The following is a 106,556-nucleotide window of genomic DNA, read 5'->3' as shown; positions in this document are numbered from 1 at the left end:
CCGCCAGTTCGCTCCCGGCCGATGAGGATCTTCGTGTCGGCCTGCACCTCGGTCGCGAGGTGCTGGGCGTCGGTGTTGGCGGCGACGAGTTTCGCGCCGTGGATGCCCTCCGCGGCCATCCGGGTGACCGTGTTGCCGCCGGCGCCACCACAGCCGACGACGGTGATCTTGGTTTCGAGGTCCTTGACGACGCTCGCCAGCTCCTCGTCGGTCATCGTCCCCGACGTGGAGGGGGTGCTCCCCTGTCCGTTCCCCTGTGTGCTCCCGTTCGAGACGGGCTGGCCCTCCTCCCGTCCGGCCTCGGCCTCGTCGATAGCGTCGTCGATAATCGAATCCATTTGCCCGTTCAGTTGGCCATGCGGGTATTGTATCTTTCCCCGCGCGTCTGCCGGGTGTCTGACGCCGTTTATATAGTGGGTGGCGAAACTCGCCATAAACTGCCATGGACGATATCAAATCGACCCCTCGGGGGGTGGTGTGGCACCTCGCGCGCGGCCCCCGCTCGCGTACGCGAGACGAGCTACTGCAGGTCCGCACACTCCACGAGCGCGATGGTCGAGGCGACGCCCTCCCGCCGGTAGACGACCCGGACCGTGCAGTCCGCGGGGACACCGACCCGGACGCTGTCTCCTTCCGCGATAACCGGCCCGTCACGCCAGGAGACAGTGGACGTGTCACCCTGCCACCGCCCGTCTTCGGTCTGCGTCGCGTTCGCCACTGGCGTGATGTCGCCTTCGAGGTGGACGTACCGGGCTGGAACCGTGTCTCCACCGTCGTGGGTGACGGTGAGGAGTCCTCGCTCGTCGTCAACCGCCTCGTACTCGTAATCGAACGCGACCTGCGCGCCGGACAGTGATTGCTCGACGACGAGCCCCGAGGCCGCGCCCGAGACCGCGACGCCGAGGACGAGCCCCGCGAGCGCCACGGTCACGACCGGGAGATTGAGGAACTGGACGAGGGGGACGCCCGTCTCGACTCCGTCCTCCCGGCTTCGGCCGTACCAGTAGGCGATGGCGATGGCCCCGAACAGGACGGCGAGATAGCCGACCTTCGCCACGAGGGGGGTGCCGTCCACGAAGCCGAGCGTCCAGACGAACAGCCCGAGGCTCGGGACCCCGAGCAGGGCGAGCGCGCCGACCGCGCCGTAGACGAGGGGGTCGCGGTCGCCGTATCTCACGAGATACACCGTCGTCGCCACGGGGAGGAGGACGTAGAGCGCCGCGACGAACGCGATAGCGACGAGGACGACGCTGTGAGAGAGCCGGACCGCGGGCTCCGTGAGTTCGGTGTACGCGAGCCCGCCGAACGGCCCGACGTTGGCGAACGCACCGACCAGCCCGGCCAGCACCGCGACGACGAACGCCTGTCCGCAGGCGGCGAGGGCGAACCGTCGGCTCATGGGAACAGCGCGTAGGCGAGCGCGGCCACGAGGGGGACGAGCAGGAGGTTGAACGCCGTGAAGTAGGCGAGTGCGCCGCGTCGCTTCAGGGTGTTCTCGGGGAACCACGAGCCGGCGAGCCGGTAGCCGGCGTACTCCGCGGCCGCGCCGACGGCTAGCCCCGCGAGCGAGGCGAGAACGCCGGCGAGCCAGCAGGGGAGGGGGCCGCAGGTCGTGGCGAAGTAGACCTCGTGCGGGTACGCGGGCTGAATCCGTGCAGCCTCCTCCTGTGAGAGCCCGGTCTCGTCCAGCCAGCCGAGGACCGGGCCGGAGTCCAGCGCCTCGATACGGACGGTGTTGTGCTCCCTGGCGACCTCACGGACGAGGTCCTCGCGGCCGTCGCGAGCGAGGAGATACCCAACGGCGCAGGGGACGCCGTTCGCGCCGACGAAGCGGGGCTCTCGGACGGAGCCGTCGTTGGTGGGGAACGCGCCCGCCTGCCAGTACGCTCGGAGGTGGTCGAGCGCCTGTTCGCGCCGAGCGCGCTTCTCTGCCGGGAGGTCGGGGTTCGCGTCGCGGAGGGCGCGTTCGGTGCGACGCAGGTGCTCGCGGATGCGGATATCGTCGATTCGCCGTCGACAGCGGTTCGCGCGGGCGGCTGTGGAGGGCAGTGCCATGTCTTCACATGGCCATCCCGGAACTTAGTTCAGGGGGAAGACCCGTTCGCGTTCCGTGCGGACCGCGTCGGGGTCGATGTGCCGCCCACCGACTTCGACGGCCTGCCCCGCGGCGAGTTTGCCGAACGCCGGCCCCTCCTCGATGCCGAGGGTCCGAGCCTTCTCGGGGTCGAAGGCACGCTCGTGGGCGGTTACCTGCCCGTCCTCGCGCGTGACTGCCTCGTACTTCTCCTCGAGGATGGGGAGGAGGGCGTCGATGACCCGCTCGCGCGTGTCCGCGTCGGGGAGCGCGGCCCGCCCCGCAGGGACGCTCCCGGCCTGCTCCGTCTCGAAGGCGACGGCGCGCTCGGCGACGGCGGCGCGGGCGGCGTCCCGGTCGATGCCGACGGCCTCCGCGAGCAGCTTCTCCGGAAGGGAGACGACGGCGAACCCCCCGTCGAACCCCTCTGCCCGCTCGCCCAGGGCGACGCCGTTCGCGAGTTCCCCGAGTTCGGCTTCGACGGCCTCGACAGTCGAGAGGGGGACCCCGGACGTCTCGCGGACCCACGACTCCGAGACGGCACGGTAGCCCAGTGCGGCGATGGCCTCCCGGAGTTCGGGATACTCCCCTTCGACGAGCGCGAACCGGGTGTTCGTCCGCTCGAAGGCGGCCTCGACGACCCGGTTCTCGCGGGGGTCGCCCATCGCCTGCAGCCCCCAGTCGGCCGCGACGTGGCCGACGGCCCAGTCCGTCTCGCGCACGACGCGCTCGAACCGGGGGCAGTAGTGCCCCCCGCCGAAGCCGACGAGCGCGCGGTCGGTGTCCGGCTCCACGTCGAGGTCCAGAATCGCGCGCGCGACGGCCTCGGCTCCCGCGGGGTCGTTCCACTGCTCCTCCGCGCTCCCGAGTTCGACGAACATCGAGGGCACGTCGATGTCGGTCGGGCCGTGGTGGGTACACTCGATGCCCGTCTCGTACCCCTCGGGAGCGTGCTCGGTGAGCGCTTCGAGCGCCCGCTTCTGGGCGTTCGGCGCGGCGCGGGCGAGGGCGTTCGGGTCGCCCCCGTAGTCCGCGGGGCCGAAGTTCCCCGTCGGGTGGACGGTGAGCAGTTTCCCGGTGTCGCCCGCGTGTTTCGAGGCGAAGACGAGGAGGTCCGGGTCGGCGAACGGTTCGGTCGCGTTTTCGAGGTCGAGGTGCCGCTTCTCGAACACCCGGAGCTCCATCCCCTCGCGGGTGTAGTAGGTCCCACCGCCGCGCTCGGGCGGGCGGCTGTCGTCCGTGTGGTCGGTCCACTCCGCGAGCGCGAGCAGCTGCTCGCCGATGTGTGCGGAGGCGCGGTCGGGGGTGGAGACGACGACGGCTAACACGGGCGGGAGTCGGGAACGGGACGGCTTAGGGCCGTCGAACTGTAGCGGGGTTTTTCCGGCCCCCCCGCCCAGAGCAGGTATGCACGTCTACGGACTCCTCGGCAACCCGGTGGGCCACTCGCTATCCCCGCCGATGCACGAGGCGGCCTACTCGGAACTCGGTATCGACGCGAAGTACGTCACCTTCGAACCCGCGGAGCCGGCGCTCCCGCAGGCACTCCACGGCGCGGAAGCCCTCGGAATCAGGGGGCTGAACGTCACCATCCCGTTCAAGGAGCGGGTCTGTGACCTCGTGGAGCCGGACCCGCTCGCCGAACGCATCGGCGCCGTGAACACCGTCGACGTCCCCTCGGGTGTCGGCTACAACACGGACGCGGCGGGCGTGATTCGGGCGTTCGAACACCACGACGTGGCGCTCTCGGGGACTGCCGTCGTCGTTGGTGCGGGGGGTGCGGGCCGCGCGGCCGCGTTCGCGCTCGCGGACGAGGGGCTCGATGTCCACATCGCCAACCGGACCGTCGAACGCGCGGCGTCGCTCGCGGCGGACGTACCGGGCGCGACGGCCCACGGCCTCGACGCGCTCTCGGCGCTGCTCGCCGAGGCCGACGTGCTCGTGAACTGCACGTCGGTCGGGATGGAGTCCGACGAGACGCCCGTCCCCGCGGAGGCGCTCCACGGGGGGCTCGCGGTGCTCGACGCGGTCTACAAGCCACTCGAGACCCGACTGCTCCGCGACGCGCAGGAGGCCGGGGCGACCACCGTCGACGGCGCGTGGATGCTGTTGTATCAGGGAGTTGAAGCGTTCGAGCTGTGGACCGGTGAATCGGCCCCGGTGGGTGCGATGAACGAGGCCCTGCGGAGTCGCCTTTAAGTAACATCCCTCTCTACTTCGACATATGGGACTGTTGGACATCGTGAAATCGGTGCTCGGGCTCGGCAAATCCGAGTCGGACGAGGGCCGTGTCGGCCACGAGGGTGACGCCTCGACCGAGGCGGTCGTGAAGGGAACGGACGCGACGGCGTCGACCGGGTCGCTCACCGAGGAGCCGCCCGCGGGCAAGCCGGACGAGGAGGACCCGGTCGAGGCGGCTGCCGAACCCGCAGAAGCCGCGGGCCCCGAGTCGCAGGTCGAGGAGCCGGAGTCGGGTGGCGACGAGGACGCGGCCGAGGCCGACGAGGAGGATGTCGACGAGGAACTCGGTTCCGCCGAACTCACCGAGGAACCCCCGGAGGAAGGCGCCGCGGAGCCGGCCGAAGCGGCGGGTCCGACCGCGGACGAGGCCGAACCGGCCACCAAAGCCGAGGACGAGGAGGCGGACGCCGTCGAGGTCATCGAGGACGACGAGGCCGACCTCGCCGACGAGGAGGACGCCGCGGGCTCCGCGGCCATCACCGAGGAACCACCGGAAGGAAAACCGGACGAGGACGACCCGGTCGAGGCGGCCGCGGAACCCGCGGAGGCCGCGGGCGAGGTCTCCGATGCGGCCGGAACCGAGCACGAGGCCGCGGAGCCCGCAGAGGCCGCCGGCCCCGTCCCCGAGGAACCCGAGGGCGGCCACCGGAGCGTGGAGTCCATCTCGGGGATCGGCCCCGCCTACGCGAAGCGCCTCTCGGAGGCCGGAATCGGCTCCATCGCCGCGCTCGCCGAGGCCGACGCCGCCGCATTGGCTGAGGAGACGGACATCTCCGAGAAGCGCATCGGGCGCTGGATCGACCGCGCGAAGGACGCCTGAGAACCGAAAGCCGATTAGTTTCGCTCCTCCTCTCCTCGCCTGATGAACGTCGTCACCGACCGGGAGTCGTTTCTGGAGGTCGCGAGCGACGTGCCCGCCGGCGCGCGCGTCCCGGTCGAGGTTCGCGTCGCGGTGACGGACCCCTTCGACGCGCACCGCCGGGCGCGCGACGGCTCCGGGATCTACCTCGAGACCACCGGCGGACAGTCCGGCTGGGGGTACTTCGCCGTCGACCCCGAGACCCGCGTGCAGGTCGGGAGCGAGGCCGAGGGGGAGCGGCCGGCGCTCTCGGAACTCCGAGACGCTCTCGAAGGGGAGACGCTCGTCCGCGGCGACTGTGACGTGCCGTACCCCTGCGGGCTGTTCGGCTGGCTCTCCTACGACGTGGCGCGCGAACTCGAACAGCTTCCCTCGCACGCGGTGGACGACCGGAACCTCCCCCACCTGCAGCTGGGGCTGTTCTCGACGGTCGCCGCGTGGGAGGAGCCGCGCGGGGACGACGGGGAGACGACCCTCCGGATCACCGCCTGCCCGCGGGTGGACGACCCCGCGAGCGCGTACGACCGGGGGCTCGCGGACGCGACGGCGCTCGCGACCGCCGCGGTGGAGGGGGAGTATGCCGACGAGACACCTCCCGTCTCCACCGACCGCGCGGAGTTCACGAGCGACTGCGGGCGTGCGGCGTTCGCCGAGCGGGTGCGTCGGGTGAAGGCGTACATCCGCGACGGCGACACCTTCCAGGCGAACATCAGCCAGCGGCTCCGGGCCCCGGCCGCGGTCCACCCCGTGGCCGCCTTCGCCGCGCTCCGCGAGGTGAACCCCGCACCCTACTCCGGCCTGCTGGAGTTCCCTGGCGTGGACCTGGTGAGCGCCTCCCCCGAGCTCCTGCTCGACGTTGACAGTGCGCCGCGGAGCGGCGCAGACAGCGCGAGCGGGGACGCCCCGCGAGCGGACCGCCTCCTCACCGAACCCATCGCGGGCACCCGGCCCCGGGGTGCGACGCCCGAGGCGGACGCCGCACTGGAGGCCGAACTCACCGGCGACGAGAAGGAGCGCGCGGAACACGCGATGCTCGTCGATCTGGAACGGAACGACCTGGGGAAGGTCGCTCGCTACGGGACCGTCGAGGTGTCGGAGTACCGGCGCGTCGACCGATACTCGGAGGTGATGCATCTCGTCTCGCTCGTGGAGGGTCGCTTACGGGAGGACCGTGATCTCGTCGACGCCGTCGCCGCGGTGTTTCCGGGGGGCACCATCACCGGGGCCCCGAAACCCCGGACGATGGAGATCATCGACGAGCTGGAAGCCACTCGTCGAGGTCCGTACACCGGGTCGATGGCCGTCTTCGGCTTCGACGGGCGGGCGACGCTCAATATCGTGATTCGGACGCTCACCCGCTGGCGCGAGGAGTACCACCTCCGCGTGGGGGCGGGTATCGTCCACGACTCCGACCCGGACGCGGAGTACGACGAGACGCTGGCGAAGGGGGAGGCACTGATAACCGCCATCGACACCGCGCTCGCGGACGCGACGCTCACGGTGGACGAATGATCCTCGTCATCGACAACTACGACTCGTTCGTCTACAACCTCGTCCAGTACGTCGGCGAGGCGATGCTGGAGCTGGGGTACGACGCCGACAGCGTGGTCGTCCGGCGGAACGACGCGGTCACCCTCGAGGAGATTCGCGCGCTCGACCCGGACGGCATCGTCGTCTCGCCCGGCCCCGGCACGCCCGAGGAGGCAGGGGTCTCGATGGACGTGTTCTCGCTCGACGTTCCCATCTTAGGAGTCTGTCTCGGCCACCAGGCGCTGTGTGCGGCGAACGGCGCGCCCGTCGGCCACGCACCGGAAGTGGTCCACGGCAAGCCCTCCACCATCCGCCACGACGGCGAGGGGGTGTTCGCCGGGCTTCCCGATTCCTTCGAGGTGGGCCGGTACCACTCGCTCGCCGTGGAGCGCGAGGACATCCCCGACTCGCTCGTCGAAACGGCGTGGACGGACGACGAGCGCGAGGTCGTGATGGGCGTGCGTCACCGCGAGAAGCCCCACGAAGGCGTGCAGTTCCACCCCGAGTCGATTCTGACGGACGTGGGGAAGGCGATGATCCGGACGTTCTGCCGGAACGCGGTACATCGATAGGCCCCCCGCTCCTTTTCGACCCATGCAGTATCACGTCGACGGCGCGCTCGTCCCCCGCGAGGAGGCCACCGTCTCCGTCGAGGACCGCGGCTTCAGGTATGGCGACGCGGCCTTCGAGACGCTCCGTGCCTACGGCGGGGAGGTGTTCCGGTGGGACGCGCATCTCTCGCGGCTCGAACACACCTGCGAGACCCTCGGGATGCCCGACGCCGTCCCCGACGACCTGGCCCTGCGAGTCGCGGAGACGCTCGACGCGAACGACCTCGAAGACGCCTACGTCCGCGTGAGCGTCACGCGCGGGGTCCAGCCGGGGAAACTGACGCCCGAGGAGGCGGTCTCCCCCACGGTCGTCGTCGTGGTGAAACCCCTCCCGCGCGGGGGGCTCTCGGGCCAGCGCGTCTGGGACGCCCCCGCCGTCGTTCAGACCTCGAAGACGCGGAAGATCCCCTCGAACGCCCTGCCCGCGGATATCAAGACCCACAACTATCTCAACGGCATTTTGGCCCGGTTGGAGCTCCGGCGGGTCTCGCGGGAGGAGTACGCCCCCGACGAGGCGCTCATGCGCGATGCGGAGGGGTACGTCGCCGAGGGCGCGACGAGCAACGTCTTCTTCGTCGACGACGGGACCCTGAAGACGCCCGAGACGGGAAGCCTCCTCCCCGGCATCACCCGCGAGACCGTCCTCGACATCGCCGCGGGGGAGGCGTTTCCCGTGGAGGAAGGCACGTACACGCTCGACGACGTGCGCGACGCGGACGAGGCGTTCCTCACGAACACGACGTGGGAACTCCGGCCCGTGGCGAGCGTCGACGGGCTGGAGGTGGGAGGTGGCCCCATCACCACCCTCCTCCAGCGGCTCTACGACGAGCGCGTGGAGGCCGCCTGCTATGGAGAGGAGCCGAACCGGAACGCTTGATTCCCTCGCTCCTCTCGATTCGGCCATGCAAACGAAGCTCGCCGACGTGGACGAGGTTCCCGACGACTCCTCGCTCCTCGTCACCCTCCTCGAAGACGGCGAGGAGCGCGAGGCCATCCTCGTCCGCCTCGACGGCGAGGTGGCCTGCTGGCGCAACTACTGTATGCACTGGACCGACGTGAAACTCGACAAGGGGAACGGGGCCTATATCAGAAACGACGAGATCGTCTGTCAGAAACACGCCGCCACCTTCGAGAAGGACAGCGGCTTCTGTAACTTCGGCCCGTGTGAGGGCTCGGTCCTCGAGGAGGTCGATGTCGAGGTCAACGACGGCGCGGTGTTCCTCGTCGACGACGACTACACCTTCTCTCACCGCGGCCCCGCCGAGGAGGACGACTCGGGACAGGACGGGCCGGGCGGGCGCATCGACTTCACCGGGAGCTAGGCGCCAGCCCGCCCGCGAGCGCGACGTAGCCGAGGAACGCCACCGTCACGGGAAAGTACCTGTGAGTCGGGGTGGGCGTCTCGAACATACCTGCCCTGTTCCCGACGCTGGCATACCCTTTCGGATGGCCAGCACTCAGTCGATCTTGAACATCGGCTCCTCGACATCCATGCTCTTGCACTCCGGACACCGCGACGGGCGGTTGATGAGGTCGTCGAAGTCCGAGAAGCCACACTGCCGGCACTCCGGTGGCGCGACGAGCAGTTCCTCCTCCGCGCCGTCGAGCGACTGCGCGATATGTTCCACATGGGAGAGCGCGCTCCCCGTCGTCACCGCGAACTCGTTGGCGATGGTCCCGGCCTGAAGGGCCTCTTCGCGGAGTCTGTCAGCAATACGCTGGCGCGTCGTTCGCTCTGCGCCCTGCATATCTGTTCTTCAGTGGGGCCAGTAGAAACGTTTTGTGCCCGTTTTTGGTTTTGCTGTGGGTGTGCTCGTTGCTCCGTTTCTGCTCGTACCGAGGGTATCGGGTCCGCCAACACCACGTCGAAAGCCCCGGCCTGCTGTTGTGCTACCGGGTTCGCCAACACCACTTCGAAAGCCCCGACGCGCTGGGATCGGTTCGGACCGCGTGCTCCTCGTCGTTCGCTCGCGCTCACTCCTGCGGTGCTCACGGTTCCGAGCCTTCCCCCAGCGCGTCGCCCCTTTCAGTCCCACCCCGCAGTGGTTTGCTCGGCAAACGGCCCGCAGTGGCTGGCTGAACAGCCGACTCGCGGTGGCTGGCCGACCATTCGCCCTCGGGTGGACTGAAAGGGGCCGCCGCCTCGTGAGCCGAGGCGACGTAAGCACCGCAGGGAGCGAAGCGACTGAGGAGCGCAGCGAGCGTCTCGTGAGCGTTAGCGAACGAGACAACGCGAGACGACCAACGGGAGTCTCGCGGAACGCAGGCCACGAGGCGGCGGGGGCTTTCTCCATCGTGTTGGCGGTCCCTGTAGCAGAACACCAAGTCGGGGCTTTCTACCCGTCGTTGGCGGACCCGTCTCCCGCCGTCGCGGGCACGGACGAATCACCAGAAGCGGACACAGAGAACCAGACTACGCAAAATCAAATCGGTGTCGTAAGGATAAAGCGTCGGTAGCCGGAACCCTCGCGTATGGCAGACGAGGAAGACGAGGGGCCGATCGTCGAGCTGGGTGAGGGTGCGTCCGTCGCGGGCGTGCCGCTCGCGCAGGTGACGGCCCGACTCCACTACGGTATCGAGATGAGCGAGGTCGTGCGCCGGGAGGGCGACACCGAGATCCGGACGCCGTCGGGTGCGCAGACGCTCGAGAGCGTGCTCGCCGACGTGGACGAGACGTACTTCCCGACGCGGCAGTCGCTCGAGGACGCGGTCCGGGGCGTCGTCGGCACCGGGCCGGTCCCGACCGAGGAGTAGCTCGCCGCCGAACGCCGACCCTCTGACCGCGCTCGCGGTCGCTTCATGTCCCTCCGCACCGCTCTCTCGCGAATCTCGTGGGTCCAGCGAGCCCTGGCTGTCGGCTTCGTCCTCGCGGTGGTCTGGTCGCTGTGGCACACCCGGTCGCTGACCGACCGCATGGTGAAGGACGTCATCCTCTACGTTCTGATACCGGGCGTGCTGGCCATCACCCACCGGAAGGAGCTGGGGTGGCGGGTCGACCGCGGGGCGGTGAAGTACACGCTCGCCCTCGCGCTGTTCGTCCTCCCGTTCTACGTCGTCGGCTCCTCGCTCCCCTCGGTCCGGGCGTTCTACCCGATGTGGGGCGGGACGCTCGACACGTTCCTCCCGCACGCCGCGAAGCAGTTCGTGGTGGTCGTCGCCGCGGAGACCTACTATCGAGGCTTGCTCTGTGTCGGGGTGCGCGATATCGGTCGGAAGGCCGCGTTCATCTCGCCGGTCATCTACGCGTTTCACCACCTCGGGAAGCCACCCATCGAGCTCCTGCTCTCGGGGCCGACGGACGTGCTGTTCGGGCTCACCGACTACGAGGCGGACTCCATCCTTCCGAGCGTCGTCGCCCACGGCCTGGGGCTCGCGTTGCTCGACTGGCTGGTGCTCCACGACCCCCTGATTCCCCCCGAAACCGTCGTCGGGTGGCTCCGCTGGCTCCCGCTTCCGCTGTGATGGCCGGCCCGAGCAGATAACGGTTGTGTGACGGGTGCACAATATAGCAACCTTTTCGCCCGTCACGCTCCGAGTCGGAGTCGATGCTCCCCATCGACCCCGCTGCGATCGAATCCGAGGATATCGGCGAGAAGGAAGCGACGCTCCACATGGGCCACGACGAGGCCGTCGAACACGTCCGCGAGGCGTTCACGGACGCGGGCTTCGGCGTGGCCACGGAGTTCTCCCCCTCCGAGCTGCTGAACGAGAAGGTGGACGCGGGCCGGGACCCCTACTACGTGCTCGGTGCGTGCAACCCCAACATGGCCGACCAGGCGCTCGACGTGACCAAGAAGATCGGCGGGCTGTTCCCCTGCAACGTCGTCGTCTGGGAGGAGGAGCCGGGCGTCCAGAAGGTGTATCACGTCTCCATCATGAAGCTCGCGCGGCTCGCGGGGATGGCCCCCGACGACGACGCGTGGCAGGCCATCGTCGACCAGACCGGCGAGTTCGTCGAGGCCGCGTGGGCGAACCTCGACGCCGCGTAGCTACTCGTCCGTTTCCACTCTTTCCTCCCCTTCCAGCGCCTCGACTTTCGCCTCCAGCCGCCCGATTTTGCGCTCGATACGGTCGAGCCGCTCGTCCACGCTTCCGCCACTCTTGATCCGGAGGTAGAAGTAGCCGAGGCCGCCGAGCAGCCCGATGAGGAGGAGCAGTTGGAAGACGAGCGCGATGAGGATAACGAGGAGTTCGGGACCGCCGGGGACCTGTAACGGGAACATACCCGAACGTGTCGCCGAAGCGAGTTATTCGTTGTCGTCCTGGCGCTCCTCGAGCTCCGCGATGCGGGCTTCGAGTTTTTCGATCCGGTCCTCGTCGGAGAGGCGCTTGTAGCCGATGACACCCGCGGCGATGAGGACGAGGGGCAGGCCGAAGGCGACGATGGCGACGAGCAGGATAACGAGGAGCTCCAGCCCGCCGGGGACGCCGGGGAAGAGGGGAACCATATCCGGGGTGTCTGCCCCCGGGAAGTTCAGTCCTTCCCGTTGGTCGCGGTCCGTTCGTGGAGCCGGAGGCCGAGCGCCAGCGGGGCCGCGAGCAACGCGGCGAGGCCCCCACCGGCGCCGACGCCCTGCCAGGTCAGCCGCTCCTGGGGGCCGTCGCCGACGATGACGACCCCGCGCATCCCCTGGTCGCCGTACTCCGTGCACGCGTAGGTGGCGAGGCCGTCGCCGTCGAACCGGACGGCGTACTCGTGGCCCTTCTTCGCCACCTGCTCCGACGCGATGTCCAGCTCGGGGTCGACCACGTCGTACTGCCGGGGGCCGACCCACCGGAACCGGACGACGGTCCCGGCGTCGACGTGGATAGCCGCGGGCTCGAACGCGAGGGGGCCGCCGTTCCCCTGCGCGCCCACCTTCACGGTGACCTCGTCTTTTCCTCGCAAATCGTGGACGCCGTCGTAGTTCTCCGTGTTGGCGAGCCAGCCGTCGAACGAGGGCTTCTCCTCCGGCGTCTCCTGGTTTTCGCCCGCGCTCTCGTTTCCGGGCGTCGGCGTCGGGGTGCCGCTCCCGGGGAGCGTCACCTGCGCGTCCCCGACGACGAGCGCGCCGCGCATCCCCATCGCCTTGTGGGGGGCGCAGTAGTACCTGATGACGCCCGCGTTCTCGACGGTCGTGCTGTACGTCCCCTCGGTCTGCATCGGCGACTCGAAACTCCCGTCCGAAGCGACGACGTTGTGCGAGCCACCCTTCCCGGTCCAGCGCCAGGTGACTTTCGTCCCGGGGTCGACCCGGAGGACGGGCGGGCCGAAACCGAACGCGCCGCCGTTCCCCGACGCGCCGACGGTGATCTCGACCTGCTTCTTCCCGGTCTTATCGACCACCTGCCCCGCGCCGTCGGTCTTCGCGAGCCAGTCGGTGAGGTCCGTGCCGGCCGCGACGGGGCGGGCGGCGAGTGCCGTTCCCAACCCGATCGCGGCCGTCTTGATGAAGGCTCTGCGCGTCGGCATGGAATCACCCCTCGTAGCCCGCGTAGTCCATCAGGGTGGCGAAGATATCGGTGTCCATCGCCTCCGTGTAGACGATGCCGGTGAGCATCCCGCCGGGGTAGGTGGAGCCGTTGCGGACGTGGTCCACCTTGTGACAGTGCATGAGGTAGATACCGGGGTCGGCGTCCGCCTCGAACTCGACGGTGTAGCGCTCGGCGGGGGCGACGTTCTGGGTGTCGCGCTTGTACCGGGCCGCCTCGGGGATGGGCGAGCCGTCGCGTTCGACCACCTCGAAGCGGTGGTTGTGGGTGTGCAGCGGGTGGGCGCTGAAGCCGGCGTTCACCCAGTGGACGCGGACGGTGTCTCCCCGCTCGACGATGATGGGGCTGCCGTCCTCCGGGTGGAGCGTCCGGGGAGCACACTTCCCGTTGACGGTGAACACGTCAGGTCGGCGGTTCGTGAGGTCGTAGGTTACGTCCTCGCCGCCGAACTGCCGGGAGAGCCGGCTATCCCACTCTCGAACCGTCATGAAGTACTCCTTGTCCGCCGGCTCGTACCCCTCGGGGTCTACGCGGAGGATGCCGTACATCCCCATGTCCATGTGCCGCGGGGTCTGGTAGTGACAGTGGTAGAGATGCGTCCCCGGCACGTTCGCCGTGAACTCGTAGGTGTGTTTCTCGCCGGGGCCGACGGTGATCCCCGTCGTCGTCGGCACCCCGTCGTTCTCCCACGTCTTCTGAATGCCGTGGACGTGGAAGGTGTGGGGCATCTTCATCCCGGTGTTGTCGAGCGTCACCTCGAACTCGGTCCCTTCCTCGACGCGGAGGACCGGCCCCGGCACGGAGGGGTCGCCGTCGTCGGCCTGCCACGCCCAGGTCACGGGGAGGTTCACCGGCCCGCCCATCGTCTCACCGGGGTGGGCCTGATGGGCCGCCTCAACCGTCTTCAGCGTCACCGACCCGTCACGCTCGTTCAGATCGACGACCTCCGGCGGGCTGGTCGTCGGCAGGTTCGTGGCGAGCTGGTTCGCCGACCTGCCCCCCACCTCGGTGGCGGACGGCTGGGTCGTGGTCGTACAGCCCGCGGCGGCGACGACCCCGGCCGTCCCGGAGGCGGCGAGGAACTCTCGGCGGGTGATACCATCGCCCGGCGCACCGATAGTCGGCGTCATACAGGTGGAGATGAGACCCCCGTGATAAACGCCGCTGCGCTGATTCCCACGCCGCTGGAACCAGGGCGAACAGCTTCGGTCAAGGATATATAAGATGAGAGATGACAGACGGTTTGTACCCGGGGGGAGTACCGTCGGGCGATGCCTCGGGCCCGGTTGACCGTGACAGTTCTCGACGACGCCTGGCTGGGCGAGCCGTCGCGCGCGCACCCGGACGCCCGGTTCCGCGTCCGGTCGGCGTTTCCGGGCGAGCCGGGTGTCGCCCTGCTCGACGTGGACGCGGGGGAGCGCCTGCCCACCGCCGTCGACGCGCTCTCCGACCAGCCGGCCGTCGCGGCGCTCTCGGTACTGGGCCGCGACGGCGACCGGGCGGTCTGTCAGGTCACGGCGTCGCTGCCCGTCTTCGACTCCCTGCGGGAGGCCGGAGTCCCGGTTGCGTTTCCCGTCACCGTCCGGAACGGGACGATGCGGCTCTCGCTCCGCGGGGACGCGGCGCGGTTCGCCGCGCTCGCCGACCGACTGGACGACGCGGGGCTGGCCTACACCGTCGAGGCCGTGGAGCCGCTCGACGCTCTCGACACACGGCTCACCCCCCAGCAACGCCGGGCGCTCCGGCTCGCGGTCGACCGCGGGTTCTACGCCGTCCCGCGCGAGTACGAGCTTCGCGAGCTGGCCGACGAACTCGGGGTCGCGCCCTCGACCGCCAGCGAGACGCTGCGGCGGGCCACCGGGACCGCCCTCGAACGCTATCTGGAGGGTCGCGATGCGTAACCCCTTCGAGGAGGACGACCCGGCGCTCCAGCCCGTCCTCGACGCGCTGGACGACCCCGACTGTCGGGCCATCCTCCGGCAACTCGAGGAGCCGATGACCGCTGCGACCCTGTCGGAGGCGTGTGACATCCCGAAATCCACGATATACCGAAAGCTCGAACTGCTGAGCGAGGCGTCACTCGTCGAGGAGCGAATCGAGATGCGGACGGACGGCCACCACACCAACCGCTACGCCATCGACTTCGAGACGGTCCACGTCGCGCTCGACGAGGACCGGACGCTCCAGCTCACGGTCGACCGACCACAGGAACCGGACTCCCCGGAGGACCGCGTCGCCGCGCTCTGGGAGGAGGTGCGAAAAGAGACATGAGTCACGTCGATATCACCATCGCCGTCGTCGTACTGAAGAGCCTCACCCTCCTGCTCGGAGGGCTCATCACCTACTACAGCTTCCGCGCCTACCGGCGCACCGGCTCGCCCGCGCTCCGGGCGCTCGCGGCGGGGTTCGGCATCATCACCCTCGGCGCGCTGCTCGCGGGGGCGGCGGACCAGCTGCTCCCCGTCGAGCCGAGCATCGCGTTCCTCGTCGAGAGCTCCTTCACCGTCGTCGGCTTCGCCGTCATCACCTACTCGCTGTTCGTCGAGTGAGTCGCCGCAGACGACTGGTGAGTCGTCCGTGACGACTAGGAGAAATCCCCGAGCGTCGACTGGATGCCGGCGACCATCCGGGACTTCCGGCGGAGTCGCCCGAGCGAGACCGGGAGCTGGGGCGCCATCCCCTCCACCGCGTCGCGGAAGGTCTCCGCGACGCCGTACTCCCCGAACGCGTTCCGGATCGCCTCGCGGATCTGCCAGACGCCCACGGGGGCCCAGTACTCGTTCGAGGCGTGGCGAATCACGAGCACCTTCGCCTGTTTTCCGATGTCTGAGAGATGTTCGAGCACCCCCAGCCGGGAGGCGTAGTACGCTCCGGAGGTCTCGTCGACGTAGCTCGTCCGGCCCTCGTACCCCTCCCTATCGGCGGCGAGGTACATCCCCGCGTCGGGGTCGGGGTTCCAGATGCTCCCCGGGGCTTTCAGCTCCACCAGCTCGAACTCCCAGTTGCCGGGCGTGAGGATCACCCAGTAGTCGTTGCCGACGTACTCGTTGTAGTAGACTCTCGTCTCATCGACGCTCGGGGCGTTCCGGATGGTCCCCCGGAGGTACTGCCCCACCGTGTCGTCGACGGCCGTGATGGACCAGCGCGTGGGGACCAAGCGGCGGTGCTCGCTCTCGCCCAGTGCGCCCGCCGAGAGGATGTTGTTGATCTGGTAGACGTCGAATCCTCTCCGGTAGAGATAGGTCATCGCGCCGTCCGCGCGCCAGTCGTCGTCCTCCAGCGTCTTCTCGACGGCGCGGGGGACGTGGGGGTTCTCCGTGAGACTCGCGCTCTCCGCGCGGGCACGCGGGCCGCGCGGAGTGGTGATCTGATCTACTGCATCGTCGAGCGAGAGGTTCGCGGAGTCGAGCCCCAGCTCGATATCCACCGGCCTGTCGGCGATGGCCACCTCGCGCTGGACGCCGACGAAGCCGTCCCACACGTCGTGGATGTCGACGTTCGCGGAGCGCGTCGAATTGAGAAGGCCCGTGCGTTTCTGGAACACGTCGTCTATCGAAAAGCCCCGGCGGTACCACTCCCCGGAGGTGGCGTACTCAGCGGCGTGGTCCTCGTTCCCCACCGGGGTGAGAAGCCCCGTGGAGACGGTCGGGTAGTTCGACCGCCCGACGAAGATGGAGGGGGCGGTGGAGCCGACCATCGTCCCGTCGGAGAGCACGTCGTCGAACTGGGTCCGCGCGTCGTCGAGGTAGTCCGTGATGGCGTAGGACTTCTCCTTCGCGAGGCGACGGAGGTCGGCCTCCTCGTCGCGTTCGAACCCCTCCAGATACTCGTCGAGCCGCATTCGTTCTCCCTCCGAGATGGACGGACTTGAAACGACCGCTCAGTTCGCGAACCTGGGTGGCGTTTAATACTGAGTAGAACGTTCTACCAACTATGGCAACCTCGGTCAAGATGGACGAGGAGACGAAATCGGAGCTCGAAGAACTCCAAGCAGAAATCCGCCTCAAGACTGGCCAGCAGGTGACACAACAGGAGCTGCTCGCCCGGCTCGTCGACCAGGCGGTCGCTTCGAAGGCCGACCTCATCGACTCGTTTCGGGACGAGTTCACCCCGCTCGATGCGGACGAACGAGCCGCGTTCAACGACGGGAAAATCTCCTCGGGGAAGCCGCTCGACGAGGAGGATATCGACGAGGAACTCTACGGATGACTGTCCTCCTCGACACCGGCGTTCTCTACGCGCACCACGACCGGGATGCGACACGATACGACGCGGCGGATGCGGCCATGGACGCGCTCTTCGACGGCGAATTCGGTCAGCCGTACGTCACCGAGTACGTCTACGACGAAGCGATTACGCTCACTCGGGGGCGAACGGATTTTCAGGCAGCAAAGGCACTCTCCGACCGCATTCTCGGTGAGGGGTCCTTCCCTTCAGTGTTCGAACTGCTCCACGTCGGCCGCGACGATTTCCGGGCCGCAGTCGAGACGTGGACCCGCTACGACGACCAGCCACTGAGTTTCACCGACGCGTCACTCATCGCGACCTGTGAGCGCCGGGGGATCGACGGAATCCTCAGTTTCGACTCGGATTTCGATGGGCTCGTCACGCGCTACGACCCTGCGGAGTACCAGTGACGACTCACGCGTGGATGTCCATCGCCTCGATCTGCTCCTGATACCGATTCCGAATCGTCACTTCCGTCACCTGCGCCACGTCGGCGACCTCGCGCTGGGTCTTCTTCTCGTTACAGAGGAGGGACGCAGCGTAAATCGCGGCGGCGGCGTAGCCGGTCGGGGACTTCCCCGAGAGCAGGCCCTGTTCTGCCGTCTCGTCGATGATGTGGTTCGCCTTCGACTGTACCTCCTCCGAGAGGTCGAGATCCGAGCAGAACCGGGGAACGTACTTCTTCGGGTCGACGGGCTTCATCTCCAGCCCGAGCTCCTGTGAGACGTAGCGGTAGGTGCGGCCGATCTCCTTGCGCTCGACGCGCGAGACCTCGCTCACCTCCTCCAGCGAGCGGGGGATGCCCTCCTGTCGGCAGGCGGCGTACAGCGCCGACGTGGCGACACCCTCGATGGAGCGCCCGCGGATCAGGTCCTCCTTCAGCGCGCGGCGGTAGATGACGGAGGCCACCTCCCGTACGGAGCGGGGCACCCCCAGCGCGGAGCTCATGCGGTCGATCTCCGAGAGGGCGAACTGGAGGTTCCGTTCGCCCGCATCTTTGGTGCGGATGCGCTCCTGCCACTTGCGGAGGCGGTGCATCTGGGAGCGCTTCTCCGAGGAGATCGAGCGCCCGTAGGCGTCCTGGTCTTTCCAGTCGATCTGCGTCGTGAGCCCCTTATCGTGCATCGTCTGCGTGGTGGGCGCGCCCACCCGCGATTTCGACTGCCGCTCCGAGTGGTTGAACGCCCGCCACTCCGGCCCGTGGTCGATGTTGTCCTCGTCGATGACGAGGCCGCAGTCGTCACAGAGCAACTCCCCTCGGTCCGCGCTCTTGACGACGTTCTCGGAGTCGCACTCGGGACACGTCCGGGTCGACTCCGCCTGCGAGTCCTGTTCGCGTTCCCCCACTCGCTCCCGCTCTCGCGTGGGACCTGGCATATATTTATGCTGTTCGTGGGACATGACATAAAACACTGGCCCACGCCCCCCGTCTGGCACCGGAAATCGCGCCCCCCGGACCGGAAGGGTTTCCTCCGGCCACCTGGCACAGGTGGGTGTGCCGGTTATCGACTGTGACCCCGAGGCGGCCCGCGAACGGCTGGACGCGGCCGGCGTGCTGGTCCGCGAGGGGAACACCGACTACGAACTGTGGCGGGCGAGCTACGAGGGGGCCACCGCGACGGCCTACGACGACAAGGTCGTGGTGCAGGGTGGCTCCCCCGGCCGCCTGCTCGCGCTCTTACGCGGGGAGGAGGGTGGCCGCGCGCACGTCTACTTCGACGGCGCCTGTCGCGGCAACCCGGGTCCCGCGAGCGTCGGCTACGTCGTCATCACCGGTGACGGCGTCGTCGCGGAGGGTGGGGAGACCATCGGGCGCGCGACGAACAACCAGGCGGAGTACGAGGCGCTCATCCGGGCGCTCGAAGTGGCCGCGGACCACGGGTTCGACGAGGTCCACGTCCGGGGGGACTCACAGCTCATCGTGAAACAGGTGACGGGGGCGTGGAACGCGAACGACCCCGACCTGAAGGAGCTCCGGATCAGGGTGCGGGAGCTGCTCGACCGGTTCGACACGTGGAAGCTCGAACACGTACCGCGAGAGATAAACGAGCGTGCGGACGAACTAGCGAACGAAGCCCTCGATGATTCCCGATGACGTACTTCAGGAAGCGGAACGGCTGACGCGGCTCGCCCGCGAGGCGGTCGACGAGAACGAGACGGCCGCCCACGAGCGCCGGCGTGCGGCCATCCTCGACGAGCACGGCTACACCGCCCGCGTGCGCGAGGACGGTGTGAGCGCCATCCTCGTGCTCCACCCGAGCGAGTGGGTCGAGGACGGCGTCATCCAGCCGAGCCGCATCGACGACATCGACCGCGGTATCGAACTCCCCCTCGAAGGCCCCGCGACGGACGCCGACTGGGAGGAAGTGGAGGAACACAACCGCGCGCTCGCGGAGGAGATCACCGCGGAGCACGGGGAGGTCCACGGCCGGACGGCCCACGCGTTCGCGGACTTCATGGGGAACCACTACGTGAAGCCGATGGACGAGGCGACCCCCCGGGAGCGCAAGGAGTTCCGCGAGGACTACTTCCCGCGGAACGCGTGGCCGACGGCCGAGCAGAAGGCGAAGCTCGCGGAGTCGCTATCGCTGGTCGTCGAAGAATGAAGAAGGGGCCCGGTGGTACTGCGGTTACTTCGAGTCGACGAGGTCGTGCAGCTCGCCTGCGCGCTCCTCGCTGGTGACGTACTTGGAGAAGACCCAGCCCAGCTGGCCGAGCACTGCCTCCTTCCCCTCCTCCGTGAGGGCGTACTGGTTCGTCCGCTTGTCTAATTCGGACTTCTCGACGAGGCCCATCTCGACGAGGTCGTCGAGGTTGGGGTAGAGCCGCCCGTGGTTGACTTCGGTCCCGTAGTACTCCTCGAGTTCGCGTTTGATCGCAAGCCCGTAGCGCGCCTCCTCGGCCAGAATGACGAGGATGTTCTGCTGGAACGCGGTTAGCTCACGTGCAATGCCCGGAGTGCCAGTGATTGGCTGTGCCTCTGACATGCATCAAGAGAGGCTGGCTACCTACTTAACACTTATCAAACATCTACTTTAAACCGATAACTCTCCACTACTGGGTGGTATTTACTCTGGGCACCACTATCCACCCTCGGGTAATCCCTGGAGAATATTCTTCCCATCTTGCGTCCTATCAATATATTATTGTGTCAGGGTCTGATAAATAGGACGTATCGGGGGTGGGTTCGGGGACCGCCTGGCGGCACAGCGGCCCCCTCGCCATCCCGAAAACCCTTTTTGGTCGCTGGGGGTAGGGCCGATGATGACGAACCTTTGGGAAGACCTCGAGACGGGCCCGAACGCCCCCGAGGAGATCTACGCCGTCGTTGAGTGTCTGAAAGGCGAGCGCAACAAGTACGAGTACGACAAGGACATCCCCGGCGTCGTCCTCGACCGCGTGCTCCACTCGAACGTCCACTACCCCTCCGACTACGGCTTCATCCCCCGGTCGTACTACGACGACGAGGACCCCTTCGACGTGCTCGTGCTCGTCGAGGACCAGACGTTCCCCGGCTGTATCATCGAGGCCCGCCCCGTCGCCCTCATGAAGATGGACGACGACGGCGAAAAGGACGACAAGGTCATCGCCGTCCCCATCGAGGACCCGCGGTTCGACCACATCCAGGACCTCGACGACATCCCCCAGCAGCAGCTCGACGAGATCGACGAGTTCTTCGAGACCTACAAGAACTTAGAGGAGGGCAAGGAAGTCGAGACGCTCGGCTGGGAGGACAAGCAGGCCGCGATGGACGCCATCGAGCACGCGCAGGACCTCTACGCCGAGAACTTCGAGTAACCACGCCGCCCCTTTTCAGTGCCGTAAGAGCCGCGAGCCGCGGGCTCGCGTCGCGCGCGCCCCCCATCCGAAGCGCCCGCGCACCGACCGCGCGGGGATACCTACGGGACATTTTCGGGGCGATTGCGATTCCCTTAGGGTATAAATATGCTCAGTGGTTATCGGTTCTCCCCGGCCGATTTATCACGATTATGGATGGGTTCTTGTGTCCGAGCCCACAAGCTATCGGTAGATATGGCCGCGAAATCTCCCGGCGAGCGTCCGGCGATGGGCGTCAGGCACGTGACCGTCGTCCCCACGAACTTCCAGCCCGCGGACGACGAGGAGTCGGACGAGTACACGGACGAGTAATTGCCGGTAGCTGCGACGCGCGTCGTTGCCGCCGCGAAAAGAAGCTTCTTGTAGGCGCCTGTCAGTAACGCGAGTATGGGACTGTTCGACCGGCTTCGCGGCGACGACGCGCCGCGAGTCGCCTTCTTCGGCATCGACGGGGTTCCGTATAGCCTCATCGCCGACAACGAGGACACCTTCGAGAACCTGAACGCTATCGCCCGGGAGGGTGCGGCGGGGGCCATCGACTCCATCGTTCCCCCCGAGTCCAGCGCCTGCTGGCCCGCGCTCACCACCGGTGTGAACCCGGGCCAGACCGGCGTCTACGGCTTCCAGGACCGCGAGGTCGGGAGCTACGACACCTACGTCCCGATGGGCCGGGACGTGCAGGCCACCCGGCTGTGGGACCGCGTCAGCGACGCGGGCCGCGACGCCACGGTGATGAACGTCCCCGTGACGTTCCCACCCCAGCGCAACGTCCAGCGGATGGTCTCGGGGTTCCTCTCACCCGGTGTGGACAAGGCCGCCTACCCCGACGAGCTGCGTGAGTACCTCCAGTCGTCCGACTACCGCATCGACATCAACGCCAAACTCGGCCACAAGGAGGACAAGACGGAGTTCATCGAGGACGCCCACGAGACCCTCGACGCGCGGTTCGAGGCGTTCAAACACTACATCCAGCAGGACGACTGGGACCTCTTCTTCGGCGTCTTCATGACGACCGACCGGGTGAACCACTTCCTGTTCAAGGACTACGAGCGCGACGGGAAGAACAAGGAGGCCTTCTTGGAGTTCTACGAGAAGGTGGACGACTACCTCGGTCAATTGAGAGAAATGCTCCCCGACGACGTGACGATGGTCGTCGCCTCCGACCACGGGTTCACCTCGCTGGACTACGAGGTCCACTTCAACGCCTGGCTCGAAGGGGAGGGGTGGCTCTCCTTCCAGGACGACGAGCACGACTCGCTCAACGATATCGCCGAGGAGACGACGGCCTACTCGCTGATTCCGGGTCGGTTCTACATCAACCTCGAGGACCGCGAACCGCGTGGATCGGTTCCCCAGGACGAGTACGAGTCCGTCCGCGCCGAACTCAAAGAACAGCTCGAGGCGCTCGAAGGCCCGGACGGGACGAAGGTCGCAGAGCGCGTCGTCACGAAGGAGGAGGCGTTCCGCGGCGACCACGACGACATCGCGCCGGATCTCGTCGTCATCCCGTCTCATGGATACGACCTCAAGGCCGGCTTCAAGGGCCACGACGAGGTGTTCGGGCAGGGTCCGCGCAACGGGATGCACAGCTTCGACAACGCGTGTCTGTTCGTCGACGACGACCGCGCCCGTGTCGAGGACGTGGACCTCCTCGACATCTCGCCGACGATCCTCGAACTCATGGAGATCGACGCCGACCGCACCGAGTTCGACGGCACCTCGCTGGTCTGAGCGGTCCCGAACTCAGAACAGCCCGTCGATCTCGTCCGAGAGGAGCGCGTCCTTCGCCGCCCGCCGTTCCTCGGTCGATTCGCGTTTCCCCGCCTCCTTCGCGCGCTCGAAGAACTCGTTGATGCGCGGGGAGCGCTCGATCCCCCCGAGGAGCACGAGCGCCGCGAGCCGCTTCGAGTCGAGGGGGAAATCCCCACCGCGGACCTCCATCGTGCCGAGCTCCTCCTCCAGCCACTTGCGGGACTTCTCGACCCCCTTCCGGGAGATGCGGGAGGGCTCGCCCGCGATGACGAGCAGCGCGGTCTTCGATTCGGACGCGCCGGGGACGCTCGTTCCGGTGAAGAGCGCGTTCCGGGTGACGGAGGTGATGGTGTTGAGGTTCTCCCCCGCCTCTTCGCTGGACTCGGCGCTGGCGTAGCCGAGGGCGGCCATCCCGCCCGCGCGGAGGGTGTTGATGACCTCCGAGGAGTCGACCACACTCTCCGCGACGCCTTCGGTGACCTCGCCCGCGGCGAGCAGGAGGCCGACGCGTTCGGCGATGCGGTCGTTGATGGCGGTAAAGCCCTCCTCGACCGACTCGTCCGCGTTGTGCCACGCGTCGTTGTCGACGAGGAGCACGGAATCGGCCTCGCGGGTCAGCGTCTTCAACGAGCGCCCGGCGTTGTACTGATAGAGGCTCCCCTCGTCGCGACCGGGGAGGATCCCGAGCGCGTAGACGGGGATGTCGTAGACGCGCTTGAGGTGGTGGACGAGGACGGGCGCGCCGCCGGAGCCGGTGCCGCCGCCGAGCCCGGCGACGACGAAGATGGCTTCAGAGGCGCTGGTGACGCGGCCGTCGAGCGAGTCGAGCACCTCGCCGATATCCGCTTGCATCACCTCTGCGCCGAGTTCGTTGTCACCGCCGACGCCGTGACCGTTCACGCGGTCACCGCCGACGAGGAGCGTGTCGAGCTGGAGGGACTGGAGGTCGGCGCGAGCGCTGTTCACCGCGAGCGCCCCCTGTACCGCGCCGAACTCCATGCGGGCGTCGTACCGGGCCAGGGCCTCCGCGAGCTTGCCACCGGCCTGACCGACACCGAGCAGGGCGACTTTCATGCCCTATATGTGAACGAGCCGAATAATCAGCGTTTCCCCGACTGGCACGGTCCGTGGTACCTCACAACACGGCTTCGAGCCGCTTTCGATGGAAGTCGACCGCCGCCGCCCCCTCGCGTTCGGGGTAGCCCGGGCGGGTCACCGCCCCCCGCGAATCGACGGCGGAGCGGACGACCGCGACGGCCCGGTAGGCGTCCGGCACCGGGGGGAGCGGTCGCCGTTCGCGGTAGCCCGCCCGGAACGGCTCGTGGAGGCCGTCCGTGTACCAGTCGCAGACGAGGTGCTCCGCCTTCGCGATGGCGAGCCCGGCCGGCGCGGCGAGCGGGTCGCCCCAGTCGAGGAACGTCACCGTCCCGTCGTACAGCGCGTTGCCGGGCCGGAGGTCCCACGGGTAGAGCCGTGGCTCGGTGGTCGGTGCGTCGAGTGCCTCGACCGCGGCCTCCATCGGCTCGCGCAGGTCCGCGAGCGCCGGCGGGAGCGCGGCCAGCCCCGCCCGCACGTAGGCGGGGAACCACGCGTCCCACGCCCCGGTCGCGTCGAGCGACGGGTCGAGCGGGCCGACCCCGGAGAACGCGAACGCCCCGTGGAGCTCGGCGAGCGCCCGCCCGAACGCCCGCGCGACGGCTGCCTGCTCCTCGGCCGGGAGGTCGACGAGGTGGGTGTGGAGGTCCCGCCCCTCCCGATGCGCCACGACGGCGTACCCCTCCCCCTCGCGGAGCACGGCCGGGACGACCACCCCGGTCCGCTCGCGGATCGCCCGCTGGAGGGCGAGTTCCGTCCGGAGCGCCCCCGGTCGGTCGGCCCGCTGGACGACCACCCGCTCGCCGTCCGCGAACGTCACGGTCGCGGTGGCCTTCCGGTTCCCCGTCGCCGCGGGGGTCACCTCCATGACGGTCCGGTCGGGGTACTCCCGGGCGAGGAGGGTCTCGAAGGCGATCACGACAGCACCGTCTCGAACGCGTCGTAGGTGTCCAGCACGAAATCGGGGGCCGGGTCGGGGTCGGGGGCCTCCCGGTCCCCCCGGAACCACGCGACCGGGAGCCCGGCGTTCCTCGCGCCGGTCACGTCGTACTCGAGGGAGTCGCCGACGTAGAGCACCGCGGCGTGGTCGACCCCGAGCTCCCGCACCACGCGGTCGAAGGGGTCGGGGTGGGGCTTCCGGTTCCGCATGTCGCCGGCGAAGACGACGGAATCGAACGCCTCGGTGAGTTCCAGCGACTCCAGTTTGACACCCTGTCGGCGCTCCGGCCCGTTGGTGAGGAGGCCGACGGGGCCGTGGTCGCGGGCGAGCGCGAGTGCTCGCTCCGCGCCCGGGAGCAGGGAGACCGCCGAGTGGTCGACGGTGTCGAGCAGCCCTTCGGCGAGCGCGGCCGCGTCGACCTGCCGGCCGTAGCGCCGGGCGAGCGTCTCGAAGCCGCCGGCGAGATGCTCGCGGGCGGCGTCCGGTTCGGTGGGTGGGGGGCCCTCCAACTCCGCCCACAGCTCCGTCGCCTCGCCGAAGGGCTCGATACCCGCGTGTGTGAACGCCGCGCGGTAGAGCGCTGCCCCGGATTGGTCGTTCTCACAGAGGGTGCCGTCGAGGTCGAAGCAGACGGCGACGATGCGGGTCATACCCGTTCGTAGGGGCTTCGGAACGAAAAGCGTCGGGTGGGAACCCGAGGAGGGGTCAGCCGAGCAGGTACCGCAGCCCGGGCACGCGCTCGACGATGGGGTGTGCCTCGAGGTAGGCGTCGAGGCCGAGTACCCGGCCCGCGCCGAAGGCGCCGAGCCCGAACAGGAGCGCGGCGTAGACGACGTGGTCGTCGACGACCCAGCCGTGGGCGACGGGGAGCCCCTGCATGAGGCCGCCGGTGAGGCTCGCGGCCCAGAAGGCCAGCATCATCACGGCGCCCCAGAACGCGTTCCAGCGGACGAACGCCCCGAGGATGAGGCCGAGGCCGGTGAGGGTCAGCCCCCACATCACGAGGGCGTCCACGACCGGGCTGCCGGCCATCGCGGCGAACGCCTCACGGAAGGGGTTCCCCTCCGGGATGGCGTGGACGAGGAAGCCCGCGGCCGTCCAGTCGTTCTCGGGGGTCGCGTCCAGATAGGTGACGAGCTTCGTCACCCCGCCCTGGAACAGCGTCCACCCCATGACGACCCGGAGGACGACCAGTGCGTAGCCGACCCAGTGTTCCGAGTAGTCGAATCGGGTCTCGCGACCGAACAGTTCCGCCTCCATCGTCCGCGTGGTTTCAGTCATTGCCTTACAGGTGAAGGGTCGAGTCGTGAGGGCATGAATCGGGAGTCCGCGTCTCAGGACGCTGGAACGAGACGAAGATTCAAGTAGGAGAACGCGGCCACGCCCCCCATGTCACTCGAGGAACGCCTCGCCGCGGTCGAGCGCGCGCTGACGGAGTCGGAGACGCCCCCTGCCGCCCTCGCGGATGCGGCCGAACTGGACGACCGGCTGACGGCGGTCGAGGAGCGGCTGGATGCGCTGGAGACGGCGCTCGCGGACCTCGATGCGGGTCTGCAGGCCGTCCGGGGGTACGCGGGCTCCATCCGCGCGACGAACCGCGAGGTGGAGCGCCGGGCGGACGCGGCGCTCGCGACGGCGGAGGAGCTGGAGCGGCGACTGGCGGATGATGCACGGACGAGGCGACCGGTGGATGACGCCCCGACGAGGCGACCGGTGGATGACGCCCCGGTGATGCGGGCCGACGGGAAACACACGGAGACCGCCCACCCGCCCGAGCCGGACCGCACCTTCGAGCCGCCGGAACCCGAGGAGGAGGAGCCGGGACCCCTCTCGCGGCTGCGCGACGCGCTGTGATCCGGCTCGTCCTCGCCGTCCTCCTCACCGCGGCGCTCCTTGGCGCGAGCCTCCCGGCCGTCGAGGAGGGACGGGGAAGCCGGACGGACACCCTCGTCGGCGCTGAGCTGACCCGGTTCGAGCGGGTCGCCACCGCCCTCCGGCAGTCGAACGACCCCGTCTCCCTCGGCGACGGCGGCGCCCGGCGGCTGGTCACGCTTCGCGTCCCCGGTGCCTCGTGGACCAGCGCGCGGGCGACCGTCGCGCTCGGTGGGGCGGCGGGCCAGACGGACCGCCTCGGGTGGAGCCGGGGGGGGACGACCCGCTCTCGCCGGCTCCCGGTGGACCTCCGTGTGGTCGCGGATGGCTCCCTGCGCCCCGATGGCACCCCCCTCGAACTCGGCCCCGGGCGCCATCGGCTCGCGCTCGGTCTGGTCCGAGTCGACGGTCGCGCGGTCGTCACCGTCCGAAGGTTCAAGAGGTGGAACGGGATGACCCCGACCCATGTTCACCGACCCCGACTGCACGTGCGAGCCCCGGTTCGAGGGTGAGACCCTCCGCGTCGAGAGCGACGGCTGTCCCGGCGGAGGGGCGCTCGCATCGGAACCGGCCTGTCGCGAGACCGTCGTGGCCGTGCTGGAGGCCCGTGACGCCGACCGGGTGCTCATCCGACACCGCGGGGTCGAACGCGCCTACGAGGACGCCGCCGCCGCACTCCTCACGGCCGCGGGGCGGTTCGCCGACGCGGCCCGGTTCCACGACGAGGTGCTCGCCGACCGCGCGCGGCGGGAGCCGCTCCGCGCCGCCCGCGACGCGACGGGGCGGGCCGGCCCCCTCGCGGAGCTGGCCGCGGAGACGGGCCTCGCGCTGCTCGCCGACCGCGCCGCCGGCTACGACGAGGCCCTCCGCCCGTACGAGGGGCCGGCGGTCGCCCGCGAGCGCGTGGCGACGACCCCCCCGCCCGACGCGCGACTCCGTGACCGCACGGACCTGGACACCGGCGCGACCGTCCGACTCTACGAGCGGGACGCCCCCCACCGGCTCTATCATCTGACGCCCGAGGAGGCGGGGTTCGAGCCGGCGGCCTACGAGACGCTCGCCCGCGCCTACGAGCGGCTGGCCGCGGGCTCGGGTGGGGAGCGCGCTCCCGCGCGAGCCGCCCGGGCTGTCGCGACCGACGACCCCGAGCGCATCGCGCGGGTGCTCACGAAACACACCCGCGGGCTCGGCGTCCTCGACGACATCCTCGCGGACCCCCGCGTGAGCGACGTGTTCGCCACGGCGCCCGTCGCCGAGAGCCCGCTCCGCGTCCGGGTCGACGGCGAGGCGATGGTCACGAACGTCCGGCTCACCGACGACGGCGCCGCTGCGCTCGCCTCCCGCTTCCGGCGCGAGAGCGGCCGGGGGTTCTCCCGCGCGACGCCGACGCTCGACGCGGCGCTCGATGTGGGTGGCCGGCGGGTCCGGGTCGCGGGCGTCACCGACCCGGCGAGCGACGGCCACGCGTTCGTCTTCCGGGCCGCGGACCGCGCCGGCTTCTCGCTCCCCGAGCTCGTGGCGAACGGCACCCTCGCCGCCCGGGAGGCGGGCTTCCTGTCCGTGGCGGTCGAACGCGGGGCCGCCGTGCTCCTCGCGGGCGGCCGCGGCGCGGGCAAGACGACGGCGCTCGGCGCGCTGCTCCGCGCGCTCCCGGCACGAACCCGGACCGTCGTCATCGAGGACACCCCGGAGCTCCCGGTGGCCGCCCTTCGATCGGATGGACGGGACGTCCAGCGGCTCCACGTCACCCGCGACGACGGCCCCGGACTCGCCCCGGCGGAGGCGCTCCGCACCGCCCTCCGGCTCGGCGACGGCGCGCTCGCCGTGGGGGAGGTGCGGGGCGAGGAGGCGAGCGCGCTCTACGAGGCGATGCGCGTCGGCGCGAGCGAGGCCGTGCTCGGAACCGTCCACGGCGACGGCGCGGGTGCGGTCCGCGAGCGGGTGGTCTCCGATCTGGGCGTCCCCGAGTCCGCGTTCTGCGATACCGACCTCGTGGTGACGCTCGAATCGGGACCGAAGGGTCGCCGCGTCGCCGCCATCGAAGAGGTGGTCGGCCGCGAGGAGGCGACGTTCGCGACGCTGTTCGCCGACGGCCCCACCGGCCGCATCGATCGCGGGAACAGCCACGCCGTCGCGGGGTTCGCCCGCGCTGACGAGACGTACGCCGACGTGCGGGCGACCATCGACGACCGGACGAGGGCGTTCGAATGACCCTCCTCCAGCGGCTCGCGGCGCTCGCGCCGCACGCTCCCGACCCCCCCGAGGGGCTCCCGGCGGCACTCGCGCTGCTCGACCGGCCGGAATCCGCGCACGAGGTGGCCCGGGCCGCGGACCTCGCGGCGCTCGCGGGGCTGCTCCCGCTCGCCCTGGCCCCCCTCTTCGGACTTGCCGTTCTCCCACTCGCCGTCGGGCTCGCGCTCGGAATCCGGGAACTCCTGCGGCAGGGCCCGCTGCTGCTCGCGGACGCGAAACGCACCCGTGCGCTCGGCGAGACGCCGGCGCTCGTCGCCCGGCTGGTGCTTCGCGCTCGTCTCACCCCGGCGCCGGAGGCCGCGGCCGCGTTCGCCGCGCGGGGGAGGGGCCCACTCGCCGGGAGTCTTGCGGGTCACGTCCGCCGGGCCCGCGGCACCGGCCGTTCCGGGCTGCGCGCGTTCGGCGAGACGTGGGGGGACCGCTTCCCCGCCCTGCGCCGGGCGGTGCGGCTCGTCGAGACCGGAGCGGCCGCCCCCGAGGCGGAACGGAGCGACCGGTTCGACCGGGCGCTCGACGTCGTCATGGAGGGGACGCGCCACCGCGCCGCGGAGGCCGCGAACGCGCTTCGCGGGCCGGCGACGGCGCTCTACGCCTTCGGCGTGCTCCTCCCGCTCGCGCTCGTCGCGGTCCTCCCCGCAGCGCGGGTCGCGGGGGTCCCCGTGTCCATCCCCCTCGTCGTCGCGCTCTACGACGTGCTCCTGCCGGCGTGTCTCCTCGTCGCCGCGGCGTGGCTGCTCGCGCGCCGGCCCGTGGCGTTCCCGCCGACGCCGGTGCCGCGAACCAACCCCGCGGTGCCGCGCTGGCCGTGGCGGGCGTTGCTCGCCGGTACCGTCGTGGGAGTCGGCGGCTGGCTGCTCGCGGGGTTCCTGCTCCCCGGCTGGACCCGGCCGCTCGCCGCTGTCGGCGGCGGGGTCGGGACGGCGCTCGTCGTGGCTGCGGCGCCGGTCGTCGCGGTCCGCGAGGAGGTGCGGGCCGTCGAGGCCGGGCTCCCCGACGCCGTGGCGCACGTCGGCCACCGGGTTCGGGAGGGCGTCGCCGTGGAGACGGCGCTCGCCGAGGTGGGCGAGGAGCTCGGCGGGGCGACGGGCGACCGGTTCGCGGCGGCCGCCCGGCAGAACCGACAGCTCCGCGTCGGCGTCGAACGCGCCTTCTGCGGGGAGTTCGGGGCGCTCGCGAGCCTCCCGAGCCGTCGTGGCGAGCACGCCGCACACCTGCTCGCGGTGGCTGCCGACGCGGGGCGGCCGGCCGGGCAGGCGCTCGTCGAGACGGGCGCCCATCTCACGGCCCTCCAGCGGGTCGAACGCGAGGCCCGCCGCGACCTCGCCCGCGTGACGGACACGCTCGGGAACACGGCGGCCGTCTTCGGGCCGCTCGTGGGGGGTGCGACCGTCGCCCTCGCGGCGCGGACGGGGGGTAGTCAGCTCGGGACCGCGGTGCCGACGCCAGCGCTCGGGCTCGCCGTCGGGGTGTACGTCCTCCTCTTGGCCGCGCTGTTGGCCGCACTCGCGACGGGGCTTTCGCGCGGGCTCGACCGCGCACTCGTCGCTCACCGGGCCGGCGTCGCCCTCCTCGCGGCCACGGCGACGTATCTCGCGGCGTTCGTGGCGACCGGGCTGGTGGCCTGAGGTTTATATACAAGCGGGAGACCAGCGGCCCCATGTTCGACGCTCCCAGCGACCTCCCGCTCGTCTGGCTCGGCCTCGCGCTCGTCAGTGTGGCCGTCGCCGGCGTGGCGGTGGGACTGCCGACCGCCCCGCCGCCGGACGCGACCCACGTCGCAGCGCAGATCGACCGGGTCGCGGCCAGCGACCACACCGCCGTGACGGAGCTCCGGCTCGGCGCCGACCGAATCCGGCTCCGCTCCGGCGCCGTCGCGCTCGAATCCGACGGGGTGCGAGCCCACGCCAGTCTCCGGTACGGCCCCGTCACCCCGGTCTCCGGTGGGGACCTCGACGCGGTGCTCCACGGAGCTGCGCCAGAGGCCATGTACGCCTCCCCGCGTGCGTTCGCCCGGGCGGCAGCACGCGCGCGAGTCGGGAGCGGCTGGCGACCCGCTCCGGAGACGCTCGTCGTCAGACACGTCACGTGGGGTGAGACCGATGTCACGCTCGTCGGGTAGGGGACAGCTCCCCGTCGCGGCGCTCGTCGCCGTGGCCTGCGTGGGGCTGGGGCTCTCGCTGTACGCGGGCGTCCTGGAGAGCCAGCTTCCGGGGCCGACCCCCCGCGACCCGACGGCCACGCTCGACCGGATCGAGGACGCAGCCTCCTCGGGCGGGGTCCTCCACCCGAACCGGCTCTCCGTCGCCCCGGCGAGCGCCGAGCTGCGGGTCCACGCGCGGCTCATTACGGCCGAGAGGGAGTGGACGGCCGGTTCCCCGCTCGAGGGAACGACCGCCTCACGACGGGTCGCCGTCCGGGTCGCCCCCGGTCGCGTTCGCCCGGGAACGCTGGAGGTGACCGTCGCGTGAGGGGCGTCAGCACGGTCTTCGACGTGACGCTGTTCCTGCTTTTCGTCACCGCCGCGGTCGGGACGCTCGTCGCCCCGCCCGCAGCCCAGCCCGCGGAACCCGCCGCCCCCGCGGAGGCCTCCCTCGCCACGACGGCGAGCGTGCACTACTCGCTCGCGCCGGGTGCGCGCCACGGCCCCGCCTCCCGGTTCCCGACCACCGAGAGCCCGGAGTTCCGCCGCACGGCCCACGGCAGTCTCGCGACGCTCCTCGCGCGCGGCGCGACCCGCAACCTCTCCATCGCGGGCGAGCGGGTCACCCACTCCCACGACGAGTTCACTCGAGAAGTGGCGAACGCCACGGCGACCCGGACCCTCCCGCGGACCCGCGTGCGGGCGGTCTGGTCGCCGTATCCCGGTTCCTCCGTTCGAGGGTCGCTCACCGCCGGCCCCCGCCCGCCCGCCGATGCCCGAGTCACGAGCCGGACGCTGACCGTGGCGAGCGGCTATCCCCCGGTTCGAGAGCGGGCTCGACTGGCAGCCGAACGGGAGGGGTACGCGGGTGTCGCCCACGTCCTCGCCAGGGCGGTCGTCCGGGGCACCTTCCCCGACCCGCAGACGAGCCACGCACTCCACGGCGACTACCCGGTCGACGCGCTCGTTCGCCACCGTTACCACCGGTTCGGCGCGCTCCTCGGCACCGGCGTCGAGACGCCGATCCACCCCGAGCGCACGAACGCGGCCCTCCAGCGGGCGCTCGCCGACCGGTTCGAGCGCGACCTCCGCGGGCGGTTCGACTCCCCGGAGGAGGCGGCCGCGACGGTCCGTGTGGGGGAGGTCCACGTGACGGTCCGGCGGTGGTCGCGGTGAACGACCGCGCGCGGGTGCCGTTCGCGCTCTTGGGGGTGTTCCTGCTCGTCACCAGCGCGACGTTCTCCGCGGCGCTCGGGCCGAAATCCCTGGGTGAGCCGGCGAGCGACCGCGCGATCGAGGCCGCGGAGTCGGCCGTGGGGCAGGCACTCCGGACCGCGGTGCGGGACGCGGCACGGGAGGCGGCGGCCTCCCCGGTCGTCACCCCCGCGGCGACCCCCGGCGGGAACGTGTTGAACGAGTCGACTCCCTTCCGGGACCTCCTCCGGGTGCGGCTCTACCACGCCCTGCGCGACCGGCTGGGGACGGTCGACGCGACAGCGGGAGCGGTCACCGTCGAGGCTCACCTCCCGCCGACCCCGAACGCCTCCGCGCTTCGGGGAGCGAAACGCCGGGTCTCGGTCGCCCGTGCGGGGCCGAACGGGACGGCCCTCCGGGCCGCCGTCGAGAACGTGACGCTCGTCGTCGCCCGGAACGGCCGGGTCGTCGACCGACTGTCGATCTCGCCGGCCGTAGTCGTCGACTCACCCGCGCTGTTCCTCCACGACCGCACGGAACGCTTCGACCGGTCGCTGGAGGCGGGGCCGACGACCGGGCTCGGCCGGCAGGTCACGGCGCGGCTCTACGCGATGGCGTGGGCCCGCGGCGCGGCACAGTACGGCGGCGCGCCCATCGCGAACGTCCTCGCGAACCGCCACGTCGCGCTGGCGACGAACGCGGGGCTGCTCGACCGCCAGCGCGCGGCCTTCGGGACGGCTGACCCCGCGGGCCGGCGCGCGCTCGGGGTCGCCACCGCCCGGACGGGGGTTCGAGACCTCCTGCTCGGTCGGGGTACCCCACCGGAGGTCGTCGAGGCCATCGAGCGCGGGGTGGACGGCCTCGGTGCCCCGCAGCCGGTCTCCCCTATCGGTGCTGCGGCGACCGACGAGAGGCTCCGTGTCGGGGTGAACGCCGCCGCGGACGCCGCCTTCCGCGATATCGACCTGAACGCCACGGCGCGGACGGTGTACGCCGCGCGGGTCCGGCTGGTCGCCGACGCCCGGCTGGTCCGCGAGGCGGCGGCGACCCCGACACGGCTCCCGGGCTGGACGCTCGTCTCGTCGCGGAACAGCTCGGAGAGGCACGTCTTCTCCCGGCCCGCGTCCCCGGACGCCCCGGCCGGCTGGCACGCGCTCGACGCCTGGGGCCGGCGCGTCGTCCACGAGCGGACGACCGTGCGGAAATGGCGACGGGGCGACGAGACGCGCGTCACCCGCGATACCACGGAACGGGTGTCCCGCGTCACGCTCACGCTCGCGGGTCGCCACGCCGAGACGGGCCTCGTCCCGGACCGCTCTATTCGTGGAATCCACGAACGCGGCGGCCCCCTCGACGGGCCGAACCTCGCGGATATCGAGCCCCGTGCGAAGGCCCGGCTCGTCGAGCCCGCGGGCGTCGACGCGCTCGCCACCCGTGCGGCGACCGGAACGCTCGACAGCGACCCCGTCCGGATCGCGGGGGAGCAGCCCCCGGGGCTCTCGCGCTGGCTCTACGCCGACCTCCGCTCGCTCCGTGAGCGCGTGCGGAACGTCTCGGTTCGGGTGGAGAAGGGTGCCGTCGGCACCTACGAGACGAATCCACCCGCGCGGCTCGCCGCGGAACTGGAGTCGCGTCGCGCATCGCTGCTCGGGCTCCCGGACGCGTACGACGGCGTCGCGGACAAGACCCGGTACGCCGTCCGGGCCGCGTATCTCGATCGGGTCGTCGAGCGGCTAGAAACCCGGGCCGACCGCCGTACGGGGGTTCGTGACCGGCTCGATGGCCGCCTCGGCGCGTACGGCCTCTCCGTGGACTCGCTGGCGGCCACGCTGGAGGCAGCTCGGGGGGCGACCGTCCCCTCCAAACGCGAGTACGCGGGGCTCGGTGGCCCCCTCGCGCTCACCGTCGACGGCGCGCCCCCGTATCTCACCCGGACGGCGCTCACCCGCGAGCAGGTCGCGGCGCGCGGCGTCGAACGGCAGCACTACCTCGCGACTCGCAACGTGAACCTCGTCACGTCCCCGCACGGTGACGTGGCGGACACGCTCGTCGGCTCCGTGCTTGGGGCGAAGACGGCCCGACTGGGCACCGCGGCGGCGACGCTGCGTGCGGCGCGGCTCTCTGGGGAGCCCGACGCGCCGAAACTCCGTGCCGCGGTGTCGGGGTCGGTCTCGGAGAGCCGGGACCGCTACCGCCGCCATCTCCGGGCGGTCGGCGTCGCCGATTCACGCGAGCGCCGCGCGGCCATCGTCCGCACGGGGCTCGCGCGGTGGGACACCCTTCCGGCACGGGCAGCGGCCATCGCCAACGGCTCCGCGGGGGACCGCATCGCCGCGGTGGCGGCCCACGCCGAGGGGCTCTCCGCCCGCCAGCGCGACCGCGTCCGGCTCGCGCTGGGGACCGTCGGGGCGCCGGGCGTTCCACAGGCGGTCGTGAACGGGACGAACACGCGTCTGCGAACGGCCGCGAGGGTGGCGCTCGCGGAGGCTGTCAAACGGGGGGCTGGCCGGCTCGCCAACCGGACGCGCCGCCGGGTTGCGGGGCCGCTGTCGGCGGTGCCAGCGGGGCTCCCCGTCGCCCCCGTACCGGGGCTGTGGTACGCGACGACCAACCTCTGGGTCGTCCAGTCGACGGGGGAGTACGCCCGGTTCACTGTGCGGACTGACCGGGGGGTCGCGTACACGCGCGACGGCTCCCCCCACCGGTTCGACTGGGACGGGGACGGGACGCGGGAGCTGCTGGGCTACGCGACGCGCGTGTCGTTCTCGGTCGAGACGGCCGTCGTGGTCGTGGTTCCCCCTGGCCCCAGAGGCGTCGGTGACACCGACGGGAACGCGGACGAGCGCTCGTCGGGGTGGAACTCAAAGGCTCTTAGGGGCTGACTTCGTATCCGAGGTATGTTCCACGAGGTCGCGGACGAGCCGGGCGAGTTGACGCCCGAGGAGCTGTATGCACTGTACGAGGCCGAACTCGAGGCGGTGATCGAGGAGCTCGGTGTCGAGACCGTCATCGAACAGTCGTCGCTCGACGCCGAGACGGTGGAGGCGCTGGCGGCCGGCGACTCCCCCGAGCTCACGCTGGAGGAGGCGGCGGCCGTGCTCGCGCTCGCCCACCCGGACGACGCGGAGACCATCGTGCTGCTCGCCCGTGATGCCCTCCTCATGGATATGACCAACGCCATCGTTGACGTGGAGGCGCTCTCCGCGGGCGTCGACGGGGAGCTCGAACCCCGGGAGATCCAGGCGAAGGTGGAGGGTCGCTACCCCATCACGATGCGGGAGTTCGCCCGTATCCACCAGTTCCTTCACACCCGCATCCACTGATGCGCGTCGCGATCCTGGGGTGTGGCTACGTCGGCCTCGAACTCGGCCGCCAGCTCGCCACGGAGCACGCGGTCTGGGGGGTCAGACGCTCGGCGTCTGGGCTCGACGCCATCGAGGACGCCGGGTTCACCCCCGTCGAGGCTGACGTGACCGACCCGGACTCCCTCGACGCGGTCCCGGATGTCGACGCTGTCGTCTTCGCGGCCTCCTCGGGCGGCCGCGGGGCCGACGCGGCCCGCGCGGTGTTCGTGGAGGGCCTCGAAGCCGCCATCGACCACTTCGCCGCGCGCGAGTCGCCCCCCGACCGACTCGTCTACACCTCCTCGACGGGGGTGTACGGCGACCACGGAGGCGACTGGGTCGACGAGGGGACGCCGCTCGACCCCACCACGGCGAAGACCGAGGTGCTGGTCGAGGCCGAACGGCTCGCCCGCGAGTACGCCCCCGAGCAGGGGATCGAGGGAACCGTCGCCCGCTTCGCCGGGCTCTACGGCCCCGACCGCTACCGACTGGAGCGCTATCTGGAGGGACCCGTCACGGAGGGCTACCTGAACATGGTCCACCGGGACGACGCGGCGGGGGCGGTGCGGTTCCTGCTCGAAGCGGACATCGACGAGGACGTGGTGCTCGTCGCGGACGACGAACCCGCCCCCAAATGGGACTTCGCCGACTGGCTCGCCGACCAGTGCGGGGTGGCCACCCCCCCGAAGCGCACGAAAGAAGAGCGGTTGGAGGACGGGGAGCTCTCCGAGGCCGCCCGTCGGCGCATCCTGACGAGCAAGCGCTGTTCGAACGCGCTGTTGAAGGAACTCGGCTACGAGCTCACCTACCCCACCTACCGCGAGGGGTATCGTGCGGCCATCGAGGCGTACCGGGCGAGCCATTAGGCTTCGTTCCCTCTTTCGAGTATGGCCACCAGCACGGCGACGTGGAACTACCGCGACGAGTTCCACGAGGCGTTCGCTCGCACCTATTTCAGGAGATTCGCCGACTGCATCGTCTCCTCCATCGGCGTCGGCACCTACCTCGGCGAGCCCACCGACGAGGCGGACGAGAACTACGAGCGAGCCATCGTCGAGGCGCTCGAGAGCGGCATCAACGTCGTCGACACGGCGCTCAACTACCGGTGTCAGCGCTCCGAGCGGGCCGTCGGGCGCGCGATTCAGGAGACCGACGTGGACCGCGAGTCGGTGCTCGTCGCCACGAAAGGCGGGTTCGTCCCGTTCGAGGGGTCGATGCCCGAGAACCCGGGCGAGTACGTCCGGGAGCAGTACTTCGATTCCGGGGTCTGCACCCCCGAGGAGATGGTCCGCGGGAACTGCATCACACCGGACTTCATCGACGACTCGCTTGACCGCTCGCTCGCGAACCTCGATCTCGAGACGATCGACCTCTACTACGTCCACAACCCCGAGACGCAGCTCGAAGAGCGCTCCGCGGAGGCGGTGTACGACCTGCTCGAAGCCACATTCCAGCGGCTCGAACGCCGGGCCGCGGCCGGAGACATCCGCCACTACGGGGTGGCGACGTGGGAGGCGTTCCGCGTGGGGAAGGACCACGAGTCGTACCTCTCGCTTCCCGAAGTGGTCCGGCGGGCGCGGGCCGCCTCCGATACCGTCGGCACGGACGCCACCCACTTCAGGGCGATCCAGCTCCCGTTCAACGTCCACATGGCCGACGCGTTCACCGTCGAGGGGCAGGACGGCCCCGAGGGCCCCCAGAGCGCGCTCTGGTTCGCCCACGAGGCCGGGCTCGACGTGTTCACCTCCGCCTCCATCCTCCAGGGGAAGCTGGCGTCGGGGCTCCCCGGGGACGTGGCCGCGCTCCTCGACGGGGACACGGACGTCCAGCGGGCCATCAACTTCGCGCGGTCCGCGCCGGGCGTCACCTCGGCGCTCGTCGGGATGGGCTCGCCCGACCACGTCCCCGAGAACGTCGCGGCCGGCACGTTCCCGCCGCTCGGGGCGTCCGCGTTCGACGAGGTCTTCGAGTAGCGGTCAGGGGAGAGCGACGGGACTTTTTATACCCGCGCCGCAACGGGGAGGTATGGATTCCGTTCGGCAGGGCCTCCGGGCCAAGGATATCGAGAAGGACACCTACGAGCGGCTCAACTGCGCGCGCTGTGACGAGCGGCTCAAGACGAAGAACGACCCGGACGAGGTGTTCTCGATTCGGTTCTGTCCCGCCTGTAACCGCCGCTGGAAACAGCTGTAAGCCTGCTTCCGGAAGGCTATAACCGACCCTGCTCCAACGCCCGCTGTGTCCCGTCGCCGCCTGTTCGGCTCGCTGTGTTCGATGGTGTTTCTCGTCAACCTCGCGCGAGTCGTCTTCGCCCCCCTGCTCGAACCCCTGGCAGCCTCGTTCGAGGTGTCCGTGGGGACCCTCGGCGTCGTCACCGCCGCGGCCTGGTTCGGGAGCGCCGTCCCCCGCGTGCCGACGGGGTGGCTCCTCACCCGTGTCTCCAGACACCGCGTCGTCGCGCTCGCCGGCGGGGTGCTGTTCACCGCCTCGCTCGCCACCGCCTTCGCCCCGACCGTCGGCGCGCTCACCGGCGGCGCGTTCCTCATGGGGCTCGCCTCCGGCGCCTACTTCATCGCGGCGAACCCGCTCGTCTCGGAGCTCTACCCCGAGCGCGTCGGTCGCGCGCTCGGCGTCCACGGGATGGCGAGCCAGACGGCCGCCGTCCTCGCCCCCCTGCTCGTGGCCGCGGTGCTGTTCCTCGCGGACTGGCAGCTCACCTTCCTGCTCATCGCCGCCGCCGCGGTGGTCGCCACGACCGGCCTCCTCTTCGCGGTCCGGCGCGCCGACCTCCCCGAGGCCGGCACGGCCGACCGCGACCTCATCGGCGCCGTCCGGGCGCAGTGGCCCATCGTCCTCACCGGCATCGTCATCGTCGGCTCCATCGGCTTCGTCTGGAACGGCCTGTTCAACTACTACGTCTCGTATCTCATCGCGAAGGGGCTCCCCCAGTCCACCGCGAACCTGCTGCTCTCCGTCGTCTTCGGCGCGGGCATCCCCGCCTTCCTCATCACGGGCCGGCTCGCCGACCGCTTCCCGAACGTCCCCCTCCTGCTCGGGGTCATCGGCTCGTTCATCGCGTCGGTGGCGCTTCTCACCCTCGCGTCGGGGCTCGTCGCCCTCGTCGCCGTCTCCGTGCTCCTCGGCTACGTCATCCACTCGCTGTTCCCCGTCATCGACACCTACCTGCTCGCGTCGCTCCCGGACCGCCACCGCGCCTCCGCGTACACCGCCTACAGCGCGACGATGATGCTCCCACAGGCCGCGGGGAGCCTCGTCGTCGGCTACGCCTCCGAGAACGGGATCCCCGGGGTCTTCCCCGAGGCGCTCTCGTTCGACCAGATCTTCCTCGGGCTGGTCGGCTGTCTCAGCGTCGTCCTCGCCGGCCTCCTCGTCTTCTACGTGACGGGGCGGCTCCCCGCGGGGCGCATCCCCAGCGAGGCCTGACGCGACCCGGGCGCTTTTGGGCGAACCGCTCCTCTCCTCTCGCGATGGAGTACGTGCAGGAGCGGGTGACGACGCTCCACGATTTCACGGACCCGACGCCCGACGCGCCCACTGACCGCGCGGCCGTCGTCGTCCCGATGACAGAGCGCGAGCACAACTCGCTCGCCGCCGAACGGGTGCTCACGGCCCTCGAACGCGTCGCCCCCGAGCGGGTCGTCGTCGCGCTGCGTGCGCCCGCCGAGCGCGTGGGCCCGATGTGCGACTGGCTGGAGGGGTTCGACCTCCCCTTAGAGCCGCTCTGGTGTGACGGTCCCGCACTCGACGCCCTCCTCAGCGAAGCCTGCCTGAACGGCCACCGGGGGAAGGGTCGGGACGTGTGGCTCGCGCTGGGTGTCGCCGCGAAATCCGATTTCGTCGCCGTCCACGACGCCGACGCGAAGACCTACTCCGAGCGGCACGTTCCTCGACTCCTCTTCCCGCTCGACCACGGCTACGACTTCGCGAAGGGGTACTACGCCCGCGTCGAGAACAACCGCCTCTACGGCCGGCTCTTCCGGCTGTTCTACGCGCCGCTCGTCCGGGCGCTCGCCGATGCCCACGACGCCCCGGTGCTCGACTACCTCGACTCCTTCCGATACGCGCTCGCCGGGGAGTTCGCGGGGACGAGCGACCTCGTGCGCTCGCTCAGAATCCAGCGCGGGTGGGGCCTCGAGGTCGGCACCCTCGGGGACGCCTTCGCCGCGGCCGGCTTCGACGGCACCGCGCAGGTCGACCTGGGCAAACACGAACACGACCACCGGGCCGTCTCCGGCGCGGCGGGGCTCTCCACGATGGCCGAACAGGTCGGTGACGCGTTGTTCCGCGCGGTCGAGTCCGGCGGCGTCACCCCCGCGTACGACACCCTCCAGGACCGCTACCGCGAGACGGCCCGCGGGCTCATCCGGCAGTACGCCGCCGACGCCGCGTTCAACGGCCTCGACTACGACCGGGCGGGCGAGCGCGACCAGGTCGACGCGTACGCGAGCGCCGTCTCGTCTCCGAGTACGGACACCCGGCTGCCCGCCTGGGCGGACGCCCCGGTCGCCGTCGAGGCGGTCCGGGAGGCCGCGCGCGAGGACGTGGCGGAGGCACGATGAACCCCGACGAGCTCGCGGGGGTCGTGGACCTGTTCGGCGCGCTCTCCCGTGGTGAACTCCGCGAGGCCATCGACGAACTCGCGTACAAACGCGGCGTCGAGGTCGAGGACGGGGCCATCGAGGCGGCCGTCGCCACGTTCGCACTCGTCCCCTTCGACGACCCCGAACGGCTCGCGGTGGGGCCGACGGCGTTCCCCGAACTCCCCGAGGGGGGTGAGGACCTCCCGCACATCCTCGACATCGAGCGTCGGGCGGTCGACCGCGAGCGGGTGGTCACCGCCGCCGAGGAGCGCTTCCGCGAGGAGGCCGCGCTGGCCGTCGCGGCCGGGAACGAGGAGCGACAGGAAGCTCTCCGCGACGTGAGCTACGACCTCGAGGCGTGGGGGACCGGGTCGCTCGAGTCGCTGCGGACCCGCCTGGACGCCGCGCTCTCGCTGGAATGAGACGGAGACTTATGCCGGGTGGTTCCCTGTGACCGGTATGGACCTCACGCGCCTCGCCGGCTTCGAGCCCGTGCCCGTCACGGACCAGGAGCGCGAGGCTGCGGTGCTCGTCCCCGTCATCGCCCGCAACGACGGCGAGCACCTGCTGTTCGTCAAACGCGCGGACCACCTCGGCCAGCACGCCGGCCAGATGGCGTTCCCCGGTGGTGGCCGCGAGCCTTCCGACGCGGATCTGGAGGCCACCGCCCGCCGCGAGACCCACGAGGAAGTCGGGCTCGCCCCCGACGCCGCGGAGGTCGTGGGCCGGCTCGACGACATCCGCACCGTCTCGCACTACTCCGTCCGGCCGTTCGTCGCCCGGGTGCCCGATATCGAGTTCACGCCCGACGAGCGCGAGGTGGCCGAGGCCGTCGTCCTCCCCGTCTCGGAGCTCACCGACCTCACGAACTACGAGAGCGAGCGCCGGGACCACCCGTTCTACGGCGACGTGCGCATCCACTTCTTCCGCGTGGACGGGTACGTCGTCTGGGGGGCGACCGCCCGGATACTCGTGCAACTCTTAGAGCGGACGACGGACTGGGAGATGCCCGCGGAGCCGGACCGCGTGGTCGACCCGGACGCGGAGTACCCGGTGTAGGCCAGATTCGCGGAGAGCGATACCCTTAACCGCCAGAGAGGGATGTGTTCGACCATGTCCGCAGTAGACGCGGCTGGTCGCGTTCCGCGACGATAGTTCTCAGATGACTGGTGATACCCAATGTTGAGAGAGGAGCCCGTGGCTCGCGTCGGGCTCGACGCGATCGCACTGAAACCGAAGGAGCACTCGCTGTCAGACGCCCGCGAGCTCGCGGTCGACACGCTCTGTCTGGACTACGAGGGGCGCGAGCATCTCCCGGACGAGGCGACGCTCGACCGGCTGGCGCGCGACCACGACCTGCTCGTCACGACGCCGGTGCGCGCCGACGGCTTCGACCCCCTCGGCGACGACTCGCTCGTGGATTCGGTTCCCGAGCGGGCGGGACGCATCCTCGTCGCCGGCCACCCGGCGTACCTCACCGACGAGGAGAAGCGGCGGGCCATCGCGCCCCGGCTCTCGGCCGCGCGCGAGGAGGCCCCCGACGCGTGGGTCGGCACGGAGGGGGTCGAACGCGTCGCCATGGCGCTCGGCGGGACGCAGTACGACCTCCTCTCGCGCGGCACCGCGAACTCCGTCCGCGCGGTCCGGACGACGGGGTTCGAGGGTGAGATCGCCGTCTACGCCCCCGTCGTCGTGAGCGACGCGGAGGACGAGATCCTCGACGCGGCAGGGCCGTACACCGCCCGTCGGGGGGTCGTCCGCCGGGCGCTCCCGGACGGTGCCCCGGACGACTCGACCGCCACGGGCCGGGCCCGCGAGGTGCTCTCCGCCGCGGTCCGGGATTTCGCGCTCGTCGGGAGCCAGGACGAGGTGCGCGCCCAGACCGACGCCCTCCGCGAGGCGGGCGTCGATACGGTCGTGGGCTACCCGGCCCGCGGGCTGGCGGAATTCCTTTAATCCCGCCTCCGCTCTCGGGGGTATGCACGTCGCCGTCATCGGCGGGGGGGCCGTGGGCACGACGACCGCCCACGACCTTGCCGCCCTCGGGGCCGAGGTCACGCTGTTCGAAGCCGGAGCCGTCGCCGAGGGGTCGAGCGGCCGCGCCGCCGGGGTGTGTTACGACGCCTTCGCCGACCGGCTCGACGCCGATCTGGCGACCCGCGCGCTCGACCGCTTCCGTGACCGCTCGGGCGAGGGCGCGTTCGGCTTCGAGGATCGCCCGTACGTCTGGCTCGCACGCGAGGGCGACACGCGAACGGTCGAGGCCATCGAGTCGCACGTCGAGCGGATGCGCGCGAACGGGCTCGACGTGTCGCTCGTCTCCGCCGCCGAACTGGGGGACAGATGGCCCGCGCTCGTCACCGACGACGTGGCCTGCGCGGCCGTCGCGGAGAACGCGGGGTGTGCGGACCCCGCGGCTTACACGGAGCTGATGGCGGCCCGCGCCCGCGAGGCGGGGGTGACGGTGCGCGAACAGACGCCCGCGCGCCTCGATGGACGCGCGGTCAACGGTGACGAGTACGACGCCGTCGTCGTCGCCGCGGGGGCACACACGCGGCGGGTCTGCGAGCCCGTCGCGCCCGTCCCGATCAAACCGTACCGGGTGCAGGCGCTGGTCACGGAGTCCGTCGATATCGAGACACCACAGCTCTACGACGCCTCGGGCGGGTACTACCTCCGGCCGCGGGCGGGCGGCCTGCTCGTGGGCGACGGCACCGAACCCGTCGAGCGCGACCCGGACGACTGGGAACGGGAGGCGGATGGGTGGTTCCTCGAGGCGTGCGAGGGGTACGAACGCCGGGCGCTCGCTCGCTCGTTCTCCGTCGAGCGCGCGTGGGCCGGGCTCTGTACGGCGACGCCCGACGGAAATCCGCTGTTCGGGGAACTCACGGAGGGGGTCTTCGTCGCTGCGGGCTGGCAGGGCCACGGGTTCATGCGCGCGCCGGCCTTTTCGGAAATCCTCGCGAACCGCGTCGTCTCGGGTATCGACCACGAGGCGCTGCACGCGTTCTCACCCACCCGATTCGACGGGGACGAGGACTTCGAGATCGTGGAGGGGATGGCACGGAACGTGGAGGGGTAGTCGGCGTGCGGTTTTTTGGCTCCGCTCCGACTATCTCCTGGTATGGTGGAGCGCACGCTCGATGAGCGGGGGCGGGTGACCGTTCCCAGGGAGTTTCGGGAGCGGTTCGGTGACCACTATCACCTCGTCGAGGTCCGCGATGGCCTCAAACTGATCCCCATCTCGGACGACCCGCTGGCAGCCCTTCGAGAGGAATTCGCGGATGTCGAGAACTCTGTACAACGACTCCGTGGTGATGCTCGGGAAGGAGGCCTCGATTTGGCGGGGCGATAGACGGCCATCTCTCTCGTCAAACGCTCTGTTCGGATGAGCTGCCCGCGCTACTCGTCGTCCGGTTCGTCGGGCGTCGGCTCCTCCTCTGCGTGGTCCGCAGCCTCGATGTCGACGCTCTCCGGGGTGGCATCCTCGCTCTTGGGGAGTTCGATACGAAGGGTGCCGGTCTTCGTGAGGGTGGCGTTCGCGCTCCGGGGGTCGACCGTCGCGTCCGGGGGGAGGGTGGCTTTCCCGTCGAGCGCGAGGCCGCGGCCGGGGAAGCGCATCTCGAACCCGTCGTGGTGCGGGCGGAAGCGGTCGATCTTCACCTCGACCGTGTTCCCCTCGTAGTTCACTCGTACGTCGCTCGCGCGTGCGCCGGGGGCGTCGAACACGACGAGGTAGGCGTCGTCGCTCTCGAGGACGTCGACGGGGAGGGGTTTGCGCTCCTGGACCTGTCCGGCGATGCGGCCCACGCCGTCGAGGATGGCGTGGCCGACCTCCTCGCCCAGCTTCCGCAGGGTCGTCATAGCTCGACGGCCTCCACCGGGCCACCGCAGTACGGACAGGAGAACGCCTCCGCACCGGTGTCGCTCGGCATGTTGTAGGTGTAGTGCAGCTCGATCAGGTCGAGGTCACAGTCCTCGTCGGCGCAGACGATTTCCAGCGTCTTCGGCATACTCGGGGGTATGCTCGCGCGACTCTTGAACCCCCCGGCCACCGCCCGAACTGCCGGTGTCGCGGCTCGCCGTGGCCGCCAGCTTTTCCCGGTGTGTTCTCCTATCGCATCCGTGCGCGTCCACGGTATCGACTTCAGCGGGGCGAAACGCGCCGGGGAGAAGGTGTGGGTCGCCTCGGGGGAGTACGACGACGGGCTCACCATCCACGCCGTCCGGCAGGGGACGGAACTGTTCGGAAGCGCCGACCGCGAGCCCGTTCTCTCCGGCCTCCGCGAGTGGATCGCCACACAGGAGGGTGCGGTGGGGCTCGACTGCTCCTTTGGCCTCCCGCGGCAGGTCCATGCCCACGGCTCCTGGCGGGCGTTCTGCGAGTGGTTCCCGGACGCGTTCGACGGGCCCGAGGCGCTGCAGGGGGAGTGTGCCGAGCGGACGAAGGCCATCACCGGTGGCGAGCGGACCTACCTCAAGCGCGCGACGGACGAGCGGACGAACGCCCGGTCCCCCTACCACTGGCTCGTCGGGCCGCAGACGTACTACGGCATCGCCGAGATCGTCGCCCCGCTCGTCGAGCGCGGGGTCGCGGTGGAGCCGATGGTCCCGATTCAGGGGGCTGCGGTGCGGCTCCTCGAGATCTATCCGGCCGCGACGCTCCGCGAGCTCGGGCTCCCCGACACGACGTACAAGGGGGGTCACGAGGGGGAACGCGAGCGTCGCGAGACGATTCTCGCGGGGCTACGCGAGTGGGGGGTCGGGCTCCCCGCAGGCGTCGAGACCACCCTGCTCGACGACTCCGAGGGGGACGCGCTCGACAGCGTGGTCGCGGCCGTGGCGGTGGCGCGCGCGGCCGAGGCGGGGTTCGTCGTCGGCGAGGAGTCGGCGTACGACCCCGTCGAGGGGTACATCTACGTGTAGGCCCGCCGCTCCCGTGGTAACCCGTATGTTGCCGGAACGTTATATTCGCACAGCGGTTACCATCTGATACCATGTCCTCGTCACTCCCTGCCGAGTGTCACATCGGCCGCGTCGCGCTCGTCGTGAACGACCTCGACGACCTCACCGCCTTCTACCGCGACGTGGTCGGCCTGCACGTCCTCGCGCGCGAGGAGGGACGGGCCACGCTCGGGGTCGGTGACACACCCCTGCTTCTCTTGCGGGAGGACGCCGACGCACCCGCCCGGCCCAGCACCGCCGCGGGGCTGTTCCACACCGCCTTCCTCGTCCCCTCGCGCGCGGCGCTAGGTGACGCGCTCGAGCGCGTGCGCGACCGCTGGCGACTCGGCGGGGCCTCCGACCACCTCGTGAGCGAGGCGATCTACCTCACCGACCCGGAGGGGAACGGCATCGAGATCTACCGCGATCGCCCCCGTGAGGCGTGGACGGAGACGGAGGGGGGAATCGCCATCGACACCCTGCCGCTGGACCTCGATGCCGTCGCCACAGAGGCCGCGGGCGAGGAGGCGATGCCCGAGGGAACCACCGTGGGCCACGTCCACCTCGAAGTGAGCGATATCGAGGCCACCCGGGCGTTCTACGTCGACGCGCTCGGGCTGGAGCTGCAGGCGACCTACGGCGACAGCGCGCTGTTCCTCGCCGCGGGCGGCTACCACCACCACCTCGGGGCGAACGTCTGGCACCATCGGTCGCGCCCGCCCGAGGGGCGCGGCCTGGCGTGGTTCGAGGTCGTCCTCCCGGACGAGGCGAGTCTGGAGGCGACCGCGGAGCGACTGCGCGCGGCCGGCCACGCGGTGACGAGCGCGGGCGAGGGGCTCGATGTCGTCGACCCGAGCGGCATCACCCTCCGGTTGCGGTCCTGACTCCGCTGCCGCCCGGGTAGTCACCGTTTTACCGTTCCATCCGCTTTCTTCGATAATGACTGACCCCGCGGAGCTCTCGGTGACGCTGGTGGACGGCTACGTCGACGAGCCGGCACACTTCGGCGTCCCACCGTACATCTCCACCTATCCCCGGTACACCGCGGGTGCGCTCGTGGACGCGGGCGTCCCCGAATCGCAGATCACCTACCACACCATCGACGAGTTGCGCGAGGAGCGCTCGACGTGGCGCGACGTGGAGGGTGCGGACCTGTTCATCTACGTCGGCGGGATGACCGTCCCCGGGAAGTACGTCGGGGGCACCCCCGCGGAGCCGGACGAGGTCCGGGAGATGGCGTGGGCCGCCAAAGGAACCTCGATCATGGGCGGGCCCATCCGGTTCGGTGTCGGCGAGGAGAACGCCGGCGCGTCGGACATGGAGCGCGACGACCTCGATTTCGATTTCGTCGCGAAGGGCGACATCGAGGCCGCGGTGTTCGACCTCGTCGAGAACGGGCTGGAGGGCCACGGGAACCGCGTGCGCTCGAACGAGGAGATCGACCGCTGGGGGGCGAAGGGCGCGTTCGTCGTCGAACAGCACCCGAACCACCCGGAGTACCTCATCTGTGAGATGGAGACCTCTCGCGGGTGTGCCTACCGGTGTTCGTTCTGTACGGAACCGCTCTACGGGAACCCCGCGTTCCGGACCGCGGAGTCGGTCGTGCGGGAGGTCGAACAGCTCTACGAGCGCGGCGCGCGCCACTTCCGGTTAGGAAGACAGGCCGACATCCTCGCGTTCGGCGGGGACGGCGAGGCCCCCAACCCCGACGCGCTGCGAGAGCTCTACTCCGGGATTCGGGAGGTGGCCCCTGATTTGGGGACGCTCCATCTCGACAACATGAACCCCATCACCATCTCGCGGTGGCCCGAGGAGTCGCGAGAGTGCATCCGCATCATCGCGGAACACAACACGGCGGGGGACACCGCAGCGTTCGGCCTCGAATCGGCCGATCCGGTCGTCCAGGAGGCGAACGACCTGAACGTCACCGCCGACCAGTGTTTCGAGGCCGTCAAGATCGTCAACGAGGAGGCCGGGTGGCGACCCGGTGAGGACCCCTCGAAGGCACCGACGCACGGCGAAGCCGCGAGCAACCGCCTCCCGAAGCTCCTGCCGGGTATCAACCTCCTGCATGGATTGCTCGAAGAGCGGGAAGAGACCTACGAATTAAATAAGCAGTTCCTCCAGCGGGTGTACGACGCGGGCCTGATGCTCCGCCGGGTGAACATCCGGCAGGTGATGGCGTTCGACGGGACCAAAATGAGTGAAACGGGCTCTGCCATCGCGAAGGAGCACAAGCCCCTCTTTAAAAAATACAAGACGGAGGTCAGAGAGACCATCGACCAGCCGATGCTCGAGCGGGTCGCCCCGCCGGGGACCATCCTCGAGAACGTCCACCTCGAGTACCACCAGGACGGGAAGACGTTCGGCCGACAGCTGGGGACCTACCCGCTGCTGGTCGGCCTCCCGGGCGAGCTGGAACTCGGGCAGGCCATCGACGTGGCGGTGACGGACCACGGCTATCGGTCCGTCTCGGGTGTGCCGTACCCCCTCGACATCAACAGCGCGTCGATGACGGAGCTGCAGGCGATTCCGGGGCTCGGCAAGAAGCGTGCGGGGAACGTCGTCGTCAACCGTCCGTACGACTCACTCGACGCGTTCGAGCAGTCGGAAGGCGTGGACGTGAGTCCGTTCGCCGTCGCGAGAAAGTAGCGGCTTTTCGCTTCTCTTCTCAGTCGTCAGCCGGGGCCGCACCGGCCGGAGCGGTGGTCTCTCCCTTCGAGAAGCCGATGCCGAGGAGCGTCAGCACCACGAGCACGGCGGGCGAGAAGAACGCGAACAGGTAGTAGGGCGCGTAGGCGAGCGAGCTACTCAGCCCGAAGACGCCGGCCATGAACACGCCGCCGGCGTGCCACGGGAGGAGCGCGCCCGTCGGGGTGCCGACCGATTCGATGGCCATCGAGAGGTCCGAGCGGTCCAGCCCGTACTCGTCGTAGAGGTCACCGAGGGTGAGCCCGGGAACGACGATGCTCATGTACTGCTGGGCGGAGAAGGCGTTGACGAGGAACGCGGAGGCACCGGTGCCGACGATGAGGCTCTTCGGGCCGACGACGGCGTCCGCGAGGTAGCGCGCCAGCGTCGTGAGGATGCCCGCGTGGTTGAGCAGTCCTCCAAGAGCGAGCGCGAGGACGACGACGGAGATGGTCCACGCGGAGCCGGCGAGCCCGCCGGAGGCGAGCAGGCCGTTCACGAGTTCGGTCCCGGTCTCGGGCGCGGTGCCGTTGAGGAAGGCGTCCCACGCGGCGGTGAAGGAGGCGCCCTGTACCCCGATAGTTGTGCCGACGCCGGCGAAGACGCCCGCGACGAGCGTCGGCACGGCCGGGATACCTCGAAGGGCGAGACCGAAGGTGACGAGCAAGGGGAGGAAGACGAGCGGCGAGAGCGCGTAGGTGCCGACGAGCGCGGAGCGGATGGCGTCGACCTGTCCCGGAATCGCGCCGCCGGCGCGGAGGCCGAGCCACGCGTAGACGACGACGGAGAGGCCGAACGCGATGACCGTGCCGAGCCGCATCGCCCGGATGTGGTCGTAGAGGTCCGTCTCGGTGACCGCGGCGGCGAGGTTCGTCGTGTCGGAGAGCGGCGACTGCTTGTCACCGGCGTACGCGCCGGAGAGGACGGCGCCCGCGGTCATCGGGACGGGAATCCCGAGGCCGGTGCCGATACCGGCGAAGGCGACGCCGAGGGTGCCCGCCGTGGTCCACGACGAACCGATGGAGAACGCGACGACCGCCGCGAGGACCGCAGCGGCCGGCAGGAACGTCTGCGGGGTGAGGATGCCGAGCCCGTAGTACATCAGTGCGGGGATCGTCCCCGCCGAGATCCACGTCGAGATGAGTGCGTAGATGGTAAAGAGGATGAACAGCGCACCGAGCCCCATCTTGAGGCCGCTCTCGAGCCCCTCCTGGATCTGGGCGTAGGAGAGGCCGATGGCGTACTTCGCGACGAGGCCGGTGAGGACGATACTCCACAGCAGGGGGCCGTGCGGCGAGAGGCCGAGCAGCCCCGACCCGAGTGCGAGAAAGCCGATGACGCCGAGCGCCGGCACCAGCGCCTGCAGCGGCGTCGGTGACGGGCCGTCGGTCGATACTGATTCCGATAGTGAACTCATCGTACCCTGATGGATTACTCTAAAGAATAAAAGAGACTCGGATTATTACTGCGGAACGTTCGTGAAGGTTCCGTCCGTCGGTTCGCTCGCGCGACAGGAAGGGGCGAACTGGACGACGGAAATGACAGAAGGTTCTTACGCGACACCGGGCAAATCCACCCAATGAGTTCCACGGAGGTCAGCGTCGTTCTCCCCGCGTACAACGAGGAGAACACCATCGAGCACACCGTCGAGGTGACGCTCGCGACGCTCGACTCCTTTCTCTCTCCCGAGAGTTACGAGGTCATCATCGCGGAGGACGGCTGCGAGGATCGCACGCCGGAGATCGCCGACCGGCTCGCCCGCGAGGACGACCGGGTCACGCACTTCCACAGCGACGACCGGCTCGGGCGCGGGGGCGCGCTCGAACGCGCCTTCGCCGCCAGCGAGGGGGAGGTCCTCGTCTACTTCGACACGGACCTCGCGACGGACATGCGCCACCTCGAGGAGCTGGTCGAGTCCATCCGCACGGAGGGGTACGACGTGGCCACCGGCTCCCGCCGGTATCCAGACCGGAAACAGCCCCGGGAGATGGACCGCGGCATCGCCTCGGACGGCTTCAACGGCCTCGTCAGGCTCTTTCTGCGCTCCGAACTCTACGACCACCAGTGCGGGTTCAAGGCGTTCGACCGGGCGGCGCTGTTCGAACTCCTGGAGGACGTGGAGGACGACCACTGGTTCTGGGACACGGAGGTCCTCGTTCGCGCCCAGCGCGCCGGGATGCGCGTGAAGGAGTTTCCCGTCCAGTGGGAGCCGAAGGGTGACACGAAGGTCGATCTCGTGCGCGATGTGTTCGGGATGGGTTCACAGATCGTCCGGGTCTGGTGGGAGTTTGCCGTCCGCCCGCGGGTGAACCGGCAGGTGGCGATGGCCGCGGGCACCCTGCTCGTGCTCGTCGCGGTCGCGCTCACCTTCGTCTATCTGGACCCGCGGGACGTCCTCCGCGAGCTCCAGGGGGCGGACCCGACGCTCGTCGCCGTCGCCGCGGGCGTCTACCTCCTCTCGTGGCCTCTCCGGGGTGCTCGCTACCGCGACATCCTCGCCGAGTTGGGCTACCGCGAGAGCGTCGCCTTCCTCACCGGGGCCATCTTCATCTCCCAGACCGGGAACCTCGTGTTCCCCGCCAGAGCCGGTGACGCCGTTCGCGCGTACGTCGTGAAAGCCCGCCGCGGGATCCCCTACCCCTCCGGGTTCGCCTCGCTCGCCATCGAGCGCGTCTTCGACCTGCTCACCATCACGGTGCTCGCGGGCACGGTGCTCCTCGGCTTCTCCGCCGTGGGGCTCGAGTACGGCGGCACCGCGGGCGTCGGCGGCGACATCGCCCAGTCCGGGCGCACGGCGCTGTACGTCTCCGCGGGCGTGGGTGCGGCGGCCATCGTCGCCGCCGTCGCCATCGTCGCCAGCGCGCGCTCCGACCGGAACCTCGTCCGGAAGACGGTTTCGCGCATCTCGAACGACTCGTACGCCGACGAGGTGGCCTCGGTCATCGAGCGGTTCGTCGGCGACGTCCAGACCGTCGCCGGCGACAGACGCGCCTTCGCCGTCGTCGGCGCCTCCTCGCTCGCGGTGTGGACGCTGGACGTCATCACCGCGCTCATCGTCTTCGCCGCGTTCGACGTGTCGCTCCCCGTCGTCACGCTCGTCGCCGTCGGCTTCTTCGCCGTGAGCGTCGGCAACCTCGCGAAGGTGCTCCCCCTGTCGCCCGGTGGGGTGGGCCTCTACGAGGGAGCCTTTACGTTGCTCGTCGTCGGCTTCACCGGCGTCGCGTGGCCCGTCGCACTCGCCGCGGCCATCGTGGACCACGCGGTGAAGAACGCGGTCACCGTGGTTGGTGGCGTTGCCGCGACGCTCCTGTTGAACGTCTCGCTCACCGAGGCGGTCGAGGAGTCGCGCGAGGTGGAAGTGGACGCCGTACAGGAGTAGTCAATCGGGGCTTGTTGAGACTCTCTTTGAGTGCTGTTTTTCGGCAGGATTGCTGGATAGAGGGCGCGTATCTCGTAGTGCTCGAATACTATCTCTTCTACCTGGTCGGCACATTGACTTGTGGACGCCTCTCTCCTCGAACTCGGAGAAACGGGGTGCCACAGGTGGAGAAATGTTTTTCAGACTGGTTCTCGATAACTTACCATGGGGATTGTTAACAACCATTCTTGGAACAAGCTTGAGCAGTGGAGCCCACGATTGTTTATGCTGGCCTCCGTCTTCCTTTTGGCCGGTGCTACCAATAGCGGTCTGGCGTTTCTGAGCGACACCTATGTGTTCAACGAGTGGCTCGGCATCGTCCTTGAACTCGGGCGACTGACCGCACTTCTCGGTGCGGTAGGACTCTCGGTGAAGGTAATAAATCGGAACGCACGTCTGGGAGCTCTACACCGAGCCATCGGTTCCCTGGCAGTAGTCTTCGTAGGTTGGCTGATAGGGCTGGCGTCGCTAGAAGTGGCAGGAGTCCTCGCGGACCCTATCGGCATTATCGGTCTTTTCGCCTACGTTCTGTCTGTCAGCACGTTCCTCGTAGCTGGAGTGGGGGTCAGTTTTACGGGGGCTTACTCACGGCTGGTTGGGAGCCTCTTGCTGGTCAACGTGATTGCATTGCTGGTGGTGTTCTTCGGGCGTCTATTTGTCCCGCTGAACTTAGTCGCTACAGTCGTCCCTGGAATCCAATCTCTCCTCTACCTGAGTGTTGGATACACCCTCCGAGACTGGATTGTGACAACCCAGCAGAGCGTCGCGGCGACAGATACGACCCTCTGACTGAGTGGTTACTCTGCAACCGTTCCCGGCGGTAAATTCGCTCGGTCCCCGTGTGCCGATGCGGTCAGGAGCCGGTAGCCGATAGCGACGTGTGTCACAACAAGACCCAGTTCAGCGAAGGTCCCGACGACATTGATCGGGAGAGCGGCCCGACCGAACATTCCGAACAGGAGGGCCACTGTGGCACCCAACAGCATGACACCGACCAATGTGGAAAGGGCACCAGTGCGGAGGATGGCGACCCCGAATAGCGTGTACGTGACCAGCGACAGGACGACCGTCCCGAGTCCCAATATCGCTTCGATTGGCTGCGCAGCTCCGAGGTTCTTCAGAACTGCAGTTGTAAGGAGTCCGAGCGTAACGATGAGCGCGAGCACGACAACTACACGACCCAGCTTCCCCACTCTCGAAGTACGGTCCATGATGTGTGCGGAGATTCCGGCAACCCCGAGCAGGGACGCCACTCGCGCGAGAAGGACCGTAAGGCCGACCCACGAGTTGAATGTGATGCTGTCGAAGATCGATGTCATCCCGTAGTTCGCAGCCGCGACCAGCGAGAAAGCCCCGGCCACGAAAAATAGGTGTGGACTCCATGTTTCGAACGATTCCCACAGTCCAATGTCACTCGATTCCATGACGGTGAATTGAACGGAACAGCTGGTGATAACGATAATCCGTAGAGATTTATTGTAAATATATTAACTACTTCTCTCACTCCCAGTCGTAGTGGCCCCTTGCATCCCATCTCTCGAGAGCGGCTGTCTGGTCCGTTTCTACTCCTCGCTCGTCGTGATGTCAGGGAAACCGGGCGGCTTGACGTGTGACTTTATCCGCGATTACACCAAACCGTGGTATATGCCAACTGATACAGGGGAACCGACGCGATCGACGCTTTCGCCCGACGAGGCATTCTCAGTACTCGGTAACGAGACTCGCTTGGAGATACTGCGGATGCTCGCAGAATCAGGCGAACCGCTGACGTACGCGGACCTGTACGATGCTGTCGAATACGACGACCCCTCGAATTTCAGTTACCATCTTAAGCAGCTCGTAGGGCATTTCGTCCGTAAGACCGACCGGGGATACGAACTCTGGGACGCTGGTCGCCGTGTCGTGGAAGCCGTGGTCTCGGGTGCGGTGAGCGAAACGCCCGTGGTCGAGCCGTCCCGAACCGAGAAGAATTGCCCCTTCTGTGGGGCACCAGTGGATGTCGGGTTCCAGCAGGGCCGGGTTGAGCAGAGCTGTACGGAATGTGCTGGACTGGTCAGGTTCGCAGAGTCGGGAGGGAGGCGATTCACCGAGTATGGATCGCTGGGGTTCTTCTTGCTCCCGCCGGCGGGCGTCGAGGGCCGGTCGCCACAGGAGATGCTGGAGGCCGCGTGGACGTGGAAACACACCGACTTTCTGACGGACAGTGCAGGCGTCTGCTCACGGTGCTCGGCCAAACTTGAGACCTCCGTTGATGTGTGTGAGGAGCACGAGGACACTGCCGAGATCTGCGACGAGTGCGACAGACGCTACGCGATGAAGTTCGTCCTCTACTGTTCGAACTGCAACTACAATCCGAACTCCATCGCACCGGGTGTCCTCCTGGCGAACACGGAGTTGCTGGCGTTTCTCACTACCCGTGGCATCAACCCGTTCGTCCCCGAATCACTCAATCGTGCAGGCCAGGCGCTGGCTCAGTATGACGAGAACGTCGTCTCGGTGGATCCGCTTGAGGCCCGACTCACATTCACCGTCGATGGCGATCAACTCATATTGACCGTTGACGACGATCTCTCTGTGGTTGATGTTACCCAGTCAAGCTAGCGACGCCGGTTGATGGACACACCCTCTGCATTCAGCGACCAGCACCTATCTGCCTTTGAGAATTTCACCAGCCCCTCGAATCAGTAGTGCTCGGTGACGAACGGCCCGAGCGCCCCCGCGACGGCGTGCCGGAGCGCTGACTCCCGGTCGATGATTCCCCCGGTGAGCGCCCCGGCCGCACCCTGTTTCTTCGCCACGTCGTCCTCACCGAGCACGTCGTCCATCACGGGACCGAGCTCCTCGCCCGCTTCGACGCGCGCCGCGATGGCGTCGGGGAGCCGGAGCGCGGGTCCCTCACCGTAGGCGAGATCGTCGCCGTCCGTGACCGCCGCGTGCATGACGAGCCAGAGCCCCCCGTCGCGCGGGGCGACCCCGCCCTCGATACCGACGGCGAGGTCACAGCCGTCGAAGGCGGCGCGAGCGCGGTTTCTCGCCCCTTCGCGCGTCTCCGCGTCGCCGTAGGGCTGTTCCGACACGCCCGAGTCGACGGCGACGCCCGTGACGTGTGGCTCGTAGCCCGCACTCGCGAGCGCCCGCTCGACGGCCCGTACCTTCACGGGGTTCCCGCTGCCGACGATGACGTTCATATCCCCCCTGTACCGGGACGCGCCATGGGCATTTCGGTACTTAACGGAACGATCGTGACACTCCGAGTCGGGGGTTTGCGGGTGTTTCACGCGATTTCGAGAACCGGAAGCGAAATCGTTAAATAAGTATCTACCGCAGTTCGTGCCAGCGATAGCTAACCGGGCGTTCTTCGTCTCAATCCGCACCGGGTAGCGTCCGCCGTCTCACATGAGCGAGCACGTACGACACCGAACGACCGAGGACGAACAGGACACCGAGCAAACGACGAACGGCTGCCCGGAGTGCGGGGGGAAGGTCGCCGCCGACTCGGAACACGGCGAGACCGTCTGTCTCGACTGTGGGCTGGTCGTCGACGAGGACTCCATCGACCGCGGGCCGGAGTGGCGCGCGTTCGACTCCCGCGAGAAGGACAAGAAGTCCCGCGTGGGCGCGCCCACGACGAACATGATGCACGACAAGGGGCTCTCCACGAACATCGACTGGCGCGACAAGGACGCGTACGGCAACTCCCTCAACAGCAACCAGCGCCAGAAGATGCAGCGGCTCCGCAAGTGGAACGAGCGCTTCCGCACGCGCGATTCGAAGGAGCGCAACCTGAAGCAGGCGCTCGGCGAGATCGACCGGATGGCCTCGGCGCTGGGTCTCCCGGACAACGTCCGCGAGATGGCGTCGGTCATCTACCGCCGCGCGCTCGACGAGAACCTGCTGCCCGGGCGCTCCATCGAGGGCGTCTCCACCTCCGCGGTGTACGCCGCCGCGCGGCAGGCCGGCGTCCCCCGGAGCCTCGACGAGATCGCCGACGTCTCCCGCGTCGAGAAGCCCGAGATCGCGCGGACGTACCGCTACGTCGCCCGCGAACTCGGCCTCGAAGTGAAGCCCGCCGACCCCGAGCAGTACGTCCCGCGGTTCGCCTCCTCACTCGGGCTCTCCGACGAGGCGGAGAACCGCGCGCGCCAGCTGCTCCGGAACGCGAAGGAGAAAGGCGTCCACTCCGGGAAGTCCCCGGTTGGGCTCGCCGCCGCCGCCGTCTACGCGGCCGCGCTGCTCACGAACGAGAAGACGACGCAGGCCGCCGTCTCGGAGGTCGCGGACATCTCCGAGGTCACCATCCGCAACCGGTACCACGAACTGCTCGAAGCCGAGCAGGACATCCCGGCGGTCTGACCCGACTCAGGCGTCCCCTTCCGACTGCCCCGGCTCGCCCAGCGCGGCCATGGGCAGGTACTGATACAGCTCCATCCGTAGCCCGTCGAGCGACTCGAACGAACGGCTCGGAAGCGTCGCGACGACGGCCTGCAGTTCCACCTCCCCGTCGGCAACTTCCACCCAGATCCCCTCCAGCGCCGACACCGCGTCCGCCCGCGAGATGGGGTACTCCAGTTCGGCAAGCGTCTCGTCCACCCGGCTCAGTTTCACGCGCTGCATACCCTCTGTAGGGGCTCAGGAGGCTTATGACCGCCCGTCGTCCGACCCGCAGGGGTTCCTCCCGTCGCCCGCCCCGAACGGACCATTCATACGGTCGCCGTCCCTCGTTCGGGTAGATGCTCGGGACAGACCGGCGCGTGTTGGCCCTCGCGATGGCACGGATGGCCGACGCCCTCGGGAACTCGTTTCTCATCATCGTTCTTCCATTGTATATCGCCAGCGGGCGCATCGACATCGCGGGGCTCGTCGGCGGGTCGATACTGGGTATCACGCTCACCACCGAGCTGCTCATCGGCCTCGTCCTCTCGCTGTTCGGCTTTCTCAACAGCTTCGGTCAGCCATTTACCGGCCGGCTCTCCGACCGGACGGGCAAACGCCGGCGCTACATCCTGCTGGGTCTCGTCGTCTTCGGGGTGGCGAGCGCCGCGTACCCGTTCGTCTCCTCGTACGCCGCCATCCTGCTCGTCCGCGCGTTCCAGGGAATCGGTGCCGCGTTCACCATCCCCTGTACCATCGCGCTCGTGAACGAACTCGCCCGCTCGGACGCCGAGCGCGGCGGGAACTTCGGCGTGTTCAACACCTTCCGGCTCATCGGCTTCGGCTTCGGCCCCATCGTCGCCGGGATACTCATCACGGGCGGCATCGACAGCAGTACGGTCGTCACCTACGCGATGCCGGGGTGGTTCCCACTCGCCACGGTCTCGGGGTTCGACGCGGCGTTCGCCGTCGCGGTCGTCGGGGCTATCGTCTCCTTCGGGATGGTCTCGGTGCTCGTCTCGGACCCGGAGAGGACCGACGCGGAGGCCGCGGACGACCTCTCTATCGACGTGTTCGGCACCGACCGGCTGTTCGACCCCGTCTTCGTGCTCGGCGTCGGCACGCTGTTCATGGCGATCGGTATCGGCCTCTTCGCCACCCTGCAGGAGGACATCAACGCCGCGCTCGGGCAGGGGCCGTTCCTCTTCTCGCTGCAGTTCGCGGCGGTGGTCATCGCCAACGTCGCTCTGCAGGTCCCCATCGGCCGCGCCGCCGACCGCATCGGCCGTCGTCCGTTCCTCGTCGGGGGGTTCGTGGTGCTCGTCCCCTCGCTGTTCGTCCAGGGGTACGTCCCCGACATCGCCGCGGCGCTCGGCGGGGGGCTGTGGGACCCCGGCCTGATGCTCCTCGCGCGGTTCGTCCAGGGCGTCGCCGTGGCGATGGTGTTCGCCCCGGGGCTCGCCGTCGCGGGCGACCTCGCGGGGGAGGGGCGGTCGGGGACGACCCTCTCCGTGCTGACGATGGCGTTCGGGCTCGGGGTCGCCATCGGCCCGCTCGCCTCCGGCTACCTCTTCCGGTTCGGCTTCGCCACCCCGTTCGTCTTCGCGTCGGTGCTCGCGGCGCTGGCGCTCGTGTTGACGTACTCGCAGGTCGAGGAGACGCTGACGGACGCGAAAACCGCCGCGCCGGCGGACGACTGACGCGGCCGCGCGGACGACTGTTCTCTACTCGAAGTCGGGCTCGCGCTTCTCGACGAACGCCTCCATCCCCTCGCGCTGGTCCGGGGTGTCGAACAGGTCCGCGAACTCGATCTGCTCGCGTTCGAGCCGGGCGGTGAGGTCTCCCTGTGCGTTGATGGCGTCCTTCGCGGCGGCGAGTGCGTGGCGGGGTTTCTTGGTGAGGTCGCTCGCGAGCGAGGCCACCCGCTCGTCGAGCTCGTCGTGGGCGACCACCTCGCCGACGAGGCCGTACTCGTAGGCGTCCTGCGCGTCGAGTCGGTCGCCGAAGTAGATGAGCCGGCGGGCGCGCTCGTCGCCGACGACGCGCTTGAGCCGCTGGGTGCCGCCGAAGCCGGGGATGATGCCGAGGTCGATCTCGGGCTGGCCGAGCACCGCGCGCTCGCTCGCGACGCGCATGTCACACGCGAGCGCGAGCTCGCAGCCGCCGCCGAGCGCGAACCCGTTCACCTTCGCGATGGTGGGGCCGGGGAAGTTCTCGATGGCGCGGAAGGCGGTGTGGCCCTTCTCCGCGTACTGTTTCGCCTCCGCGGGGGAGAGCGACTTCATGTAGCTGATGTCCGCGCCGGCGACGAACGCCTTCTCGCCCGCGCCGGTGACGACGAGGACGCGTGCGCCCTCGGCCTCCGCCTCCGTGACCGCGTCGCGGATGGCGTCCACGGTCGGGACGTTCAGCGCGTTCAGCGCCTCGGGGCGGTCGACGGTGAGCGTCGCGATCTCGGCTTCGATCTCGAGGGTGACGGTCTCTGCCATACGTCTCCCGTCAGCGGCCGGGGTCTTAACGCTGTGTTCGGAAACGGGATGTACCCCCACCGCGATAGCCTCGCGCATGACCCTCTCGGAGGAGGCCACGGAACGCTTGGCCGACATCGTCGCCTTGCAGCCGACGAAGAACAAGGAGCTCCAGAAACGCTGGGGGATGGAGTCGGGCAGCGAGGTCCACTCGTATCTCGAATCGGAGTTGAAAGAGTACTACTTCCGCGACGAGAACAGTCTCATCCGCGCCACCCCCGAAGCCGCGGAGCTCGTCGACGTGGAGCCCGGCATCGAGGGGGACGAGGAGGGGAACCCCACCGTCGTCCGGGTGCCCGCGCTCCAGTACGGCATCCTCTCGGTTATCGCCGACCACGACGAGGAGCCGGACTCCGTGGTGCGCGTCCTCCACAAGCTCCGCGAGGAGGGGTTCGACCCCGAGGTGGACGACGTCCGCTCGGGGCTCCGCGCGCTGGCGAACAAGGGCGCCGTGGAGACGGTGAAGAAGACGGTGCCGACGTTCCGGCTCGCCGTCCCGCGCGGGGAGCTGGAAGTCGAGGAGTTAAGCGAGTAGCCCTACGACGTACGTTCAATGTCCGGCATCGAACTCCGCGACGGAGAACTCATCATCGAACGGGAGCCGAACGCGTTCGACGCGCTCGCTATCGAGTTCTCCAACGTCCTCGACAGCCTCGGGATCGACCACGTGTTCGTTGCGGGGTACGTCGCAATCCTCACTGGCCAGGCACGCTCCACGGAGGACATCGACGTACTCATCGAACCGCTCTCTCCTGTTCGGGGAAAGCCTTAGGCGCGACGCGCTCGAAAAATGGGTGAAGAAGCTCGGTGTCGAGGACCAGTATGACCGACTCAAATCCATCTGACCCGCTCGCGGAGGTCCGGAAACGCAATCAGCAGCATCGGCTGGAAGCGGTGAAACGATGGGTCGAGTACATCAAGCGTGAGCCGGCGTCGGTTTGGGGTCCCCAGTTGAACGCCGTCGTGAACGCGCAAGTCGAGAGCGCAACCGAGGCGAACCTCGATGCCGAGCATCACCAGCGCATCCGAACCTTCGCCGCACAGTCCGCCGAAGACGACGAATAGTCACCGATACCGCTCCCGCTGTCGTTTCAGGAGGCGCTTCACCGCTTTTCCGGGGCCGCCCTCGATGGGCCAGCCGCGCGTGCGCCACGCGGGCGGTTCCGGCGACAGCTCGCCACACCGGCTGGCACACTCCCGCGGGGTGACGTGTCGCCCCTTCGCCGCACAGTAGGGAAGCGGCAGGTCGGGGTCTCTGATGCGAAAGTGCCGGCAGTCGGTGCGCATGTGCTCGACGAACGAGCGCCACCCCTTCTCGTAGGCGCGTTCCGCGATCCCCTGGCGTTTCTCGGCTTTCCACTCGGGGGAGACGTACTCGAACCGCGCGGCGCTCGGTGGGTCCGGGTTCTCGAGGATGCGGGTCCCCGGCTCCTCCGTCGCGAGCGAGGTGGCGTGCCACGCGATGTCGACCGACTCCCCCCCGACCGCGAGGATGCCGGCCTCGACGGGAAGCCGTTCCAGGAGCGCGGGCTCCACCCGCTCGCCGGTGGCGCGCGTGGCGACCCACACCTCGTCTGCCAGCCCGAGCGCCACGTCGCGTTCGATCTGCGGGGCTAACGCGCGCGCCGCGCTCGCGTCGAGGTCGGGTTTGTTCTCGATGGCGACGAGTCTCGAAACCCAGTCGGGATAGCGCCACTTCCGCCGGAGTTCGATGCGGCCGTTTTTCCCTCGCCGGGTCTCGATGAGCCCCCGGTCGTCGGCGTCGTGGATCGCCTCCCGAACGTAGCGCCACGGGTAGCCGGGATGGGGGAGACAGTCGCGGTAGAAGGCGAACTCGAGCGGGGCGTGCTCGACGACGTGCCGGCAGTCGGAGTCGAGCGCGCGCTCGCCGAAGACGGCACGCGCCTCCAGCGCCTCGGGGTCGACCTCGACGACGACGGTGTCCCAGCGCCGGCGTTTGACGCCGAGCTGACGGGCGACGATCGCGGGAGCGTCCCACGCGCGTTCCGCCCAGCGGCAGACCCGCATCTCGAAGAGGAACTCCGGCTCCACACCCGTGGCTGGCGGCGGCTCGGTAAGGGGCTTTCGTCCGGCTGTTCCCGACTCAGGTGTTCACGAGGTCGTCCCAGTTCTCGTCGAGGTACTCGTGTGCCTGCTTGAGTATCTCGCGGGGGCCGTCCTGCGTGATGGTGTTTATCGCCTGGTCGTAATCGCGCCACTGGAGGTCGCGGTGCTCCTTCGAGAGCTCCGCCGACGCCTCGTACGAGCGGGCGATGAACAGGTGGACCGTCTTGTGGATGGTGTTCCCGTTCGCTTCGAACACGTAGTCGTAGTCTTCACGGAAGCCGTCTAACAGCCGGAAATCCTCGATTCCGGCCTCCTCTTTCACTTCGCGGATGGCGGTCTGCTGGAGTTCCTCGCCGCCCTCGACACCGCCCTTGGGAAACTCCCAATCGCCGGGCCGGGACTTGAGCAGCAAGTACTCACGCCGGCCACGCGTATCGCGAAAGAGGATGGCTCCCGCGCTCGTGGCCTCTATCATTACCCCGGAATACATCACCCCCGCTTAAAGGAATGTCGAACCCGCACGTCAGCAATCCGCACGGAAAAAAGCCCCGTCGCCCCTGCGTGCGACGGTTTCTCTCGCGGGCCGCCCGCGACCGGAACAGGTGCGCTTTTGGCCACGGACGCATTCTCCCCTTCCAAGGATGCCGTTCGTCACGAAGCTCACGTTCCAGAGCGGGGACCAGCAGGCGCTCGACCGCGTCGTCAACGATATCAAGCAGACGGCCGCGAAGAAGGGGGTCGAGCTGAAGGGCCCGCGCGCGGAGGCCCCCACGGACCTCCGGGTGCCCCAGTACAAGCGGCTGGACGGCCAGGAGTTCCCCTCGTGGCGCTACACCGTCTACACCCGACGCATCGACATCGTCGGCCACGACGACTTCGCGCGACAGGTCGCGAACCGCGAGCTTCCGCCGAGTATCCACGTCGGTGCGGAGGTCGAGCGCGTCAAACAGCCCGGCTACCGGAACTGACCACCTAAGTCCCCCCACCTCCTTTCGGGGGGTATGAGCCAGACTGACCTCGTCTCCCTGCGCCGTCGCCTCCACCGGAAACCGGAGGTCGCGTGGACCGAATTCTACACCACGGCGAGCATCGTCGACGAGCTCGACCGCATCGGCGTCGACGCCCTCTTCGTCGGCCCGGACGCCCTCGACGGCGAGAAGCGCATGGCCGTCCCCGACGACGAGACGCTCGCAGCCGCCCTCGAACGCGCCCGCGAGGCGGGCGCGAACCCCGACACCCTCGCGAAACTCGAAGGGGGGTACACGGGGGCCGTCGCCGTCCTCGAGAAGGGGGAGGGGCCGACGGTCGCCCTCCGCGTCGACATCGACGGCCTCCCGCAGCGCGAGTCGAGCGACGACGCGCATCTCCCCGCACGAGAGGGGTTCCGCTCCGAACACGAGGGGCAGATGCACGCCTGCGGCCACGACGCCCACGCGACCATCGGCCTGGGCGTGCTCGAACGCATCAAGGAGAGCGAGTTCGAGGGGACGTTCAAGGTGCTCTTCCAGCCCGCGGAGGAGGTCGTCGGCGGAGGCCGCGCGATGGCCGAGTCCGGCCACCTCGACGACGTGGACTATCTGCTCGCGATCCACGTCGGCCTCGACCACCCCACCGGCGAGATCGTCGCCGGCATCGACGGCTTCCTCGCCGTGACGCAGTTCCGCGCGACGTTCCACGGCCACCCCGGCCACGCCGGTGCGGCCCCCGAGGAGGGGAAGAACGCCGTGCAGGCGATGGCCGCCGCGGTCCAGAACCTCTACGGCATCTCTCGCCACAGCGACGGCGAGACCCGCGTGAACACGGGACGGGTCGGCGGCGGTACGGCCTCGAACATCATCCCCGAGGAGGCGTTCATCCACGGAGAAGTCAGAGGAAAGACCAGCGACCTTCGCGACTACATGTGGACCCGCGCACAGGAGGTGCTGGAGGGGGCCGCGACGATGCACGGCTGCGACCTCGAGCTCACCATCGAGGGGGAGGCCCCGAGCGCCACCAGCGACGAGGCGCTCGTCGACATCGTCTACGACCTTTCTGAGAACGTCGACGGCGTCACCTCCCGCATGCGCCGTGACGACCTGGGTGGCAGCGAGGACGCCACCTACCTCATGCAGTACGTCCAGGAGCGAGGGGGGCTCGCGGCCTACGTCGGCGTCGGCACCTCCCATCCGGGTGGCCACCACACGGCCACGTTCGACGTGGAGGAGGCGACGCTCGGTATCGGGGTAGAGACGGTGAGCGGGGCGATTCTGGATATCGCGGCCACCCGCCCCTGACGAGTGGGCTGACTGGCCGTTCAAGCGGGTGCTTATATACGACCCGGCATTTCTACCGATATCGATGACTGCGTTGGTCTCTCTCCTGCGGGAGCGACTCCCCCCGTTCTCGGGGCTCGGACTGGGGATTCTGACGGTGAGCCTCGCGTTCGTCGCGTTCGAGAGTGGGCGACCGGGCGCGGTCGTGCAGGCGGTGTTCCCGGCCGTCATCGGCCTCGGCCTGCTGCTCTACGGGCGGCGTGTCGATACGCTCGTCACCGGCTACCGCGAGACCGTCTACCGGTGGATGGGCATCACACTCGTCGCGTTCTTCCTCGTCGGGGCCTGGTTCGGGCAGGTGAGCATGCGGTTCGACACCTCGTTCGGATTCGCCATCTTCTCCTCCATCGTCGGCGGTATCGCCTTCGGCGCGGTGTTCGGCGTCCACACGGCCCGGCTCCGGCGGCTGAACGACGACATCGAACGGAAGCGCGACCAGCTGTCGGCGTTCTCCGGCATCGTCTCTCACGACCTCCGCAACCCCCTGAACGTCGCCATGGGGCGGGTCGAGCTCGCGCGCGAGACGGGCGACGAGACGCACCTCGACCGGGCGACGGGCGCACTCGACCGGATGGACCGGCTCATCGCGCAGCTGCTCGCGCTCGCGCGTGAGGGGGAGTCCATCGGCGAGACGGAGCCGGTCAGCCTGCGCGCGGCCGCCGAGGCGTCCTGGGAGATGGTGGCGACGGGCGACGCCAGGCTCGTGGTGGCCGAGGAGACGGTACTCGAGGCGGACCCCGACCGCCTCCAGCAGCTGCTGGAGAACCTGTTTCGGAACTCGATACAACACGGCTCACCGTCCGCTTCGCGGGGCGGTACGCTCACCGTCACCGTGGGTACCACCGACGAGGGGTTCTACGTGGCCGACGACGGCCCCGGTATCCCCGAGGAGCATTGCCAGACGGTGTTCGAGCCGGGGCAGTCGCTCGGTGCGGGTGGAACGGGGTTCGGACTGGCCATCGTGGCCCGTATCGCGGACGCTCACGGCTGGTCGGTGCGGGTCACGGAGAGCGAGACGGGTGGGGCGCGGTTCGAGATTCGGACTTAGTACTTCGGCTGGGCGCCGGTCTCCGCGTAGACGTCGTCCATGATGTCGTCGCGCTTCGCCTTCCATGCCGAGAAGCCCGACGGGGAGTCGGGGTACGTCTCGTAGTGGGCGAGCAGGCGGTCGGCCAACTGCTTCGTCTTGTAGAGGTCGTAGATGGTGTCGAGATGGCCGCGGGCCCGCCAGAGCGTCTTCGCCGCGAGCGCGACGTTCGTCGTGGACGACCCGGAGTAGAGCGCCTCCGACACCTGCTCGCCGGGGATCGCCCCCGCGAGGGCAACGAGGTCGTCGATCTCGTAGGCCGTCGAGAAGATGTTGTAGACGTCGAGGGCGGCGTACCGGCCGCCGTAGTGGTCCATGACGCGCTCGTTGTAGCGCCAGAGGTTCTCCTCCGAGACGTCCTCCTCTTCGAGCGCCTGGATGACCTGCTCGCCCGCGTACTGGCCGGAGTAGGCCGCGCCGGCGATGCCACCGCCCGTAATCGGATTCACGTGGGCGGCGGCGTCCCCGACGGCGATGTAGCCCGGAGCCGTCGCGGAGTCGTACGTCCGGCGGGTGGGGAGCGCCGCACCGAGTTTGTCCTTCACTTCCGCGCCGTCGAACTCCGAGCGGGACTGGAGGTCCTCCCGGAGGTCGCCGACGAGCTTCATCGGCTGTTCGTTCATCTGGAAGCCGAGCCCGACGTTGATCTCGGTGGGCGTCCGCGGGAAGTACCAGAGGTAGCCGGCGGAGCGCTTCGTCGGCTTGAAGACGAGCGCGTCGTGCCAGTCGACCGGCTCCTGCACCTCGAGCACCTCGCGGTACGCGGAGGAGAACTGCGAGTAGGAGACGTTCGTGTCGAACGTCGCGTCCGAGAGGTCGAGTTTGTCCTGGAGGATGGAGAGCGCGCCCGCGCCGTCGATGACGAAGTCGGCGTCGTACTCCACGCGCTCGCCCTTGCGGTTGGCGACGAGGCCGGTGACGCGGCCGTCGTCGTCCTGTGTCACGTCCTGCACGACGGTGTCGTAGTGGAACTCGACACCCACCTCGCTGGCCCCCTCGATGATGAGCTTCCCGTATTTCAGGCGGTCGATGACCGCGAGCTCGCCGGGGACGGGGATGTTCATCGTGACCCCCTCGCGCGGCGCCTCGAACCGGCCGTGGTCCACCTCGGTGTTGGTGAACGCGGGCTCGATCTTCGATTTGGGGATGGCCTCCGGGAAGTTGTTGGCCCCCTTGAGCGCGTCGCCGCAGGCGATGTGGCCGGCTTCGCCCTCGTCCTTGCGCTCGACGATGACGACGTCGTAGCCGGCCCGGGCGATGGTCGCGGCGGCGTAGCAACCACCCGTCCCCGCGCCGACGACGGCGACGTCCACGGAGTGCGTAGTCATGCACGGGTCTCACCCCCCAACGGGCAAAACTCTTTATTGTGGATGTGTCCTCTCATCGGGGTCAGTTCGTGCAACAAGAGTTTTGTCGGTGTTCGCTGAAATCCACGATATGACTGAGTATACGGTGGAGTTCGTCGGGACCGGTGAGACGATAACGTGTTCCGATAAAAAGACCATCCTCTCGCGGTGTATCGAGGAGGGGGTGGCACAGGAGTACTCCTGCCGCGTCGGCATGTGTCTCGCCTGCTCGGCGGAGATCGTCGAGGGCGAGGTCGAACAGACCGTCGCCAAGAAACGCGGGCTCACCGAGGAGGAGGCCGAGAAGTACGCGCTCACCTGCATGGCCCGTCCGAAGTCCGACCTCAAACTCGACCGCGGGAAGTACCCGCCGAGCATCGAGGACATGGGCGAGGAGGCAGCCGGCGCCGCGTTCGCGGACGACGACTGAGGAAGCTCGTTTTCCGATTTTTCGCTCCCGGTAGCGTCCGGTCTCTTCCCCGCACGCGGTGGTTCCTCGGCCCCAATCGAACGCCGGTGTGCGGGTCGATTGCTCAGTCGTCGGACTCGGCCGGGAGCCGCGGGTCGGGCCCGGGGCTCGCCGCGTTGTGCTCGCGGGCGCGGTCGCGCAGGCGGTCGGAGATGGCGGGGATGTCGGCCTCGGTGACCGGGCCGTGTGCCTCGATCTCCTCGAGCGAGCGGGGGAACGCGCGGGTGTCGTAGTGGATACCGATACCGCACTTCGCGCCCTGGCCCATCGCGACGGGAATCTGGTTGTGGCCGGGGGTCACGTCGCCGACGGCGTAGATGCCCTCGACGTTGGTGCGGCCGTGGTCGTCCACTGCGATCTCGCCGGAGTCGGTGAGCTCCACACCGAGGGCGGTGGCGAGGTCGGTGTTGTAGTTCGAGCCGTACATCGGGAAGCCACCGGTGTACTCGCGGCGGGTGCCGTCCTCGAAGATGAACGCCTCGAGCCAGCCGTCCTCGCCCTTCTCCATCGAGTCGATCTCCTCGTGGACGACGTCGATGGGGTGGGCCTCGAGCATCCGCTGGGTCTCCTCGGACCACTCCGGCTCCGCGCCGCGGGTGAGCAGGTCCACCTCGGGCGTGAAGTTGAGCATGATCATCGCGACGTGGGCGGCGGAGTCGCCGTGGCCCATCACGAAGACGGGCTGGTCGACGAACATGTAGGCGTCACAGTGGAGACAGTAGTGGAGGCCGCGGCCCGTTCGGGGGAGCGGCGGGGCGGGGCGAGCGTCGGAGAAGCCGGTGGCGAAGACGACGCGCTCGGTGATGACCTCCATGTCGCCGGCGGTGACGCGGAAGCGGCCGTCGTCGGTCTCCGCCACGTCGGAGACGGTGTCGCGGTAGTAGTCCGCGCCGTACCCCTCGATCTGGTCGACGGCGGTCTGGAGGAGTTCGTTGCCCGAGACGTCCTCCGTGACCCCGATGACGTTGTGGGTGTCGAGCATCATCGCCGCGCGACCGCCACCACGGTTGATCACTGCCGTGTCGTGGCCGAGTCGCGTCGTGTACAGCGCCGTGGTCAGCCCGGCGGGGCCCCCCCCGACGACCGTGACCTGGTACTCTGCTGGCATTGCCCGCCCTTCGACGGGGAGGGAGTTAACCTCCCGGGGGATTTGTTCGCATCCGCGCACGCCCGTGAGGGTCCGTGAGGGTTCACCGTCCCCGAGCGGGGCGAAAGGCCCTTTCCGTTCCCCGACAAGGAGGAGACATGAGCTTCGATATGGGCGGGATGCCCCAGGAGGAGGTCGACACACACGTCGCGGAGACCATCGAGGAGAACGAGGTTGTCCTCTTTATGAAGGGGAACCCGATGGCCCCGCAGTGTGGCTACTCCGACAAGGCCATCCGCCTCATCCAGCAGTACCGTGAGGACGTGACGACCGTCGACGTGCTCGTCTCCATCGACGAGTACCGCGCGGCGCTGTCGGAACACTCCGGCTTCGAGACCATCCCGCAGACCTTCGTCGACGGCGAGTTCGTCGGTGGGTCGGACATCCTCGCCGAGTTGGACGAGCGCGGTGAGCTGGCTGACACGCTCAACGCCTGAGACGGCGGATTCCGGAACCGACACCCGGAAGTCGTGTTCCATGTCAACACACGACGTGTGGAAGGGCAGATGATATAAGTTAGAAACCCTTAGGAACTGATGACCGCCGAGGTCAGGGGGCGTTGCGGAGCCCCGGGACAGGGTACAACATGACTAGCCGTGTATTCAGACTTCACTCGACGCTCGAACTGCCACTGGAAGACGTACAGACATTCTTCGACGAGGTCGACCTCCCCGTCGAGATAGCCGACGTCGAGATCACCCGACGAAACAACACGCTCATCATCAGCGCTGTCGCCGCTGAGGATAACATCTCGAAATATACGCCCACAGCACAGCTGAAGGCGTCTATTTCTGAGAACCGCGTGTACGAGAACGAAGAGGGGGAGTGGGTCGAAGAACCCCCGGAGCCGTCGATGAACGGCAGCGGCGGTGGTGGCGGCAGCCCGCAGTGGACGAGTTTCGGCCAGGCACAGGAGGAGGAAGAAGAGCAGATCAACTCCAAGCTCGTCGAGTACGCCTGCTTCAAGGGCGACCGCGAGACGGTCCTCCAGAACACCGCGCTCCAGTACCCGATGTTCGAGGTGCTGTGTGACCTCGCGCGCTGGTGTGACAAGGGGGAGTTGACCGCTATCGCGACCGTCGACGGGGAACTCGAAGCTCGCCGCATCGTGAACGGCGAGGACCGGGCCGCGACCATCGAGATCATCGAGGACCCGCGCGAGCGCGAGGCCGAACGCACCGTCCAGTGGCGGGATAACAAGTTCATCAACTGACCACCTCCCCGTCTTCGATCTCACACCCGACAGTGACCTCGTTCGCGCGCACGCGCGACCCCCTGTCCTCGTCCGACCCTGGCTCTCTCCCGTGTGGCGTGCCCACACCCCTCGGAATCGTAGGCCAAAAGACCTTTTAGCCGCCTAATTATATCTCATTACGAGACATGGCGCAGTTCCCGGACTACCTGAACGTCGACTACACCGACGGTGAGGGCGAGACCGCTGCCGACTACCCGAGCATCGAACACAAGATCGAGAAGGCCATCGAGGTCACCAAGACGGGGCTCGAAGAGTACGAGAACCCCGCCATCATGTGGACCGGTGGGAAGGACTCCACGCTCACGCTCTACTTCGTGAAGGAGGTCGCAGAGCGGTTCGACCTGGAGATCCCCCCGACGGTGTTCATCGACCACTTCCAGCACTTCGACGAGCTCCTCGATTTCGTCGAGCACTGGGCCGACGAGTGGGACCTCGAAGTCGTCTACGCCCGCAACGAGGACGTCGGCCAGTACGTCGAGGAGCACGACCTCACACCCGGTGACGACATCGACATCTCGGCGCTCTCCGAGCACAACCGCCACCACGTCCGCGACATCCTCGAGTACGAGGAGGAGACCTTCCCGTTCCTGCTCGACACCTACGTCGGCAACCACCTCCTGAAGACCGTCGCGCTCAACGACGCGCTGGAGGAGTACGACATCGACGGCGTCATCTCCGGCATCCGCTGGGACGAACAGGAGGCCCGCGCCGACGAGACGTTCTTCTCGCCGCGCCACGACCCCGAGATCTACCCGCCGCACGACCGCATCCAGCCCATCCTCCAGTTCGACGAGGCCGACGTCTGGGACGCCTTCTGGCACTTCGTCGTCCCGGAGACGGTCGCGGAGTACCCGGACGAGGGGTACGTCCCGCAGGACTACGACGACCTCCCGAACGGCCTGACCCACGAGGACATCCCGGTCTCCCCGAAGTACTTCGCCGGCTTCCGCTCGCTCGGCTCGGAGATCTCGACGGACAAGTCCGCCGAGGAGCCCGCGTGGCTGCAGGACCTCGAGAACACCACCGAACGCGCCGGCCGCGCTCAGGACAAGGAGGACCTCATGGAACGGCTGCGAGACCTGGGCTACATGTAGGACCTTTTTCTGCGTCGGGTTTCCTCGGTCGCCTGCGGCGACCTGCGGGAACCACTCCTTGAAAAATCTCCACCAAAAAGGCCGCAGGCTCGCTCCGCTCGCCTGCGGTGAACCTCTCTCGGGCGCAGGCGCGCCCTCGCTCGGACATCCCGCCAACGGTTCGTTCGGCCGTCGTCGCCGAACGTTTTTCACCCAGTACGCGACCAGCCCTGCCCATGTCCTGAGCAGGGCGTGGGTGAGTCACGGCGGGAGTGCGACCCGCTCGCCCACGGACGGTCACGGGTCGCCTGTACGCCCCATCTGAGAGCCGTGCGCCCACGCGGCGCGGAAGGTAGATGAAATCGCCGAGCGATAGCTACGGGCGATGAGCACCTTCCCCGACTACCTCTCCCTCGACTACGAAGCCGGCCGCGGCGGCGCGGCGAGTGACTACCCCTCGCTGAAGGCGAAGTTCGAGCAGGCCGTCGCCGTGACCCGCGAGGCGCTCGAATCCTACGAGCACCCCGCAGTCATGTGGACCGGCGGGAAGGACTCCACGCTCGTGCTCTACGTCGTGATGCAGGTGTGTGCGGAGCTCGAACTCGAACTCCCACCGGTCGTCTTCCTCGACCACTTCCAGCATTTCGACGAAACCGAGCAGTTCGTCGAGCGCTGGGCCGACCGGTGGGCCCTCGAGCTCATCGTCGCGCACAACGAGGACATCGCCGCGACGGGCGCGGCCCCCGGTGACGAGATCCCGCTCGCCGAGCTCTCGGAGGCGACCCGCCGCGAACTCGCCCGCGTGGGACACGAGGGGGAGACGTTCACCCTCGATGCCGACTCCTACGCGGGCAACCACCTCCTGAAGACCGTGGCGCTGAACGACCTCCTCGCGAAGGAAGGGTTCGACGGCGTCTTCTCCGGCGTCCGCTGGGACGAACAGGAAGCCCGCGCGACGGAGACGTTCTTCTCGCCGCGCCACGACGCGGAGAAGTACCCGCCGCACGACCGCGTCCACCCCATCCTGCAGTTCGACGAGCGGGCGGTGTGGGACGCGTTCTGGTTCTACATCGTCCCCGACGCCGTCGAGGGGTGGCCCGAGGGCCACGTCCCCGAGTCGGTCGACGATTTGGCGGGGTTCGCCCCCGAGGACCTCCCGGTCTCCCCGAAGTACTTCGAGGGCTACCGCTCGCTCGGCACCGTGGAGGGGTCGGGGACGAGCGGCGCGGTCCCCGCGTGGCTCCAGGACTTCGAGACCACCACCGAGCGCGCCGGCCGCGCGCAGGACAAGGAGGGGCTGATGGCCCAGCTGCGCGATCTGGGCTACATGTGATTACTGGGACGCGCGATACTCCCCGTGTTTGACGCCCAGTCCGAGCATCAGCAGGCCGAAGACGACCATCGCCGGTGCGACCATCATCAGGACGGTGTTCGTGGCCATCACGCCGGCGCCGAGCAGGCCACCGATGCCGACCACGATGACCGCGAGGAAGACGCCGAGCGTCGTCGTCTGTGTGAACTCCATACCTCCAGTAGGAGCGACCCGAGCAAAAGGCTTCGAGAGCCGGAACGCTATTCCTCGTCTTTGGGGCGGACGATGTCCGCGAAGGTGACGAGGATGCCGAGCAGCCAGCCCAGCGGCACCGCGATGGCGAACCACATGATGACGTAGGCGACCCCCTCGAGGTCGTAGCTCGCGCGGAGGAACGTCGCCAGCCGCGCGGGCGCGACGGTGTCGAGGAAGTACTTCGCGAGGTCGTAGCTCTGCGGGAGAATCGCGTTCGCCACCGTCGGTGAGTAGAGCGCGGCCACGACGGGCGGGAGGAATATCGCCGTCATCCCGAACGGGTACGCGAGGAGGACGGTCGTCCCCCGGCCGCCGACGCGGGTAAAGAGCACCGCGAGGACGCTCGCGAGCACGGCGGTGAGCGACGCGGCGGCCACGGCGTAGAACCCTTCGGCGGTCGCCCCGAAGCTGACTCGGGCGGCGGCCGTGAGCCCGCCCCAGACGAGAATCGACAGCAGGGTGACGCCAATGAGGCCGACGCGAGCGACCCCGCGGTCGATGCGTCGGGAGTAGAACCGCGTCGCGAATCCGAGGAGAGCGAGGGGGTAGACGATCGCCACGAGGGGGGCGCCGATGGCACTCCAGATCCGGTATTTCACCTTGTCGACGCCCGACGTGGGGCGCCACTTCCCGAGGACGGAGTGGGCCGCGCCGCGCTGGCGCGGGAACAGCAGTTCCATCCACGTCTCGTGGAGCCGCACCACGTCGACCCGGATCCCGTCGATGAGTCCCTCGCGTTCGTAGTCGCCCTCCGTCGCCATACCAGTCAGGTGTCTGCGACCCCACCTGAATGTTCCGGCCTCGCGGCTCCCTCTGCGTGCTGTCGGGCGAAAACGCTCCGTTCGTTCCTTACCAGCTCTCCGGGGCGAAGTCGGGGTCGATCTGCCGCTCCTCGCGCTCGATGGAGTCGATGAGCGCCACGTCCTCCGTGTCGAGCGTCAGGTCGCGAGCGGCCCAGTTGTCCTCGATGTGGGCCGCGCTCGTGGCTTTCGGGATGGGGGTGACGCCCTTCTCGCGGAGCCACGCGAGGCTCACCTGCGCCTCGCTGACCTCGTGTTTCTCGGCGACCTCCGTGAGCTCGGGCACGTCGAACACCTCGCCGCGGGCCAGCGGGGAGTACGCGACGAGCTCGATGTCGTGTTCGCTGCAGTACTCACGGAGCGCCTCCTGCTGGAGCAGCGGGTGCATCTCGACCTGGTTCGCGAAGACGTCGTCGCCGATGACCTCGCGTGCCTCGTCGAGATGCTCCGGCTCGAAGTTCGAGACGCCGATGCGCTCGATGTGGCCAGCGTTCTTGAGGTCCTTGAACGCCGTCAGCGTCTCCTCCGCGTCGTACGTCCGGGACGGCCAGTGGACGTACAGCAGGTCGAGATAGTCCGTGTCGAGCCGGTCGAGGCTCTCCTTCGTCGTCTCCGTGACGCCCTCCTCGTCGAGACTGGAGATCCAGACCTTCGTGGCGAGAAAGACGTCCTCGCGGGGCACGTCCGCGGCGGCGATCCCCTTCCCGACACCCTCCTCGTTCCGGTAGATCTGGGCGGTGTCGATGTGACGATAGCCCGTCTCGAGGGCGGTCTGGACGGACTCGGCGCACTGCGACTGGTCGTCGTTCTTCCAGGTGCCGAGCCCGAGTGTCGGCATCCGGTTGATGCGGCGAGCCGTCTGCTGTCGCTCGTCTTGCGTCATGTTTCGACCGACGGGCGGGAACGGAAAGAGCGTTGCGGCAGCGGGCGTGCGTGCAGCGGGGCAGTGGCGCGTGCGAGCTCTCTCGGGGTCGCGGTTACTGGAACCCGCGGATGGGTTTGGCCTCGCTGCTGGACTCGTTCTCCGACTCGTGGAGTCGCGTGGCCAGTTGCTCTTTCGCCTGCCGAATCTCTTCGGCGCGCTCGACGAGCTCGTCAGTGTCCACCTCGATGTCGGTGAGCGGCTCGATCCCGTGGGCGATGAGCGAGCGGGCCGACTCGGGGTCGGGGAACTGCGCTTCCGTCTCGACGATGAGGCCGACGGCGTCGAAGCCGATCTCGGTGGCGCGGTGGAGCAGCGCGCCGGTCGGCCCGGAGACGAGCCCGCCCTCGTGTGGGTGGGTGATTCCGGCCGCCTCCAGCCGGTCGGCGGTGTCGCCCGCGGCGATGCCGTAGACCTCGGGGACGCCGTCCTTCTCGGTCGGGAGCCCGGAGAGGTAGAGCGGGAACACGTCGTGTTCCTGGAGCCAGCCGGTGATACAGCCCGCGAACTGGTCGGCCGAGTTGGGTGAGACCGGCACGTCGCTCTGGAGGACGAGCAGGTCGCGCTCGGCGTCGGCGTAGAGCCGGACGGGTGGCATGGTGTCGTGGCCGTCGCCGTGGTAGACGGCGACCTGCGGGAGCCCGTCACAGAAGACGGCCCCGTAGTAGGCCATGTCGAACTGTTCGACGATGTGGTCGGCGGCGATCTTGCCGACGAGGCCCGCGCCGGGGAGCCCCTCGATGAGGGTGGGCGACTCCAACTCGATGTCGTCGCGGTAGACCTGGACGTGTGCCATACTGGAACTTGGCACGCGGGCGAGATAAACGCGGGGGCCGCGTGCGAGCGCGTGGCCACCGCGCCCGCGTGACGAAACCCACAAGCCTTGGCCTCACCGAACCCGGGTATGGACGTGCTCGCGCGGTACGAGCCCCTCATGGACGACCCCGAGGCCTTCCGGGCCGCCTGCGAGCGGCCGCTCCCCTCCGTCGTCCGGGTCAACACCATCAAGACCACCGTCGAGCGGGCGCGCCGCGCGCTCGACGAGGCAGGGGTGGACTACGAACCGACCGACTGGCACCCCGGCCTGCTGAAACTCGACGCCGGCGAGCCGGGGAAATCGTGGGCCTACTTCCACGGCTGGCTCTACGGCCAGGAGGAGGTCTCCGCCGTTCCGGCGCAGGTGCTCGACCCCCAGCCCGGCGAGCGGGTCTTGGATACGTGTGCCGCACCGGGGTCGAAGACGACCCAGCTCGCGGCGCTGATGGACGACCAGGGAACCCTCGTCGCCAACGACAACAACCTCGGCCGCCTGTCGGCGCTCCGGTCGAACGCCGAGCGCTGCGGCGTGACGAACCTCGCGGTCACCCGACAGGACGCCCGGAACTTCTCGCTGAAACCCTTCGACGGGGCGCTATTCGACCGCGTGCTCGCCGACGTGCCCTGTTCGTGTGAGGGGACCATCAGAAAGAACCCCGACGCGCTCGACGAGTGGACCGAGGACCACGTCGAGGGGATCGCCGGGGTCCAGAAGGGGATCCTCGAACGCGCGATCCAGGTGACGCGCGAGGGCGGCACCGTCGTCTACTCCACGTGCACCTTCGCGCCGGAGGAGAACGAGGCCGTCCTCGACTACGCACTGGAGCACTGCGACGTGGAGCTGGTGGCGTTCGAGCTTCCGTTCGAGACGGCTCCCGGTGTCACGGAGTGGCACGGGGAGGAGTACTCCGAGGACGTGAGGAGGGCCCACCGCATCTACCCGCAGCACAACGACACGGGCGGGTTCTTCTGTGCGAAACTGGAGGTGCAGGCATGAGGGAGAACCAGGGCAAGCGGTTCGGGAAGCTCCCCGCGACCGATGCGGACCGCGAGGTGGAGGGCCGTCCCTCGCGTGCGGCCGTCCTCGCGTTCTTCGAGGACTCCTACGGCATCGACCCGGAGACGTTCGCCGAGTTCACCTTCTGGGAGCGCGGTGCGGGCAAGATCTGGGCGTTCCACGCGGACGCTCCTTCGCCGATCGCCGTGGAGGGGCTCGGCCTCTCGCTTCTGCGCGCCCGACAGGAGCACTGGAAGCTGACGACGAACGGGGCCCAGCGGTTCGGGCACGCGGCGACGAAGAACGTCGTCCACCTCTCGGAGGAGGAGGCGACGCGGTTCGTCCGCGGTGAGGACCAGGCGATGCCCGAGTGGGACGGCGACTGGGGGTATCTCATCGTGAGCCACGACCTCGCAGGCGAGTCGGAGCCCATCGGCGTCGGCCTCTACCTCCACGGCGAGCTCCGCTCGCAGATCCCGAAGGGTCGCCAGCGCGAGTTGTAGCCGACCTTTCGCCGTTCTTCCCGATTCTCCGCGCGTGGTTCTCCTTCGGTGAGCGCGTAGGGTGGCTGGGAGACACTCCCGGTGAATCAGATGCCCCTCGGACAACTCGCACGAAAACAGCTCGACCTCGTGACAGCCGCCCCGGAGACGTCGATACGGGACATCGCGAACGTGATGAAATCCCGCAAGGTCGGGTCGGTCATCATCGAGCGCGAGAAGGAAGTGCAGGGAATCGTGACCGACCGCGACATCGCCATGCAGGTCGTCGCGGAGGGGAAGGACCCGAAGAGCACCGTTGCCCGCGACGTCATGACCCGGAACCCGGTGTGTGCCGACACGAACGACGGCGTGGCGGTGCTCTGCCGGAAGATGAGCGACGCCGGCGTCCGCCGGATGCCCGTCCTCGAGGACGGGAAGCTGACGGGGATCATCACCCTCGACGACCTCCTCGTCCTCATCGACGGCGAACTCGACGACCTGACGGATATCATCCGGGCGGAGTCGCCGACGTACTGACCCCCGAGCAACCCTGCCGCGACCATCGCGGTTTTACGACCGGGGGGTGACCCCCGAGTATGGCCTCCCGGTCGTCCCCGACGAGCCACCCGTGGCTCGCGCTCGCGGGCTGTTTCCTCATGGCGACGGGGTTCAACGCCTACACGTTCGCGCCGGCGAGCATCATGCCGCCGTTCACCGCGGCGTTCGGCATCGACAAGCCGACCGCCGGCCTCGCGATCAGCGTCGTCTTCCTCGCGTGGGTCTGCTTCCAGCTCCCGAGCGGCTTCCTCATGGACCGCTACGACAACCGCCGGCTCGTCTGGGCCGGGACGGGGGTGTTCACCGCGGCGGCCGTCGCGGGGCTGTTCACGACGACCTATCCCGCCTTTCTCGCCACCCGGTTCGTCGCCGGCGTCACGGCGGTGTTCCTCTGGACCGCGAACGCGAACATCGTGGGCCAGTCGTTCCCGGTCGACCGCCGTGCGGTCGGCACGAGCCTGTTCGTCACGAGCGCGCCCGCGGGCGTGACGCTCGCGCAGGCGGCCGGCCCCGCGCTCGAACCGCTCGTCGGCTGGCAGGGCGTCGTCGCCGGGTACGCGGCCGTCGCCGTCTGCGGGCTCCCTCTCTTCGTCTGGGCGCTCGACGGCCCCGTGCGCAACGAGTCCGCGCTCTCGCTTGCGGGGTTCAGACGCGCGCTCGGCGACCGCCGGGTGCTCGCCATCGCGCTCAGCAGCTTCTGTGCCTACTCGCTTTTCGTCCTGTTCAACTCGTGGATGCCGACCTACGCGACGGAGGTGGTGGGCGTCGACGCCGGCGCTGCGGGCGCGCTCGCCGCGCTGCTCCCCGCGATGGGGCTGTTCGCCCGCCCCGGCGGCGGCTGGCTCTCCGACCGGCTCGGCGGTCGCCGTCGGCCCGTCATCGTGGGTGCGTTCCTGCTCGTCGTCCCCGCGCTGGTCATCGCCGTCCTCGCGACCTCTGTCGTCGGGTTCGCGGTCGCGCTCGTGCTCGCGGGCATCGGCTCACAGCTCGGCACGGGCGTCTTCTACGTCTACGTCGAGGAGGTGTCGGGCGCCGGCTCCGGGGGGACGAGCCTCGCCGTGTTGATGACGCTCTCCATCGGGGGGTCGCTCCTCGCTCCCGTCGCCACCGGCTTCGTCATCCAGAGCGTCTCCTGGGCCGCGGCGTTCGGGCTGGGCGGGCTCCTCGCCGTCGGTGGCGTCCTCGCCATCTCACGGGTCCCCCGGCCCTGACCGCTGCTACTTCTCGCGGACCGTCCCACCCGACAGCCCCTCCCACTCCACGCGGTAGCCCAGCCTGGAGAGGATGGCGCTCGCGTCCTCGATACCCAGCTCCGAGAGCGCGTCCTCGGCCGCCGAGAGCGCCATCCCCGGCGCGATGGCCTCGCTCGCGCGGTCGAGCACCGCGGGACGGACGAGCGTGCGCCCGACGACCTCGTGGTCGGGGAAGGATTTGTTCTCGACCGCGTCTTCGCTCACACCCAACTCCGCGGCGAGGGTGGCGATGGTCACCACGTCCGCATCGGGGGCCAGTTCGTCGGGGAGGGCGGCCGCGGCGTCGGCGACGAGGTCGGCCTCGTAGCGCCGCAGGGCGTCGCGGATGTCCTTCACCCGGACGGTCCCCGAGTAGGGAATCGCTCCGTCGGTGAGCGCCTCCACTTCTTCACCCACGCCGAGCGACTCGTCCACGGCGACGAGGAACGCCACGTCCTCCAGCGCCGCGAACCGCGAGAGCTTCTTTTCAATATATTCGGGCGTCCAGAAGCCCATGATCTCGAAGAACACGCGAAACCCCGAGTGGTTCCAGTCGAACGCGAAATCGGGGATGACGACGTGCTCGCCGGCTTCGAGCGGTTCGGGTTCGCGGACCAGCGCCCAGTCGAGGTCGAGCGCGCGGAACCGCGCGGCGAAGTCGGCCTCCACGCCCGAGTCGAAATCCGGTTCGGTGAGCGGGTCGACGCCCGGCACCGACACGTCCGCGTCGGTGAGGTGGAGTTCGCGCTCCGTCCCGCGGTCGTCGATGGTCGCGGTGAGCTCCCAGTCGGCGGTCTTCGCCACGGTGCGGAGCAGCCGGGCGAACCGGGTGCCGTACCGGCGAGAGCGTTTGAACAGCGCGTCCGGCCCGGTGACGACCACCTCTCTGCCGCCCTCGCGTTTGCGGATCTCGTACAGGAGCCGGAGCCGCTTCACCGCCGAGACGAGCGCCTTCGGGTCCACCGTTCGGATTCTGACCTCTGTCGCGTCGAACAGCGCCGTCTGCGCGAGCGAGAGGTCGTACTGCGTCAGCAGCTCCTCGGAATCCCAGCGCGGCTCGAACGCCGTCAGGACCTGCCGGTCCTCCAGGTCGGCGTAGAGCGCCTCCTCGACGACCTGGGGCGCGACGTGCAGGCGCTCGGCGGCCCGCGCGAGCGCCCGCTCGCGCTCGTCGGGCGTGACCGCGCCCAGCTCCTCGGCGGCCGCGAACGCCACCCTGCGGGCCCGCTCGGGCGGGATCTCGGCCTCGGTCTCGAAGGTCGCCTCGCGGTCACAGAGCTTGGCGAATCCCCGGACGAGTTTGAACGACTCGTAGTCGTTCTCCACCTCGGTCAGCGCCTCGTCCAGTCGCGCTCTGGGCTCGCCGAGGTGCTCGCGGTAGGTCTCCAGGACGCGCCGTGCCACCACCTCATCGTCGGGGCTCGTGAACTGCGGGCGGTAGCCCCCGCCTGCGCGCGACACCCGGAGGAGGTCCTTCGTTAACATTAGCGACGCCTCCGGGCGACGCCCTCCTCCGCGGTCTCCTCGGTCACGAGCTCGTACAGCAGGGCGCGACCCCCGTCGGATTTCGGGCGGAGCACCCGCCCCAGCCGCTGGGTGAACTCCCGTTCGCTTCCGGACCCGGAGAGGACGATGGCGACGTTGGCGTCCGGCACGTCCACCCCCTCGTCGAGCACGTTCGCCGTGACGACCCGGGAGTAGGTTCCCTCCCTGAACTTCGCGAGGATGTCGCGGCGCTCTGCCGCCCCCGTCTCGTGGGTGATGGCGGGGATGAGGAAGCGCTCGGAGAGCCGATAGACGAGGTCGGTGAACGCGGTGAAGACGATGACCCGGTCCTCGCGGTGGCGGTCGAGCAGCGCGCCCAGTCGCTCCACCTTCCGTTCGGCGTTCATCATCACCTCACGGGCCTGCTGTTTGGCGAGCAGCGCCTCGCGGGCCCGGGGGTCGTTCCCCGAGCGCTTCACGAGCTCCTGGTAGTCGCTGCCCGACCGGAGCTGGACGCCCGAGGTGCGGAGGTACTCCACGAACGTTCCCTGCAGGCGGTCGTAGCGCTCGCGTTCCTCGGGGGTGAGGCTCACGGCGAGGCGCTTGATGTCGTAGTCGGCGAGATGTTCCCCCGCGAGGTCGTCCACGTTCACCTGATATACGACGGGCCCGAGCAGCTCCGTGATGGCCTCGTGCGCGCCGTCCGGGCGCTCGAAGGTCGCCGTCAGTCCCAGCCGCGACGGGGCCGCAAGCAGGCGCGCGATGTCCTGATACCCCTCGCCGCCGAGGTGGTGGACCTCGTCGAAGACGACGAGGCCGAACCGGTTCCCCAGGTCCTCCGCGCGCAGGTACGCGGAGTCGTACGTCGAGACGGTGAGGTCCTCGATGACCTGTTCACCCCCGCCGAGCTGGCCGACCGGCCGGTCGAACTCGGTTTCCAACTCCCGTCGCCACTGTTCGAGGAGGTCGATGGTCGGGACGACGACGAGCGTCGGCGTTTCGAGCGCGACCATCGCGCCGATGGCGACGACGGTCTTCCCGCTGCCGGTGGGGAGTTCCACGATCCCCCGGTTTCGGTTGTCGCCCCACGCGTCGAGCGCAGCGGTCTGGTACTCCCGGAGGTCGTACTCCGTCGAGAGGTCGAGGTCGGGGAGGTCGAACACCCGGTCGTCGAGGGGGGTGTCACGCGTCTCGAGGGCCGCTTTCACCAGCGGGTAGCGGAACGCCGGGGCCCGTCCCGACTTCGAACGGGGGTCGGCCTCGACGTACGGCAGGCCCTCGGCGGCCCCGTCCACCCGGACGGTGCCGTTCTCGTAGGTGAGCGTGACGGCCATTGTTCGCGTTCGGCCGCGGTGCCGTATAAGTCCGCCGCCACTCCGTCGTGCGGTCCGCCGCGCATGCCGCGTCCGTCCGGACGGCTGATTTCTGAACCCTTATACGCCGCAGAACCCTTCCCCCGTACATGAGCGAGAACGAGGGGGCAGAGGCAGTCGCACCCGACGAGGAGGCCGAGACGCCGGCGGACCCGGACGCGGAGCTCGTCGCCCGCGTCGAGGACGCCGAGCCCGAGGAGCTGGCGCGTGAGATCGCCGCGCTCCGCGAGCGGGCGGCGACGGCCGAGTCGGAACTGGCCGACGCCCGTGAGGAGCGCGACGAGCTCGAATCCAAACTCAAGCGCAAGCAGGCGGACTTCCAGAACTTCAAGAAGCGCATGGAGCGCAAACAGGAGCAGGAGGCCGCCCGCGCCACCGAGGACCTCGTGACGCGGCTGCTCGAAGTGCGCGACAACCTCGTTCGCGCCCTCGACCAGGACGAGGACGTGGAGATCCGCGACGGGATCGAGTCCACGCTCGGCGTCTTCGACCGTGTGCTCGACGACGAGAACGTCGAGGTCATCGAGCCCCAGCCCGGCGACGAGGTGGACCCGCAGCGCCACGAGGTGCTCGTGAAGGTCGACTCCGACGAGCCGGAGGGGACCATCGCTGACGTCCACCGCCCGGGCTACGAGATGGCGGAGAAGGTGATCCGGACGGCGCAGGTCACCGTCTCGAACGGCTCGGGCGAGTAGTCCAATGAAGCGAGAGGAGTAGACGAGCGGTTCGACTTATACGCGGCGGTCGCGTGGGTAGCCCTTCGAGAAAACCGCCCGCAGACGGCCTCCTTCTGTTGGGTGTGTGCCGACGTATCTAGCAACTTTTAACCGATTCAGGTGGGTATGGTGAGCCAACAATGGCGAGTAACAAGATCCTCGGTATCGACCTCGGTACCACCAACTCCGCGTTCGCAGTCATGGAGGGTGGTGACCCCGAGATCATCGTCAACGGTGAGGGGGACCGCACGACGCCGTCCGTCGTCGCCTTCACCGACGACGGCGAGCGGCTCGTCGGGAAGCCGGCGAAGAATCAGGCCGTCCAGAACCCCGAGCGGACGATCCAGTCCATCAAGCGCCACATGGGTGAGGAGGACTACACCGTCGACATCGACGGGACCGACTACACGCCGGAGCAGATCTCGGCGATGATCCTCCAGAAGATCAAACGCGACGCCGAGGAGTACCTCGGTGACGAGGTGGAGAAGGCCGTCATCACCGTCCCGGCGTACTTCAACGACAAACAGCGCCAGGCGACCAAGAACGCCGGCGAGATCGCCGGCCTCGAGGTCGAGCGCATCGTCAACGAGCCGACGGCCGCGTCGATGGCGTACGGCCTCGACGACGACGCCGACCAGACCGTCCTCGTCTACGACCTCGGTGGCGGGACGTTCGACGTGAGTGTGCTGGACCTCGGCGGCGGCGTCTACGAGGTCGTCGCGACCAACGGGGACAACGACCTCGGTGGCGACGACTGGGACCAGGCCATCATCGACTACCTCGCCGACGAGTTCGAGAAGGAGGAGGGTATCGACCTCCGCGAGGACCGGCAGGCCCTCCAGCGGCTGAAGGACGCCGCGGAGGAGGCGAAGATCGAACTCTCCTCGCGCAAGGAGACGACGGTCACGCTCCCGTTCATCGCGGCCGACGACTCCGGGCCGAAGGACCTCGAACAGAAGCTCTCCCGCGCGAAGTTCGAGTCGCTCACGTCGGACCTGCTGGAGCGGACCGTCGCCCCGATGGAGCAGGCGCTGCAGGACGCGGGCTACTCGAAGTCCGACATCGACGAGGTCATCCTCGTCGGTGGCTCCACCCGGATGCCGCAGGTCCAGGAGAAAGTCGAGGAGGTCACCGGCCAGGCCCCCAAGAAGAACGTCAACCCCGACGAGGCCGTCGCGCTCGGCGCGGCCATCCAGGGTGGCGTGCTTTCGGGGGATGTGGACGACATCGTCCTGCTCGACGTGACCCCGCTCTCGCTCGGTATCGAGGTGAAGGGTGGCCTCTTCGAGCGCCTCATCGAGAAGAACACCACCATCCCGACCGAGGAGTCGAAGATCTTCACGACGGCCGCGGACAACCAGACCCACGTCCAGGTCCGCGTCTTCCAGGGCGAGCGTGAGATGGCCGAGGCGAACGAACTGCTCGGCGAGTTCCAGCTCTCCGGCATCCCGCCGGCCCCCGCGGGCACACCCCAGATCGAGGTCTCGTTCAACATCGACGAGAACGGCATCGTGAACGTCGAGGCCGAGGACAAGGGCTCCGGCAACGCCGAGTCCATCACCATCGAGGGCGGCGCCGGCCTCTCCGACGAGGAGGTCGAGCGCATGCAGGAGGAGGCCGAGAAGCACGCCGAGGAGGACAAGAAGCGCCGCGAGCGCATCGAGGCGCGCAACGCCGCGGAGAGCTCGCTCCAGCGCGCGGAGACCCTGCTGGAGGAGAACGAAGAGCAGATCGACGCCGACCTCGAGGACGACATCCGCGCCGCGATGGACGACTTAGAGGAGACGCTGGAGGACGAGGACGCCTCGAAGGAGGACCTCGAAGCCGCGACGGAGGACCTCTCGAAACAGCTGCAGGAGATCGGCAAGCAGATGTACGAACAGCAGGCTGCCGCGGGCGGTGCGGGTCCCGGTGGCGCCGGTCCCGGCGCGGGCGCTGCGGGTGCCGGCCCCGGTGCGGGCGCGAACGCCGACGGCGACGAGTACGTGGATGCTGACTTCGAGGACGTTGAAGAGGACGACAAGTAGTCGTCCTCTTCAGCCCGTCGGACGTAGTCCGACGAACGTAGACGACAAGGACGAGTAACGTCCTTGTCGTCTGCTCGATAGGCTCGCGCCAGCGAGTCTATCGGTGTCTCGGAACGGCGACCAACGGGAGCGTTCCGAGGACGAGTCATTTCTTCTCGCTTTCTCACCGTAGATCCACGGCTCTCCGGGTGAGCGCGCGAAAAAGGCCCGGCCGCGTTACGGAACGTCTCCGCCGTGGTGGAGGCTCCGTTCACCCGCCTCGTAGATGTTGATGAGTTCCGTCACCAGTTCGTCGTAGCTCTCACCCTCCTCGCGGAGGGCGTCGAGGCGGTCCACGGTGTCGTCATCGAGCTCGATGTGGGCCATTGCATCGAGAACGTAGGCGCCGAGCCCCTGTAAAGTCCGGGGCTACTCGGCCTCGTGGAGGCGCTCGCCCCGGTGGAGTCGGGTCTCGATGGAGAACGGAGACGGACGATACTCCCGCTGGACTCACCGGAGCATTTGTATACATTGCATACGATGTAAACACCATGGGGACGATCTCAGCACGCGTGCCCGACGAGCTAGAGGCCGAACTCGAGGTGTACCTCGAAGACGAGAACCTCGATCGGAGTACGGCCGTTCGAAAGCTCCTCTCCGAGGGACTCGAGGAGTGGCGTCGGAAGCGGGCCCTCGACAAGCTCGCAGCGGGTACGATCACGTTTAGTAAAGCAGCTGAACTCGCGGGGATGTCCGTCTGGGATTTCGCCCAACTCGCCAAGAAGCATGACATCACCTGGGTTGCGGGCGACCATCTCGACTCGGATCTCGAGGCGCTGTGAATGTGGGTCTTCGACGCCACGCCGCTCATCTACCTCGCGAAAGTCGATCGTCTCGATCTGGTCCAGCATCTCGACGGGTCGTGTGTGATCCCCGACCGCGTCTACGAGGAGGTCGTCGAAGCCGGTATCGAACAGGGCTATCCGGACGCTCGTCGTATCGAGCGTGGTGTTGAGAACGATCTGTTCGACGTAGTGTCGGTTGAACCCACAGCGCTCGTGTCGCGGCTCCAACGAAACGACAACCTCAGCGACGCTGATATCGCTGTTCTCGCTCGCGCCGCCGCTCACGACGGCGTGGCCGTGATGGATGAGGCATACGGTCGTGATGTCGCTGCAACCGAGGGAGTCACGACCCGAGGTACAGCGTATCTCGTGCTGGTACTGGCCAGCGATGGAACGATCAGTGTCGACGAAGCGCGAACCGTGATCGATACGATGATCGACGAGGGGTGGTACTGCGCGCCCAACGTCTATGCGAACATCGTTCGGAAACTCGAATCACTTGCGGAGTGACCTATTGCTGTAGTCAGAACGAACGCCTGCTGTGTAACTCCCTGAGGATTTCGACAGAGCCTCGTTTTTCCCACGAGACCCGCTACTTCGCCTCGTGGAGGCGCTCGCCCCGGTGGAGTCGGGTCGCGATGGAGAACGTCTGTTCGTTCTCGCGGCGCGTCGGGAAGTGCGCGGCCATGTAGCGGGCACACGCGATGAGCGCGAGGCGTTTCTCGTCAGGGTCGTCGAGGCTGTCGTAGCGAGCGAAGGCGGCCTCCACGTTCTGGAGGGTGTGGAACCCCGCGTCCTCGCGGAGGAGCCCTCTCCCCAGGACGCGCTTCAGGTCCTCCGGGTCGCCCTGCGAATCGTTAGAACGCGCAGCGTTCTGACTGCCTGTCGAGCTTTGCTCGACAACGTCGAAATGCTCGCTCACGAGCGTGGCGGCGCGGTTCACCTGCCCCTGTTCGTCGAAGCAGTCGAGGAGATCCGACCGGATCGCTTCGGGGTCGCTGTCCGACTCGCCGGGCGTGGGGGTGGGCGCACGCGGCTGGTTCAGGAAGCGGTCGAGATACACCGACATCGCGGCGTCGAAACAGCCGCGGTAGACGGCGTCGGTGGTCGTCCGCTGGGCGACACGATGCACGGCGTTCGCGTAGGTGAACGTGTGGTGGACGGTGTCCCAGTCGGAGAACTCGTTGTTCGTGGCGAACCACGCGACGCGGCGGGTGGCCGCGCGACAGACCGCGTCGGCGAGTTCCGTCCTCGTCGCGCCCGCCTCGATCGCACCGGTGAGCGCGTCGATGATGGCCTCGGGGTCATCGGAGAGCAGGGTCTCGACGAAGTCGTCGGGCTCGGTCCACTCCTTCCCCTCTCCCGCCGAGACGAGGTCGTCCAGCCGGTCGTGGGCGTCGAAACAGAGCGAAGCGATGTCGACGGGGGTGCGCCACGCGGAGCGTTCCTCCATGCGCGTCGCGTCGGTGAGCTGGCGCACGGCGGAGGCGAGCACTTTGTCCGCATGCTCCTCTGCTCGCGGGTCGCTACGCTCCCCGCTCGCACTTTCCGAGGCGCTTCGCGCCTCGCTGCCAACGTGGTCTATCGTCTCGAACGCCTTGTTCAGGAAGTCGACGGTGTGGCCCGAATTGAGATACAGCGAGTCCGTCGCGGCCGTGAAGACGATGTCCGCCACGTCGTCGAGCGGGAGGTTCTCGACGGCGGTGAGGATAACGCGCTCGGCGCCGTCCGAATCCCGGACTTCGACGTTCTCGCGGAACCACGAGGTGAGCCGTTCCTTCGAGAGCTCGCGGTTCTCGAAGGCGTACTGCTGGAAGCGGGGTGGCTCGCCCGCGGCCTCCGACGCGACCTCCCGGACGCCGGTGAACATCGCGCGGCGTTTGTCTCTCCCTCCGACCTGGGAGTAGAGGTTCGCCATACAGCCGAGGGTGGTGAGGCCGCGGCCCCAGCCCATGGCGCGATATTTCGTCCCGAAGTTGACGGCGGTCTCGATGGGGGTCGAAAACCCTTCCCCATGTTCGTCCAGCCCGATGACGGCCTTCGCCATCACCAGTCGGAGGTTCTCGTGGAGGCCGTCCGCGAGGCGATTCCGCCAGTGGACGTTCGGCGCGATTTTGCGTTCGGGGTCGGGGTCGATGAACACCTCGCCGTCCCGAATCTCGACGGGGAACGTCTGGACGTCGTCGGCCCACGGGTCGAACGTGTCGCCCTGCTCCAGCTCGAAGCGGGCGTGGTGCCAGTGGCAGGTGAGGATTCCTTCTTCGACCGTCCCCTTCGAGAGCGGGAACCCCATGTGGGGACAGCGGTTGTCGACGGCGTACACCTCCCCATCGTGGTAGAACAGGGCGATGGCCTGGCCGTCCTCCTGGATCACGAGTCGGCCCTCCTCGTCGAGCGCGTCGACGCTCGCGACGGGGACCATGTCGGTCGTTGCCATACGCCGACTTCGGAAGCGGGGGTGAAAACCCTTAGCTGAACGACGTTTTGGTAGGCTGGGTTACTGGAATCGGTTTCAGTATTCTGTCGTCGCGGAGCCGTTCTTTTGAAGTAGTTCAACGGAGTATGACCGACAACGAATGAGCGAGGACTTCTACGAGGTGTTGGGGGTCTCGCGGGACGCCTCAGAAGACGAGATCAAGCAGGCGTATCGCCAGAAAGCCCGGGAGTACCACCCCGACGTCTCCGACCACGACGACGCCGAGGAGAAATTCAAGAAAGCCAAGAAGGCGAAGGAGGTGCTCACTGACGACGAGAAGCGCCGGATGTACGACCAGATGGGTCACGAGCGCTTCGAGCAGGCCGAGAAGCGCGGTGCCACGGGCGGCGGAGCCGGTGGCGCGGGGGGCTTCGGCGGCGGCAACCCCTTCGGCGGGGGTGGCGCGGGCGGCTTCGGCGACATGAACGACATCTTCGAGCAGTTCTTCGGCGGTGGCGGCCAGCGCCAGCGCAACGGGCCGCGGCAGGGTCAGGACCTCCGCACGCGGATGGAGATCTCGCTGGAGCAGGCGTTCGAGGGCGCGACGAAGCAGTTCACGCTCACCCGGCCCGAGGCGTGTCCGGACTGCGACGGCGAGGGCCATCCGCCCTCCGCGGACTCCCGGACCTGCCCCGACTGTGACGGGCAGGGCCAGCAGACACGCGTCCAGCAGACGCCGCTCGGCCGGATGCAGCAGACGCAGACCTGCCGCCGCTGTGGCGGGGACGGGACCATCTACTCCGAGTCCTGTTCCACCTGCGGCGGGCAGGGCGTCGTCAACACCGAGGCGACCCTGCGCGTGGACATCCCGGCCGGCATCCGGACGGGCCAGACCCTCCGCATGGGTCGGGAGGGCGCTCCCGGCGAGAACGGAGGGCCGAACGGCGACCTGCTCATCGAGGTCGACGTCCAGGAGCACCCCGAGTTCGAGCGCGACGGCGACGACCTCCACTACACGCTCCCCATCTCCTTCCCGCAGGCCGTCTTCGGCGATACGGTGGAGATCGAGACGCTCGACGGAACCGTCGAGGTCGACATCGAGAAGGGGACCCAGTCCGGCGAGACGGTCCGGATTCGGGGTGAGGGGATGCCTCGCCTCCAGCGCCGTGGTCGCGGCGCGCTCTACGTCCACCTCCAGGTCGTCACCCCCGAGGACCTGAACGACGAGCAGCGCGAGGCGCTCGCGCAGTTCGCGGAGGCCGGCGGCGAGGAGGTCGACGTGGGCCAGGGCTTCTTCGAGAAGATAAAAAGTAGCTTCTGAACGCTTTTCCTCTCTCCGTCCCTCGGTATCGCATGGACGTTCTCGGGGACCTCGTCGCGCGCGCCCGGCGCAGCGACGCGCCCGCGCTCCGTGCGGGAGACCACGAATTCGACTACCGTCGCTTCTGTACGACGACGTGGAAGGTGGGAAACCTGATGCGCCACTACCTCGGCGTGCGCGCGGGGGTGGAGGTCGCCATCGACCCCGCGCCCGCGAGACAGGCCGTGCTCTCCTTCTACGGCGCGGCGTTGCTCGGTGCGCCCGTCCGGTTCACTCACGACCCGGGCGAGGCGCGGGCGTACGTCGGTCCGACGAGCGACCTCCCCGAGGTCGGCCCCGCGACGAAGCTCCTCGCGTACGGCGAGACACCCGACGACCCTTCGGTCACCTACTTCGAGCGGGAGGTCTGGTCGGAGAACCCCACGGAACCCACCGAACGCATCGCTCCCGACGACCCGCTCCTCCGGGCGGTCGAGCGCACGGTTTCCCACGGGGAGGCGCTCGCGGCCGCCCGTGCGGTGGTCTCCGAATACGGCCTCGCCTCGGACACCAGGGTCGCCCTGCGGGCCCCGCTCACGTCTCCGGGTGCGGTCGTCGCGGGGCTCGTCGCGCCGGTGCTCGCGGGCGGGACGGTACTGCTCCCCGGGGAGGGACAGCGGGGGGATTTCGCCGTCGGGGACGGTCCCGAACCGCGCGTCATCGATCCCGGGTCTGCGGTGTGACTCCCCGGTCACGATACACTTATTTCGGGTCCCCGGGTCAGTTACGCTGCGATTCGCTGCGTCCGGCTACGGTGTCGGTGTCGGGGCACCCGTAGGGACCCGAGACCGTGCCGCGTAGTGAATCGCGTTGTCTCCGGCCCGCGACGCTCCGTCGTCACAGACGGCGGCCCGCGTCCGTGCCCCGGAGGTCCAGTCGAGCGGACAGTCCTCGGCTGTCTCCGACGAGACCGTCGACTTCCGTGACGGCGGGACCAAGAGCGGGACTCGCGTCCCGGGCCGGATTCTTCCCACCTGAGCGACGGCGATGGGGTTTTTACGAGGGGCGCGTGAGGGACTGACGTGCGTACCGCTCTCGCCGACCGAATCTACTACGGCTGGGTCGTCGCCATCGCGTGTTTCACCGCGTGTGGCGTCCTGTTCGGGCTGACCTACTCCTTCAGCGTGTTCTTCGACTCGCTCTCGGCGTCGTTCCCCGTCTCGCCTGCGCGCATCTCGCTCGTCTTCGGCATCCAGTCGGCCACCATCTACGTCGGTGGCGCCTTCCTCGGTGGGGTGCTCGACTGGCTCGGCCCCCGTCGCGTGCTAGCTGCGGGCACCGTCCTCCTCGGCGGCGGGATGCTCGCCGCGAGCGCCGCGGACTCGTACCTGCTGTTCGTGGTCACCTACGGGCTCGTCGTCGGGCTGGGGATGAGTTGCTGTTATCTCGTCGCCTACGCTGTCCTCCCGCTGTGGTTCGGCGAGCGTCGGGGGACGGCGACGGGCTTCGCCTCCGCCGGCCTCGGCGCGGGCCTGCTCGTCATCGCGCCCGCCTCCGTCGAACTCATCGAGGCCGTGGGCTGGCGCGGCGCGTACCAGGTGCTCGGGCTGGGCCTGGGGGCCGTCCTCGCGCTCGCCACGCTCGTGCTCGCGGACTCCCCAGAATCGGTGGGCGCTGACCTCACCCGGGAGTTCCCGGACGGTCAGCCCACCACGGACGGCGGGTTCGACGTGAGCGCCGTCTCTCAGACCGTCACCTCGCTCCCGTTCCTCCTCGTCATCGCCGGCTGGGCGGCCATCTACGCCACCCTCTACGTCCTGATGAACCACGTCGTCCCCTTCGCCCGCATCGAGGGGATCGCGTGGGCCGGCGTCACCGCGATCAGCGTCATCGGGGTGACGACGAGCGCCGCCAGGCTGGCCGTCGGCGCGGCCTCCGACCGGGTCGGTCGGGTCTCGCTGTTCGTCGCCTGCTCGGCCTCGATGGGCGTCGCCATGCTCGCGCTCCCGTACGTCCCCGGCGCGTGGGGGCTGCTCCTCGTCGCCGTCGGCTTCGGCGTCGCCTACGGGGGGAACGGCGCGCTCCTCTCCCCGCTCGTCGCGGACCTGTTCGGCTCCGCACGACTGGGGACGCTCTACGGTATCGCCTCCGTCGCCTTCGCCATCTCCGGCCTGCTCGCCCCCCCGCTCGCGACGCTCGGGCTCGAACGGTTCGGCAGCTACACGCCGGTGTTCCTCGGCGTCGGCGTCGTCGGGGTGGTGGGCGCGGCCTGTATCGCCGGTGCGGCCGCGCTCTCCGAGTAAGAGATTACCGCGCGTCCTCGAGCCGGTCGAGCGCCTCGGGGTTCTCGATGGAGGACATATCGCCGAGGTCCTCACCCGTGTAGGTCGCCTGGATCGCCCGGCGGATGATCTTTCCAGATTGCGTCTTCGGGAACTCGTCGACGAACAGCACCTCTCTCGGCTTGAACGGCTTCCCCAGCTCCTCGCCGACCTGCTCGCGGAGCGCCTCGCGCAGGTCGTCCGTCTCGTCGACGCCCGCTTCGAGGATGACGTAGGCGACGACGGCCGTTCCCGTGGTGTCGTCCGGCACACCGACCGCCGCGGCCTGGTTCACCGAGGGATGCTCGATGAGCGCGCCCTCCACCTCCGCGGGGCCGACCTTCCGGCCCGCGACGTTGAGCGCGTCGTCCGCTCTTCCATGTAAGAACCAGAAGCCGTCCTCGTCCTTCTGTGCCCAGTCGCCGTGGTCCCACATGCCCTCGAAGCGCGACCAGTAGGTCTCGAGGTAGCGCTCGTCGCCCGACCAGAGCGACTTCGTCATCGACGGACAGGAGTCCTTGGCCACGAGATAGCCGCGCTCGCCCTCGTCGCGGATGGACTCCCCACGCGCGTCCACGATGTCGATGTCCATGCCGAGGCCCGGTCCCCCAAGCGAGCACGGCTTGAGGGGTTGCCCAGGCAGCGGCATGAGGAAGCAGCCGCAGATTTCGGTCCCGCCGGAGATGTTGATGATGGGGCACTCCTCTCCTCCGACATTTTCGTAGAACCACATCCAGGATTCGGGGTCCCAGGGTTCGCCCGTCGAACCCAAGATACGGAGCGAGGAGAGGTCGTGGCCCTCCAGCCAGTCGTCTCCCTTCTTTCGCAGGGCCCTTATCGCCGTCGGCGAGATGCCGAACTGGGTGAGCTTGTGGCGGTCGATCATCTCCCAGAAGCGGTCCGGGTTCGGGTAATCGGGGGCGCCTTCGTACATGAAGATGGTTCCCCCGAAGGTGTGGTTTCCAATCAGCGTCCACGGCCCCATCATCCACCCGATGTCTGAAACCCAGAAGAACCGGTCGGAGGGCTTCTGGTCGAAGCCGAAGTGGATCTCCTTCGCGGTCTGGACCTGCACGCCCGCGTGCGTGTGGACGATACCTTTCGGTTTGCCCGTCGTTCCGGAGGAGTAGAGCAGCATCGACTCGTCCGAGGAGTCGAGGTGGACGGTGTCGAAGTCGTCCTCCTGCGTCTCGACGGCGTCGTCCCACCACTCGTCGCGGCCGTCGATCCAGGGTACATCCCCACTTCCGAGGCGGTCGTAGACGATAACGGACGAGACCTCGGTGTCGGCCTGTGCGATGGCCTCGTCTGCGGTCCCTTTCAGGGTGACCTCACTTCCTCGACGATAGAACCCGTCGGCGGTGAACAGCACGTCCACCTCGGGGTCTTCGATTCTCGTGGCCGTGGCATCCACGCCGAACCCGGAGAAGATGGGGACGGCGATGGCGCCGACCTTGAAACACCCGTACAAAATCGAGATGACCTCGGGGACCATCGGCATGTACAGGCCCACCGTATCCCCCTTCTCGATGCCCCGTTCCTGGAGGGCGTTCGCCACTTTCGAGGACTGCCTCCCGAGTTCGTGGTACGTGATCTCCCGCGTGTCGCCCGGTTCGCCCTCCCAGATGCAAGCGACCCGATTTCTGTTCTCCGAGTCGACCGCGGCGTGTCTGTCCACGACGTTGTGCGCGATGTTGATCTCTCCTCCTGGGTACCAGTCGGAGAACTGCGGGCCGTCGCTGTCGTCGCGAACTCGGTCGTACGCCTCGTAGAACTCGATATCGAGGTAGTCGACGAGTTCGTCCCAGAACCACTCGACGCCCGACTCGTCTCCCAACTCCTCGTCGACGGTGCGCTCGATGAGTTCGTCGTAGCTGTCGATGTCGTACTCCTGCATGAACCGCCAGACGTTCGTCGATTCGACGAAGGCCTGGTCCGGCTCATAGACCACCTCGCTGATGTCTTCGAGCGACTCCATAGCGGCTACTCCGGGCGCGGTTGGAAATAGTTTCCCGTCACCTGGATGATGGGGCTCATGCTGGCTTGTGGAGGCTGTCGGGGTTCGCTTGAAAGGCTCGTCCTGTTGGTGAACCGTGGCAGCCGCTGGCGACACCACCTCGGAAACCCTTACTTGCTGTCGTGGTACCTACCCCGTCAACATCAGATAGAAAGCCCCGGCGCGCTGGGCTCGGTGCGGACCGTGCGCTCCTCGCTCCCTCTGTCGGAGCAAGCTCCGACATGCCCTCGTTCACTCCGTTCACGAGGACTCCGGTCGCTGCGGTGCTCACGGTTCCGCGCCTTCCCCCAGCGCGCCGCCCCTTTCGGTCCCACCCTGGGGTACCTTCCGGGCTTTCGACCCCCAGTGGCTGGCCGGACAGCCGCCCCGCGATGGCCTGCCGAACAGCCGACTCGGGTGGACTGAAAGGGGCCGTCGCGTCGCGCCGGAGGGGAGTCGTCTGCGCGAGCCCTATCGCGTGCGCGGATATCTCGCGCAGCGACCGCGAGGCGACGGGGGCTTTCGAGGTGGTGTTGGCGGACCCGTTTCCTGCGGTTCGCCGACAAGCTGAGGCGTTCGACACACCTCACGACCAGCCGACAACACGGGGAACCCAATCCTACCATCCACAGCAAAACGAGGGGAGCGTTTTTGGCCCGCCCGCGTCTATCCTCCGTCATGTACGTCCGCGATGCGCGAAACCGTGATGAGGTGTGGCTGTTGGACCACATCGAGGCGCTCGGCCTCGACGACACGGCGTTCCGGTCGCGCGACTACGTCATCGCGGTCGATGACGAGTCGAACGAGCGGGCGGGGTTCGGCCGGATCCGCATCCACACGGGCGACCCGGAGGTGTGCGAGCTGACGAGTATCGCCACGCTGGAGGGGTGGCGCGGGCAGGGTGTCGCGGCGCACGTCATCGAGCGCCTGCTCCGAAACGCCCGAATCGAGGAGTTCGACGCGGTGTACGCGCTCGCGCCGGCTCACGAGTATCTCGCGCAGTTCGGGTTCCGTCCCGTGCAGCCCGAGGACCTCCCCGAGCAGCTGCAAAAGCGGCTCGCGGAGAAGCGGACGCGCCACGAGGAGGTCATCCCGATGAAGCTCGACCCCGAGCGGTTCCGGATGCCCGACGAGCTCAGAGAGCGGTTCAAGGACGCGGCGAAACCGGAGGGGGAGCCGGAGCCCACGGAGTCGGCGGAGGACTTCGGGATCGACCCCGAGGACGCGACCTACAAGTACAGTACCTGACTCGCGCTGATCTTCAGACCGTGACCCGCCGTCTCGCCACCCGCGAGAGCGTCTCGTGTTTCACGAGTGCGAAGCCGAGGAGGATGGCGAGAAAGCCCACGACCGTCCCGGAGTCGACGACGTGGCCGAGGAGCGCCCACGAGAGCGCCGTGGCGACGATGGGCTCGACGTAGCCGATGAGGTTGAGCTCGGTGGGACCGATCTCGTCGAGCAGCGCGAAGTAGATGCTGAACGCGACGATGCCGGAGAGCCCGGCGAGGTACGCGAGGGAGATGAGCGCGTCGGTGGTCCACGCGACCGACTGCGGTTCACCGAGCCCGAGACTTCCGAGGTGGAGCAGTCCCGCGCCGACGAGCATGGCCCATGCCTGTATGCTTCTGAGGGGCAGGGTGTGGTCGTGCTTCCGGAGGAAGACGGAGCCGACGGCGAACGCGAGCGCCGCGAGGAAGACGAGGCCGATGCCGAACAGGCTCTCCGTGCCCGCGCTCGTGGGGTCGGCGACGAGGACGACGCCGAGGAAGCCCAGCGCGATGCCGCCGAGCTGGAGTCCCTTCAGCCGCTCGCCGAGCAGCGCCGCGGCGACGACGACGGTCAACACGGGCGAGAGGCTGATCACGATGGAGGCGACAGCGCCGGAGATGTTCCCCTCGCCGACGTAGAGGAGGGCGTGGTACGCGGCGATGAAGACGGCCCCTGAGACGGCGATGGCGACGAAGTCACCGCGCGTGCGGGGGAGCCAGCGGTCCGTCGTGAGCGCCGCATATCCCAGTAGGACGACCCCGGCGATGTCGTAGCGCAGGGCGGCAAAGAACAGCGGCGGCACCGTGTGGAGCCCCACCTCGATGGCGACGAAGGAACCACCCCAGAGCGTTGCAAGCAGAACGAACGCGAAGGGAACGAGCGGGAGTTCCCTCCAAGAGGATCGCGCAATCATTGTAGCTAATTCAACCAAGGAGATGGGAAGTTGTTAAATCCTTCTACAAGATTGAACACGATCGTTGGTGGTCGTTCAGGATTCTACCCGGTGAGTTGTGTGAAACTCTCCCCAGCGTGGAGCGGTGGATTAGTGGTCTCCGCGCTTCCTTCTCCCCCATGGACGAGCGCGACATCCGCCTGTTGAAGGCCATCTCCGATCTGGGGACGGGAAGTCCGGAGAAACTGCACGAGGAGACGGGGATTCCGGTCTCGACCATTCACTACCGGCTCAACAACCTGAAGGAGGCGGGCGTCATCGAGAACGACCTCTACGACATCGACTTAGAGCAGTTCGGGCTGGAGGTGACCGTCGTCATCGAGGTGCTCGCGGATTACAGCGGGAGCCACGAGGTCGTCGGCGAGAAACTGGAGGCGATCGAGGGGGTGACGCAGGTGTTCTTCACGATGGGTGAGACGGACTTCATCGTCATCGCGCATCTGACGGGGCCGCATATGGTCGAACGGCTCATCGCGGATTTCGAGTCGCTTCCCGAGGTGGATCGCACGAACTCCACGTACGTCATCTCGACCGTGCGCGACGACCCTCGGGCGCTCCGGTCGTACTCGGTGGAGACCCTGCTCGCGGAACTGGACGAGGACGCGGCCTGACTTCGCAGGACTGCCCGCGTCTGCCAAGCGTTAAGACACCGCGCGGGGAACAGTCACACAATGTTCGATCCCGACGATTTACAGGAGATTCGGGAGGGGAAAGCCGAGTGGGAGGCGGAGACGTACGGCCCCACCGTCGACCGATTCGGCGAACGGAAGGAGCCGTTCACCACGGACACGAAGGGCCGGGAGGTCGACCCGCTGTACACCCCCGACGACGTCTCCGAGCTGGACTACGAGGAGGACCTGGGGTTCCCGGGTGAGGAGCCGTACACGCGCGGCGTCTACTCCACGATGCACCGCGGGCGGCTCTGGACCATGCGGCAGTACGCCGGGATGGGCACCGCCGAGGAGACGAACGAACGCTTCCGCTATCTCATCGAGCAGGGCTCCTCGGGGCTCTCGATGGCGTTCGACCTCCCCACGCAGATGGGCTACGACTCCGACGCCGCGATGGCGGAGGGCGAGGTCGGGAAATCCGGTGTCGCCATCGATTCACTCAGAGACATGGAGACGGTGTTCGAGGGCATCTCGCTCGACGAGGTCTCTACCTCGATGACCATCAACGCCCCTGCGTCCGTCCTGCTCGCGATGTACATCGCCATCGGCGACAAGCAGGGCGTCGACCGCGAGGAGCTCCGTGGCACCATCCAGAACGACATCCTGAAGGAGTACATCGCGCGCAACACCTACATCTACCCGCCGGAGTCGTCGATGCGGCTCATCACGGACATCTTCGAGTTCGCCGCCGCGGAGGTGCCGAAGTTCAACACCATCTCCATCTCCGGGTACCACATCCGCGAGGCCGGCTCCACCGCGGCCCAGGAGATCGCGTTCACCCTCGCCGACGGCATCGAGTACGTGGAGGCGGCCATCGACGCCGGCCTCGACGTGGACGAGTTCGCCCCGCAGCTCAGTTTCTTCTTCGCCTCCTACAACAACATCTTCGAGGAGGCCGCGAAGTTCCGGGCCGCGCGGCGTATGTGGCATGAGATCATGGATGAGCGGTTCGACGCGGAGAACCCCAAGTCGAAACAGCTCAAGTTCCACACCCAGACCGCCGGCTCCACGCTGACGGCCCAGCAGATCGAGAACAACGTCGTGCGGGTGGCGTACCAGGCGCTCGCCGCCGTCCTCGGTGGGACGCAGTCGCTCCACACCAACGGGAAGGACGAGGCGCTCGCGCTCCCCACCGAGCAGTCGGTCCGGACGGCGCTGCGGACCCAGCAGATCCTCGCCCACGAGTCGGGGGCGGCCGACACGATGGACCCCCTCGCGGGGAGCTACTACGTGGAGTCGCTCACCGACGAACTCGAAGAAGAGGCGTTCGACATCCTCGAGACCATCGACGAGAAGGGTGGGATGCGCACCGCCATCGAGAACCAGTGGGTGCAGGGGCAGATCCAGGACGTCGCCTTCGAGCGCCAGCGCGAGATCGAGCAGGGCGACCGCGTCATCGTCGGCGTGAACGAGTACACGGTCGACGAGGACCCGAAGGAGGACCTCGAAGAAGTGTCGGAGGAGGACGCGGCCCGCCAGCGCGAGCGGCTCGCCAGCGTCAAGGCGGAGCGTGACGACGAGGCCGTCGACGCGGCGCTCGACGCGCTCCACGACGCCGCCTCGGGCGAGGAGAACGTCATGCCGTACATCGTCGACGCGGTGAAGGTGTACGCGACGACCGGTGAGATCTGCAACGTCATGCGGGACGCGTTCGGCGAGTATCGCCCCGGAGCGGCGCTGTAATCTCCGTTTCGGTTCTCAACCGTGATAATTGGGACACAACAGTTTAGATAGTAGCGTGTGTCGGTGGGGTATGGACGTGGAGGGAATCAACGGCTACGGCGTCTCCAGACACGACGTCGAGACCACGCTGGCGGCGGCACGCAACGCACACTCTGCCGGGGAGTACCGACAGGCGCTCTCGCTGCTGGAGAAGGCCCGCCGGTGGATGACGCACCTCCGCCCGATGTCGCCCGACCAGCTCACCCACTACGCGTATCAGAGCCTCGACGACGCCATCGCGGCCGCTCGGAGCGCCGTCGAGAGCCCGGATATCGGCCCCGAAGGGCGTGTCGGCCGGGCCATCTTCCAGTCACAGACGCTCGCGCAGCAACTCGCCTGAGTTTTTAATCCTCGCCCCAGTAGGAGGGCGTATGCACTTCGACCACGCCGGACTCGCGACCGACGACGCCGACTCGCTCTCGTTCCTCTTCGAGGACCTCCTCGGCGTCGAGGTCGTCCACGAGGAGCTGTTCGACGGGATGCGCGTCGTCTTTCTCGATCTGGGCAACGGGTATCTCGAACTGCTCGAACCCACCGACGGGGGAACCATCGCGACGTACCTCGAGAACAACGGGCCGGGTATCCACCATCTCGCGTTCGCCACCGACGATATCGAGGCGGCCCTCGAGACCGCCCGCGAACGGGAGATCGCGCTCATCGATGCGGAGCCCCGACAGGGTGCGTGGGGCCACGACGTGGCGTTCCTCCACCCCAAAGACACCGGCGGGATTCTCGTCGAGTTCGTCCAGCACTGACCGAAACGGGGATGTCCACCGGCCGCCGTTCCGGTGGCATGCCACCCCCGCCAGGCCCCGCACCTGACGACGCGCCGTCGGCGCCCGTGCTCGCGCTCGGCGAGATCGCCCTCCGCACGGAGAACCTCGAGGAGATGGTGGCGTTCTATCGTGACGTGGTGGGGCTCCACCCCATCGAGGTCGCCTCGACGAACGCCTTCTTCAGCCTCGGGGAGAGTGCCGCGGGTCACGCGGCCGTCTTCGTCCTGTTCGACCGCTCCGGAGACGACGACTACACTCCAGTGAATCAGCGCCACACCGCCCTCGACCACCTCGCCTTCTCACTCGCGCCCGACGAGTTCGACGCCGAGGTCGAGCGCCTCGAACGCGCCGGGCTCGACCTCGATCACTCGTATCACGACTGGGTCCAGTGGCGCTCCGTCTACTTCTCGGACCCCGACGGCAACCGCGTGGAGTTCGTCTGTTTCGACTCCGATGGGGAGTCGCGGTAACTGCGCGGCGCAGTAGCGGCACGGTGCGGATGCGGATGCGGTGCGGTGGTTGTGCGGTGCGGTGGTTGTGCGGATGCGGATGCGGTGCGGTGGTTGTGCGGATGCGGATGCGGTGCGGGCAAGCAATCGTACCGAATCAGCCTCTGGCTGATTCGGGTTTTTGGCATGAACGGGTTTTGCGGTCGGGCTCCCCGCAGGCCGCCTCCGGCGGCCGAGGAAGCCCGACCGGAAAAGAGGTTCTCTATCCGAAGTTCTCGGCCTTCGCTTCAGTTGGGTCTCCCCCCGCGGCTTCGACGGCGTTTTTCGCCAGGTCGAGGAAGTCGGCGAAGCCGTAGATGAACACCTGCTGGTCGTCGGCGAACACCTCGGCGACGGCGTCGGCGAACCGGTCGTCGTCGGCGAGGGTGGTCACCTCGCCGCCGGCCTCGGCGATGCCGGCGAGGCGGGCCTCGTGCAGGGGTTCCTCGTCGAGGTAGACGACGGCGGCGCGGTTGCCCTCGGCCTGTGCGGCCTCGGCGATGCCGACGGCGGGGCCGATGCCGGGGCCGCCGGCGAGGACGAGCACGGATGCCTCGCCCTCGTAGAAGTCGGAGCCGAAGGGGCCGGTGACGGTGACGGTGTCGCCGGCGTCGAGCTCCATCAGGTAGGCGGAGAAGGGGCCGCCCTCCTCGGGGTCGTAACCGATGGTGAGCTCGAACGACTCGGCGGTGTCGGGCGAGGAGATGGTGTAGAAGCGGGACTCGTCGTCGCCTTCGATGGTCGCGGTGAGTTTGACGAACTGGCCGGGCTTCCCCTCGAAGCCCTCGGGGGAGTCGAGTTCGACGGCGACGGCGTTGGTGCCGATATCGCGCACGTCGAGGACGGTGGTCTCCGTAGGGTCCATGCTCCGGAATCCGGCCGAGGGAAGGATGGGAGTTTCGGTTAGCTGCCAAGATGGTGTTCGTGCGTTTCTCTGAGGATCGCTGCCGTTGCCGGATTTTCGTCCGGTCTCGTGGGGGATTCTTCGACTGTTTGTGCACTTACCGGGACGCGAGTGAATTTCGTCAAGAAACGGCGTATACGGGTCCATTCAGAAGGCTTAACCCCGGTCGTAGAGAAGGCTCGCATCAGTATGCCAGAGGACCTCAACTGGGCCATCGGCGGCGAAGCCGGCGATGGGATCGACTCTACCGGGAAGATCTTCGCCCAGGCGCTTGCGCGAGCAGGTCGTCACGTTTTCACGTCGAAGGACTTCGCGTCCCGTATCCGTGGCGGCTACACCGCGTACAAAGTCCGAACGTCCGTTGACCGCGTCGAGAGCGTCGTCGACCGGCTCGACATCCTCATCGCGCTGACACAGCGCACCGTCGATGAGAACATGGACGAACTACACGAGGGCTCCGTCATCATCTACGACGGCGAGCGGTCGATGATGTCCGACTTCGAAGCCCCGGAGGGGATGATCGGGCTCGACGTACCCCTGAAACGCCTCGCGGAGGACGCGGGCGGTGCCATCATGCGCAACGTCGTCGCGCTCGGCGCCGCGTGTGAGGTCGCCGACTTCGACGTGGAGTATCTCGGCGAGTCGCTCCAGAAACGCTTCGGCGGCAAGGGTGAGGCCGTCGTCGAGAACAACAAGCAGGCCGCCCAGCTCGGTGTCGACTACGTGCAGGAGGAACACGACATCGAGACCGACTACGAACTCGAGACGACCGACGAGGACTACGTGCTCCTCAACGGTGACGAGGCCATCGGGATGGGCGCCATCGCCGCCGGCTGTAAGTTCTACGCCGGCTACCCCATCACGCCCGCGACGGACGTGATGACCTATCTCACCGGCCGCATCGACGAGTTCGGCGGGAAGGTCGTCCAGGCGGAAGACGAACTCTCCGCGATCAACATGGCGCTCGGTGCCGCCCGCGCCGGTGCCCGTTCGATGACTGCGACCTCCGGTCCGGGTATCGACCTCATGGCCGAGACGTTCGGGCTCGTCGCCACCTCGGAGACGCCGCTCGTCATCGCCGACGTGATGCGTTCGGGTCCCTCGACGGGGATGCCGACGAAGCAGGAGCAGGGTGACCTCAACATGGCCCTGTACGGTGGCCACGGCGAGATCCCGCGGTTCGTGCTCGCACCCACCTCCGTCTCCGAGTGTTTCTGGAAGACCATCGAGGCGTTCAACCTCGCCGAGAAGTATCAGACGCCGGTCTACCTCCTCTCGGATCTGGCGATGGCCGTGACGGAGCAGACGTTCACCCCGGAGACGTTCGACATGGACGCAGTCGAGATCGACCGCGGGAAGCTCGTCGACGAGGACTCCATCAACGAGTGGCGCAACGACAAGGGGCAGTTCAAGCCACACGCCATCACCGACGACGGCGTCTCGCCGCGTGCCATGCCCGGCACGGCGGGCGGCGCGCACATGTCCACCGGCCTCGAGCACGACGAGCTCGGTCGCCGGACGGAGGACACCGACATGCGGAAAAAGCAGGTCGAGAAGCGCAACCGCAAGGTGGAGACGGCGACGGAGACCGAGGACTGGTCGCCCCGCGAGTTCGGCGACGCCGACTCGACGAATCTCGTCATCACGTGGGGCTCCAACGAGGGTGCCATCGTGGAGGCGATGGACTACCTCGAGGAGGAGGGCGTCGATATTCGACTCCTCTCCGTTCCCTACATCTTCCCGCGTCCGGACCTCTCGGAGGAGATCGAGGCGGCCGACGAGGTCGTCGTCGTCGAGGCGAACGAGACCGGTCAGTTCGCGAACGTCGTCGAACACGACGCGCTCACCCGGGTCAAGCGCGTGAACAAGTACGACGGCGTGCCGTTCAAGGCGGACGAGCTCGCCGCGGACATCAAGGAGACCCTGGAGGCCTAACATGAGTTCACAGAACGTTCGGTTCACTGACTTCAAATCCGACAAGCAACCCACGTGGTGTCCCGGCTGCGGTGACTTCGGGACGATGAACGGTATGATGAAAGCGCTCGCCGAGACGGGCAACGACCCCGACAACACCTTCGTCGTCGCGGGGATCGGCTGCTCGGGCAAGATCGGGACGTACATGCACTCGTACGCCATCCACGGCGTCCACGGGCGCTCGCTCCCGCTCGCGACGGGTGTCAAGCTCGCGAACCCCGAACTGGAGGTCATGGCCGCCGGCGGTGACGGTGACGGCTACTCCATCGGTGCCGGACACTTCATCCACGCGGTCCGCCGCAACGTCGACATGACCTACGTCGTCATGGACAACCGCATCTACGGCCTGACGAAGGGGCAGTTCTCGCCCACCTCGCGCGAGGACTTCGAGACCTCCACGTCGCCCAACGGGACGAACCAGCAGCCGGTGAACCCGCTCGCCCTCGCGCTCGCCGCGGGTGGCACGTTCATCGCGCAGTCGTTCTCCTCGGACGCGCAGCGCCACGCGGAGATCGTCCAGCAGGCCATCGAGCACGACGGCTTCGGCTTCGTCAACGTCTACTCGCCGTGTGTCACGTTCAACGACGTGGACACCTACGACTACTTCCGCGACTCCATCGTCGACCTCGCGGATGAGGGTCACGACCCCACCGACTACGACGCGGCGAAGGAGAAGATCCTCGACCGCTCGAAGGAGTATCAGGGCGTCATCTACCAGGACGAGGACTCCGTCCCGTACGAGGTCCGTGAGGGCATCGACGCGCCCATGACGGACGTGCCCGACGGCGCGCCGGAGGGTGCGATGGACCTGGTTCGGGAGTTCTACTAAGCCCCACCTTTTTTCTTCGTCGGGTGCTCGCGGAGCGAGCACCGCTCCTCGAAAAAATCTGGACCAAAAAATGCTCCTCGCGAGCCGTTGGCTCGCTCGTCGGCACTGAACCTCGTTCGTCGCTTCGCTCCTCACTCGGATGCTGGCCCGCAGAGTCAGTGGGGCCGCCGGCACAGCCTCCGCGCCGCGACAGCCCAGCCCTCCCCGAGGTCGCGCTCCCTCGCGTTCGCTCGGGCCGCGCTCCCGGCCGACCGCCTCCGCACCGCCGCGCACCTCGACAGCCCACCGCCTCCACTCCCACTTCCGCACAGCCACCGCAACCCCACCGCCACGCCGTCGCAAGGCTTGCCGGAACGACTGCGTGTGTGGGCGACTGCGCTCCCCAGTAACACGGCGCCCGCGGCGCTGCACGGCCCGTCCCGACTGATTTTTAACGGATGCTTGGTAAACGAGAGGATATGCCTGCGGATTCGTATGATATGGTCATCGTCGGCGGCGGGACAGCGGGGTCGTTCGCCGCGGCGACGGCCGCCGGCGAGGGGCTCGACGTGGTGATTCTCGAACGGAAGAGCCCCGAGGAGGCGGGGCACATCGCCTGTGGCGACGCCGTGAAGGGGAAATCTACCTTCCCCGAGGTCATCGACCTCGAGTACCTCCGCGAGGAGTCGTTCACGAACGAGAACATCCAGTACGCCCGATTCTTGAACCCGAAGACGGAGGAGAACCTGGACGTGCGTCTCGACGACCCGGGGGCCGTCCTCGACCGGAAGCGCTACGGGGAGATCCTGCTGGAGGAGGCCGAACGGGCCGGTGCCGTCGTCCACTTCGACACCGTCGTGCAGGACGTGATTCAGGACGGCGAGCAGGTCCGGGGTGTCACCGCGACGCGGAAGGGGTCGCCGAAGCGCTACGAGGCGGACATCGTCATCGACGCGGCGGGGTCGCTCTCGCTGTTGCAGGACAAAGCTGACTTCTCCGACGCGACGTTCGACACCAACGTCTCCTACTCGCAGTTCTGTTCCGCCTATCGTGAGATCATCGAGGTGGACGAGCCGGTGGACTACGCCGACGCCATCGTCTTCAAGCCGACGGCGGAGCTGGGGTATCTCTGGTACTTCCCGCGGACGCCCACCGAAATCAACGTCGGGCTCGGCTTCCAGATGAACAAGCCGCCGATGAAGCTGGTGGAGGTGCTGAAGAACGACGTGAAGAGCCGCCCCGAACTCAAGAACGGGCGCGTGAAGGACAAGCTGGGCGCGGCGCTGCCCACCCGCCGACCCTACGACTCCGCGACGGCGCCGGGCTACATGGCCGTCGGCGACGCGGCGGGGCACGTCAACCCCACGACGGGTGGCGGGATCCCCGGTGCCGCGAAGGCCGGCTACTGGGCCGCGAAAGCGGGGATGAAGGCCCTCGCGGAGGGCACCACGAGCGACGAGGGGGCGCTCTGGGAGTACAACCACAAGGTCCAGACGGACTTCGGCAAGCGCTTCGCCGCGATGGACCTCTACAACATCTGGGGTGGCGCCCACGACGTGGACGAGCTCGTCGACGTGGTGAGCGCGATGCCCGGCCAGCAGCTCGGCGACGCGCTGAGCAAGGGGAACGCCTCCATGCCGCTCTCCTTGAAGCTCAAGACGGTCATCCGGACGTTCGGCCACTGGGACACCCTCTACGAGCTGGCGAAGGTGAACAAGCTCGCCGGCCGGCTGAAGGACGTCTACGACCAGTACCCCACGACGCCGGACGGCTTCGAGGCCTGGCGCGACCGGCGCGACGGCGTGATGGACGACCTCTACGAGATCACCGGCGCGGCCCCGAAATACTAAATCGGAGAGTGGGGCCATGGGCCCCATGCCCTGACGAGCGACGGTGGCCGGTCCGCGGGTGTGCGACCACACCGGCCACCGATGGAGAACGGTCGCCTGTTCGTGTGCTTCAAGCGTCTCCCGCTCCCAGCCGCAGGTATGAGCGACCTCGACGATGCAGTCGAGCGGTTCCTGCGTGACGCTGAGAAGGCCTATTCGGAGTACGAGAAGGGCTACACCGACGCCGACGCGACGCTGCGCGTGCTCCGGACGCACCTCGACCGGCTCGACGCCGAGCTGGAGGAGTGATGCAGGTCGCCTTCCACGTCTCCTCGGGCGACCACGACGCGCAGGCCGGCGCGCTCCGGAACGTCTCGAACCTGCTCGGCGACGACACCGTCGACCCGGCGGTCGCCCTCGTCGTCAACAGCGACGCCATCGGGCTCTGTTTCCCCGCCCACCCGCACGCCTCGCGGGTGCGCGAGCTGCTCGATGCGGGCGTCGCGGTGAAACTCTGTGCGAACACCCTTTCGCGCGACGAGCGGGGCGAACCCGACCTCCTCGACGGGGTGGAGGTCGTCTCCTCCGCGATGGGCGAGCTCACCCGCTTGCAGGACGCGGGCTACGGCTACATCCGGCCCTGAAACTGGGGCAAACGGGAAGCCGTCAGCGGCCCAAAGAGAGCCATGGCTATCGTCTTCATCGACGGGGTACGAACCCCGCACGGGACGCTGCTCGGCTCGCTCGGCGACGTGAGTGCCATTGACCTCGGCGTGACCGCGGTCGACGGCCTGCTCGAACGCACGGGGATCGAAACCGCCGACTGGGTCTGTCTGGGCAACGCCATCCAGGCGGGGCTCGGGCAGGTCCCCGGTCGGCAGGTCGTCGTGGCCTCGTCACTCCCCGACGAGACCGAGACGACGACGGTGAACGAGGCGTCCGGCTCCGGCCTCAGAGCCATCGCGCTCGCGGCCGACCGCATCACCGCGGGTCGGGCGGAGCTCGCCATCGCCGGTGGTTTCGAGTCGATGACGAACGCGCCGTTCGTCCTCCCCGACTACCGGAAGGGCCGGAAACACGGCGACGCGCGGCTCGTCGACTCGATGATCCGCGACGCGCTGTGGGACGAGAGCTACGACGCCCACATGGGCGAGCTCACAGAGCGACTCGTCGAGCGGGAGACCATTCCCCGCGAGCGGCAGGACCGCTACGCGGCGGGGTCGCACGCGCGGGCCGACCGTGCCATCAAGCAAGGGCAGTTCGCCGCCGAGATCGTCCCCGTCGAGACGCGCGAGAGAGTCGTGGAACGGGACGAGGGGCCCCGTCCCGAGTCGACGGTGGAGTCGCTCGCGGAGCTCCAGCCGGCGTTTCGCGAGGACGGGACCATCACGGCCGGGAACGCCTCGAAGCTCGCGGACGGCGCGGGTGTCGTCCTGCTCGCCGACGAGGACGCGGCGCTGGCGCGCGGACGCGAGCCGAAGGCCGAGCTCGTGGACTACGAACTCGCGTATCAGGACCCACAGTGGTTCAACGTGAGCGTCGCGGATGCGACCGAGCGGCTGCTCGACCGGAACGACCTCTCTGCCGAGGATATCGCCCATTTCGAGTTGAACGAGGCGTTCGCCGCGCAGATGGTGTACGTGATGGACCGGCTCGATATCCCCAGAGAGAAGCTGAACCCGAACGGCGGGGCGGTGGCGTTCGGTCACCCCATCGGGGCGAGCGGGGGGATGCTCGCCACCTCACTCGTGTACGCGCTCTCACCCGGCGAGTACGGCGTCGTCGGGATGAGCATCGGCGGTGGCGGCGGTATCGCCGCGCTCGTCCGCGGCTACGACTCCTGAATCAGCCGCAGGACGTGCTCCTGCACCTCCGCGAACGCGTCGTCCGTGCGCGAACGCGGGCGCGGGAGGTCCACGTCGACGATCTCCCGCACCGACCCGGGGCCGCGTGACATCACGACGATGCGGTCCGCGAGGGTGACGGCCTCCTCCACGTCGTGGGTGACGAACAGGACGGTCTTGCCCGTCTTCGACCAGACGTCGAGTAGCTCGTCGTGGAGCATGTCGCGCGTCTGGGCGTCGACGGCACCGAACGGCTCGTCCATGAGCAGGAGCTCGGGGTCGACGGCCAGCGCGCGGGCGATGCCGACGCGCTGTTTCATCCCGCCGGAGAGGTCGGCGGGGTAGGTGTCGCCGAACCCCGTCAGCCCGACGAGCTCGATGAGTTCGTCCACGCGCTTCGCGCGCTCTGCCTTCCCCAGCCCCTGCTGTTCCAGCCCGAAGGCGATGTTCTCGCGGACGGTGCGCCAGGGGAACAGGTGGTACTCCTGGAAGACGATTCCCAGCTCGGGGGTCGGTTCCGTGACCGGATCACCGGAGAGCAGCACCTCGCCGCTGGTGGCGTCGTCCAGCCCCGCGATGATGCGGAAGAGGGTGGTCTTCCCACAGCCGGAGGGGCCGACGATACAGACGAACTCGCCGTTTTCGACCGCGAAGTCGACGTCCTTCAGCGCCTGCACGGCGCCGTCCTCGAACGACTTCGAGACGCGGTCGACGCTCACCCGGTTCATCGCCACGCCAACACCCGGTTTTGAACGGCCTCGAAGCCGGTGTCGAGGACGAGATAGACGAGGCTCATCAGCAGGATGTAGGCGATGACCACGTCCACCGCGAGGTTGTTCGAGGCGGTGAGGATCTTCCGGCCGATACCGGGGACGCCGAAGATCTCGGCGGCGATGATGAGCATCCAGCAGCGCCCGACGCCCGTGCGGATGCCGGTGAGGATCTCCGGAGAGGCGGCGGGGAGGACGACCTCGCGGATGAGCCCCACGTCGGATTTGACGCCGAGCGAGCGGGCCACGTCGAGCAGGTCGTCGCTCACGCCGCTTACGCCCCCGTAGGCGGCGTAGTAGTTGATCCAGAAGCCACCGGCGGCGATGATGAACGCCGCGCCGCCGTGATTGATGCCGATCCACGCGATGGCGAAGCCGATGAGCGCGAGCGGCGGGACCGGTCGGAGCACCCGGACGATGGGGGCTGCGGCGTCGTCGGCCGTCTCGCTCCAGCCGAGGAGGACACCCAGCGCGATGCCGAGGGTCGTCCCGATGATCGTCCCGGGGAGCCAGTGGGTGATACTGCTGGCGAGTGCCGCCGTCATGGCGCCGGAGGCCGCTTCCACGGCGAACGTCTCGGCGACGGCGGCGGGCCCCGGCAGGACGAAATCGGGGTTGAAAAGCGAGGCGACCCACCACACGGCGACGAAGCCGGTGATACCTGCGGCGCCGAGCAGGATTCGACGGAGCGAGCGCCCCTCGCCGAACTCGAACTCGTCCGTGAACTCGGTCTCCAGCTCGGTGCTCATCTCAGAGGTTGTCGTAGACGGAGTAGTCGAACACCTGCTCCATCGTCAGCTCTTTATCGGTCTTGCCGAGGCGGTTCGCGTACTCCGCGAAGATCTTCGTGCCGCTTTCGATCTCGTGAGGGTCGGTGATGAAGTTCGAGAGCGGGGATTCCATCGCCTTCTTTGCCGTCTCCGGCGGGAGCGACTGCTCGCCGATGACGGTGCTCGCGTGTTCGGCGGCGGTGTCGCGGTTGGCGTTGATGAAGTCCGTCGCGCGCTGGTGCTGGGCGACGAACTGCGAGCCGACGTCGCTGGTGCGCACGTCGTCGTTCATCAGGGTGACGGCGGCGGGCTGGCCCGGCATGAACTCCGCGGCCGTGGCGATGAACTCGTAGGGGAGCCCCTCCGTCTGGACCTTCGTCGGCACCGGCTCCATGATGGACGTGCCGTCGAACTCCTCGTTGGCGAGCCCCTGGAAGACGGCGCTCGCGCCGCCCGCGCCGATGACCTGTGCGGCCTTCCCGGGTTCGAGGCCGTGTTCGTTGATGAGCCAGTAGCGCAGGAGGATGTCGGGGACCGAACCCTCGGGGAAGGTGCCGAACGTGAACGTGTTGCCGGTCTCGGCCTCCCACTGCTCGAAGGAGCCCGCGGCGTCCTCGGGGTCCCACATGGTGGCGAAGTCCTCGTGTGCGAGGATACCCATCGGCTCCACGATGTTGGCGGCGGTGACCTTCGCGGCGATGCCCCTGTCGATGACGATCATCGCGGGGACGATGCCGAACATCCCGATGTCGATGTCGCCCGACGCGTAGGCCTTCACGATGCTGGGGCCGTCGGTGAACTGCTTCCCCTCGACCTCGGCGTCGATCTCGCTGAAGTAGCCCTCCTCCTGCATGACGAAGTACTGCATGTCGGGGTAGATGGGCATGTACGCGACCGTGATGGAGTCGGTGCCGCCCCCGCCCGTCAGCGAGGTGCAGCCGGCGAGTCCGGCGGCCGCCGTCGCGCCGATACCCGCGAGATAGGTGCGACGCGAGATGCCCGTGTTCGTGTGGTCTGCCATTGGTTACAGGAAGTGACCGACGCTTAACTCGGCGTAGGTCACGGTAACTACCACCCGAAAGCTGTACGGCCGGATTTCGGGTGTTCGACGGTCTGGGCCACTCGCGGACGACTGAACACAGTTTGCCGGTTTCTCACTGTGTCGTAGAAACAAGACTATGTTGCCGCGAATCTGTG

At 68.4% G+C, this 106,556-nt stretch carries 120 protein-coding genes (1 of these 120 running past the window's edge); 79 read left to right on the top strand and 41 right to left on the bottom strand.

Features of this window, described 5'->3' with window-relative positions; genetic code table 11:
* The 4 genes from ftsZ to ACQUQR_RS07000 form a co-directional block, all read right to left on the bottom strand.
* A protein-coding gene (gene ftsZ / locus ACQUQR_RS07015) for a cell division protein FtsZ (RefSeq protein ID WP_435195743.1) crosses the window boundary here: on the bottom strand, window positions 1–338 show its 5' end (the start). 892 nt of this gene lie to the left of the window's left edge; the window shows 338 of its 1,230 coding nt (coding positions 1–338); its start codon is at window positions 336–338; the stop codon falls past the left edge of the window.
* Between the two features lie 182 nt (window positions 339–520).
* Window positions 521–1,399: a hypothetical protein gene (locus tag ACQUQR_RS07010; RefSeq protein ID WP_435195742.1), complete on the bottom strand. Its 879-nt coding sequence runs from the start codon at window positions 1,397–1,399 to the stop codon at window positions 521–523.
* Window positions 1,396–2,055 (bottom strand): hypothetical protein, encoded by a 660-nt coding sequence (locus tag ACQUQR_RS07005; RefSeq protein WP_435195741.1) that lies wholly within the window; start codon window positions 2,053–2,055, stop codon window positions 1,396–1,398. The genes ACQUQR_RS07010 and ACQUQR_RS07005 overlap by 4 nt, the downstream gene beginning before the upstream one ends.
* A 24-nt stretch (window positions 2,056–2,079) precedes the next feature.
* Window positions 2,080–3,402 carry a D-aminoacyl-tRNA deacylase gene (locus ACQUQR_RS07000; RefSeq protein ID WP_435195740.1) on the bottom strand — a complete coding sequence of 441 codons (1,323 nt, stop codon included), beginning with the start codon at window positions 3,400–3,402 and terminating at the stop codon, window positions 2,080–2,082.
* A 79-nt stretch (window positions 3,403–3,481) separates the two neighbouring features.
* Here ACQUQR_RS07000 and ACQUQR_RS06995 point away from each other — a divergent pair, with 79 nt between their 5' ends.
* Genes ACQUQR_RS06995 through ACQUQR_RS06970 form a run of 6 tightly spaced genes read left to right on the top strand, consistent with a single transcriptional unit; the run spans window position 3,482 to window position 8,637 of the window.
* The gene (locus ACQUQR_RS06995; RefSeq protein ID WP_435195739.1) at window positions 3,482–4,273 is read left to right on the top strand and encodes a shikimate dehydrogenase; all 792 of its coding nucleotides are present in this window, start codon (window positions 3,482–3,484) and stop codon (window positions 4,271–4,273) included.
* 25 nt (window positions 4,274–4,298) lie between these two features.
* A complete protein-coding gene (locus ACQUQR_RS06990) occupies window positions 4,299–5,135 on the top strand; it encodes a helix-hairpin-helix domain-containing protein (RefSeq protein WP_435195738.1) in 837 nt (278 codons plus the stop codon).
* A gap of 42 nt (window positions 5,136–5,177) precedes the next feature.
* Complete coding sequence (locus ACQUQR_RS06985) at window positions 5,178–6,686, top strand: anthranilate synthase component I family protein (RefSeq protein ID WP_435195737.1); 1,509 nt, start codon at window positions 5,178–5,180, stop codon at window positions 6,684–6,686.
* Complete coding sequence (locus ACQUQR_RS06980; RefSeq protein WP_435195736.1) at window positions 6,683–7,276, top strand: anthranilate synthase component II; 594 nt, start codon at window positions 6,683–6,685, stop codon at window positions 7,274–7,276. Before ACQUQR_RS06985 ends, ACQUQR_RS06980 begins: the two co-directional genes overlap by 4 nt.
* A gap of 22 nt (window positions 7,277–7,298) precedes the next feature.
* Window positions 7,299–8,192 carry an aminotransferase class IV gene (locus ACQUQR_RS06975; RefSeq protein ID WP_435195735.1) on the top strand — a complete coding sequence of 298 codons (894 nt, stop codon included), beginning with the start codon at window positions 7,299–7,301 and terminating at the stop codon, window positions 8,190–8,192.
* A 25-nt stretch (window positions 8,193–8,217) separates the two neighbouring features.
* A complete protein-coding gene (locus tag ACQUQR_RS06970; protein WP_435195734.1) occupies window positions 8,218–8,637 on the top strand; it encodes a Rieske (2Fe-2S) protein in 420 nt (139 codons plus the stop codon).
* Window positions 8,638–8,772: 135 nt separating this feature from the next.
* Here the strand turns inward: ACQUQR_RS06970 and ACQUQR_RS06965 are convergent, their stop codons facing one another.
* Window positions 8,773–9,063, bottom strand: a complete 291-nt coding sequence (locus ACQUQR_RS06965; RefSeq protein ID WP_435195733.1) for a transcriptional regulator — start codon at window positions 9,061–9,063, stop codon at window positions 8,773–8,775.
* Window positions 9,064–9,787: 724 nt separating this feature from the next.
* On the opposite strand from ACQUQR_RS06965, the gene ACQUQR_RS06960 reads away from it, so the two are divergent.
* The 3 genes from ACQUQR_RS06960 to ACQUQR_RS06950 all read left to right on the top strand — a co-directional run bounded on the left by ACQUQR_RS06960 (window position 9,788) and on the right by ACQUQR_RS06950 (window position 11,304).
* A complete protein-coding gene (locus tag ACQUQR_RS06960; protein WP_435195732.1) occupies window positions 9,788–10,069 on the top strand; it encodes a DUF5789 family protein in 282 nt (93 codons plus the stop codon).
* A gap of 45 nt (window positions 10,070–10,114) precedes the next feature.
* Complete coding sequence (locus ACQUQR_RS06955) at window positions 10,115–10,777, top strand: CPBP family glutamic-type intramembrane protease (protein ID WP_435195731.1); 663 nt, start codon at window positions 10,115–10,117, stop codon at window positions 10,775–10,777.
* Window positions 10,778–10,860: 83 nt separating this feature from the next.
* Window positions 10,861–11,304: a DUF302 domain-containing protein gene (locus ACQUQR_RS06950; protein WP_435195730.1), complete on the top strand. Its 444-nt coding sequence runs from the start codon at window positions 10,861–10,863 to the stop codon at window positions 11,302–11,304.
* On the opposite strand, the gene ACQUQR_RS06945 is transcribed toward ACQUQR_RS06950, so the two are convergent.
* From ACQUQR_RS06945 to ACQUQR_RS06930, 4 genes are read right to left on the bottom strand one after another with little or no spacing between them, the layout of a single operon-like run.
* Window positions 11,305–11,538 (bottom strand): hypothetical protein, encoded by a 234-nt coding sequence (locus ACQUQR_RS06945; RefSeq protein WP_435195729.1) that lies wholly within the window; start codon window positions 11,536–11,538, stop codon window positions 11,305–11,307. It abuts the gene before it with no gap.
* 24 nt (window positions 11,539–11,562) lie between these two features.
* Window positions 11,563–11,763, bottom strand: a complete 201-nt coding sequence (locus ACQUQR_RS06940; protein ID WP_435195728.1) for a preprotein translocase subunit TatA — start codon at window positions 11,761–11,763, stop codon at window positions 11,563–11,565.
* 26 nt (window positions 11,764–11,789) lie between these two features.
* Window positions 11,790–12,767: a halocyanin domain-containing protein gene (locus tag ACQUQR_RS06935; RefSeq protein ID WP_435195727.1), complete on the bottom strand. Its 978-nt coding sequence runs from the start codon at window positions 12,765–12,767 to the stop codon at window positions 11,790–11,792.
* 4 nt (window positions 12,768–12,771) lie between these two features.
* Window positions 12,772–13,917, bottom strand: a complete 1,146-nt coding sequence (locus ACQUQR_RS06930; RefSeq protein ID WP_435195726.1) for a multicopper oxidase domain-containing protein — start codon at window positions 13,915–13,917, stop codon at window positions 12,772–12,774.
* Window positions 13,918–14,079: 162 nt separating this feature from the next.
* Between ACQUQR_RS06930 and ACQUQR_RS06925 the strand changes: the two genes are divergently transcribed.
* The 3 genes from ACQUQR_RS06925 to ACQUQR_RS06915 are packed head-to-tail and all read left to right on the top strand — an operon-like array spanning window position 14,080 to window position 15,336.
* Window positions 14,080–14,688: a helix-turn-helix domain-containing protein gene (locus ACQUQR_RS06925; protein ID WP_435195725.1), complete on the top strand. Its 609-nt coding sequence runs from the start codon at window positions 14,080–14,082 to the stop codon at window positions 14,686–14,688.
* A complete protein-coding gene (locus ACQUQR_RS06920) occupies window positions 14,681–15,058 on the top strand; it encodes a helix-turn-helix domain-containing protein (protein WP_435195724.1) in 378 nt (125 codons plus the stop codon). Before ACQUQR_RS06925 ends, ACQUQR_RS06920 begins: the two co-directional genes overlap by 8 nt.
* Window positions 15,055–15,336, top strand: a complete 282-nt coding sequence (locus ACQUQR_RS06915; RefSeq protein ID WP_435195723.1) for a DUF7521 family protein — start codon at window positions 15,055–15,057, stop codon at window positions 15,334–15,336. The genes ACQUQR_RS06920 and ACQUQR_RS06915 overlap by 4 nt, the downstream gene beginning before the upstream one ends.
* A 35-nt stretch (window positions 15,337–15,371) precedes the next feature.
* Here the strand turns inward: ACQUQR_RS06915 and nreA are convergent, their stop codons facing one another.
* Window positions 15,372–16,628, bottom strand: a complete 1,257-nt coding sequence (nreA, locus tag ACQUQR_RS06910) for a DNA repair protein NreA (RefSeq protein ID WP_435195722.1) — start codon at window positions 16,626–16,628, stop codon at window positions 15,372–15,374.
* Window positions 16,629–16,720: 92 nt separating this feature from the next.
* Here nreA and ACQUQR_RS06905 point away from each other — a divergent pair, with 92 nt between their 5' ends.
* Both ACQUQR_RS06905 and ACQUQR_RS06900 read left to right on the top strand, forming a co-directional pair.
* On the top strand, window positions 16,721–16,996 hold the full coding sequence (locus tag ACQUQR_RS06905; protein WP_435195721.1) for a hypothetical protein: 276 nt from the start codon (window positions 16,721–16,723) through the stop codon (window positions 16,994–16,996).
* Window positions 16,993–17,424, top strand: a complete 432-nt coding sequence (locus ACQUQR_RS06900) for a type II toxin-antitoxin system VapC family toxin (RefSeq protein ID WP_435195720.1) — start codon at window positions 16,993–16,995, stop codon at window positions 17,422–17,424. Before ACQUQR_RS06905 ends, ACQUQR_RS06900 begins: the two co-directional genes overlap by 4 nt.
* Window positions 17,425–17,428: 4 nt before the next feature.
* Here the strand turns inward: ACQUQR_RS06900 and ACQUQR_RS06895 are convergent, their stop codons facing one another.
* Complete coding sequence (locus ACQUQR_RS06895; protein ID WP_435195719.1) at window positions 17,429–18,391, bottom strand: transcription initiation factor IIB; 963 nt, start codon at window positions 18,389–18,391, stop codon at window positions 17,429–17,431.
* 118 nt (window positions 18,392–18,509) lie between these two features.
* Here ACQUQR_RS06895 and rnhA point away from each other — a divergent pair, with 118 nt between their 5' ends.
* The gene (gene rnhA, locus ACQUQR_RS06890; RefSeq protein WP_435195718.1) at window positions 18,510–19,109 is read left to right on the top strand and encodes a ribonuclease HI; all 600 of its coding nucleotides are present in this window, start codon (window positions 18,510–18,512) and stop codon (window positions 19,107–19,109) included.
* The gene (locus tag ACQUQR_RS06885; protein ID WP_435195717.1) at window positions 19,096–19,620 is read left to right on the top strand and encodes a DUF7108 family protein; all 525 of its coding nucleotides are present in this window, start codon (window positions 19,096–19,098) and stop codon (window positions 19,618–19,620) included. The genes rnhA and ACQUQR_RS06885 overlap by 14 nt, the downstream gene beginning before the upstream one ends.
* A 24-nt stretch (window positions 19,621–19,644) precedes the next feature.
* Here ACQUQR_RS06885 and ACQUQR_RS06880 read toward each other — a convergent pair whose 3' ends face one another.
* Window positions 19,645–20,001: a PadR family transcriptional regulator gene (locus ACQUQR_RS06880; protein ID WP_435195716.1), complete on the bottom strand. Its 357-nt coding sequence runs from the start codon at window positions 19,999–20,001 to the stop codon at window positions 19,645–19,647.
* Between the two features lie 277 nt (window positions 20,002–20,278).
* On the opposite strand from ACQUQR_RS06880, the gene ACQUQR_RS06875 reads away from it, so the two are divergent.
* Window positions 20,279–20,812 carry an inorganic diphosphatase gene (locus tag ACQUQR_RS06875; protein WP_435195715.1) on the top strand — a complete coding sequence of 178 codons (534 nt, stop codon included), beginning with the start codon at window positions 20,279–20,281 and terminating at the stop codon, window positions 20,810–20,812.
* Between the two features lie 426 nt (window positions 20,813–21,238).
* Complete coding sequence (locus ACQUQR_RS06870) at window positions 21,239–22,582, top strand: alkaline phosphatase family protein (protein WP_435195714.1); 1,344 nt, start codon at window positions 21,239–21,241, stop codon at window positions 22,580–22,582.
* Between the two features lie 12 nt (window positions 22,583–22,594).
* Here ACQUQR_RS06870 and ACQUQR_RS06865 read toward each other — a convergent pair whose 3' ends face one another.
* From ACQUQR_RS06865 to ACQUQR_RS06850, 4 genes are all read right to left on the bottom strand, one after another.
* Window positions 22,595–23,677 carry a tubulin/FtsZ family protein gene (locus tag ACQUQR_RS06865; RefSeq protein ID WP_435195713.1) on the bottom strand — a complete coding sequence of 361 codons (1,083 nt, stop codon included), beginning with the start codon at window positions 23,675–23,677 and terminating at the stop codon, window positions 22,595–22,597.
* 61 nt (window positions 23,678–23,738) lie between these two features.
* Complete coding sequence (locus ACQUQR_RS06860; protein ID WP_435195712.1) at window positions 23,739–24,617, bottom strand: phosphotransferase family protein; 879 nt, start codon at window positions 24,615–24,617, stop codon at window positions 23,739–23,741.
* Window positions 24,614–25,288 (bottom strand): HAD family hydrolase, encoded by a 675-nt coding sequence (locus tag ACQUQR_RS06855; protein ID WP_435195711.1) that lies wholly within the window; start codon window positions 25,286–25,288, stop codon window positions 24,614–24,616. Before ACQUQR_RS06855 ends, ACQUQR_RS06860 begins: the two co-directional genes overlap by 4 nt.
* Window positions 25,289–25,343: 55 nt before the next feature.
* Window positions 25,344–25,919, bottom strand: a complete 576-nt coding sequence (locus tag ACQUQR_RS06850) for a DoxX family membrane protein (RefSeq protein ID WP_435195710.1) — start codon at window positions 25,917–25,919, stop codon at window positions 25,344–25,346.
* 108 nt (window positions 25,920–26,027) lie between these two features.
* On the opposite strand from ACQUQR_RS06850, the gene ACQUQR_RS06845 reads away from it, so the two are divergent.
* The 19 genes from ACQUQR_RS06845 to ACQUQR_RS06755 all read left to right on the top strand — a co-directional run bounded on the left by ACQUQR_RS06845 (window position 26,028) and on the right by ACQUQR_RS06755 (window position 43,397).
* The gene (locus tag ACQUQR_RS06845; protein ID WP_435195709.1) at window positions 26,028–26,492 is read left to right on the top strand and encodes a DUF7310 family coiled-coil domain-containing protein; all 465 of its coding nucleotides are present in this window, start codon (window positions 26,028–26,030) and stop codon (window positions 26,490–26,492) included.
* Window positions 26,489–27,022, top strand: a complete 534-nt coding sequence (locus ACQUQR_RS06840; protein ID WP_435195708.1) for a DUF7311 family protein — start codon at window positions 26,489–26,491, stop codon at window positions 27,020–27,022. Before ACQUQR_RS06845 ends, ACQUQR_RS06840 begins: the two co-directional genes overlap by 4 nt.
* Complete coding sequence (locus tag ACQUQR_RS06835; RefSeq protein ID WP_435195707.1) at window positions 26,976–28,721, top strand: ATPase, T2SS/T4P/T4SS family; 1,746 nt, start codon at window positions 26,976–26,978, stop codon at window positions 28,719–28,721. Before ACQUQR_RS06840 ends, ACQUQR_RS06835 begins: the two co-directional genes overlap by 47 nt.
* Complete coding sequence (locus ACQUQR_RS06830) at window positions 28,718–30,388, top strand: hypothetical protein (protein ID WP_435195706.1); 1,671 nt, start codon at window positions 28,718–28,720, stop codon at window positions 30,386–30,388. The genes ACQUQR_RS06835 and ACQUQR_RS06830 overlap by 4 nt, the downstream gene beginning before the upstream one ends.
* A 32-nt stretch (window positions 30,389–30,420) precedes the next feature.
* Complete coding sequence (locus ACQUQR_RS06825; RefSeq protein ID WP_435195705.1) at window positions 30,421–30,882, top strand: DUF7283 family protein; 462 nt, start codon at window positions 30,421–30,423, stop codon at window positions 30,880–30,882.
* Window positions 30,863–31,231 carry a DUF7285 family protein gene (locus tag ACQUQR_RS06820; protein WP_435195704.1) on the top strand — a complete coding sequence of 123 codons (369 nt, stop codon included), beginning with the start codon at window positions 30,863–30,865 and terminating at the stop codon, window positions 31,229–31,231. The genes ACQUQR_RS06825 and ACQUQR_RS06820 overlap by 20 nt, the downstream gene beginning before the upstream one ends.
* Window positions 31,228–32,079 (top strand): DUF7284 family protein, encoded by an 852-nt coding sequence (locus ACQUQR_RS06815; protein ID WP_435195703.1) that lies wholly within the window; start codon window positions 31,228–31,230, stop codon window positions 32,077–32,079. The genes ACQUQR_RS06820 and ACQUQR_RS06815 overlap by 4 nt, the downstream gene beginning before the upstream one ends.
* The gene (locus tag ACQUQR_RS06810; RefSeq protein WP_435195702.1) at window positions 32,067–34,979 is read left to right on the top strand and encodes a DUF7286 family protein; all 2,913 of its coding nucleotides are present in this window, start codon (window positions 32,067–32,069) and stop codon (window positions 34,977–34,979) included. The genes ACQUQR_RS06815 and ACQUQR_RS06810 overlap by 13 nt, the downstream gene beginning before the upstream one ends.
* Window positions 34,980–34,994: 15 nt before the next feature.
* A complete protein-coding gene (locus ACQUQR_RS06805) occupies window positions 34,995–35,420 on the top strand; it encodes a DUF5791 family protein (RefSeq protein WP_435195701.1) in 426 nt (141 codons plus the stop codon).
* Window positions 35,420–36,307 (top strand): SDR family oxidoreductase, encoded by an 888-nt coding sequence (locus tag ACQUQR_RS06800; protein ID WP_435195700.1) that lies wholly within the window; start codon window positions 35,420–35,422, stop codon window positions 36,305–36,307. Before ACQUQR_RS06805 ends, ACQUQR_RS06800 begins: the two co-directional genes overlap by 1 nt.
* Before the next feature lie 21 nt (window positions 36,308–36,328).
* The gene (locus ACQUQR_RS06795; protein ID WP_435195699.1) at window positions 36,329–37,414 is read left to right on the top strand and encodes an aldo/keto reductase; all 1,086 of its coding nucleotides are present in this window, start codon (window positions 36,329–36,331) and stop codon (window positions 37,412–37,414) included.
* A gap of 52 nt (window positions 37,415–37,466) precedes the next feature.
* Window positions 37,467–37,634 carry an HVO_0758 family zinc finger protein gene (locus ACQUQR_RS06790; RefSeq protein WP_435195698.1) on the top strand — a complete coding sequence of 56 codons (168 nt, stop codon included), beginning with the start codon at window positions 37,467–37,469 and terminating at the stop codon, window positions 37,632–37,634.
* Between the two features lie 45 nt (window positions 37,635–37,679).
* Entirely contained in the window at window positions 37,680–38,885 is a 1,206-nt protein-coding gene (locus tag ACQUQR_RS06785) for an MFS transporter (protein ID WP_435195697.1), read from the top strand.
* 44 nt (window positions 38,886–38,929) lie between these two features.
* Entirely contained in the window at window positions 38,930–40,021 is a 1,092-nt protein-coding gene (locus ACQUQR_RS06780) for a glycosyl transferase family 2 (RefSeq protein WP_435195696.1), read from the top strand.
* On the top strand, window positions 40,018–40,464 hold the full coding sequence (locus tag ACQUQR_RS06775; protein ID WP_435195695.1) for a DUF7109 family protein: 447 nt from the start codon (window positions 40,018–40,020) through the stop codon (window positions 40,462–40,464). Before ACQUQR_RS06780 ends, ACQUQR_RS06775 begins: the two co-directional genes overlap by 4 nt.
* Before the next feature lie 37 nt (window positions 40,465–40,501).
* Complete coding sequence (locus ACQUQR_RS06770) at window positions 40,502–41,101, top strand: NUDIX hydrolase (RefSeq protein ID WP_435195694.1); 600 nt, start codon at window positions 40,502–40,504, stop codon at window positions 41,099–41,101.
* A 120-nt stretch (window positions 41,102–41,221) separates the two neighbouring features.
* Entirely contained in the window at window positions 41,222–41,998 is a 777-nt protein-coding gene (locus ACQUQR_RS06765; RefSeq protein ID WP_435195693.1) for a DUF7388 family protein, read from the top strand.
* Between the two features lie 22 nt (window positions 41,999–42,020).
* A complete protein-coding gene (locus ACQUQR_RS06760) occupies window positions 42,021–43,124 on the top strand; it encodes an NAD(P)/FAD-dependent oxidoreductase (protein WP_435195692.1) in 1,104 nt (367 codons plus the stop codon).
* 42 nt (window positions 43,125–43,166) lie between these two features.
* Window positions 43,167–43,397 (top strand): AbrB/MazE/SpoVT family DNA-binding domain-containing protein, encoded by a 231-nt coding sequence (locus ACQUQR_RS06755; RefSeq protein ID WP_435195691.1) that lies wholly within the window; start codon window positions 43,167–43,169, stop codon window positions 43,395–43,397.
* 47 nt (window positions 43,398–43,444) lie between these two features.
* Here the strand turns inward: ACQUQR_RS06755 and ACQUQR_RS06750 are convergent, their stop codons facing one another.
* A complete protein-coding gene (locus tag ACQUQR_RS06750; protein WP_435195690.1) occupies window positions 43,445–43,906 on the bottom strand; it encodes an Hsp20/alpha crystallin family protein in 462 nt (153 codons plus the stop codon).
* Window positions 43,903–44,055: a DUF7559 family protein gene (locus ACQUQR_RS06745; protein WP_435195689.1), complete on the bottom strand. Its 153-nt coding sequence runs from the start codon at window positions 44,053–44,055 to the stop codon at window positions 43,903–43,905. Before ACQUQR_RS06745 ends, ACQUQR_RS06750 begins: the two co-directional genes overlap by 4 nt.
* 112 nt (window positions 44,056–44,167) lie before the next feature.
* On the opposite strand from ACQUQR_RS06745, the gene ACQUQR_RS06740 reads away from it, so the two are divergent.
* From ACQUQR_RS06740 to ACQUQR_RS06730, 3 genes are all read left to right on the top strand, one after another.
* Window positions 44,168–44,968, top strand: coding sequence for a DUF429 domain-containing protein (locus ACQUQR_RS06740; RefSeq protein WP_435195688.1), 801 nt, complete (start codon window positions 44,168–44,170; stop codon window positions 44,966–44,968).
* 71 nt (window positions 44,969–45,039) lie between these two features.
* A complete protein-coding gene (locus ACQUQR_RS06735; protein WP_435195687.1) occupies window positions 45,040–45,870 on the top strand; it encodes a VOC family protein in 831 nt (276 codons plus the stop codon).
* A 55-nt stretch (window positions 45,871–45,925) separates the two neighbouring features.
* Complete coding sequence (locus ACQUQR_RS06730) at window positions 45,926–47,638, top strand: radical SAM protein (RefSeq protein ID WP_435195686.1); 1,713 nt, start codon at window positions 45,926–45,928, stop codon at window positions 47,636–47,638.
* Window positions 47,639–47,657: 19 nt separating this feature from the next.
* Here the strand turns inward: ACQUQR_RS06730 and ACQUQR_RS06725 are convergent, their stop codons facing one another.
* The gene (locus tag ACQUQR_RS06725) at window positions 47,658–49,094 is read right to left on the bottom strand and encodes a Na+/H+ antiporter NhaC family protein (protein ID WP_435195685.1); all 1,437 of its coding nucleotides are present in this window, start codon (window positions 49,092–49,094) and stop codon (window positions 47,658–47,660) included.
* Between the two features lie 162 nt (window positions 49,095–49,256).
* Here ACQUQR_RS06725 and ACQUQR_RS06720 point away from each other — a divergent pair, with 162 nt between their 5' ends.
* Together ACQUQR_RS06720 and ACQUQR_RS06715 are read left to right on the top strand one after the other, a co-directional pair.
* Window positions 49,257–51,056: a flippase-like domain-containing protein gene (locus ACQUQR_RS06720; protein WP_435195684.1), complete on the top strand. Its 1,800-nt coding sequence runs from the start codon at window positions 49,257–49,259 to the stop codon at window positions 51,054–51,056.
* 204 nt (window positions 51,057–51,260) lie between these two features.
* The gene (locus ACQUQR_RS06715) at window positions 51,261–51,884 is read left to right on the top strand and encodes a hypothetical protein (RefSeq protein ID WP_435195683.1); all 624 of its coding nucleotides are present in this window, start codon (window positions 51,261–51,263) and stop codon (window positions 51,882–51,884) included.
* An 8-nt stretch (window positions 51,885–51,892) separates the two neighbouring features.
* Here ACQUQR_RS06715 and ACQUQR_RS06710 read toward each other — a convergent pair whose 3' ends face one another.
* The gene (locus ACQUQR_RS06710) at window positions 51,893–52,519 is read right to left on the bottom strand and encodes a hypothetical protein (RefSeq protein ID WP_435195682.1); all 627 of its coding nucleotides are present in this window, start codon (window positions 52,517–52,519) and stop codon (window positions 51,893–51,895) included.
* A gap of 220 nt (window positions 52,520–52,739) precedes the next feature.
* On the opposite strand from ACQUQR_RS06710, the gene ACQUQR_RS06705 reads away from it, so the two are divergent.
* Entirely contained in the window at window positions 52,740–53,696 is a 957-nt protein-coding gene (locus tag ACQUQR_RS06705) for a winged helix-turn-helix domain-containing protein (protein WP_435195681.1), read from the top strand.
* An 80-nt stretch (window positions 53,697–53,776) separates the two neighbouring features.
* Here the strand turns inward: ACQUQR_RS06705 and yjjX are convergent, their stop codons facing one another.
* Window positions 53,777–54,283: an inosine/xanthosine triphosphatase gene (gene yjjX, locus ACQUQR_RS06700; protein ID WP_435195680.1), complete on the bottom strand. Its 507-nt coding sequence runs from the start codon at window positions 54,281–54,283 to the stop codon at window positions 53,777–53,779.
* Window positions 54,284–54,491: 208 nt separating this feature from the next.
* On the opposite strand from yjjX, the gene ACQUQR_RS06695 reads away from it, so the two are divergent.
* Window positions 54,492–55,448, top strand: a complete 957-nt coding sequence (locus ACQUQR_RS06695; RefSeq protein WP_435195679.1) for a transcription initiation factor IIB — start codon at window positions 54,492–54,494, stop codon at window positions 55,446–55,448.
* 6 nt (window positions 55,449–55,454) lie between these two features.
* Here the strand turns inward: ACQUQR_RS06695 and ACQUQR_RS06690 are convergent, their stop codons facing one another.
* Window positions 55,455–55,709 (bottom strand): hypothetical protein, encoded by a 255-nt coding sequence (locus tag ACQUQR_RS06690; protein ID WP_435195678.1) that lies wholly within the window; start codon window positions 55,707–55,709, stop codon window positions 55,455–55,457.
* A 116-nt stretch (window positions 55,710–55,825) separates the two neighbouring features.
* Between ACQUQR_RS06690 and ACQUQR_RS06685 the strand changes: the two genes are divergently transcribed.
* Entirely contained in the window at window positions 55,826–57,166 is a 1,341-nt protein-coding gene (locus ACQUQR_RS06685) for an MFS transporter (RefSeq protein WP_435195677.1), read from the top strand.
* A gap of 24 nt (window positions 57,167–57,190) precedes the next feature.
* Here the strand turns inward: ACQUQR_RS06685 and ACQUQR_RS06680 are convergent, their stop codons facing one another.
* The gene (locus ACQUQR_RS06680; RefSeq protein WP_435195676.1) at window positions 57,191–57,955 is read right to left on the bottom strand and encodes an enoyl-CoA hydratase/isomerase family protein; all 765 of its coding nucleotides are present in this window, start codon (window positions 57,953–57,955) and stop codon (window positions 57,191–57,193) included.
* A gap of 76 nt (window positions 57,956–58,031) precedes the next feature.
* Between ACQUQR_RS06680 and ACQUQR_RS06675 the strand changes: the two genes are divergently transcribed.
* The 3 genes from ACQUQR_RS06675 to ACQUQR_RS06665 are packed head-to-tail and all read left to right on the top strand — an operon-like array spanning window position 58,032 to window position 59,059.
* On the top strand, window positions 58,032–58,529 hold the full coding sequence (locus tag ACQUQR_RS06675) for a DUF5797 family protein (protein ID WP_435195675.1): 498 nt from the start codon (window positions 58,032–58,034) through the stop codon (window positions 58,527–58,529).
* 18 nt (window positions 58,530–58,547) lie between these two features.
* The gene (locus ACQUQR_RS06670; protein ID WP_435195674.1) at window positions 58,548–58,766 is read left to right on the top strand and encodes a hypothetical protein; all 219 of its coding nucleotides are present in this window, start codon (window positions 58,548–58,550) and stop codon (window positions 58,764–58,766) included.
* Between the two features lie 50 nt (window positions 58,767–58,816).
* On the top strand, window positions 58,817–59,059 hold the full coding sequence (locus ACQUQR_RS06665; protein ID WP_435195673.1) for a hypothetical protein: 243 nt from the start codon (window positions 58,817–58,819) through the stop codon (window positions 59,057–59,059).
* On the opposite strand, the gene ACQUQR_RS06660 is transcribed toward ACQUQR_RS06665, so the two are convergent.
* Window positions 59,060–60,022 (bottom strand): DUF5787 family protein, encoded by a 963-nt coding sequence (locus ACQUQR_RS06660; RefSeq protein WP_435196258.1) that lies wholly within the window; start codon window positions 60,020–60,022, stop codon window positions 59,060–59,062.
* A 76-nt stretch (window positions 60,023–60,098) separates the two neighbouring features.
* The gene (locus tag ACQUQR_RS06655) at window positions 60,099–60,536 is read right to left on the bottom strand and encodes a bis(5'-nucleosyl)-tetraphosphatase (protein WP_435195672.1); all 438 of its coding nucleotides are present in this window, start codon (window positions 60,534–60,536) and stop codon (window positions 60,099–60,101) included.
* 166 nt (window positions 60,537–60,702) lie between these two features.
* On the opposite strand from ACQUQR_RS06655, the gene ACQUQR_RS06650 reads away from it, so the two are divergent.
* The 3 genes from ACQUQR_RS06650 (at window position 60,703) to ACQUQR_RS06640 (ending at window position 63,421) form a co-directional block, all read left to right on the top strand.
* On the top strand, window positions 60,703–61,029 hold the full coding sequence (locus tag ACQUQR_RS06650) for an uS10/mL48 family ribosomal protein (protein ID WP_435195671.1): 327 nt from the start codon (window positions 60,703–60,705) through the stop codon (window positions 61,027–61,029).
* A gap of 33 nt (window positions 61,030–61,062) precedes the next feature.
* Window positions 61,063–62,334, top strand: a complete 1,272-nt coding sequence (locus tag ACQUQR_RS06645; RefSeq protein ID WP_435195670.1) for an amidohydrolase — start codon at window positions 61,063–61,065, stop codon at window positions 62,332–62,334.
* Between the two features lie 64 nt (window positions 62,335–62,398).
* Window positions 62,399–63,421 (top strand): sensor histidine kinase, encoded by a 1,023-nt coding sequence (locus tag ACQUQR_RS06640; RefSeq protein WP_435195669.1) that lies wholly within the window; start codon window positions 62,399–62,401, stop codon window positions 63,419–63,421.
* On the opposite strand, the gene ACQUQR_RS06635 is transcribed toward ACQUQR_RS06640, so the two are convergent.
* On the bottom strand, window positions 63,418–64,788 hold the full coding sequence (locus ACQUQR_RS06635) for a geranylgeranyl reductase family protein (protein WP_435195668.1): 1,371 nt from the start codon (window positions 64,786–64,788) through the stop codon (window positions 63,418–63,420). The genes ACQUQR_RS06640 and ACQUQR_RS06635 overlap by 4 nt on opposite strands.
* 109 nt (window positions 64,789–64,897) lie before the next feature.
* Between ACQUQR_RS06635 and ACQUQR_RS06630 the strand changes: the two genes are divergently transcribed.
* Window positions 64,898–65,236, top strand: coding sequence for a 2Fe-2S iron-sulfur cluster-binding protein (locus ACQUQR_RS06630; RefSeq protein WP_435195667.1), 339 nt, complete (start codon window positions 64,898–64,900; stop codon window positions 65,234–65,236).
* A gap of 103 nt (window positions 65,237–65,339) precedes the next feature.
* Here ACQUQR_RS06630 and ACQUQR_RS06625 read toward each other — a convergent pair whose 3' ends face one another.
* On the bottom strand, window positions 65,340–66,383 hold the full coding sequence (locus ACQUQR_RS06625; protein WP_435195666.1) for an FAD-dependent oxidoreductase: 1,044 nt from the start codon (window positions 66,381–66,383) through the stop codon (window positions 65,340–65,342).
* A 137-nt stretch (window positions 66,384–66,520) separates the two neighbouring features.
* On the opposite strand from ACQUQR_RS06625, the gene ACQUQR_RS06620 reads away from it, so the two are divergent.
* The 4 genes from ACQUQR_RS06620 to ACQUQR_RS06605 all read left to right on the top strand — a co-directional run bounded on the left by ACQUQR_RS06620 (window position 66,521) and on the right by ACQUQR_RS06605 (window position 70,083).
* A complete protein-coding gene (locus ACQUQR_RS06620; RefSeq protein ID WP_435195665.1) occupies window positions 66,521–66,859 on the top strand; it encodes a glutaredoxin family protein in 339 nt (112 codons plus the stop codon).
* Between the two features lie 149 nt (window positions 66,860–67,008).
* Window positions 67,009–67,635, top strand: a complete 627-nt coding sequence (locus tag ACQUQR_RS06615; protein ID WP_435195664.1) for a DUF7110 family protein — start codon at window positions 67,009–67,011, stop codon at window positions 67,633–67,635.
* Window positions 67,636–67,802: 167 nt separating this feature from the next.
* Window positions 67,803–68,771, top strand: coding sequence for a phosphoadenosine phosphosulfate reductase family protein (locus ACQUQR_RS06610; protein WP_435195663.1), 969 nt, complete (start codon window positions 67,803–67,805; stop codon window positions 68,769–68,771).
* 364 nt (window positions 68,772–69,135) lie between these two features.
* Window positions 69,136–70,083 (top strand): phosphoadenosine phosphosulfate reductase family protein, encoded by a 948-nt coding sequence (locus tag ACQUQR_RS06605; protein WP_435195662.1) that lies wholly within the window; start codon window positions 69,136–69,138, stop codon window positions 70,081–70,083.
* Here the strand turns inward: ACQUQR_RS06605 and ACQUQR_RS06600 are convergent, their stop codons facing one another.
* From ACQUQR_RS06600 to ACQUQR_RS06585, 4 genes are all read right to left on the bottom strand, one after another.
* Entirely contained in the window at window positions 70,084–70,275 is a 192-nt protein-coding gene (locus tag ACQUQR_RS06600; protein ID WP_435195661.1) for a DUF7333 family protein, read from the bottom strand.
* Between the two features lie 47 nt (window positions 70,276–70,322).
* Window positions 70,323–71,078 carry a hypothetical protein gene (locus ACQUQR_RS06595; RefSeq protein ID WP_435195660.1) on the bottom strand — a complete coding sequence of 252 codons (756 nt, stop codon included), beginning with the start codon at window positions 71,076–71,078 and terminating at the stop codon, window positions 70,323–70,325.
* An 88-nt stretch (window positions 71,079–71,166) separates the two neighbouring features.
* Complete coding sequence (locus ACQUQR_RS06590; protein WP_435195659.1) at window positions 71,167–72,000, bottom strand: aldo/keto reductase; 834 nt, start codon at window positions 71,998–72,000, stop codon at window positions 71,167–71,169.
* Window positions 72,001–72,094: 94 nt separating this feature from the next.
* Window positions 72,095–72,835, bottom strand: coding sequence for a proteasome assembly chaperone family protein (locus ACQUQR_RS06585; RefSeq protein WP_435195658.1), 741 nt, complete (start codon window positions 72,833–72,835; stop codon window positions 72,095–72,097).
* Window positions 72,836–72,943: 108 nt separating this feature from the next.
* On the opposite strand from ACQUQR_RS06585, the gene ACQUQR_RS06580 reads away from it, so the two are divergent.
* The 4 genes from ACQUQR_RS06580 to ACQUQR_RS06565 all read left to right on the top strand — a co-directional run bounded on the left by ACQUQR_RS06580 (window position 72,944) and on the right by ACQUQR_RS06565 (window position 76,103).
* Window positions 72,944–73,852, top strand: coding sequence for an RsmB/NOP family class I SAM-dependent RNA methyltransferase (locus tag ACQUQR_RS06580; protein WP_435195657.1), 909 nt, complete (start codon window positions 72,944–72,946; stop codon window positions 73,850–73,852).
* Window positions 73,849–74,355, top strand: a complete 507-nt coding sequence (locus ACQUQR_RS06575; RefSeq protein WP_435195656.1) for a DUF7122 family protein — start codon at window positions 73,849–73,851, stop codon at window positions 74,353–74,355. The genes ACQUQR_RS06580 and ACQUQR_RS06575 overlap by 4 nt, the downstream gene beginning before the upstream one ends.
* A gap of 90 nt (window positions 74,356–74,445) precedes the next feature.
* Window positions 74,446–74,871, top strand: coding sequence for a CBS domain-containing protein (locus tag ACQUQR_RS06570; protein WP_435195655.1), 426 nt, complete (start codon window positions 74,446–74,448; stop codon window positions 74,869–74,871).
* Window positions 74,872–74,930: 59 nt separating this feature from the next.
* Window positions 74,931–76,103: an MFS transporter gene (locus ACQUQR_RS06565; RefSeq protein WP_435195654.1), complete on the top strand. Its 1,173-nt coding sequence runs from the start codon at window positions 74,931–74,933 to the stop codon at window positions 76,101–76,103.
* A 6-nt stretch (window positions 76,104–76,109) separates the two neighbouring features.
* Here ACQUQR_RS06565 and ACQUQR_RS06560 read toward each other — a convergent pair whose 3' ends face one another.
* Window positions 76,110–77,609 carry a DUF790 family protein gene (locus ACQUQR_RS06560; RefSeq protein ID WP_435195653.1) on the bottom strand — a complete coding sequence of 500 codons (1,500 nt, stop codon included), beginning with the start codon at window positions 77,607–77,609 and terminating at the stop codon, window positions 76,110–76,112.
* On the bottom strand, window positions 77,609–78,943 hold the full coding sequence (locus ACQUQR_RS06555) for a DEAD/DEAH box helicase family protein (protein ID WP_435195652.1): 1,335 nt from the start codon (window positions 78,941–78,943) through the stop codon (window positions 77,609–77,611). The genes ACQUQR_RS06560 and ACQUQR_RS06555 overlap by 1 nt, the downstream gene beginning before the upstream one ends.
* Before the next feature lie 128 nt (window positions 78,944–79,071).
* On the opposite strand from ACQUQR_RS06555, the gene grpE reads away from it, so the two are divergent.
* Window positions 79,072–79,677, top strand: a complete 606-nt coding sequence (grpE, locus tag ACQUQR_RS06550; protein ID WP_435195651.1) for a nucleotide exchange factor GrpE — start codon at window positions 79,072–79,074, stop codon at window positions 79,675–79,677.
* Window positions 79,678–79,838: 161 nt separating this feature from the next.
* The gene (gene dnaK / locus ACQUQR_RS06545; protein WP_435195650.1) at window positions 79,839–81,725 is read left to right on the top strand and encodes a molecular chaperone DnaK; all 1,887 of its coding nucleotides are present in this window, start codon (window positions 79,839–79,841) and stop codon (window positions 81,723–81,725) included.
* A gap of 216 nt (window positions 81,726–81,941) precedes the next feature.
* Here the strand turns inward: dnaK and ACQUQR_RS06540 are convergent, their stop codons facing one another.
* Window positions 81,942–82,091 (bottom strand): DUF7557 family protein, encoded by a 150-nt coding sequence (locus ACQUQR_RS06540; protein WP_435195649.1) that lies wholly within the window; start codon window positions 82,089–82,091, stop codon window positions 81,942–81,944.
* A gap of 164 nt (window positions 82,092–82,255) precedes the next feature.
* Here ACQUQR_RS06540 and ACQUQR_RS06535 point away from each other — a divergent pair, with 164 nt between their 5' ends.
* The gene (locus tag ACQUQR_RS06535; RefSeq protein WP_435195648.1) at window positions 82,256–82,546 is read left to right on the top strand and encodes a UPF0175 family protein; all 291 of its coding nucleotides are present in this window, start codon (window positions 82,256–82,258) and stop codon (window positions 82,544–82,546) included.
* Window positions 82,547–83,059: a DUF3368 domain-containing protein gene (locus ACQUQR_RS06530; protein WP_435195647.1), complete on the top strand. Its 513-nt coding sequence runs from the start codon at window positions 82,547–82,549 to the stop codon at window positions 83,057–83,059.
* A gap of 82 nt (window positions 83,060–83,141) precedes the next feature.
* On the opposite strand, the gene ACQUQR_RS06525 is transcribed toward ACQUQR_RS06530, so the two are convergent.
* Entirely contained in the window at window positions 83,142–84,986 is a 1,845-nt protein-coding gene (locus ACQUQR_RS06525) for a Rieske (2Fe-2S) protein (protein ID WP_435195646.1), read from the bottom strand.
* A gap of 139 nt (window positions 84,987–85,125) precedes the next feature.
* Between ACQUQR_RS06525 and dnaJ the strand changes: the two genes are divergently transcribed.
* From dnaJ to ACQUQR_RS06510, 3 genes are all read left to right on the top strand, one after another.
* Window positions 85,126–86,286: a molecular chaperone DnaJ gene (dnaJ, locus tag ACQUQR_RS06520; RefSeq protein WP_435195645.1), complete on the top strand. Its 1,161-nt coding sequence runs from the start codon at window positions 85,126–85,128 to the stop codon at window positions 86,284–86,286.
* A gap of 32 nt (window positions 86,287–86,318) precedes the next feature.
* Complete coding sequence (locus ACQUQR_RS06515; RefSeq protein ID WP_435195644.1) at window positions 86,319–87,008, top strand: hypothetical protein; 690 nt, start codon at window positions 86,319–86,321, stop codon at window positions 87,006–87,008.
* A gap of 339 nt (window positions 87,009–87,347) precedes the next feature.
* Window positions 87,348–88,568, top strand: coding sequence for an MFS transporter (locus tag ACQUQR_RS06510; RefSeq protein WP_435195643.1), 1,221 nt, complete (start codon window positions 87,348–87,350; stop codon window positions 88,566–88,568).
* 4 nt (window positions 88,569–88,572) lie between these two features.
* Here the strand turns inward: ACQUQR_RS06510 and ACQUQR_RS06505 are convergent, their stop codons facing one another.
* Window positions 88,573–90,564, bottom strand: coding sequence for an AMP-binding protein (locus tag ACQUQR_RS06505; protein WP_435195642.1), 1,992 nt, complete (start codon window positions 90,562–90,564; stop codon window positions 88,573–88,575).
* A gap of 696 nt (window positions 90,565–91,260) precedes the next feature.
* Here ACQUQR_RS06505 and ACQUQR_RS06500 point away from each other — a divergent pair.
* Window positions 91,261–91,830 (top strand): GNAT family N-acetyltransferase, encoded by a 570-nt coding sequence (locus tag ACQUQR_RS06500; protein ID WP_435195641.1) that lies wholly within the window; start codon window positions 91,261–91,263, stop codon window positions 91,828–91,830.
* A gap of 13 nt (window positions 91,831–91,843) precedes the next feature.
* On the opposite strand, the gene ACQUQR_RS06495 is transcribed toward ACQUQR_RS06500, so the two are convergent.
* Window positions 91,844–92,764, bottom strand: coding sequence for a DMT family transporter (locus ACQUQR_RS06495; protein ID WP_435195640.1), 921 nt, complete (start codon window positions 92,762–92,764; stop codon window positions 91,844–91,846).
* A 158-nt stretch (window positions 92,765–92,922) separates the two neighbouring features.
* On the opposite strand from ACQUQR_RS06495, the gene ACQUQR_RS06490 reads away from it, so the two are divergent.
* From ACQUQR_RS06490 to ACQUQR_RS06470, 5 genes are all read left to right on the top strand, one after another.
* The gene (locus tag ACQUQR_RS06490) at window positions 92,923–93,414 is read left to right on the top strand and encodes an Lrp/AsnC family transcriptional regulator (protein WP_435195639.1); all 492 of its coding nucleotides are present in this window, start codon (window positions 92,923–92,925) and stop codon (window positions 93,412–93,414) included.
* 60 nt (window positions 93,415–93,474) lie between these two features.
* Entirely contained in the window at window positions 93,475–95,157 is a 1,683-nt protein-coding gene (locus ACQUQR_RS06485; protein ID WP_435195638.1) for an acyl-CoA mutase large subunit family protein, read from the top strand.
* A gap of 70 nt (window positions 95,158–95,227) precedes the next feature.
* Window positions 95,228–95,536 carry a hypothetical protein gene (locus ACQUQR_RS06480; protein ID WP_435195637.1) on the top strand — a complete coding sequence of 103 codons (309 nt, stop codon included), beginning with the start codon at window positions 95,228–95,230 and terminating at the stop codon, window positions 95,534–95,536.
* A gap of 31 nt (window positions 95,537–95,567) precedes the next feature.
* Window positions 95,568–95,951, top strand: coding sequence for a methylmalonyl-CoA epimerase (gene mce, locus ACQUQR_RS06475; protein ID WP_435195636.1), 384 nt, complete (start codon window positions 95,568–95,570; stop codon window positions 95,949–95,951).
* Between the two features lie 38 nt (window positions 95,952–95,989).
* Window positions 95,990–96,442: a VOC family protein gene (locus tag ACQUQR_RS06470; protein ID WP_435195635.1), complete on the top strand. Its 453-nt coding sequence runs from the start codon at window positions 95,990–95,992 to the stop codon at window positions 96,440–96,442.
* A gap of 241 nt (window positions 96,443–96,683) precedes the next feature.
* Here ACQUQR_RS06470 and ACQUQR_RS06465 read toward each other — a convergent pair whose 3' ends face one another.
* Window positions 96,684–97,325: an FAD-dependent oxidoreductase gene (locus ACQUQR_RS06465; protein WP_435195634.1), complete on the bottom strand. Its 642-nt coding sequence runs from the start codon at window positions 97,323–97,325 to the stop codon at window positions 96,684–96,686.
* A 228-nt stretch (window positions 97,326–97,553) separates the two neighbouring features.
* On the opposite strand from ACQUQR_RS06465, the gene ACQUQR_RS06460 reads away from it, so the two are divergent.
* The 6 genes from ACQUQR_RS06460 to ACQUQR_RS06435 all read left to right on the top strand — a co-directional run bounded on the left by ACQUQR_RS06460 (window position 97,554) and on the right by ACQUQR_RS06435 (window position 103,819).
* Window positions 97,554–99,299 (top strand): 2-oxoacid:acceptor oxidoreductase subunit alpha, encoded by a 1,746-nt coding sequence (locus ACQUQR_RS06460; RefSeq protein ID WP_435195633.1) that lies wholly within the window; start codon window positions 97,554–97,556, stop codon window positions 99,297–99,299.
* Window position 99,300: 1 nt separating this feature from the next.
* On the top strand, window positions 99,301–100,167 hold the full coding sequence (locus tag ACQUQR_RS06455) for a 2-oxoacid:ferredoxin oxidoreductase subunit beta (protein WP_435195632.1): 867 nt from the start codon (window positions 99,301–99,303) through the stop codon (window positions 100,165–100,167).
* Between the two features lie 458 nt (window positions 100,168–100,625).
* The gene (locus ACQUQR_RS06450; protein WP_435195631.1) at window positions 100,626–101,996 is read left to right on the top strand and encodes a geranylgeranyl reductase family protein; all 1,371 of its coding nucleotides are present in this window, start codon (window positions 100,626–100,628) and stop codon (window positions 101,994–101,996) included.
* 138 nt (window positions 101,997–102,134) lie between these two features.
* A complete protein-coding gene (locus ACQUQR_RS06445) occupies window positions 102,135–102,284 on the top strand; it encodes a hypothetical protein (protein WP_435195630.1) in 150 nt (49 codons plus the stop codon).
* Window positions 102,284–102,619, top strand: coding sequence for a DsrE family protein (locus tag ACQUQR_RS06440; protein ID WP_435195629.1), 336 nt, complete (start codon window positions 102,284–102,286; stop codon window positions 102,617–102,619). Before ACQUQR_RS06445 ends, ACQUQR_RS06440 begins: the two co-directional genes overlap by 1 nt.
* Window positions 102,620–102,661: 42 nt before the next feature.
* The gene (locus ACQUQR_RS06435; protein ID WP_435195628.1) at window positions 102,662–103,819 is read left to right on the top strand and encodes a thiolase family protein; all 1,158 of its coding nucleotides are present in this window, start codon (window positions 102,662–102,664) and stop codon (window positions 103,817–103,819) included.
* Here ACQUQR_RS06435 and ACQUQR_RS06430 read toward each other — a convergent pair.
* Genes ACQUQR_RS06430 through ACQUQR_RS06420 form a run of 3 tightly spaced genes read right to left on the bottom strand, consistent with a single transcriptional unit; the run spans window position 103,807 to window position 106,380 of the window.
* On the bottom strand, window positions 103,807–104,547 hold the full coding sequence (locus ACQUQR_RS06430; protein ID WP_435195627.1) for an ABC transporter ATP-binding protein: 741 nt from the start codon (window positions 104,545–104,547) through the stop codon (window positions 103,807–103,809). The two genes, ACQUQR_RS06435 and ACQUQR_RS06430, sit on opposite strands and share 13 nt — an antisense overlap.
* Window positions 104,544–105,338, bottom strand: a complete 795-nt coding sequence (locus ACQUQR_RS06425; protein WP_435195626.1) for an ABC transporter permease — start codon at window positions 105,336–105,338, stop codon at window positions 104,544–104,546. Before ACQUQR_RS06425 ends, ACQUQR_RS06430 begins: the two co-directional genes overlap by 4 nt.
* A 1-nt stretch (window position 105,339) precedes the next feature.
* Window positions 105,340–106,380, bottom strand: a complete 1,041-nt coding sequence (locus tag ACQUQR_RS06420; RefSeq protein ID WP_435195625.1) for an ABC transporter substrate-binding protein — start codon at window positions 106,378–106,380, stop codon at window positions 105,340–105,342.
* Window positions 106,381–106,556: the final 176 nt, after the last annotated feature.

It is taken from the genome of Natronomonas sp. EA1 (genome assembly GCF_051195035.1).
Taxonomy (GTDB): domain Archaea; phylum Halobacteriota; class Halobacteria; order Halobacteriales; family Haloarculaceae; genus JBNTJV01.
The sequence above is the reverse complement of the archived record's forward strand: the minus strand, read 5'-3'. Positions and strand labels throughout refer to the sequence as shown.

Coding starts and splice junctions, on each gene's coding strand:
- ACQUQR_RS06930 (WP_435195726.1), bottom strand. CDS start 13,917: ATGACGCCGACTATCGGTGCGCCGGGCGATGGTATCACCCGCCGAGAG.
- nreA (WP_435195722.1), bottom strand. CDS start 16,628: ATGCGGCTCGACGAGTATCTGGAGGGGTTCGAACGCGACGAGGAGGCC.
- ACQUQR_RS06780 (WP_435195696.1), top strand. CDS start 38,930: ATGGAGTACGTGCAGGAGCGGGTGACGACGCTCCACGATTTCACGGAC.
- ACQUQR_RS06765 (WP_435195693.1), top strand. CDS start 41,222: ATGTTGAGAGAGGAGCCCGTGGCTCGCGTCGGGCTCGACGCGATCGCA.
- ACQUQR_RS06565 (WP_435195654.1), top strand. CDS start 74,931: ATGGCCTCCCGGTCGTCCCCGACGAGCCACCCGTGGCTCGCGCTCGCG.
- ACQUQR_RS06905 (WP_435195721.1), top strand. CDS start 16,721: ATGGCAACCTCGGTCAAGATGGACGAGGAGACGAAATCGGAGCTCGAA.
- ACQUQR_RS06680 (WP_435195676.1), bottom strand. CDS start 57,955: ATGGCAGAGACCGTCACCCTCGAGATCGAAGCCGAGATCGCGACGCTC.
- ACQUQR_RS06445 (WP_435195630.1), top strand. CDS start 102,135: ATGAGCGACCTCGACGATGCAGTCGAGCGGTTCCTGCGTGACGCTGAG.
- ACQUQR_RS06705 (WP_435195681.1), top strand. CDS start 52,740: ATGCCAACTGATACAGGGGAACCGACGCGATCGACGCTTTCGCCCGAC.
- ACQUQR_RS06470 (WP_435195635.1), top strand. CDS start 95,990: ATGCCACCCCCGCCAGGCCCCGCACCTGACGACGCGCCGTCGGCGCCC.
- ACQUQR_RS06825 (WP_435195705.1), top strand. CDS start 30,421: ATGTTCGACGCTCCCAGCGACCTCCCGCTCGTCTGGCTCGGCCTCGCG.
- ACQUQR_RS06770 (WP_435195694.1), top strand. CDS start 40,502: ATGGACCTCACGCGCCTCGCCGGCTTCGAGCCCGTGCCCGTCACGGAC.
- dnaJ (WP_435195645.1), top strand. CDS start 85,126: ATGAGCGAGGACTTCTACGAGGTGTTGGGGGTCTCGCGGGACGCCTCA.
- ACQUQR_RS06465 (WP_435195634.1), bottom strand. CDS start 97,325: ATGGACCCTACGGAGACCACCGTCCTCGACGTGCGCGATATCGGCACC.
- yjjX (WP_435195680.1), bottom strand. CDS start 54,283: ATGAACGTCATCGTCGGCAGCGGGAACCCCGTGAAGGTACGGGCCGTC.
- ACQUQR_RS06425 (WP_435195626.1), bottom strand. CDS start 105,338: ATGAGCACCGAGCTGGAGACCGAGTTCACGGACGAGTTCGAGTTCGGC.
- ACQUQR_RS06450 (WP_435195631.1), top strand. CDS start 100,626: ATGCCTGCGGATTCGTATGATATGGTCATCGTCGGCGGCGGGACAGCG.
- ACQUQR_RS06650 (WP_435195671.1), top strand. CDS start 60,703: ATGCCGTTCGTCACGAAGCTCACGTTCCAGAGCGGGGACCAGCAGGCG.
- ACQUQR_RS06555 (WP_435195652.1), bottom strand. CDS start 78,943: ATGGCCGTCACGCTCACCTACGAGAACGGCACCGTCCGGGTGGACGGG.
- ACQUQR_RS06955 (WP_435195731.1), top strand. CDS start 10,115: ATGTCCCTCCGCACCGCTCTCTCGCGAATCTCGTGGGTCCAGCGAGCC.
- ACQUQR_RS06620 (WP_435195665.1), top strand. CDS start 66,521: ATGAGCTTCGATATGGGCGGGATGCCCCAGGAGGAGGTCGACACACAC.
- ACQUQR_RS06490 (WP_435195639.1), top strand. CDS start 92,923: ATGGACGAGCGCGACATCCGCCTGTTGAAGGCCATCTCCGATCTGGGG.
- ACQUQR_RS06630 (WP_435195667.1), top strand. CDS start 64,898: ATGACTGAGTATACGGTGGAGTTCGTCGGGACCGGTGAGACGATAACG.
- ACQUQR_RS06485 (WP_435195638.1), top strand. CDS start 93,475: ATGTTCGATCCCGACGATTTACAGGAGATTCGGGAGGGGAAAGCCGAG.
- ACQUQR_RS06805 (WP_435195701.1), top strand. CDS start 34,995: ATGTTCCACGAGGTCGCGGACGAGCCGGGCGAGTTGACGCCCGAGGAG.
- ACQUQR_RS06895 (WP_435195719.1), bottom strand. CDS start 18,391: ATGCCAGGTCCCACGCGAGAGCGGGAGCGAGTGGGGGAACGCGAACAG.
- ACQUQR_RS06590 (WP_435195659.1), bottom strand. CDS start 72,000: ATGACGCAAGACGAGCGACAGCAGACGGCTCGCCGCATCAACCGGATG.
- ACQUQR_RS06965 (WP_435195733.1), bottom strand. CDS start 9,063: ATGCAGGGCGCAGAGCGAACGACGCGCCAGCGTATTGCTGACAGACTC.
- ACQUQR_RS06600 (WP_435195661.1), bottom strand. CDS start 70,275: ATGGAGTTCACACAGACGACGACGCTCGGCGTCTTCCTCGCGGTCATC.
- mce (WP_435195636.1), top strand. CDS start 95,568: ATGCACTTCGACCACGCCGGACTCGCGACCGACGACGCCGACTCGCTC.
- ACQUQR_RS06995 (WP_435195739.1), top strand. CDS start 3,482: ATGCACGTCTACGGACTCCTCGGCAACCCGGTGGGCCACTCGCTATCC.
- ACQUQR_RS06575 (WP_435195656.1), top strand. CDS start 73,849: ATGAGGGAGAACCAGGGCAAGCGGTTCGGGAAGCTCCCCGCGACCGAT.
- ACQUQR_RS06795 (WP_435195699.1), top strand. CDS start 36,329: ATGGCCACCAGCACGGCGACGTGGAACTACCGCGACGAGTTCCACGAG.
- ACQUQR_RS06535 (WP_435195648.1), top strand. CDS start 82,256: ATGGGGACGATCTCAGCACGCGTGCCCGACGAGCTAGAGGCCGAACTC.
- ACQUQR_RS06430 (WP_435195627.1), bottom strand. CDS start 104,547: ATGAACCGGGTGAGCGTCGACCGCGTCTCGAAGTCGTTCGAGGACGGC.
- ACQUQR_RS06665 (WP_435195673.1), top strand. CDS start 58,817: ATGACCGACTCAAATCCATCTGACCCGCTCGCGGAGGTCCGGAAACGC.
- ACQUQR_RS06935 (WP_435195727.1), bottom strand. CDS start 12,767: ATGCCGACGCGCAGAGCCTTCATCAAGACGGCCGCGATCGGGTTGGGA.
- ACQUQR_RS06715 (WP_435195683.1), top strand. CDS start 51,261: ATGGGGATTGTTAACAACCATTCTTGGAACAAGCTTGAGCAGTGGAGC.
- ACQUQR_RS06515 (WP_435195644.1), top strand. CDS start 86,319: ATGGACGTTCTCGGGGACCTCGTCGCGCGCGCCCGGCGCAGCGACGCG.
- ACQUQR_RS06970 (WP_435195734.1), top strand. CDS start 8,218: ATGCAAACGAAGCTCGCCGACGTGGACGAGGTTCCCGACGACTCCTCG.
- ACQUQR_RS06625 (WP_435195666.1), bottom strand. CDS start 66,383: ATGCCAGCAGAGTACCAGGTCACGGTCGTCGGGGGGGGCCCCGCCGGG.
- ACQUQR_RS06580 (WP_435195657.1), top strand. CDS start 72,944: ATGGACGTGCTCGCGCGGTACGAGCCCCTCATGGACGACCCCGAGGCC.
- ACQUQR_RS06525 (WP_435195646.1), bottom strand. CDS start 84,986: ATGGCAACGACCGACATGGTCCCCGTCGCGAGCGTCGACGCGCTCGAC.
- ACQUQR_RS06885 (WP_435195717.1), top strand. CDS start 19,096: ATGATTCCCGATGACGTACTTCAGGAAGCGGAACGGCTGACGCGGCTC.
- ACQUQR_RS06605 (WP_435195662.1), top strand. CDS start 69,136: ATGAGCACCTTCCCCGACTACCTCTCCCTCGACTACGAAGCCGGCCGC.
- ACQUQR_RS06495 (WP_435195640.1), bottom strand. CDS start 92,764: ATGATTGCGCGATCCTCTTGGAGGGAACTCCCGCTCGTTCCCTTCGCG.
- ACQUQR_RS06585 (WP_435195658.1), bottom strand. CDS start 72,835: ATGGCACACGTCCAGGTCTACCGCGACGACATCGAGTTGGAGTCGCCC.
- ACQUQR_RS06440 (WP_435195629.1), top strand. CDS start 102,284: ATGCAGGTCGCCTTCCACGTCTCCTCGGGCGACCACGACGCGCAGGCC.
- ACQUQR_RS06985 (WP_435195737.1), top strand. CDS start 5,178: ATGAACGTCGTCACCGACCGGGAGTCGTTTCTGGAGGTCGCGAGCGAC.
- ACQUQR_RS06900 (WP_435195720.1), top strand. CDS start 16,993: ATGACTGTCCTCCTCGACACCGGCGTTCTCTACGCGCACCACGACCGG.
- ACQUQR_RS06595 (WP_435195660.1), bottom strand. CDS start 71,078: ATGGCGACGGAGGGCGACTACGAACGCGAGGGACTCATCGACGGGATC.
- ACQUQR_RS06850 (WP_435195710.1), bottom strand. CDS start 25,919: ATGACTGAAACCACGCGGACGATGGAGGCGGAACTGTTCGGTCGCGAG.
- ACQUQR_RS06980 (WP_435195736.1), top strand. CDS start 6,683: ATGATCCTCGTCATCGACAACTACGACTCGTTCGTCTACAACCTCGTC.
- ACQUQR_RS06830 (WP_435195706.1), top strand. CDS start 28,718: ATGACCCTCCTCCAGCGGCTCGCGGCGCTCGCGCCGCACGCTCCCGAC.
- ACQUQR_RS06725 (WP_435195685.1), bottom strand. CDS start 49,094: ATGAGTTCACTATCGGAATCAGTATCGACCGACGGCCCGTCACCGACG.
- ACQUQR_RS06610 (WP_435195663.1), top strand. CDS start 67,803: ATGGCGCAGTTCCCGGACTACCTGAACGTCGACTACACCGACGGTGAG.
- ACQUQR_RS06775 (WP_435195695.1), top strand. CDS start 40,018: ATGAACCCCGACGAGCTCGCGGGGGTCGTGGACCTGTTCGGCGCGCTC.
- ACQUQR_RS06420 (WP_435195625.1), bottom strand. CDS start 106,380: ATGGCAGACCACACGAACACGGGCATCTCGCGTCGCACCTATCTCGCG.
- ACQUQR_RS06635 (WP_435195668.1), bottom strand. CDS start 64,788: ATGACTACGCACTCCGTGGACGTCGCCGTCGTCGGCGCGGGGACGGGT.
- ACQUQR_RS06530 (WP_435195647.1), top strand. CDS start 82,547: ATGTGGGTCTTCGACGCCACGCCGCTCATCTACCTCGCGAAAGTCGAT.
- ACQUQR_RS06460 (WP_435195633.1), top strand. CDS start 97,554: ATGCCAGAGGACCTCAACTGGGCCATCGGCGGCGAAGCCGGCGATGGG.
- ACQUQR_RS06640 (WP_435195669.1), top strand. CDS start 62,399: ATGACTGCGTTGGTCTCTCTCCTGCGGGAGCGACTCCCCCCGTTCTCG.
- ACQUQR_RS06820 (WP_435195704.1), top strand. CDS start 30,863: ATGTCACGCTCGTCGGGTAGGGGACAGCTCCCCGTCGCGGCGCTCGTC.
- ACQUQR_RS06800 (WP_435195700.1), top strand. CDS start 35,420: ATGCGCGTCGCGATCCTGGGGTGTGGCTACGTCGGCCTCGAACTCGGC.
- ACQUQR_RS06505 (WP_435195642.1), bottom strand. CDS start 90,564: ATGGAGTCGCTCGAAGACATCAGCGAGGTGGTCTATGAGCCGGACCAG.
- ACQUQR_RS06690 (WP_435195678.1), bottom strand. CDS start 55,709: ATGCAGCGCGTGAAACTGAGCCGGGTGGACGAGACGCTTGCCGAACTG.
- ACQUQR_RS06655 (WP_435195672.1), bottom strand. CDS start 60,536: ATGATAGAGGCCACGAGCGCGGGAGCCATCCTCTTTCGCGATACGCGT.
- ACQUQR_RS06480 (WP_435195637.1), top strand. CDS start 95,228: ATGGACGTGGAGGGAATCAACGGCTACGGCGTCTCCAGACACGACGTC.
- ACQUQR_RS06870 (WP_435195714.1), top strand. CDS start 21,239: ATGGGACTGTTCGACCGGCTTCGCGGCGACGACGCGCCGCGAGTCGCC.
- ACQUQR_RS06750 (WP_435195690.1), bottom strand. CDS start 43,906: ATGACGACCCTGCGGAAGCTGGGCGAGGAGGTCGGCCACGCCATCCTC.
- ACQUQR_RS06945 (WP_435195729.1), bottom strand. CDS start 11,538: ATGTTCCCGTTACAGGTCCCCGGCGGTCCCGAACTCCTCGTTATCCTC.
- dnaK (WP_435195650.1), top strand. CDS start 79,839: ATGGCGAGTAACAAGATCCTCGGTATCGACCTCGGTACCACCAACTCC.
- ACQUQR_RS06865 (WP_435195713.1), bottom strand. CDS start 23,677: ATGAAAGTCGCCCTGCTCGGTGTCGGTCAGGCCGGTGGCAAGCTCGCG.
- ACQUQR_RS07005 (WP_435195741.1), bottom strand. CDS start 2,055: ATGGCACTGCCCTCCACAGCCGCCCGCGCGAACCGCTGTCGACGGCGA.
- ACQUQR_RS06455 (WP_435195632.1), top strand. CDS start 99,301: ATGAGTTCACAGAACGTTCGGTTCACTGACTTCAAATCCGACAAGCAA.
- ACQUQR_RS06755 (WP_435195691.1), top strand. CDS start 43,167: ATGGTGGAGCGCACGCTCGATGAGCGGGGGCGGGTGACCGTTCCCAGG.
- ACQUQR_RS06730 (WP_435195686.1), top strand. CDS start 45,926: ATGACTGACCCCGCGGAGCTCTCGGTGACGCTGGTGGACGGCTACGTC.
- ACQUQR_RS06950 (WP_435195730.1), top strand. CDS start 10,861: ATGCTCCCCATCGACCCCGCTGCGATCGAATCCGAGGATATCGGCGAG.
- ACQUQR_RS06645 (WP_435195670.1), top strand. CDS start 61,063: ATGAGCCAGACTGACCTCGTCTCCCTGCGCCGTCGCCTCCACCGGAAA.
- ACQUQR_RS06880 (WP_435195716.1), bottom strand. CDS start 20,001: ATGTCAGAGGCACAGCCAATCACTGGCACTCCGGGCATTGCACGTGAG.
- ACQUQR_RS06760 (WP_435195692.1), top strand. CDS start 42,021: ATGCACGTCGCCGTCATCGGCGGGGGGGCCGTGGGCACGACGACCGCC.
- ACQUQR_RS06670 (WP_435195674.1), top strand. CDS start 58,548: ATGTCCGGCATCGAACTCCGCGACGGAGAACTCATCATCGAACGGGAG.
- ACQUQR_RS06570 (WP_435195655.1), top strand. CDS start 74,446: ATGCCCCTCGGACAACTCGCACGAAAACAGCTCGACCTCGTGACAGCC.
- grpE (WP_435195651.1), top strand. CDS start 79,072: ATGAGCGAGAACGAGGGGGCAGAGGCAGTCGCACCCGACGAGGAGGCC.
- ACQUQR_RS06855 (WP_435195711.1), bottom strand. CDS start 25,288: ATGACCCGCATCGTCGCCGTCTGCTTCGACCTCGACGGCACCCTCTGT.
- ACQUQR_RS06990 (WP_435195738.1), top strand. CDS start 4,299: ATGGGACTGTTGGACATCGTGAAATCGGTGCTCGGGCTCGGCAAATCC.
- ACQUQR_RS06500 (WP_435195641.1), top strand. CDS start 91,261: ATGTACGTCCGCGATGCGCGAAACCGTGATGAGGTGTGGCTGTTGGAC.
- ACQUQR_RS06845 (WP_435195709.1), top strand. CDS start 26,028: ATGTCACTCGAGGAACGCCTCGCCGCGGTCGAGCGCGCGCTGACGGAG.
- ACQUQR_RS06435 (WP_435195628.1), top strand. CDS start 102,662: ATGGCTATCGTCTTCATCGACGGGGTACGAACCCCGCACGGGACGCTG.
- ACQUQR_RS06915 (WP_435195723.1), top strand. CDS start 15,055: ATGAGTCACGTCGATATCACCATCGCCGTCGTCGTACTGAAGAGCCTC.
- ACQUQR_RS06875 (WP_435195715.1), top strand. CDS start 20,279: ATGACGAACCTTTGGGAAGACCTCGAGACGGGCCCGAACGCCCCCGAG.
- ACQUQR_RS06735 (WP_435195687.1), top strand. CDS start 45,040: ATGTCCTCGTCACTCCCTGCCGAGTGTCACATCGGCCGCGTCGCGCTC.
- ACQUQR_RS06790 (WP_435195698.1), top strand. CDS start 37,467: ATGGATTCCGTTCGGCAGGGCCTCCGGGCCAAGGATATCGAGAAGGAC.
- ACQUQR_RS06695 (WP_435195679.1), top strand. CDS start 54,492: ATGAGCGAGCACGTACGACACCGAACGACCGAGGACGAACAGGACACC.
- ACQUQR_RS06960 (WP_435195732.1), top strand. CDS start 9,788: ATGGCAGACGAGGAAGACGAGGGGCCGATCGTCGAGCTGGGTGAGGGT.
- ACQUQR_RS06835 (WP_435195707.1), top strand. CDS start 26,976: ATGTTCACCGACCCCGACTGCACGTGCGAGCCCCGGTTCGAGGGTGAG.
- ACQUQR_RS06720 (WP_435195684.1), top strand. CDS start 49,257: ATGAGTTCCACGGAGGTCAGCGTCGTTCTCCCCGCGTACAACGAGGAG.
- ACQUQR_RS06710 (WP_435195682.1), bottom strand. CDS start 52,519: ATGGAATCGAGTGACATTGGACTGTGGGAATCGTTCGAAACATGGAGT.
- ACQUQR_RS06940 (WP_435195728.1), bottom strand. CDS start 11,763: ATGGTTCCCCTCTTCCCCGGCGTCCCCGGCGGGCTGGAGCTCCTCGTT.
- ACQUQR_RS06975 (WP_435195735.1), top strand. CDS start 7,299: ATGCAGTATCACGTCGACGGCGCGCTCGTCCCCCGCGAGGAGGCCACC.
- ACQUQR_RS07010 (WP_435195742.1), bottom strand. CDS start 1,399: ATGAGCCGACGGTTCGCCCTCGCCGCCTGCGGACAGGCGTTCGTCGTC.
- ACQUQR_RS06920 (WP_435195724.1), top strand. CDS start 14,681: ATGCGTAACCCCTTCGAGGAGGACGACCCGGCGCTCCAGCCCGTCCTC.
- ACQUQR_RS06675 (WP_435195675.1), top strand. CDS start 58,032: ATGACCCTCTCGGAGGAGGCCACGGAACGCTTGGCCGACATCGTCGCC.
- ACQUQR_RS06540 (WP_435195649.1), bottom strand. CDS start 82,091: ATGGCCCACATCGAGCTCGATGACGACACCGTGGACCGCCTCGACGCC.
- ACQUQR_RS06560 (WP_435195653.1), bottom strand. CDS start 77,609: ATGTTAACGAAGGACCTCCTCCGGGTGTCGCGCGCAGGCGGGGGCTAC.
- ACQUQR_RS06615 (WP_435195664.1), top strand. CDS start 67,009: ATGACTAGCCGTGTATTCAGACTTCACTCGACGCTCGAACTGCCACTG.
- ACQUQR_RS06685 (WP_435195677.1), top strand. CDS start 55,826: ATGCTCGGGACAGACCGGCGCGTGTTGGCCCTCGCGATGGCACGGATG.
- ACQUQR_RS06660 (WP_435196258.1), bottom strand. CDS start 60,022: ATGCGGGTCTGCCGCTGGGCGGAACGCGCGTGGGACGCTCCCGCGATC.
- ACQUQR_RS06745 (WP_435195689.1), bottom strand. CDS start 44,055: ATGCCGAAGACGCTGGAAATCGTCTGCGCCGACGAGGACTGTGACCTC.